The sequence below is a fragment of the Limisphaera sp. VF-2 genome (genome assembly GCF_049537125.1).
In the GTDB taxonomy this organism is placed as follows: Bacteria; Verrucomicrobiota; Verrucomicrobiia; order Limisphaerales; family Limisphaeraceae; genus Limisphaera.
Genome location: NZ_JBMVQY010000001.1, coordinates 1,902,748 through 2,018,090, shown reverse-complemented (window position 1 = coordinate 2,018,090; position 115,343 = coordinate 1,902,748). Strand labels below are relative to the sequence as shown.

82 protein-coding genes (2 of these 82 only partly in view) are annotated in these 115,343 nt (G+C 65.5%); 37 read left to right on the top strand and 45 right to left on the bottom strand.

Going from position 1 to position 115,343, the window contains the following annotated elements; all coding sequences use genetic code 11:
- The 8 genes from ACPDIT_RS07155 to ACPDIT_RS07120 all read right to left on the bottom strand — a co-directional run.
- A protein-coding gene (locus ACPDIT_RS07155) for a flagellar basal body P-ring protein FlgI (protein WP_423442577.1) crosses the window boundary here: on the bottom strand, positions 1–447 show its 5' end (the start). 618 nt of this gene lie to the left of the window's left edge; the window shows 447 of its 1,065 coding nt (coding positions 1–447); its start codon is at positions 445–447; its stop codon lies off the left edge, out of view.
- Between the two features lie 222 nt (positions 448–669).
- Positions 670–1,317, bottom strand: a complete 648-nt coding sequence (locus ACPDIT_RS07150; RefSeq protein WP_423442490.1) for a flagellar basal body L-ring protein FlgH — start codon at positions 1,315–1,317, stop codon at positions 670–672.
- 2 nt (positions 1,318–1,319) lie between these two features.
- The gene (gene flgA / locus ACPDIT_RS07145; RefSeq protein ID WP_423442489.1) at positions 1,320–2,036 is read right to left on the bottom strand and encodes a flagellar basal body P-ring formation chaperone FlgA; all 717 of its coding nucleotides are present in this window, start codon (positions 2,034–2,036) and stop codon (positions 1,320–1,322) included.
- Positions 2,037–2,230: 194 nt separating this feature from the next.
- Complete coding sequence (flgG, locus tag ACPDIT_RS07140; RefSeq protein WP_423442488.1) at positions 2,231–3,013, bottom strand: flagellar basal-body rod protein FlgG; 783 nt, start codon at positions 3,011–3,013, stop codon at positions 2,231–2,233.
- Between the two features lie 29 nt (positions 3,014–3,042).
- Positions 3,043–3,813 carry a flagellar hook-basal body protein gene (locus ACPDIT_RS07135; protein ID WP_423442487.1) on the bottom strand — a complete coding sequence of 257 codons (771 nt, stop codon included), beginning with the start codon at positions 3,811–3,813 and terminating at the stop codon, positions 3,043–3,045.
- A 135-nt stretch (positions 3,814–3,948) separates the two neighbouring features.
- Positions 3,949–4,566, bottom strand: coding sequence for a nucleotidyltransferase family protein (locus ACPDIT_RS07130; protein ID WP_423442486.1), 618 nt, complete (start codon positions 4,564–4,566; stop codon positions 3,949–3,951).
- A 16-nt stretch (positions 4,567–4,582) separates the two neighbouring features.
- Complete coding sequence (locus ACPDIT_RS07125) at positions 4,583–6,727, bottom strand: molybdopterin cofactor-binding domain-containing protein (protein WP_423442485.1); 2,145 nt, start codon at positions 6,725–6,727, stop codon at positions 4,583–4,585.
- The gene (locus ACPDIT_RS07120) at positions 6,724–7,200 is read right to left on the bottom strand and encodes a (2Fe-2S)-binding protein (protein ID WP_423442484.1); all 477 of its coding nucleotides are present in this window, start codon (positions 7,198–7,200) and stop codon (positions 6,724–6,726) included. The genes ACPDIT_RS07125 and ACPDIT_RS07120 overlap by 4 nt, the downstream gene beginning before the upstream one ends.
- 233 nt (positions 7,201–7,433) lie before the next feature.
- Between ACPDIT_RS07120 and ACPDIT_RS07115 the strand changes: the two genes are divergently transcribed.
- Complete coding sequence (locus ACPDIT_RS07115) at positions 7,434–8,351, top strand: complex I NDUFA9 subunit family protein (RefSeq protein WP_423442483.1); 918 nt, start codon at positions 7,434–7,436, stop codon at positions 8,349–8,351.
- Between the two features lie 91 nt (positions 8,352–8,442).
- On the opposite strand, the gene ACPDIT_RS07110 is transcribed toward ACPDIT_RS07115, so the two are convergent.
- Positions 8,443–8,868 (bottom strand): cupin domain-containing protein, encoded by a 426-nt coding sequence (locus ACPDIT_RS07110; protein ID WP_423442482.1) that lies wholly within the window; start codon positions 8,866–8,868, stop codon positions 8,443–8,445.
- Between the two features lie 136 nt (positions 8,869–9,004).
- On the opposite strand from ACPDIT_RS07110, the gene ACPDIT_RS07105 reads away from it, so the two are divergent.
- The 6 genes from ACPDIT_RS07105 to ACPDIT_RS07080 all read left to right on the top strand — a co-directional run bounded on the left by ACPDIT_RS07105 (position 9,005) and on the right by ACPDIT_RS07080 (position 15,746).
- Positions 9,005–9,277: a hypothetical protein gene (locus tag ACPDIT_RS07105; protein WP_423442481.1), complete on the top strand. Its 273-nt coding sequence runs from the start codon at positions 9,005–9,007 to the stop codon at positions 9,275–9,277.
- Between the two features lie 159 nt (positions 9,278–9,436).
- Positions 9,437–11,290, top strand: coding sequence for a DNA topoisomerase IV subunit B (locus ACPDIT_RS07100; protein ID WP_423442480.1), 1,854 nt, complete (start codon positions 9,437–9,439; stop codon positions 11,288–11,290).
- A 921-nt stretch (positions 11,291–12,211) separates the two neighbouring features.
- Complete coding sequence (locus ACPDIT_RS07095) at positions 12,212–12,373, top strand: hypothetical protein (RefSeq protein WP_423442479.1); 162 nt, start codon at positions 12,212–12,214, stop codon at positions 12,371–12,373.
- A gap of 2 nt (positions 12,374–12,375) precedes the next feature.
- A complete protein-coding gene (locus ACPDIT_RS07090; protein WP_423442478.1) occupies positions 12,376–13,842 on the top strand; it encodes a tetratricopeptide repeat protein in 1,467 nt (488 codons plus the stop codon).
- The gene (locus ACPDIT_RS07085; RefSeq protein WP_423442477.1) at positions 13,839–14,282 is read left to right on the top strand and encodes a hypothetical protein; all 444 of its coding nucleotides are present in this window, start codon (positions 13,839–13,841) and stop codon (positions 14,280–14,282) included. Before ACPDIT_RS07090 ends, ACPDIT_RS07085 begins: the two co-directional genes overlap by 4 nt.
- Before the next feature lie 3 nt (positions 14,283–14,285).
- Positions 14,286–15,746 (top strand): sigma-54-dependent transcriptional regulator, encoded by a 1,461-nt coding sequence (locus ACPDIT_RS07080; RefSeq protein WP_423442476.1) that lies wholly within the window; start codon positions 14,286–14,288, stop codon positions 15,744–15,746.
- Positions 15,747–15,770: 24 nt separating this feature from the next.
- On the opposite strand, the gene ACPDIT_RS07075 is transcribed toward ACPDIT_RS07080, so the two are convergent.
- From ACPDIT_RS07075 to ACPDIT_RS07065, 3 genes are all read right to left on the bottom strand, one after another.
- Positions 15,771–17,606, bottom strand: a complete 1,836-nt coding sequence (locus ACPDIT_RS07075) for a vWA domain-containing protein (RefSeq protein WP_423442475.1) — start codon at positions 17,604–17,606, stop codon at positions 15,771–15,773.
- Between the two features lie 64 nt (positions 17,607–17,670).
- Positions 17,671–18,663, bottom strand: a complete 993-nt coding sequence (locus tag ACPDIT_RS07070; RefSeq protein WP_423442474.1) for a DUF58 domain-containing protein — start codon at positions 18,661–18,663, stop codon at positions 17,671–17,673.
- A 58-nt stretch (positions 18,664–18,721) separates the two neighbouring features.
- The gene (locus ACPDIT_RS07065) at positions 18,722–19,600 is read right to left on the bottom strand and encodes a hypothetical protein (RefSeq protein ID WP_423442473.1); all 879 of its coding nucleotides are present in this window, start codon (positions 19,598–19,600) and stop codon (positions 18,722–18,724) included.
- A gap of 1,024 nt (positions 19,601–20,624) precedes the next feature.
- Here ACPDIT_RS07065 and mads3 point away from each other — a divergent pair.
- The 3 genes from mads3 (at position 20,625) to ACPDIT_RS07050 (ending at position 24,185) form a co-directional block, all read left to right on the top strand.
- Positions 20,625–21,932, top strand: a complete 1,308-nt coding sequence (mads3, locus tag ACPDIT_RS07060) for a methylation-associated defense system AAA family ATPase MAD3 (RefSeq protein ID WP_423442472.1) — start codon at positions 20,625–20,627, stop codon at positions 21,930–21,932.
- On the top strand, positions 21,929–22,534 hold the full coding sequence (gene mads4, locus ACPDIT_RS07055; protein ID WP_423442471.1) for a methylation-associated defense system protein MAD4: 606 nt from the start codon (positions 21,929–21,931) through the stop codon (positions 22,532–22,534). The genes mads3 and mads4 overlap by 4 nt, the downstream gene beginning before the upstream one ends.
- Positions 22,535–23,051: 517 nt before the next feature.
- Positions 23,052–24,185 carry an ATP-binding protein gene (locus ACPDIT_RS07050; protein ID WP_423442470.1) on the top strand — a complete coding sequence of 378 codons (1,134 nt, stop codon included), beginning with the start codon at positions 23,052–23,054 and terminating at the stop codon, positions 24,183–24,185.
- Between the two features lie 86 nt (positions 24,186–24,271).
- Here the strand turns inward: ACPDIT_RS07050 and ACPDIT_RS07045 are convergent, their stop codons facing one another.
- The 4 genes from ACPDIT_RS07045 to ACPDIT_RS07030 all read right to left on the bottom strand — a co-directional run bounded on the left by ACPDIT_RS07045 (position 24,272) and on the right by ACPDIT_RS07030 (position 29,125).
- Entirely contained in the window at positions 24,272–25,981 is a 1,710-nt protein-coding gene (locus ACPDIT_RS07045; protein WP_423442469.1) for an FAD-dependent oxidoreductase, read from the bottom strand.
- A complete protein-coding gene (locus ACPDIT_RS07040; protein WP_423442468.1) occupies positions 25,978–26,235 on the bottom strand; it encodes an anti-sigma factor family protein in 258 nt (85 codons plus the stop codon). Before ACPDIT_RS07040 ends, ACPDIT_RS07045 begins: the two co-directional genes overlap by 4 nt.
- 67 nt (positions 26,236–26,302) lie before the next feature.
- A complete protein-coding gene (locus ACPDIT_RS07035; protein WP_423442467.1) occupies positions 26,303–28,015 on the bottom strand; it encodes a hypothetical protein in 1,713 nt (570 codons plus the stop codon).
- A gap of 216 nt (positions 28,016–28,231) precedes the next feature.
- A complete protein-coding gene (locus ACPDIT_RS07030; protein ID WP_423442466.1) occupies positions 28,232–29,125 on the bottom strand; it encodes a sugar phosphate isomerase/epimerase family protein in 894 nt (297 codons plus the stop codon).
- 864 nt (positions 29,126–29,989) lie between these two features.
- On the opposite strand from ACPDIT_RS07030, the gene ACPDIT_RS07025 reads away from it, so the two are divergent.
- The gene (locus tag ACPDIT_RS07025) at positions 29,990–30,787 is read left to right on the top strand and encodes a polyprenol monophosphomannose synthase (RefSeq protein WP_423442465.1); all 798 of its coding nucleotides are present in this window, start codon (positions 29,990–29,992) and stop codon (positions 30,785–30,787) included.
- Between the two features lie 102 nt (positions 30,788–30,889).
- Here ACPDIT_RS07025 and ACPDIT_RS07020 read toward each other — a convergent pair whose 3' ends face one another.
- Positions 30,890–33,016, bottom strand: a complete 2,127-nt coding sequence (locus ACPDIT_RS07020; RefSeq protein WP_423442464.1) for a tetratricopeptide repeat protein — start codon at positions 33,014–33,016, stop codon at positions 30,890–30,892.
- Between the two features lie 300 nt (positions 33,017–33,316).
- Here ACPDIT_RS07020 and ACPDIT_RS07015 point away from each other — a divergent pair, with 300 nt between their 5' ends.
- The 3 genes from ACPDIT_RS07015 (at position 33,317) to clpX (ending at position 36,084) form a co-directional block, all read left to right on the top strand.
- Positions 33,317–33,994, top strand: coding sequence for an HAD family hydrolase (locus ACPDIT_RS07015; RefSeq protein WP_423442463.1), 678 nt, complete (start codon positions 33,317–33,319; stop codon positions 33,992–33,994).
- Positions 33,995–34,134: 140 nt separating this feature from the next.
- Complete coding sequence (clpP, locus tag ACPDIT_RS07010; protein WP_423442462.1) at positions 34,135–34,761, top strand: ATP-dependent Clp endopeptidase proteolytic subunit ClpP; 627 nt, start codon at positions 34,135–34,137, stop codon at positions 34,759–34,761.
- A gap of 48 nt (positions 34,762–34,809) precedes the next feature.
- Complete coding sequence (gene clpX, locus ACPDIT_RS07005; protein WP_423442461.1) at positions 34,810–36,084, top strand: ATP-dependent Clp protease ATP-binding subunit ClpX; 1,275 nt, start codon at positions 34,810–34,812, stop codon at positions 36,082–36,084.
- A gap of 91 nt (positions 36,085–36,175) precedes the next feature.
- Here the strand turns inward: clpX and era are convergent, their stop codons facing one another.
- The gene (gene era / locus ACPDIT_RS07000; protein ID WP_423442460.1) at positions 36,176–37,078 is read right to left on the bottom strand and encodes a GTPase Era; all 903 of its coding nucleotides are present in this window, start codon (positions 37,076–37,078) and stop codon (positions 36,176–36,178) included.
- Between the two features lie 990 nt (positions 37,079–38,068).
- Here era and ACPDIT_RS06995 point away from each other — a divergent pair.
- From ACPDIT_RS06995 to ACPDIT_RS06975, 5 genes are all read left to right on the top strand, one after another.
- Complete coding sequence (locus tag ACPDIT_RS06995) at positions 38,069–38,755, top strand: PEP-CTERM sorting domain-containing protein (protein ID WP_423442459.1); 687 nt, start codon at positions 38,069–38,071, stop codon at positions 38,753–38,755.
- Positions 38,756–38,785: 30 nt separating this feature from the next.
- On the top strand, positions 38,786–39,562 hold the full coding sequence (locus ACPDIT_RS06990; protein WP_423442458.1) for a type II secretion system protein: 777 nt from the start codon (positions 38,786–38,788) through the stop codon (positions 39,560–39,562).
- Between the two features lie 59 nt (positions 39,563–39,621).
- Positions 39,622–40,866 (top strand): carbohydrate-binding module family 20 domain-containing protein, encoded by a 1,245-nt coding sequence (locus ACPDIT_RS06985; protein ID WP_423442457.1) that lies wholly within the window; start codon positions 39,622–39,624, stop codon positions 40,864–40,866.
- 91 nt (positions 40,867–40,957) lie between these two features.
- Entirely contained in the window at positions 40,958–42,217 is a 1,260-nt protein-coding gene (locus ACPDIT_RS06980; protein WP_423442456.1) for a glycoside hydrolase family 53 protein, read from the top strand.
- A 114-nt stretch (positions 42,218–42,331) separates the two neighbouring features.
- Complete coding sequence (locus ACPDIT_RS06975; RefSeq protein ID WP_423442455.1) at positions 42,332–44,836, top strand: glycoside hydrolase family 2 TIM barrel-domain containing protein; 2,505 nt, start codon at positions 42,332–42,334, stop codon at positions 44,834–44,836.
- Here ACPDIT_RS06975 and ACPDIT_RS06970 read toward each other — a convergent pair.
- The 15 genes from ACPDIT_RS06970 to ACPDIT_RS06900 form a co-directional block, all read right to left on the bottom strand.
- Positions 44,817–47,216, bottom strand: a complete 2,400-nt coding sequence (locus ACPDIT_RS06970) for a c-type cytochrome domain-containing protein (protein ID WP_423442454.1) — start codon at positions 47,214–47,216, stop codon at positions 44,817–44,819. The genes ACPDIT_RS06975 and ACPDIT_RS06970 overlap by 20 nt on opposite strands.
- Before the next feature lie 88 nt (positions 47,217–47,304).
- On the bottom strand, positions 47,305–48,099 hold the full coding sequence (locus ACPDIT_RS06965; RefSeq protein ID WP_423442453.1) for a cytochrome c3 family protein: 795 nt from the start codon (positions 48,097–48,099) through the stop codon (positions 47,305–47,307).
- Positions 48,100–48,802: 703 nt separating this feature from the next.
- Positions 48,803–50,299, bottom strand: coding sequence for a DUF6298 domain-containing protein (locus ACPDIT_RS06960; protein WP_423442452.1), 1,497 nt, complete (start codon positions 50,297–50,299; stop codon positions 48,803–48,805).
- Positions 50,300–50,319: 20 nt separating this feature from the next.
- Entirely contained in the window at positions 50,320–51,456 is a 1,137-nt protein-coding gene (locus ACPDIT_RS06955; RefSeq protein WP_423442451.1) for a pectate lyase family protein, read from the bottom strand.
- 127 nt (positions 51,457–51,583) lie between these two features.
- Positions 51,584–54,676, bottom strand: coding sequence for a hypothetical protein (locus ACPDIT_RS06950; RefSeq protein WP_423442450.1), 3,093 nt, complete (start codon positions 54,674–54,676; stop codon positions 51,584–51,586).
- Between the two features lie 184 nt (positions 54,677–54,860).
- A complete protein-coding gene (locus tag ACPDIT_RS06945) occupies positions 54,861–55,937 on the bottom strand; it encodes a right-handed parallel beta-helix repeat-containing protein (RefSeq protein WP_423442449.1) in 1,077 nt (358 codons plus the stop codon).
- 622 nt (positions 55,938–56,559) lie between these two features.
- A complete protein-coding gene (locus ACPDIT_RS06940) occupies positions 56,560–57,543 on the bottom strand; it encodes an ABC transporter permease (protein WP_423442448.1) in 984 nt (327 codons plus the stop codon).
- Positions 57,544–57,924: 381 nt separating this feature from the next.
- A complete protein-coding gene (locus ACPDIT_RS06935; RefSeq protein WP_423442447.1) occupies positions 57,925–59,490 on the bottom strand; it encodes a sugar ABC transporter ATP-binding protein in 1,566 nt (521 codons plus the stop codon).
- On the bottom strand, positions 59,487–60,122 hold the full coding sequence (locus ACPDIT_RS06930; RefSeq protein WP_423442446.1) for a DUF2291 domain-containing protein: 636 nt from the start codon (positions 60,120–60,122) through the stop codon (positions 59,487–59,489). The genes ACPDIT_RS06935 and ACPDIT_RS06930 overlap by 4 nt, the downstream gene beginning before the upstream one ends.
- A 120-nt stretch (positions 60,123–60,242) precedes the next feature.
- Positions 60,243–61,166, bottom strand: a complete 924-nt coding sequence (locus ACPDIT_RS06925) for a D-ribose ABC transporter substrate-binding protein (protein WP_423442576.1) — start codon at positions 61,164–61,166, stop codon at positions 60,243–60,245.
- A 186-nt stretch (positions 61,167–61,352) separates the two neighbouring features.
- Positions 61,353–62,831, bottom strand: coding sequence for an FGGY family carbohydrate kinase (locus ACPDIT_RS06920; RefSeq protein WP_423442445.1), 1,479 nt, complete (start codon positions 62,829–62,831; stop codon positions 61,353–61,355).
- A gap of 24 nt (positions 62,832–62,855) precedes the next feature.
- Positions 62,856–63,866: a transketolase family protein gene (locus ACPDIT_RS06915; RefSeq protein WP_423442575.1), complete on the bottom strand. Its 1,011-nt coding sequence runs from the start codon at positions 63,864–63,866 to the stop codon at positions 62,856–62,858.
- Positions 63,867–63,883: 17 nt separating this feature from the next.
- The gene (locus ACPDIT_RS06910) at positions 63,884–64,768 is read right to left on the bottom strand and encodes a transketolase (protein WP_423442444.1); all 885 of its coding nucleotides are present in this window, start codon (positions 64,766–64,768) and stop codon (positions 63,884–63,886) included.
- Between the two features lie 181 nt (positions 64,769–64,949).
- Positions 64,950–66,371, bottom strand: coding sequence for an L-fucose/L-arabinose isomerase family protein (locus ACPDIT_RS06905; protein ID WP_423442443.1), 1,422 nt, complete (start codon positions 66,369–66,371; stop codon positions 64,950–64,952).
- A gap of 81 nt (positions 66,372–66,452) precedes the next feature.
- Positions 66,453–67,862 (bottom strand): nucleoside hydrolase-like domain-containing protein, encoded by a 1,410-nt coding sequence (locus ACPDIT_RS06900; protein ID WP_423442574.1) that lies wholly within the window; start codon positions 67,860–67,862, stop codon positions 66,453–66,455.
- Positions 67,863–68,149: 287 nt separating this feature from the next.
- Here ACPDIT_RS06900 and ACPDIT_RS06895 point away from each other — a divergent pair, with 287 nt between their 5' ends.
- On the top strand, positions 68,150–69,055 hold the full coding sequence (locus tag ACPDIT_RS06895) for a helix-turn-helix domain-containing protein (RefSeq protein ID WP_423442442.1): 906 nt from the start codon (positions 68,150–68,152) through the stop codon (positions 69,053–69,055).
- 69 nt (positions 69,056–69,124) lie between these two features.
- Here ACPDIT_RS06895 and ACPDIT_RS06890 read toward each other — a convergent pair whose 3' ends face one another.
- From ACPDIT_RS06890 to ACPDIT_RS06875, 4 genes are all read right to left on the bottom strand, one after another.
- Positions 69,125–70,360 carry a mannosyltransferase family protein gene (locus ACPDIT_RS06890; RefSeq protein WP_423442441.1) on the bottom strand — a complete coding sequence of 412 codons (1,236 nt, stop codon included), beginning with the start codon at positions 70,358–70,360 and terminating at the stop codon, positions 69,125–69,127.
- Positions 70,357–70,935, bottom strand: a complete 579-nt coding sequence (locus ACPDIT_RS06885; protein WP_423442440.1) for a GtrA family protein — start codon at positions 70,933–70,935, stop codon at positions 70,357–70,359. The genes ACPDIT_RS06890 and ACPDIT_RS06885 overlap by 4 nt, the downstream gene beginning before the upstream one ends.
- A gap of 256 nt (positions 70,936–71,191) precedes the next feature.
- A complete protein-coding gene (locus ACPDIT_RS06880) occupies positions 71,192–72,022 on the bottom strand; it encodes a type II secretion system protein (RefSeq protein WP_423442439.1) in 831 nt (276 codons plus the stop codon).
- A 292-nt stretch (positions 72,023–72,314) separates the two neighbouring features.
- Entirely contained in the window at positions 72,315–73,118 is an 804-nt protein-coding gene (locus ACPDIT_RS06875; RefSeq protein WP_423442438.1) for a glucosamine-6-phosphate deaminase, read from the bottom strand.
- Positions 73,119–75,233: 2,115 nt separating this feature from the next.
- Here ACPDIT_RS06875 and ACPDIT_RS06870 point away from each other — a divergent pair.
- From ACPDIT_RS06870 to ACPDIT_RS06855, 4 genes are all read left to right on the top strand, one after another.
- The gene (locus ACPDIT_RS06870; RefSeq protein ID WP_423442437.1) at positions 75,234–76,766 is read left to right on the top strand and encodes a hypothetical protein; all 1,533 of its coding nucleotides are present in this window, start codon (positions 75,234–75,236) and stop codon (positions 76,764–76,766) included.
- Between the two features lie 207 nt (positions 76,767–76,973).
- A complete protein-coding gene (locus tag ACPDIT_RS06865; RefSeq protein WP_423442436.1) occupies positions 76,974–79,904 on the top strand; it encodes a glycosyltransferase family 2 protein in 2,931 nt (976 codons plus the stop codon).
- Between the two features lie 572 nt (positions 79,905–80,476).
- A complete protein-coding gene (locus ACPDIT_RS06860; RefSeq protein ID WP_423442435.1) occupies positions 80,477–81,451 on the top strand; it encodes an AAA family ATPase in 975 nt (324 codons plus the stop codon).
- On the top strand, positions 81,451–81,912 hold the full coding sequence (locus ACPDIT_RS06855) for a hypothetical protein (protein WP_423442434.1): 462 nt from the start codon (positions 81,451–81,453) through the stop codon (positions 81,910–81,912). Before ACPDIT_RS06860 ends, ACPDIT_RS06855 begins: the two co-directional genes overlap by 1 nt.
- Positions 81,913–82,447: 535 nt before the next feature.
- On the opposite strand, the gene ACPDIT_RS06850 is transcribed toward ACPDIT_RS06855, so the two are convergent.
- Together ACPDIT_RS06850 and ACPDIT_RS06845 are read right to left on the bottom strand one after the other, a co-directional pair.
- A complete protein-coding gene (locus tag ACPDIT_RS06850) occupies positions 82,448–85,684 on the bottom strand; it encodes a LamG-like jellyroll fold domain-containing protein (protein ID WP_423442433.1) in 3,237 nt (1,078 codons plus the stop codon).
- Positions 85,685–86,552: 868 nt separating this feature from the next.
- Positions 86,553–90,185, bottom strand: a complete 3,633-nt coding sequence (locus tag ACPDIT_RS06845) for a glycoside hydrolase family 2 TIM barrel-domain containing protein (RefSeq protein ID WP_423442432.1) — start codon at positions 90,183–90,185, stop codon at positions 86,553–86,555.
- An 878-nt stretch (positions 90,186–91,063) separates the two neighbouring features.
- On the opposite strand from ACPDIT_RS06845, the gene ACPDIT_RS06840 reads away from it, so the two are divergent.
- The 4 genes from ACPDIT_RS06840 to ACPDIT_RS06825 all read left to right on the top strand — a co-directional run bounded on the left by ACPDIT_RS06840 (position 91,064) and on the right by ACPDIT_RS06825 (position 95,929).
- Entirely contained in the window at positions 91,064–92,737 is a 1,674-nt protein-coding gene (locus tag ACPDIT_RS06840; protein ID WP_423442431.1) for an immunoglobulin domain-containing protein, read from the top strand.
- Positions 92,738–92,753: 16 nt separating this feature from the next.
- The gene (locus ACPDIT_RS06835; protein WP_423442430.1) at positions 92,754–94,388 is read left to right on the top strand and encodes a family 16 glycosylhydrolase; all 1,635 of its coding nucleotides are present in this window, start codon (positions 92,754–92,756) and stop codon (positions 94,386–94,388) included.
- 138 nt (positions 94,389–94,526) lie between these two features.
- Positions 94,527–94,814: an HU family DNA-binding protein gene (locus ACPDIT_RS06830; RefSeq protein ID WP_423442429.1), complete on the top strand. Its 288-nt coding sequence runs from the start codon at positions 94,527–94,529 to the stop codon at positions 94,812–94,814.
- 122 nt (positions 94,815–94,936) lie between these two features.
- Positions 94,937–95,929 carry a 2-dehydropantoate 2-reductase gene (locus ACPDIT_RS06825; protein ID WP_423442428.1) on the top strand — a complete coding sequence of 331 codons (993 nt, stop codon included), beginning with the start codon at positions 94,937–94,939 and terminating at the stop codon, positions 95,927–95,929.
- 33 nt (positions 95,930–95,962) lie between these two features.
- On the opposite strand, the gene acpS is transcribed toward ACPDIT_RS06825, so the two are convergent.
- The 3 genes from acpS to ACPDIT_RS06810 are packed head-to-tail and all read right to left on the bottom strand — an operon-like array spanning position 95,963 to position 98,753.
- Entirely contained in the window at positions 95,963–96,370 is a 408-nt protein-coding gene (gene acpS / locus ACPDIT_RS06820) for a holo-ACP synthase (RefSeq protein ID WP_423442427.1), read from the bottom strand.
- Positions 96,371–96,424: 54 nt separating this feature from the next.
- Positions 96,425–97,165, bottom strand: coding sequence for a pyridoxine 5'-phosphate synthase (locus tag ACPDIT_RS06815; RefSeq protein WP_423442426.1), 741 nt, complete (start codon positions 97,163–97,165; stop codon positions 96,425–96,427).
- A 7-nt stretch (positions 97,166–97,172) separates the two neighbouring features.
- Positions 97,173–98,753, bottom strand: a complete 1,581-nt coding sequence (locus tag ACPDIT_RS06810; protein ID WP_423442425.1) for a hypothetical protein — start codon at positions 98,751–98,753, stop codon at positions 97,173–97,175.
- Between the two features lie 796 nt (positions 98,754–99,549).
- Here ACPDIT_RS06810 and hisD point away from each other — a divergent pair.
- The 3 genes from hisD to ACPDIT_RS06795 are packed head-to-tail and all read left to right on the top strand — an operon-like array spanning position 99,550 to position 103,931.
- Entirely contained in the window at positions 99,550–100,842 is a 1,293-nt protein-coding gene (gene hisD, locus ACPDIT_RS06805) for a histidinol dehydrogenase (protein WP_423442424.1), read from the top strand.
- Positions 100,839–102,803, top strand: a complete 1,965-nt coding sequence (locus ACPDIT_RS06800) for a hypothetical protein (RefSeq protein ID WP_423442423.1) — start codon at positions 100,839–100,841, stop codon at positions 102,801–102,803. Before hisD ends, ACPDIT_RS06800 begins: the two co-directional genes overlap by 4 nt.
- A gap of 42 nt (positions 102,804–102,845) precedes the next feature.
- Positions 102,846–103,931: an alpha/beta hydrolase fold domain-containing protein gene (locus ACPDIT_RS06795; protein ID WP_423442422.1), complete on the top strand. Its 1,086-nt coding sequence runs from the start codon at positions 102,846–102,848 to the stop codon at positions 103,929–103,931.
- Here the strand turns inward: ACPDIT_RS06795 and ACPDIT_RS06790 are convergent.
- A complete protein-coding gene (locus ACPDIT_RS06790; protein ID WP_423442421.1) occupies positions 103,867–104,409 on the bottom strand; it encodes an O-acetyl-ADP-ribose deacetylase in 543 nt (180 codons plus the stop codon). The genes ACPDIT_RS06795 and ACPDIT_RS06790 overlap by 65 nt on opposite strands.
- A 3,682-nt stretch (positions 104,410–108,091) precedes the next feature.
- Here ACPDIT_RS06790 and ACPDIT_RS06785 point away from each other — a divergent pair.
- Both ACPDIT_RS06785 and ACPDIT_RS06780 read left to right on the top strand, forming a co-directional pair.
- Positions 108,092–108,244, top strand: coding sequence for a hypothetical protein (locus tag ACPDIT_RS06785; protein WP_423442420.1), 153 nt, complete (start codon positions 108,092–108,094; stop codon positions 108,242–108,244).
- Between the two features lie 149 nt (positions 108,245–108,393).
- Positions 108,394–108,795 (top strand): hypothetical protein, encoded by a 402-nt coding sequence (locus ACPDIT_RS06780; protein ID WP_423442419.1) that lies wholly within the window; start codon positions 108,394–108,396, stop codon positions 108,793–108,795.
- Positions 108,796–109,304: 509 nt separating this feature from the next.
- Here the strand turns inward: ACPDIT_RS06780 and ACPDIT_RS06775 are convergent.
- Entirely contained in the window at positions 109,305–109,625 is a 321-nt protein-coding gene (locus ACPDIT_RS06775) for a hypothetical protein (RefSeq protein WP_423442418.1), read from the bottom strand.
- 815 nt (positions 109,626–110,440) lie between these two features.
- Here ACPDIT_RS06775 and ACPDIT_RS06770 point away from each other — a divergent pair.
- From ACPDIT_RS06770 to ACPDIT_RS06755, 4 genes are all read left to right on the top strand, one after another.
- Positions 110,441–110,833 carry an ArsR/SmtB family transcription factor gene (locus ACPDIT_RS06770; RefSeq protein WP_423442417.1) on the top strand — a complete coding sequence of 131 codons (393 nt, stop codon included), beginning with the start codon at positions 110,441–110,443 and terminating at the stop codon, positions 110,831–110,833.
- A 628-nt stretch (positions 110,834–111,461) separates the two neighbouring features.
- Positions 111,462–112,625: an ACR3 family arsenite efflux transporter gene (gene arsB, locus ACPDIT_RS06765; protein WP_423442416.1), complete on the top strand. Its 1,164-nt coding sequence runs from the start codon at positions 111,462–111,464 to the stop codon at positions 112,623–112,625.
- Positions 112,626–112,951: 326 nt separating this feature from the next.
- A complete protein-coding gene (locus ACPDIT_RS06760) occupies positions 112,952–113,419 on the top strand; it encodes a MerR family transcriptional regulator (RefSeq protein ID WP_423442415.1) in 468 nt (155 codons plus the stop codon).
- Between the two features lie 58 nt (positions 113,420–113,477).
- Positions 113,478–114,230 (top strand): mercuric transporter MerT family protein, encoded by a 753-nt coding sequence (locus tag ACPDIT_RS06755; protein WP_423442414.1) that lies wholly within the window; start codon positions 113,478–113,480, stop codon positions 114,228–114,230.
- A gap of 476 nt (positions 114,231–114,706) precedes the next feature.
- Here ACPDIT_RS06755 and ACPDIT_RS06750 read toward each other — a convergent pair whose 3' ends face one another.
- On the bottom strand, positions 114,707–115,343 hold the 3' portion of the coding sequence (locus tag ACPDIT_RS06750) for a tetratricopeptide repeat protein (protein ID WP_423442413.1). Its footprint extends 308 nt past the window's final position; only the last 637 of its 945 coding nucleotides appear in the window; the start codon falls outside the window, past its right edge; it ends in the stop codon at positions 114,707–114,709.

Here is a 115,343-nt window from a genome sequence, read left to right as displayed (position 1 = left end):
ATTCTTGGTCACGGTGGCGCCGCCGGCGCCGCCCTGGCCGCCGGTAAAGCCGCCCACCGCCAGCGGCCCCTGGGCCACGGCGTACACGCGGTTGTCCGCCCCCAACAGCGGCGTTTGCAAAAGGACGCCGCCCTGGAGCGACTTTGCGTCTCCCATGGAGGCCACCTGCACGTCCAGGCGGGTGCCGGGTTTGGCGAAGGCGGGAATGTCCGCCGTGACCATGACGACGGCGACGTTTTTGGCGGAGAGCGTGGTGGGCGGAACATTGATGCCGTAGCGCTGCAGCATGTTGGCGATGGTCTGCTTGGTGTACACCGGATCCTTGTCGCCATCGCCGGCCAGCCCCACGACCAGGCCGAACCCCACCAGTTGATTGTCGCGTGCCCCAGCAATCATGGCCAGGTCGCGGACCCGCACGCCGGCGCCCCAGGCGGGCCATGCAAGCATCAGGACCACCGCACCCAGGGCCACCGCCCGGGCCCGGGTTTGTTGCAACCATTCGTGCAGCCGCGGTTTTGCGGCGCCCCGTCGCGCGGCCGGGCCGCCCGCGAAGCAGCGCACCGGCGCGGGGGGAGTCGCGGCCCAGAGAACCGTCAGGCGGAAGGCCCTCCTCGCTGAGGGAGGGGCTGCGCTTTCACCCTGCGGTTGGGGCATGACAGTCCACATGACTCAAAACGGGGTGATTTTGTCCCAGAGCCGGCTGAACCAACCCTTGCGCTGGCTGTCGATCAAGGTGCCCTTGCCGATGATCTCGATTTTGGCATCGGCGATGTTGTAGCTGTACACGGTGTTGTTGGGCAGGACGTCCTCGGGCCGGACGATGCCGCGCAGGACCATCGTTTGGATTTCGTTGCCCACGACCGTTTCGCGCCGGCCCTCGATGATCAAATTGCGGTTGGGCAACACCTCGATCACCTGAACGGCGGCCCGGGCGGTGATGCGCTCGGAGTTGGCGACGGAACCGCCCCCGCTGAACTGGTTCTTGCTGTTCCATCGCAACGCCGGCAACTGCCCCCGCCGCGTCAGCAACGGACTGGCGGTGGGACTGTAGAAAAAGGCGCTCAGGCCTGCGTCCATGCCCGACTCTCGCGTGGTGGCCGTCTTGTTGTCTTTGGCGGTGACCGTGCTTTCCTGCACCAGCACCGTCAGAATGTCGCCCACTGCCAGGGCCCGCTTGTCCGCGTACATGGAGCGGGAAACCTCGTCCCGCCAAAGCGACTGGGCCTGCGCGGGCGGGTGCAGAATCGTGACCACAGCCCCGGCCAAGAGGACCGGAGCGAGGCAGCGAAAACCGGGTAAGGACGGGATACGTCGCATGGTTAGAGCGAGACCTGAACAGTCTGGGCATCGATCACGCGGCCATAGAGGTCGCGTCGGCTGACCGGGTTGCGGATGCGCACGATCTGGCCCGGCGCACCGTCCTCGAGGGCCTCGACCTTGAGACTGATGCGCAAGGCCCCGTCTTGCAGCACGGCGTCCGCCAGTTGCCCGCGGCGAATCACCGGCCGGGGTCGGACGGCCCGGGCCAGCACCGGAGCGCCGGCCGGGATTACATCGGCGGCCTCGAGTTCGACCGGACTCGGGCGGTCGAGGTCGGCCAGGGGTTCTCGCAGGGTCAGGACGTCGCGGGTTTCCCGGACCAATTCCGCCTCGCGCAAGGGCGTCCCGCGGCGGATCGTGGTGCGGGCGACCCAGACCTCCCGCCACAGCCGCGCCTGCACCGCGGTTTGCCAAACCCCCAGGGACCGGTCGCCGCTCTTGAGCTCGAAACGCAGAATGAACTGCGGGCTCAGCCCCGTGGCGGGCAGTTCTCGCACGACCAGCTCGAGTGGTCCCTCGGGGACCTTCACCGGCGTCCAAGGGCGCAGGAGCTGCAGTTCGAGCCGACCCTGTTCCGGGTCGAGCCGCTCCTGCAGAGCGCGGGTCAGGAGCAGGACCAGTTCGTTGCTGCTCAGGGTCAGGGGCACCGCGGGCGCGATGAGCCCGGCCGCAACCGAATCCGTGGCCTGCGAGCGCGCGGCGACTTCGGACGGCACGACATGGGCGCCGTGCCACGCGGATGGGTCGGATGACGCGGGCTCGCCGGCTCGAAGGGAGCCGGCGAACCCGCCGTCCAGGCAGGCACAGCAAATCAGCAAACCTGCGAGCACCGTCGAACCCGGCCGGCCGCCTGCCGGGGCGGGGAACCGACGTATTTGCGCGAAACCGGTCATGGCCAGAAGGACGGACATCACCGCCGCAGGTTGTTGGACTGTTGCATCATCTCATCGGCCGCTTGAATCGCGCGCGCGTTCACCTCGTAGGCGCGCTGGGCCAGAATGAGGTTCACCATTTCCTCCACAACTTTGACGTTGGAAAGCTCCAGATATCCCTGTTCCAACTCGCCGAAGCCGTTTTCGCCGGGATTGCCCAGCTCCGGCGGGCCGGAGGCGAGGGTTTCGCGGAACAGGTTCCGTCCGATGCTCTCGAGTCCGGCCGGGTTGTTGAAGCGGACCAGTTGCACGCGGAAGGTGGTGTTGCCGTTGGGGCCACTGTAGGTCACCTCGCCGTTGGGCGAGATGGTGATGTTGGTGGTGCCGGGGGGCACGGCCTGGAACCCGCCCAGCAGGGTGAAGCCTTCGCTGGTGACGATGCGGCCGTCGGACGCGGTTTTGAACGCGCCGGCGCGGGTGTAGGCGCGCGACCCATCCGGCAGTTGCACCTCGAAAAATCCGTCGCCCTGAATGGCCACGTCGAGCCGCTCGCCCGTCTGGGTCAACTCGCCGGTGGTGAAGATGCGCGCCGTGGCCACGGGTCGGGACCCCTGCCCCACTTGCAGGCCCGTGGGCAACAGGTTGCCCTGGCCGCTTTCCGAGCCGGGCGCACGGAGCGTCTGGTACAGCAGTTCCTGAAACTCGACCTTGCTTTTCTTGAACCCGGTCGTGTTGACGTTGGCCAGGTTGTTGGCGATGACGTCCAGGTTCAGTTGCTGCGATTCCATGCCCGCAGCGGCAGAGTAAAGAGCGCGCAACATGGCAATCTCCGAGAGCGGACAGATTCAGATCAACCCGGATTTCCCAATTCCGCAATCACGCGGCCCATGCGTTCGTCCTGCGCCTGCAGGACGCGTTGATTGGCTTCGAACAGGCGCAGCGTGGTGATCAGGCTGGCCATTTCGTTGAGCGGCGAAATGTTCGAGGACTCCCGGGCTCCCTGGATCACCCGGGACTGTCGCGCCGGCTGCGCCACCAGCGCGGGATCGTCGGCCAGGAACAACCCGGCGGGCAGCGGACGCAACCGATGCGGATCGTCGAACTCCACCAGGCGCAGTTGACCCCGCGCCTCCTGTCCCTGAAACACCTGCCCCTCCGGCGTAATCGACAGGGTCTCCCGGTTGGCCGGATCCAGTTGAATGGGGCCGTTCAAGCCCATGACCCGGTACCCGTGCTGGGTGACCAGGTAACCCTGGGCGTCCACATGGAACTGGCCCCGCCGCGTGTAGGCCAAGGTGCCGTCCGGCAGTTGCACCTCGAAAAAGGCCGGGCCGTCGATCGCCAGGTCCGTGGGGGACTCCGAGGCGGTGATCTCCCCGGGTGAAAAATTCGTGCCCACGGACACGCGTGGGATGTGGAAGCGATTGCCGGGGGCCTGCGGCGCGCCGGAAGCGAACCCGGCGGCGACCGTGGAGAAGGAGGTCTCCAGGCGCCGCGCGCCCGGCACGGCGCTCATGGCCAGGTTCTGCGTAATCAGCTCCTGGACCCGCGCATGAGCGTTCATCGCGGCTGCGGCCTGGTAGAGGCTCACATTCATGCACCCGGCTGCAGAGCAGTGCATGTGCCAGCCACCGTTCCCGCCGCAGAAGCCCACGGAACGCACTGCCGGCTGGCAAAAGCTGCCACCTCCGACTGCAGCTTTTGCCGGGCTGCGGATCGCCCGGAGGCGACCGGCCGGGCCCGCACACACCCGCCCTCAACGAGGGTCACCTCCGGCTCGTGCCGTTTTCCACCGCGCCAGCCCCCGGGCATAGTCCTCCGGCGTGTCGAAGTCGAGCAGCGGCGACGCATCCGGCGCAGGCCATTCGCGCACTTCGGCTGCATGCGCTTCCAGCAGCCCCCGCAAGCCCACCCCGTCGAACCGACTCAGCACCTCGGCCCGCAGTTCCGCCGCGAAGATCAGCGGATGCCCGCGCCGCCCCTGCCACACCGGGACCGTGATCTTCCCGCCCAAACGCTCATGGCCGGTGAGCAGTCCGCGGATCAACTCCGCCGTCAATCCCGGCAGGTCGGCCGGGCTGACGGCGAATGCGTCCGCGTCTTTCGGCGCTGCGGACAACCCGCAGCGCACCGAGCGCAGCATCTCGCCTTCGGGGTCCGGGTTCTCCACAAGCCGCACGGGTCGCCCGGTCAGGGCCGCTCGCAGCGCCTCGCTCCCCGGTCCCACAACCACCAGCACCGGATCCAGCCCCGCACCCAAAAACGCGTCCGCCACCGTGGCCAACACCGTGGAATGCCCCCATGGCAACAGCAACTTGGGCTGGCCCATGCGCCGGGCGCGACCCGCTGCCAGAAGAATGCCACAGGTTCGCACGACTCGAGTCCAGGGGTCAGGAGGCTGCGTCCAGCCGAATGGGCATCTGCCGGATCCTCCGTCCCGTGGCCTGCGCCACGGCGTTGGCGATGGCGGGGGCCACCGCCACGATGGGAGTTTCACCACCGCCCGCACTCTCCAGATCCGGCCGGTCCAGCAGATGGACCTCCAACTCGGGCACATCGGTAAATCGCGGCACGCGATACCGACTCAGAGCCGCGTTGGCCACCCGGCCGTTGGCAAATCGCATCTCCTCCCACAGAGCCGGGCCCAGTCCCATCAGGATGCAGCCTTCCACCTGGGCCCTCAGGTTCTCCGGGTGAAGGATCGCTCCACATTCGAAGACCTGACAAACTTTGCGCACTTCGATGCGACCCTGGGGTTCGTCCACGGCCACTTCCACACAGGCCGCCACGTAGGAGCCTTTCTCGGTCCCGCAGGCCAGCCCGTAGCCCACGCCGGGCGGACGGGACTTCGTTTTTTCGGTCCAGCCAAAGCGACGAGCAGCCTCCTCCAACACCGTCCGAAGTCGTCCGGCCGGCAGGTGCGCTCGTCGGAACTCCAACGGATCCTGCCCCGCCATCGCAGCCAGTTCGTCCATGGCCGATTCGCGGGCGAAATGATTGGCGGTCGCCGCCAGGACGCGATACGAGCCCTGGCGCATGGGCGAGCGCGCCGCCACGAATTGGCAATGCGACCGACCCACGTTGTACGGCGTGTCCAGGGCTGCGCGCCCGGAGTTGATGTTGATGAAGTGCCACGATGTCAGCCGGCCGTCGGGACCGAGGGTTGCCTCCACGTCGATGACCGCCGCCGGTCGGAAATACGCCCAGGTAAACTCCTCAGTTCGCGTCCAGTGCACCAGCACGGGGCGCCGGGCCGCACGCGCCAATCGAGCGGCCTCGATGCCCGCTTCCGCCGTGTGTTTGCCGCCAAACCCGCCCCCGAAATCGGGCACGACAACCCGCACCTTCTCCAGCGGCATCCCCAGGGCACGTGCCAGCTCGTTCCGACATCCAAACGGATTCTGCGTGCCCATCCACACGGTCAGGTGGTCTCCCTCCCACTCGGCCAGGGCCGCGCGCGTCTCCATGGGAACATGCTGCACATACGCCACATGATACGTGGCCCGCAACCGCCGGCTCGCCGCGGCCCACTCTTCGGCAAACGGATTGGCGGGGACGCCACCCTCCACGTTGCGCCGCAAATATTCATACACGGCGCGGCTGGATGGATGCGGCGATTCCGACCATTCGGCCGTGGCGGCCAACGCCTTCAGGGCCCGTTGCGCCGCCGCACTCGTCGGCGCCGCCACGCCCACGAAATCCCCCTCGCGCACCGCCAACGACCCGGGCACGGCCTTCTCGGCGGCCGAAAGGTTCACCGAAACCAGGCGCGCTCCGTAGGCCGGAGGACGCAAGACGCGGCCGTACCACATCCCCGGTCGGCGCAAGTCCGAAGGATAACGATGGGTTCCGGTGACCAGGTCGCGCGCGTTCGGACGAGTGGCGGAACGGCCCAGAACCTGCCATTGCGACGCCGGCGTCAGCTCCACCCGGGCGGGCACCGGTTGTTGCCATGCAGGATCGTCCGCGGCCAGTCGCGCCGCGTCCGCATAGCCGAGGGAGCGTCCCGACTCCGGATGTCGGACCTTCCCCTCCTCCACCTTCAGCCCTGCGACATCCACCTGCCATTGACGCGCCGCCACTTGGCGCAACCACTCCCGCGCTGCCGCGGCCGCACGACGGACGGCAGGGACCGTCGCCGGGGTTGTGCGGCTGCCGGCGGTGATCCCGTCATCCGGTACTTCTGCCGTGTCGGCGAGCACCACCCGGATCTGCTCGGGGCGCACGCGGAGCTCCTCCGCAGCCGCCAGGGTCAGCTCCGTGCGCGCCCCCTGGCCGCACTCCACCTTGCCGCAAAACAGGGTGATCGTGCCGTCCTCGCCCAGGTGAAGACGCGCGCCCAACGGCAGACCGTCGGCCCGGGCACCTGACCCCGTTCGACGCGCCTGGGCCCAGACCCCCGTCTCCGTGACCACCCAAATGACCCCTGCCCCCAGCCATTGCAGGAACTCCCGCCGGTCCAGGGTCATTCCGAAACCGGACTCCGAAGTGTCCGGGCGCCGGCCCGCGCCCGAGCTCAAAACCTCGGCACTCATGGTTCCCTCCGCCACAGCTCAGCCGCCCGCCGCACCGCCCGCAGGATTCGCGGGTAACCGCAGCACCGACACAGGTTGCCATTCATCCACTCGAGGATTTCCTTCTCCGTGGGATGTGGCCGCTGCTGCAACAACGCCACCGCGGACAGGATCATCCCGGGGGTGCAATACCCGCACTGAAAGGCCTGCTCCTGCAGAAAGGCCTCCTGCACGGGATGCAACCGATCCTGGATGGCCAGGCCCTCGATGGTGGTGACGGTTTTGCCCGCAACCTCTTCGATGGTCACCGTGCAGGCGTGAGCGCGTTGGCCGTTGACCAGAACGGTGCAGGCGCCGCACTGACCTTCGCCGCAACCGTATTTGGTGCCGGTCAAACCCAGGTCCTCTCGCAAGACCTCCAACAACGAACGCCCCGGCTCGCTTGCCACCGTGCGCCGTTCGCCGTTCACCACCAGGCTGTAACTCGTTTCCATAACCGGCTCCTGCCCCGCCGCGCGCGCCCGGGCGTGTGGACGGCCCGGATCGTGCCGCTCCGACAGCTGCCTGACAGACCGCTCTTACGCTAGCCCCGGGCCCGGCACCGGTGCAATGCCTTTTCCGGACGCGGCCTGGGGCAAAAGCGGACTTTCGTGCCCCCGGGACGAACACCGTTGGCAAAAACGCGGGCAGGGCTCATGCTGGAGCGGGTGCAGCGTGGGGTCCGTCTATGGAAGTCCTGATCACAGGAGCCACGGGATTCGTCGGCCGGGCCGTGGCGCGCCGGCTGGGACGAGCGGGCCATGTCCTGCGCGCCCTGGTGCGGAATCCGGCCTCGGCTCCTGCGCAAGAGCTGGCGCAGAGCAGCGCGGTGCGATTGTTCGCCGGGGATGTCCTGGATCCCGACGCGGTGAACCGCGCCGCCGCGGGGACGCAGGCTGTCGTGCATCTGGTCGGGATCATCCGTGAATGCGGCCGGCAAACGTTCGAAAACCTGCACGTGCGGGCCACCGAGCACGTGCTGGCCGCGGCCCGGACCGGCGGAGCGCAGCGGTTCGTTCACATCAGTGCCCTCGGCACCCGACCGCAGGCGCGGTCGCGGTATCACCAAACCAAATGGGAGGCCGAAGAACGCGTCCGCCGCAGCGGGTTGACCTGGAGCATTCTCCGGCCGTCGCTGATCTACGGGCCGGGCGATCAGTTCATGAACCGGTTCGACCGGATGGCGCGTTTTTCCCCCGTGTTGCCCCTGATCGGCCGGCGCGACGCACGCTTTCAGCCGGTGGCCGTGGACATCGTGGCGCAATGCGTGGAGGCGGCCCTGACATCGCCCCAGGCCGAGGGCCGGACCCTGGACGTGTGCGGTCCCGAACGATTGACCCTGGCCGAGATGTTGGAAGTGCTGCTGGAAGTGACCGGCCGCCGCCGCTGGCTGTGCCCCGTGCCGGGGGGCGTGGCCCGGACGCTGGCCACAGTGCTCGAGCGGGTGTATCCGGCGCTTTTGCGCCGTCCCCCGCCCCTCAACCGCGACCAGCTCCTCATGCTGGAGGAGGACAACGTGGGCGATCCCGCGCCCATGACGCGGCTCATCGGCACTTCAGGCCCCACGTTGCGTGAAGGTCTGAAAACGTGGCTCGGCCGGAGGTGACACGGCAGGGTCCCTGCCGCCTTTCCCAGCACGTCTCGTAGCGAGTGCCCGGACCCCGGCCAAGCGTCCCGCCCTCACCGCTAATTCGGCGTCAGCAATGTCCCTGGCCGGGTGCACTCTGACCCGACCCGGTCTCCTGCGCCGATCGCAACGGCTGCAAGATTTCCCTGGTAGAGCTGGTGGGGGGAAAGAGGAGCAGAAGCATGGAAAACGCTTCCGTGGCCCGCACCGCGTGCGGGAGCCCGGGCGGCATGTACACCAGATGCCCCGCCTGCAACGCGTGCGTTTTCCCGGCCAGCACAAACTCGCAGCGGCCGCTCAAAATCAGAATCAGCGCGTGCTGGGTGCTGGTGTGTTCGGTCAACTCCTGGCCGGCTGCGAATCCGAACAACACTCCGCGTGCCTGGGGCAGGCGGAGCAGGGTCCGGCTTACAATGCCGTTCGGGGCAAAGCGCGTCTCCTCCTCGAGGGCCAGCACCACCGCCTGGTCCGGCTGAATGATCGGTTGTTCCTGCATGCCGGCACTCTGCCACAGAACGCCTTCCGGGGCCTTGACTTCTGTCAAGCAGGGTTGCGCCACCGATGGACGTGTTTATGCTGGGAGGGCCGTTGGACAACCCCCTCGGTTCCGGGGGCCAAACGAATTGAACGTTATGCGAACGAGCAAGTGGTTGCTGTGGGTCGCCCTCGCCTTTCTCGGCGTGGGGCTGCTGTTTGTGGCCGGTTGGGTGCCCGTGGGCCGCCCCGTCGGCGCGTACGTGACGCTGCCCGTCGGCACCGTGTTGCTGGGGATGGCCCTGATCTGGCGACTGCTGGAGGGTCAGGAGGAAGGTGCCGCCCCCGCAGAAGCCGGTCCAACCGGGAATCCGGGCGAGGCCGCGCCGCCCAAGAAACACGGCGGCTGCGGCTGTGGCTGTGGCCATTGAGCGTGCCGGCGATCGACATCCCCGGTCGGCAACGCGGGCGCAGCCGCTGCCGCCGCCCTGATTTCGCTCGGGGCATTCGTGGAGGAGGTGCGGGCCCTCACCCCGCTCCGTTGGCAAGCGGCCCCCGGCCCTTCTCTCATGCTGTTGAAGGCTCGAACCATGGCTGAACAACCCCGGTCCCCTCACCAGTACGACGAGAGCAAGGTCAAAACCCTCTCTTCGCTCGAGCACATCCGGCTGCGCACCGGCATGTACATCGGCCGGATCGGCAACGGCACCCACTACGATGACGGCTGCTACATCCTGCTCAAGGAGGTCATCGACAATGCCGTGGACGAGTTCATCATGGGCCATGGCCGGCAGATCGACATCCACATCGAAGGCACGCGGGTCCGGGTGCGGGACTACGGCCGCGGCATTCCGCTGGGCAAGGTGATCGACTGCGTCTCCACCATCAACACGGGGGCCAAATACAACGACGACGTCTTCCAGTTCAGCGTGGGCCTCAACGGCGTCGGCGCCAAGGCCGTCAACGCCCTATCCCGCACCTTCACCGTGCGCAGCCACCGCAACGGAGAGTTCGTCGAGGCGGTCTTCCGCCAGGGCAAACTGACACGCGAACGGAAAGGTCGCGATCCCCGGGCCCCGGACGGCACGTTCATCGAGTTCGACCCCGACCCGGAGATCTTCAAGGACACCGCGTTCCGCTTGGAACATGTGGAACGTCGTCTCCGCCACTACAGTTACCTCAATACCGGTCTGAAACTGGTTCTGCACTGGAATGGCGAGCCGCCCCGCATCTACCAGTCCCGGCACGGTCTGATGGACCTGGTGATGGAAGAGCTGGCCAGCGACGGCAGCGAACCGATCTACCCGCCGTTGCACTACAGCTCCCGCACGCTCGAATTCTGCTTCACCCACACCAACAGCCGCTACGGCGAGACGGTGTATTCCTTTGTCAACGGCCAGTACACCAGCGACGGCGGCACCCACCTGAGCGCCTTCCGCGAGGGACTGCTCAAAGCCGTCAACGAGTTTGCCAACAGCCGGTTCGAGGGCGACGATGTGCGTGAATCGCTGGTGGGCGCGGTGGCCGTGCGCCTCAAGGACCCCGTGTTCGAGTCCCAAACGAAAAACAAACTCGGCAACACCGAAATTCGGACCGAACTCGTCAACAAGGTCCGTGAAGAACTGCTCCACTTCTTCCAGCGCAATCGGCCCATTGCCGAGGCCATCCTGGCCAAGGTCCGCGACACCCAGCAGCTCCGCAAAGAGCTCCAGACGGTCAAAAAACTGGCCCGCGAACGCGCCAAAGCCATCAGCCTCCGCATCCCCCAGCTCAAAGACTGCCGGCTCCACTACGACAAGCGCACCGGCAAGGGCCAGGGAACCATGATCTTCATCTGCGAGGGCCAGTCGGCCGCCGGTTCCATCACCAGCTGCCGCGACGTCGAAACCCAGGCCGTGTTTGTGCTGAAGGGCAAGCCGCTCAACGTCTGGGAACTCAAACGCGACGTCATGTACAAGAACGACGAGCTCTACAACCTCATGCAGGCGCTCAACATCGAGGATTCCGTGGACGGCCTGCGCTACGAGAAAGTCATCCTCGCCACCGACGCCGACGTGGACGGATTGCACATCCGCAACCTCATGATCGCGTACTTTTTCCGGTTCTTCGACGCCCTGGTCCACGACGGCCATCTGTACGTCCTGGAAACCCCGCTGTTCCGTGTGCGGAACAAGGAGCAAACCCTTTATTGCTACACGGAGGCTGAACGCGACGAGGCCATCCGCAAACTCGGCGGCAAACCGGAAATCACCCGTTTCAAGGGCCTCGGCGAAATCAGCCCCCGCGAGTTCGCCCGCTTCATCGGTCCCGAGATGCGCCTGAGCCGTGTGGAATACGCACCCCGACCGGACGCCGGCGCCATCCTCGACTTTTACCTCGGCCGCAACACCCCGGAGCGCCGCGACTACATCATGGAACGCCTGGTGGTGCCGGTCACGGACTGACCAAACCCGGCCCAACGACCGGCGCAGAACCGTCCCCCGGCCGAAGACGAAGACACTCTGAATCCCGGCCGCTCCCCCGTTCCACCTTCGGTGTCTTGCCAAGGGCCGGCGCGATTCTCACTGAAACCAAGCTCCCGTGACCCGCGACTGGGAACCGGCCCCAGTGCAAAGCTTGTCCCGAGTCTCGAGACCTTGCCCCAACCGATTCTGCCAAACCGACATCGCCCCGCCATCGTCGGGGCCGGGCAAGCTTTGCCTGCATTTTGTTCCTCAAGTCCCGGCAGGTTTTGCCGATAGGGCTCTTGCCGGGAAAGCGCGCGCGAAGGCAGAGCAGGGCTCGAGTGAGCGCGCCGGAGGCCAAAAGGCCATGGCCGTGGGGCAAGGGCTGAAGGTGGAAACTCGGGATCGAAACCGCATTGCCGGGCGGCAGGAGACAGCATGCAAATCAGGGACAAATGTCGGCAGGGGCGTTGGGCCCGCTGGTCAGCGGGCCTGGCTGCTTGGCTTTTGTTGGAGGCTTCGACGGTTTGGGCTCACAGGGACGGTTATTTGCGATGGGCGGGACCGCCTCCGCTGAGATTTTTATCGTCATCGAAGCAGGATGTAAGTGGAGTTTGGCCCAACGATAACGACATTACTCCGCCGAACGAGCAAACCCAAACCAATCCGCCCGCCGTTTCAAGCCCCTTGGCCGCCAACGCCGATCCGGTCCTTGCATCTGTTCCCCAAGCTGCCCCAGGGCCGACGAATACACCGGCGCCGATCCAGAGTCCCGTAGAACCATCCCCGCCCGCCACTGCCGCGCCAACCCCCACCAACCCGGCCCCCGCCTACGAATTCGTCCTGCCCGACCCGCTGCCCGGGTCCTCTTCATTAAGCTCGACCCCGGCCGTCACCAACACCATCGGCCCGGCAAGCGAAATGCTGTTCGTCACCCCGCAGATGCTGGTGGACTTTTTCAAACCCATACCGGGCGTCACCAACACCGCCCCGGTGCGCGTCCTCGTACCGGTGGACATCGGCTTTCAGCCGCCCCTGGTGCAACCGGCCCCACCCAGCCGCGCCATTTACCGGTCGCCGTGAAAATGAACAACGCTGCTCGGACGACGTCCCTGCGACGGCACGCGGTCCGCCTCACCGGCCGGGTCGTGAGTGCAGTCGCCTCCGTGCTGGCCGGCTCGTTCGCCGCGACGCTGTCCGGCCAGCCCACGGTGCCGGCCGCACCCCTCCCCGGACCGGACCCCACCAATGCCGCCATTGCCGTCGCAACCAACGCGCCAGGCACGAATGCGCCCGGGGCAGCAACCCAGGCGTTGACGGGCACCCTGCTATCCACGACACGGCCGCAAGGACCTCTCAGCCTCGATTTGACGAATGCCCCGGCCACGCCCCTGGTCTGGCCACCCCGACCCGCGGAAACCGCGACCCTGGAGGACCCGCAACGGCTCCAGAAGTTGCAGGGGCAACTGGAACTGGCGCGACACCTGCGGTTGACGCGTCAAACGGCCCAGGCCGGTCCGCTGCTGGTCGAACTGCTGGCGGAGGACGTCCCCGAAGTCGTGCAACGATCCGCGCTGCTGGAACTGGCCATGGTCGCCCAGGACGAAAACGATCTGCCCCGGGCCCAGCAGATCTATTCCCAGTTCGTCCAAAAATGGCCGGCCGATCCGCGCGTGCCCGAGGTGTTGTTGCGGCAGGGCCTGCTGTTCCGTCAGATGGGACTCAACCAGTTGGCGCTGGCCAAGTTCTACAGCGTCATGACCGCGGCCCTGGTCCTGAAGACCGATCATTTCGAGTACTACCAGCGCCTCGTACTGCAGGCGCAGATCGAAATTGCCGAAACCCACTACCTCAGCGGCAAGTTCGCCGATGCCGCCGAGTTCTACACCCGGCTGCTGCGCCAGAACAGCCCCTTCCTCAATCGGGCGCTGGCCCAATACCGGTTGATTCGGTCGCTGGCCGCCGTGGGCCGACACGACGAAGCCGCCAGCCATGCCTACGACTTCCTGGAGCGGTTCCCCGACGCACCCGAACAACCCGAGGTCCGGTTCCTGCTGGCCAGCTCCCTGAAGAAACTCGGCCGCAACAGCGAGGCGCTCCAACAGGTGCTCAGGCTCCTGACCGAACAAAAGGCCAGGAGCAGCGAACGCCCGGACCTCTGGGCCTACTGGCAGCGCCGCACCGGCAACGAAATCGCCAACCAACTTTACCAGGAGGGCGACTATACGAAGGCGCTGGACATCTACCTAACCCTCGCCCAACTGGACCCTTCGCCGGCCTGGCAATTCCCGGTCCTCTACCAGATCGGGATGACCTACGAACGACTTCTCCAGCCCGAACTGGCGGCCCAGACCTACCAGCGGATTCTCGACCGATCCGGCGAGCTGGGCACCAACGCCTCGCCGGGGCTTCAAGCCGTCGTCAACATGGCCAAATGGCGCTTGGATTTCGTGCAATGGCAGGCCCGATCCGAACTTGCCTTGCGCAAGTTGCTGCCCCCCGTCCAGGCCCGTCTCACCCCGTTGGAAAGCGCCCTTCCCGCCCTCCCATGAAAACCGCCCGCCTGCCCGTCGAGCCGGACCAGACGCCCCTCCTGCCAGTTCTCCAGCAGTACCGGGCCCTCTGCGAAGAGACCCTGGACCTTTACCTGCGGGAGCATCAGGCCCTGCATCAGGGCGGGGAGTACCAGCCGTTCCAGTTTTACCGCCACAGAAAGGACTTGCTTCCGCGCTTGGAAGCGGCGTTGACTGAACTGCGACGGTGGCGTGGGCTTCATCGCAGCGGCGCGACCCGGCCCCGGGTCCCGTCCACCGAGTTGCGGCGCATCACCGATCAAGTGCAGACCATGCTCATGCGGATCCTTCAGCTGGACCGCGAGAATCAGCAGGCCCTCCTGCGCCGGGGCCTGTTGCCGGCCCGGCACCTGCCGCCGGCCGCCGCCCAGCAACCGCATTTCGTCGCCGATCTCTATCGTCGTCACAGCCCGGCCTGACGCATGCCGATCGAAAAAATCATAGTCCTGGAAGACGATGCCATCCTGCGCAACAATCTGGCGCAGACCCTGCGCCGACGCCGGTACGACGTCGCCGCCGTCGCCACCCTTGCCGAGGCCCAGGAATACCTCGCCGCGGACAACTGGGATCTCATCATCCTGGACGTGCGGCTGCCGGACGGCGACGGCACCGACCTGCTGAAGGCCCTGCAACAACGCCCGCAACGGCCGTTGGTGGTCATCACCACCGGCTTCGGCAGCGTCGAATCCGCCGTCGAATGCATGAAGAACGGCGCATTCGACTACCTGATCAAGCCCTTCTCCACCGAGCAGATCGAGGTCGTTCTGCGCAAGGCCGAGGAGTTCACCCAGTTGCTCAAGGTCAACCGGTTCCTCTCCCAGGAGACCGACGAGGCCGAGCAGGAGCTGCTGGGGAACAGCCCGGCCATGCAGGAGCTGCGCCAGCTCATTCGCAAAGTGGCCCGCACCCAGGCCACCGTGCTCATCCAGGGAGAGAGCGGCACCGGCAAGGAACTGGTCGCCCGCGCCATCTACCGCGAAAGCCCCCGCGCCCACGGCCCCTTCATCAAGGTCAACTGCGCCGCCATTCCCGAGAACCTCATCGAAAGCGAGTTCTTCGGCCACGAAAAGGGCGCCTTCACCGGGGCCATCAACAAGCGCGAGGGCCGGTTCGAGCTGGCCCACGGCGGCACCATCCTGCTGGATGAGATCAGCGAGATCTCCCCCAGCGTGCAGGCCAAGCTGCTGCGCGTGCTCCAGGAACGCGAATTCGAACGCGTGGGCGGCACCCGCACCATCAAGGTGGACGTCCGCGTCATCGCCACCACCAATCGCAACCTCGAACAAAGCGTCGAACGCAAAGAGTTCCGCCAGGACCTCTTCTTCCGCCTGAACGTCGTGCCCATCCACCTGCCGCCGCTGCGGGAACGCCGCAGCGACATCATCCCGCTGGCCGAGGAATTCATGCGACGGTTCAGCCGCAAACACGGCGTGCACGTCAAGGGCTTTTCGGACGCCGCCCTCGCCGCCCTCCAGGCCCATTCCTGGCCCGGCAACGTGCGTGAACTCCAAAACGTGGTCGAACGGGCCGTGATTCTTTGCGGCGACGATGGCCTGCTGGAGCCCGCTCACCTGGGCCTCAGCACCCCCGTGCTCCTGAGCTCCGAGGCCGCCGGCCCCGCGGCCCAGCCTCCCCCGGGCGCCCCGGCCCGACCCGGCCCGGCCGCCGATGGCCATTTCCCGACCCTGGCCGAACTGGAACGTCAGCACATCCTGGCCGCGCTCGAGCGTTGCAAGGGCAACCGCACCCACGCCGCACGCATCCTCGGCATCAGCATCCGAACCCTCCGCAACAAACTCCACGAAATCCACGGCACGCGACCCCAGTCCGAGGGGACAACGGAACCCGAGTCGGAAGTTTCGGCCGCGGACGCCTCCGGGTAAGCCGCCCCCGCGGTGCCTCCGGCTTCACACCGATCGGCGGTGGTACCACCACCATTCCGTCAGGGACAGGAGCAGGAACGCGGTCGCCAACACGGCCCAGTACTCGCGCCGCACATGCACGGCCGTTCCCCCGGCCGACCGGGCCTCTGCCAGAGCTCCCAGCGCCGGACGCCGCGCCCGCAGGTTGCTCTCCTCCTCATTCAGCAGATTCACGCACGCCTCCCACGTTTCCCCCCCGGCCTCGAACCGATACACCCCGCAGCGTTCCGTGCCCTCGAACACGGCACGATCCCCGGCCGCCTCCACACGCCATGACCAGCTCCGCTGGTCCGGCCCGGTCACCCGCACGACCGATCCGGGCCGGGTCCACCGCAGGACCACCGGTTCCCCGGCCCGCACCGTGGCCTTCGTCGCCGAAGCTGCGGCCAGCCACTCCACCGCGTTCGCCACGAAGATCGGAAAGCTCACCCGCAACGGCCAGTCGCTGTCCAGAGGACTGAACCCCGCCCACACGAACCGTTGCCCGCCCCGTTCCCCCGCCAGCAGCATCGGTCCCTCCCCACACTCCGCCAACACCTCGGCCCCGGGCGGCGGCGAGCGAACCTCCACCCGGGCCGCATGCACGTCGTCCAGCCGCACGTGGCGCAGTACCGGGTGTGCAGGGTCCCAATCGAGCACCGGCGTGGCGGAGTCCACCCACTTCGTCCGGTCCGTGGGTTCCCAGGGCCAACTGGCCCATGCCAGCACCGGCACGGGCAAGGGCCCGGCCACGGTCACCCGATCCAACACCAGCACGTCCACTTCCCCGAGATCCGCAGGGATCCCCGCGGCCACTCGACACTGCGCCCGCGGCAGCGACCGCAACGCCCGTTCCAGGAACACGTTCCCGGGGCTGACCAACAACACCCGGACCGGACGCGGCGGACTCACCGCCAGCCAGACCCGGTTGTCCGCCTCCAAATCGTCCCGCGTCTCCACGACCAATTCCCAAAGCCCGGGTCGCGCCTCCGGCACGAAGAACGAAACAGAAACCGACTCGCCCGCCTGCAAGACCACGGGTCGCCGCTCCACCACTTCGGGCCCCGCTCGCAGTTCCACCACCCCGGAGAGCGCACGATCCGAAAAAGCGCTCAACCGGGCCACCACGCGCACCGGATGGGGCGGCTCGGGGTCCACCCGCGCCTCGCACGCGACCACCCCGAGATTGTGCCCGGCTGTACCCACCCGGTGCTCCGTCAACGGCAGGGCCCGTGCATACCCTTCCTCCCAGTCCCCGGCGGTCCCGTCCGTGAACAACTCGAGGCGTGCTTCCGGCTGGTGTCGCACCAGCGCCTCCGCCAACCGCAGCGCCGGTAGCAACCTTCCCGGCTCATCGGACGCCTCCAGCGTTTCCAACACCCTTCGCACACCGGCGTGATCGCGCGTGGGCGTCTGCACCAGCTCCGGCCGCGCGCCCGCCCGAATCACCGCCAGCTCCTCCTCCGGTGCCGCCTCCGCCACCAGCCGCAACGCCCGCGCCCGCGCCTGCTCGAACCGCGACGGCGCCACGTCCGAGGCCCGCATCGACGCCGAGGCATCCAGGATCAGGACCCGCAGCGGCGCAGGCGGACTCACGCTCGTACGCGCCGGACGGGCCAGTCCCATCACCAGCACCGTCAAGGCCAGCAATTGCAACACCAACAACCACGAATGCCGCAGCCGCTGAAACGGATGACTCGCCCGTGTGTCCTGCAGGAACCGCTCCCACAACACCAAACTCGACACCGGCACCCGACGCCGGCGCCGCTTGAGCAAATGCAGCAGCACCACCAGCGCCAGGCTGACGGCCAACGCCCATGCCATCGGCTCCAGAAACGTCATCCGCCAGCCCTCCACCTTCTGCGCCGCTCCCCCGGCCCGACTCCGTGCTGCATCCCCCTCCGACTCATGACCACAGCCCCAAAGAACGCAGCTCCCGCCCCAGCAACGCCGACAGGTCCGCGTCCGAGCGCACGCTGACAAATCCCACCCCGTGTCCCCGGCAGAAGGCCCGAAGCTGTTCGATGTACCGCTCTACGGTGCGCCGGTAGGCTTTCCACCGATATCGGCCGAAGGTCACCTCCCGCCACGCACCGGTCTCGGCATCCAGCAGACGCAGCTCCCCGAACGTCTCCGGGGCCCATTCCTGGGGAGCCAGCACCTGAACCGCATGCACCTCGAGGCCACGCGCCACCAGGGCCGCCAGGCCCGCCGTGGGAGCCTGCGCATCCAAAAAGTCGCTGATCACCACCGCCACACCCGGGGCACGTACCTGCGCGGCCCGCATCCGAAACCACGCCGCCAGGTCCACCCGGCCGCCCGGCCGCAGCCCCTCCAAACCCTCCCACAAACGCACGGCCACGCCCCGCCCGCGCAACCGACGCAACCCCAGCTCGCAAGCCCATTGGCGGGCCGCCTCGGCCTCGGACACTTTCCCGCCCGGTCGGGCCGGCTCCGACTCGCTCTCAGCCGGCGGGGCGCTTTCCGGCCCGCCGTCATGCACTCGTTCCCACGCTGCGGGAAACACGTGCACTGTCAGGCAGGCGCCGCTTCCCAGGGCCACGTACCCCACCGCCCCCGCCAGCTGACACGCCACACGAAACTTTTGCGGCTCGCCAAACCGCATGCTGGCGCTGGCGTCCAGCCACACATGCACCGGCAACTCGCGTTCCTCCTCGAACAGCCGCAAAAACAACCGGTCCAACCGCGCGTACAAGTTCCAGTCGATGTGCCGAAAATCGTCGCCCGGCACATAAGCGCGATAATCCGCAAATTCGACCGAAGTACCCCGGGCGCGACTGCGTTGCTCGCCGTGCGCGGCGCTGCGCGCCCATTGCCGGCTGCTCCACCGCAGCCGGTCCAGCATCCGTTGCAGCTCCGGACTCAACAACGCACTCATGCCCACGGGAGGGTTTGGGTCTCCTTGTCGTCGGTCGTTCCGGACGCCTTGTCCGGCCTCAGCCCCTCGGGCCGGGCCCGGGATCCTCCGCCGCCCCGAAGCGCCGCCGCAAACGTTCCATGTGCGCTTCGATCCGCATCACGTAGGGATTCGGCCCGTCGGGATACGGGTCGTTGAGGAACCGGTACAGCCCCAGGAACTCGTCTTCCAACCGTGGCTTCACGTAGGCCTCCCAAAATGCCGGCGTGCGGGCCAACAGCTCCTCCGCACTGCGAAAAGAGGCCACGAAACTGTGCGGATCCCGCGTGTGCTGCGCCGCCTCGGCAAACTCCCCGTACAACGCCGGCAACTTCTCCAGATAATCCTCCGCGGCCATCTGGCCCAGCAGATCCGCCGTGCCCAGCGCGCAGCCCACCAACCGTTCCAATTCATCCTGAAACGACAACACCGAGGGCCGGGCGTCCACCCCGGTACAACGGATCATGTTTTGCACCGCACGGATCTCCCGCTCTGCAAACCCCCGGGCCCGCAAAAAGGTTGCCGCAAAGTCCGCGCTCCGGTGCACGTGCACCAGCGTGTACTTGGCCCCGGTCCCCTCGCGATCCTCCCGGCGCTTCAAATACCCGGTGTCGTGGAACAGGATCGCCAGCAACCCCAGTTCGAACCACCGCTGCGGCACCGCCGGTTGCGCGCCCACGCGATGCCGATTCCCCAGAAGGCGCGCGAAACAGAGCGTCCCCTGCAACGTATGCTCCAGATCGTGATACCGCGTATCGACCGCCTGATACTCCGGCAGTTCGCCGCGAAACGCCTGGATCACCCAGCTGAACGCGCGGGAGACGAACAAGGGGTCCCCCTCGGGAAACATCTCTGCGTACGTGGCCTGCACCACCGCCGCCACGGCATTCGGATCCCGGGTGCTGACCCATTCCGGCATGACGCCCCCAACCTAGGCCAGCCGGTCCCTCCACGCACGATTTTTTCGCAGGCTCCGGAACCCCCGTCCCCGGGCACGGGAAGGCCAATGGAGACAGAGGCTCACAGCTTGTGCTCGCTGCTTGCCGCCGGGCCCCACCACCTTGGGCCATTCCGGCCGGCTTCTGGTTGACCCTGCCCTGGTGGATCGAGGAGACACCTCGCAACACCGCTCCGTCAATCGGCGGTCTTAATACTGAGAGCTTGGACATGGCTGGACACGTCGAGCCTCTTGTCAGAACAACCCGGGCAAGGGGCTCCTCGACCTAAGGAGCCTTATGTGATCTCCTGTTGTCGACACAGCCAACCCGGATCTCGTCCCTACATCCAATCAGCCTCCGGTTTTTGAACTCGATCGTCTGCGCGCAAATGGCAACGGAGCACAGCGATCGCTCGATGCCCTGGCATGCAGAGAGCATCTCCGAAGCGGGATCCCTTCGGCGCGCAAAAGACGCTGGAGCTCTTGCAGGATCTGACCGGCCGGAGCGCTGAATGGTCTCGCAGCACCCCGGAGCGGAGTTGTTGCCCCAAAGGCCGCGGTAGCACGAACGCCGGTGCCCGGGGGCCAAATGCGGAGGCTCTCGAGTTCCGCGCTCCGCTGGCATTTCGATCCAGAATCTCCATTCACGGAGCGCGGATTCATACGGGCTCACGAAGCCTCGAAGGGCCTCAGAGGGCTCCAAGCGTCGCATGCCCATTCCCGGACCGCCCACGGAAGCCGCCCTTCGGGAGGAAGGGCTTGCCGGTGGGCGAATGGCCCTTCAGCATGGTCCAGGCCTGCGTGCGACCATGCGGAATCGACGGACACAGCACTGCGCGCCGGCGCGAACACGGCAGGGGCCCCGAGCAGGGTCAAAGGGGTGGGCGCGCTCGACGTGCACAAACGGAGAGGGTTTCCCCGGGCGGGAGGTTGGCCCGGACTGCTCCGCCGAGAAACGGGGTCAAGCAGCCCGACCCACAGCGTGAAGCCAAAAGAAACAGAGTCCGTGAGCGACGGCCGCATCGAATCCGCCGCCGGATCGATTGCGCGGATCGAGGCGCTGGGCTACCGCTGCCTGCGCTACGTTTCATGTGCTCTGCGACGCTTTCAAGTCCTCGTCGGCCCCAACGCCAGCGGGAAGTCCACGTTCCTGGATGTTCCTGCCTTTCTTCGGGATTTTGTGCGCGCCGGCTTGATCGCCGCGGTCGAGGGAGACGCCAGGCTTGCCATCCCTCACCGGGCCTCCGATCCCAGGCAGCTCACGTGGATGAACCAGGGCCGTGGCTTCGAACTTGCCATCGAAGCCGTCATCCCCACCGACTTGCGCAGTCGGGTGAAAAACGGGAAAGCGCACCTCTGTCGCTATGAACTGGGCGTGAGCCTGGAGGGACCCGTGCGTGTGGTGACAGAGAACCTCTGGCTGCGACCCGAGGAACCGGCGGCCGTTCCGGCCCAAAAGACTCTGTTTCCCGAACCGCCCGCGCCCCCAACCGGCATCGCACACGCTCCTCGGAAACGCAGCCCGGCGGGGTGGAAAAAGATCGTCGGGCGGGGCGAAGAACCGGAGCGGGTGATCTTTTGCGCGGAAACCTCGGGCTGGAACAATCCATTCCGAGTACCGGCCGACAAGGCGGCACTGGCGAGTTTGCCCGAGGACGAAGAGCGCTTTCCCGTGGCCACGTGGTTTCGCAGGCTTCTCTCGGAGGGCATCCAGCGCCTTGCCCTTTCCAGCGAGGCCATGCGCCTGCCGAGCCCGCCAAGTCGCGCCAAGGGGTACCTTCCCGACGGCTCGAACCTGCCCTGGATCGTTCACACCCTGGAAGCATCCCACCCGGACCGTTTGCGGGACTGGGTGGCACACGTGCAGGAGGCGTTGCCGGACGTGGAACGAATCGAAACCCGCGAACGAGAGGAGGATCGCCACCGCTACCTCGTCCTCGTTTACAAGAACGGATTGACGATCCCGTCCTGGCTGGTTTCGGATGGCACGCTGCGTCTGCTGGCCCTCACCCTGCTGGCCTACATCCCGAATCTTTCCGGCCTCTACCTGGTCGAGGAACCCGAGAACGGCATTCACCCCCGCGCGGTGGAAACCATTTACCAGTCTCTCTCGTCCGTCTACGGAGCCCACGTGTTGCTTGCCACCCACTCGCCGGTCATCCTGGGGATGGCCCATCCCTCCGAACTTCTCTGTTTCGCACGAAACAAAGAAGGAGCCACGGATATCGTTTCCGGCGATGAGCATCCGAGCCTCAAACAATGGCGCGGAACGCTCGACCTCGGGACCCTCTTTGCCAGTGGACTATTGGGATGAGTGACCTCGTGTGTCTGGTGGCGGATAAGGACATGGAAGCGGCGCTCGCGGCTCTCCTCCAGCGCCCAGAAGCCTTCAAGATCCGGCGGATTTCTTTCGAAATCATTGTCCATCCCAAAAGAGACCCGGGAGTCTTTCGGGAAGGCGTGGATTTTTTGCGCGGGTTCCAAAAAAGGTTCCACCACGGGCTTCTGCTTCTCGACGCCAGGTGGGACGGGGCTCCAACGGATCCTCAGCAACAGCTGGATCGCGCGCTAGAAGCTGCCTCGCTCGAATCGTGGGCGCGAGCCGTTGTCCTCGCCCCCGAGCTGGAGGTCTGGGTATGGAGCGATTCGCCGCACGTGGCGGAGGTACTGGGATGGTCCGGCCGTACTCCCGACCTGCGGAGCTGGCTGGCGCAAAACGGGCTTTGGGTGGCCGGCACACCAAAGCCGCAAGATCCCAAGCGGGCAATGGAGCGCGCGCTCTGGGAGGTGCGCAAACCCCGTTCCTCCGCCCTCTACCGCGCACTGGCCGGGATCGTCAGTGTGAAACGGTGCCGCGACCCCGCCTTTTTGCGCCTTCGGGATGCCCTCCAGACCTGGTTCGGAGAACGAACGTAACTGGGGCGTCGCAGGGAGCCGAAGGATCTCGACACCAACGATGTGAGGAATCCCCTCCCGCAAGGCGCGCCACGCCGGGTCGCGCTCCGACGGATGGGCATGCACCCAAGCCCAGCAACTCCATCGGATTTGCCGGCGCCTGCCCCGCTTGACGGCACGTCGTTGTCGGAGTGGATCCAATGACCTCGAAGGATCGTGGGACGGTGTGCCGGTTCCGCCGCGCGCCACGGCACCATCCGACCCGGTTGGAGGGTGCAGGGAAGGATCGTGGAATTGCGCACACGCCGACGACGTAGCGCTGCAAACGCGGAGAATGGCCGAATCGGTGCCAGGGAGACGCGGGACCCGGCGCACGGCGGCGGTCAGGAACGCATCAGGCGGCTCGAACGTTCGCGTGACCCGATGGGTCCGCTGGCAGTCGGGGTCCTCTTTCCAACAGAGCTGCTCGAAACGGCAAACCGCGCGGCCGCGATTCGGCGCGCTTTACCACCCGGGCGGGGGGATTACACTCGAGCCCATGACAAGCTTCGCCGAACACCCGCTGCTGGCGGGACTTGAACCCGCGGCGGTCCAGCAACTCCTGGCCGCGGGCCGGGAACGGCGTTTGCCGGCGGGCACCACGCTGCTGCGAGAAGGCGATCCCGGCGACGGGCTCTACATCCTCCAGGAGGGCACCGTGGAGATCAGCCTGCCGGGAGCCAGCCCCGGGGCCCGCATGCTGGCCAAGCTGGGGCCCGGCGCCGTCTTCGGCGAGATGGCCATCCTCGAGGAAAAACCGCGCTCGGCTGCGGCCGTGGCCCGAACCGAAGTGAGGGTCTGGTTCGTGCCCCGCGAAGCCGTGCTCGGCGCGATCCGACAGAGTCCCGAACTGGGCCTGCGGTTGTTGCGGGAATTGAGCCGGCGGCTGCGCGAGTTCAACCGCGTGTATGTGGAGCAGACATTGCAAATGGAGCGACTGGCGTTGCTGGGGCGGTTCGCCCGCGGCATCATTCACGACCTGAAAAGTCCGCTGAACGTGATCCAACTGGCGGCCGAAATGGGCCTGCACCCCTCGGCTTCGGAAGAGCGACGGACCCAGGCACGCGAACGGATCCGGCGTCAGGTGGAACGCATCACGGATTCGATCAACGAGATTCTGCTGTTCACCGAGGGCGGGTCCGGTGCCGAGACGTTCGCCCCCACGCCCTACGGGCCGTTTTTGGAGTCGGTCCTGGAGGAGCTGGCGACGGAAACGACCCTGCGCGGCGTGTCCCTGGCGTACGCGGCCCGGACCTTTCCCCAGACGCCGGTGCGGCTGCAACCGCGGCGGTTGCGGCGGGTGCTGCAGAACCTGGTGCACAATGCGTGCGACGTGTTGGCGGCGGGTGGCCGGATCGAGGTGCGTGCCGCCCGCAGGGACGACCAGGTGGTCACCGAGGTGCGGGACAACGGACCGGGCATCGCCCCGGAGATTCGGGATCGTCTGTTCGAGCCCTTCGCCACGCATGGAAAGGCGCAGGGCACGGGTCTGGGATTGTCCATCTGCCGACGGATCGTGGAGGATCACGGGGGCGTCATCGAGGCCGAAAACGCGCCGGAGGGGGGCGCCGTGTTCCGGTTTTGGCTGCCGGTGTGGAAGGTGGGAGACAGCGCCGAGAAATCGGGGAGCTGAGACACACCGACTGAGAACGGCATCGATCGGCCCCTCGAACCAGATTCTCCCCTTCCCGATGGGGAAGCCCCCGGCAAGGGAGCGTTTCACCCGTTGCCGCTGGAGGACGGGGGCGGGGCGGCTGCAGGCGATTCCTGCGCGGCCGACCAGGTGCGATAGGAACCGGTCAGGTTGCGCACGCGGAAGCCGTGCTGGCTGAGCAAACGGGCGGCGAAGTACGAGCGCTGCCCGCTCTGGCAGGCGACGATGATTTCCCGGTCGCGCGGCAGTTCGTGGAGACGCTGGCGCAGTTGATGAAGCGGAATGTGCACCGAGCCGGGGAGGGCGCCCTGCTGTCGTTCGGCCTCGGTGCGGACGTCGAGGAGGAAGGTTCGGGCGGGATCGAGCCGGGGAATCTCGTGCCACTGGGCGTGCTGGACGAGTCCCTGGCGCACGTTTTGGGCGATCATGCCCGCGAGGTTGACCGGGTCCTTGGCGGAACCGAACGGAGGTGCGTAGGCCAGCTCCAGGTCGGCCAATTGATCCACCGTAAGACCCGCCTGCATGGCGGTGGCGAGCACGTCGATGCGTTTGTCCACGCCCTCGGGACCGACGGCCTGCGCGCCCAGGAGCCGTCCGGTGTGGGGATCGAAGAGGATCTTCATGGCGATGGGCTGGGCGCCGGGGTAGTAACCGGCGTGGGAGCCCGGATGCAAATGGATGGCCTCGCAGGGAAGACCGAGTCGGCGCAGCGTTTTTTCGTTGGCCCCGGTACAGGCCGCGGTGAGGCGGAACAGTCGCAGAATGGCGGTGCCCCAGGAGCCTTCGTAACGGGTCGGGCGACCGCAGATGTTGTCGGCGGCGATGCGCCCCTGTCGATTGGCGGGTCCGGCCAGTGGCAACAGGGTCCATTGGCCGGTCACACGGTCGCGCACTTCGATGGCATCGCCCACCGCCCAGATATGCGGATCGCTGGTCTGGAGATGTTCGTTGACGCGAATGCCCCCCAAGGTGCCCAACTCCAAACCGGCCTGGCGGGCCAGGGTGACTTCCGGGCGCACGCCCAAAGCCAAGATGACGAGGTCCGCCGGCAGTCGCGTGCCGCTGCGCAGACAGACCACGGACGCCTGAGCGGTGGCGGGGTCCGGGGGCTCTTCGAAGGCCGTGACCGGATCGTTGAGGTGAAGCGCCACGTCGTGCGCGCGCAGTTCCCGGTGCAGCCAGCCGGCCATTTCCGGGTCGAGCGGCGCCATGACCTGGGGCAGGGCCTCCACGACCGCCACAGCGAGCCCGCAGCGATGAAGTTGTTCGGCCATTTCGAGGCCGATGTAGCCGCCGCCGACCACCACGGCGCGTTGGCAGGACCGGGTGGTGATCCAGTGCCGGATTTGCTCGACGTCGGGCACGTTGCGCACGAAGAAGTGGCCGGGCCGGTCGAGCCCCGGCAGGGGCGGTCGGAGGGGCACCGAGCCCGGAGCCAGGATCAGAGCGTCATACGGTTCGACGCTCTGACGACCGGTGGTCAAATCCCGGGCAGTGACGGTGCGGGCCTGCCGATCGATGGCGACGACCTCGGTCTTGACGCGCACCTCGAGGCGAAACCGCTGCCACAGGCTGTCCGGAGTATGCAGGAGGAGGTCATCGCGTCGCGGGATTTCGCCCCCGACGAAGTAGGGCAGGCCGCAGTTGGCGAAGGAGACGTGGGGACCGCGTTCGAAAACGACGATTTGGGCGGACTCGTCGAGTCGGCGCAGACGGGCGGCCGCGCTGGCCCCGCCGGCCACGCCACCGACGATGAGGATGCGGCGCGCGCTCATGCCCGGGGACCCGACTCGGGGTGGATCTGTTTCCAGCGCTCGCGCAGGGCGGCGTGGAGGCGCTGACGGAACTCGACCGGCAGCTCGAACGGCTCGCCGTTCTTGTACAACGTGATGGTCTTGCGAATGTTGTCCACCACCACCTGGCACGGATTGCAGCCCGCCAGATGCTGCTCGAACTCCTTGCAGAGCCCGGGGTCCACCGTGCCGTCCACGTACTCGTTCAGGATTTGCAGCAGTTCTTCACATTTCATGACGCGTCCCCCGCCTTTGAGCCGGCGAACGGGCGAAAGTTACAAGCCCGCGACGGGCGCGCACAAGTCACGGAGCCACCCGGGCCCCGGGGCGATGCTCTGAGGCCGCCGCGGGCGCGGGCCGGGCAAACCCGAGCAACTGCGCAAAGTCCGGCAGCAATCGGTACTTTCGTGTCCACGGCGTGTACATAAAACCGCGCACGCCCGGAACCGGGCGGGCCGCGTCGAGCCAACCCTGCACGTCGCGCAGGTCGTCGGCGTCGTAATAACAGGCCACCAGTGTGGCGAAGCCCTCGCGGGCGAAAAACCGGAGACTTTCCGGGCGCGGTTCGCCACCCCAGACGGCCACGATCACGTCCCGGGGCAGATGCTTCCAGGAACCGGTAAAATCGCCCTGGACCAGGTAATAACCGGGTCGGGCGTTGTGGTGGGGGTCGAACATGTCGGACCAGAGATACACCTGCAGGTCGGGACGGTACCGGCGCAGGGCTGCGATGTGACGCCGGACGCAGTTCCCCAGCAGTCGGGCCATGTCGCTGCCCGCACAGGCGGCGCAGGTGCCGCCCATGCGGACTTCGTCCATGTTCAGGAACACGCGGCGCGGCTGGAGCCGTTCCACCAGGAGGCGCGCTTCGTGGTCGAGGATTTCATCCAACATGGGTTCCGCCATGCACACGGTGACCTGTGAGTCGTGGATGAGCAGGGAGTGATACCAGCTCACGCGCAAGCGGTCGCCATCGCGGATCCGGGTCTGGGACAGGAGCCGCAAGCCGGCAGGACTGGAATCGCCCCGCCACGGGTTGAAGTCGGGACAAACGAACGAGGCGTAGTCCCGGCCTTCTTCGTACAGGGTCTGTCCGTCCTCGCTTTGGACCACCACCGGTGTGCCGGGGCGGCGCAGGACATTGACGGGGCCGGCGTCTTCGATGGTCCAGTCGTCCAACCAGACGCGTCCTGATCGGCCGCCCCAGAGCCCGGCGTACAGCCGCACCCGGGTGTGCTGGAGGCTGTTGAACAGGAAGGTGATCTGGCGCCAGTCGGTCGTGGCCGGCAGCCCAAAAGTCCGTGGCGCCAGTTCCCGATCGCCCGCCAGCGCCAGGCAACGGAAAGCCGAAGCGGGCTCGAGATCCTGCGTCCTGACCCACAGGCGCACCCGGTAGCAGCGATACGGCTGCACGGTCACTTCCTGCATGACCCGACCGTGGCCGTGCGGGTTGGAACGAAAGTTCTCGAGTCGCAGGGAGGCGCGGCCGCTGTGAAAGACGTTGGTATCCGCGAAGCTGACCTCGCCCGGTTGATCATGAAAACCAAAGTGGGCGAAGCGATGGCCGTCGAAAATCTCGAACCCGCCGTTCCGCAGTTGCGGGGTGAAGTCGGGCACATACCGGGCTTCGGAACCGCGAACCTCGAACACGGCGTTGCTGACGGGCAGACCTTCCGCCAGATGCGGATTGTGCGCCAGGAATCCGCCACCGTAGCCGATCGAGAAGACGGCCGGAATCAGTTCGAGCCCGTTGGTTTTGCAGACCTGTTGAACCGCGGCCAGACGCTCGAAAAACGCGGGCGACCTGCGGCACAACGTGTCGAGACCAAAGGAGACGACCGCACCGTTGAAGCCGTGGCGTCCCGCGGTTTGCAGGACGGCTGCGACCTCTGCCACATCCGCGTCGCGTTCCAGATTCCACCCGAACACCCAGACAAACCGGTCCTCCCAAGGGGCCGCGCAGAGAACCAGGGGCAGAAGGGCGACAAATGGAGCCAGCAACCGACGGGTCTTCATGCAGGTACTTTGAGGGCCGGAAACGGGCCGGGCAAGTCCCGCACCTGTGTTTGATCCGACACGGGCCGGCGTCGCTGGATTCTGCCGCGGGGAGCGGGATCGAAACCGGGCGGTGGTGCGGATCGGGCAACAAGGTGGCCAGCAGCCTTTCAACGCATTTCGACGGTGGCCGGGGCGGCCAGGGGTCGGTCGCCGCACCCGTTGTCAGCCCTGATTTCATCCGGCCCGCGCGGCCGGAGCACTGCTGGTCCCGATTCCGGGGCCTTCGGGTTCCGGCGGGTCCCAGAGCAGTCCCAACTGCCGGCCGAGGCTCCGCAAATGTCGTGCGGCAGCTTCGTATTCCTCCGCCGTGGCCAGGTGCTCGAGCATGAGCGGAGGTCGATGGGGCAGTTGCGCCAACCGGCGCAGATACGTCGCGTAGTCCAACGCGCCCAGACCCGGCCGGACCTCTCGGAAGTGGAGGCTCATTTCGACCTCCCACGCAAGGTCCTTGGCGTGGCAACTCACAATCCAGGGTCCGAGCTTGTCGAAGCACTCCTGTAAGAGGTCGGTGTTGCGGTAAAACTTTTCCGGAGAGTTGACGAGGTTGCAGGGGTCCAGATGGATGGCAAAGGCGGGTCGGTCCACGGCACGGAGCAGTTGCAGGGCCGCGTCCGGCGTGTGCGGCCAGGCCCAGGCCATCATTTCATAGCAGAACCTGGCCCGGCGCGGTTTGACGGCATCGATAATCTTGCGCGCATTCTCCACGGCGGCCTCGAAGAAACGCTGCGAAAGGTTTTCCGGGTGGGGTCCGAACCAATGCGTGGCGCTGAACGAGCCGGCAATGTCCACACAGCACAGGGCACCGACCTCGTCGGCCAGCGCCAGGCCCTCGGTCACATACTGCAGGTTGCGCCTGCGTTCCTCGGGATCGGCGGCCAACAGGTTCACCCAACGGCCCACCTCGGCAATGACCACCCGGTGACGCGCGAATGCCCCGGCCACCGCACGGATCCGATCCGTGTCCGTGAGGCGAACCTCCGGACAATACGCCGCGCCGTAACCCAGTTGGCGGTGACGCTGTGCCAGCGCCTCGGGATCCTCGGGTCCCTGGAAGACAGGTCCGCCCATGCGCAAGGGATGAAAAACGGCCGGAGTCGAGCGGCGGGACCCCGAACGAATGCTGGTACAGCCGGCCAGGCAGGCCCCGGCAAGCCCGAGGACCGCCCCCCGCAGAAAGGCGCGACGCGGCATTTTCACGGGCCTCAGGGGATGGCCGCAGGGCCTTCGATGCAAGCTTGAAAGGTAATTCGCTCCCTCCATGAAAAAACGATGGCGGGACCCTGGCGCCCCGATCCGCCAGCCCGGGGCAACACCTGGGAAATCCGTTCCCCAAACCCGCCGCGCCCCGAAGGGGGGCCAACCCGATGCCCCCTCGCCAGGGCGGGCCGTGCCCAACAGATTCCACCCCTTCAGGGCGCGGTGCGTTTTGCGGCCCGCCCCAGGGGCGCTGCCCGGGGCTGACGAACGGTTGCGCCTTCGGCGCGTTACGTGTCCGCCCCAACGGGGCGGCGATTCGCCAGTCCAGGGCAACGCCCTGGGCAGGCACCCGAAACGGATTCATCCCGCCCTGAAGGGGCGGAACTCGGGGTGGAAATGCCCGCGCACTGGGCGCATGGAGTTGCGCCCTTTGAGGACCCGACGAGGTTTGGCTGCCGAGATTCCTTGCCGTTGCCTCGGGCTACTGAGTTCGTCTTCGAGGCAAGGATGAGGCCCCGGGATCTGTGGAAAGCGGAGGGCGCAAATTGCTCATGCACCCCGAACTCAAAGGTCCCCACGGAATGCCATGGTCCCTCGGCTTTCCCGCGCCCCCAACGCCCCAGACGCCCCCGCTCTCGCGACGTCCAACGGCTGAAATGCGCCGTTCTGGGCGGCGAGGTCAATTCCTTCCTTGTCAGTGTGCCGGCCCGGGTCTATGCACTTGATGGGACGGGAATGAGCGAAACCCTGGTCATAGTGCCCACGTACAACGAGCGGGAGAATCTCCCCCGCATCGCCCAGCGCCTTTTGGACCTGCCTGTCAAGGTGGAGCTCTTGGTGGTGGACGACAATTCTCCCGACGGCACCGGCCAGGTGGCCGACGAACTGGCGGCCCGGCATCCGGAGATTCACGTGCTGCACCGGCAGGAGAAGTCGGGTCTGGGGCGGGCCTATATTGCCGGCTTCAAATGGGCCCTGGCACGGTCGTACGAGTTCATCTTCGAGATGGACGGCGATTTCTCGCACAATCCCGATGACATCCCGCGCTTTCTGGCAGCGGCCGCGGATGCGGATTTGGTCCTCGGGTCCCGGTACCTGGGCGGGATTCGCGTGATCAACTGGCCGCTGAGCCGGCTGATGCTCAGCAAGGCGGCCGCAAAGTATGTGCAAATCATCACTGGCATGCCGTTCACGGATCCCACCGGTGGGTACAAGTGCTTTCGAAGACACGCGTTGGAAGCGCTGGACCTGGATGCTGTCAAATCCAACGGATACAGCTTTCAGATCGAGCTGACGCACAAACTGTGGCGGCAGGGGATGCGCATCGTGGAGATTCCCATCATCTTTACCGAACGCTTGCAGGGGCATTCGAAGATGACCGGCCACATCATCCGCGAGGCGTTCTTCATGGTGTGGCGGCTCTGGTTGCAGAACGGGATGCGTCGGCGCCCGCGGGTTCCCACAAGAACGGCCCCCCTGCCGGCTCGGCCGGCCCCCGTGCCGCATCCGCCCCCGGCCCCGCCACCGGTGTGAGTGCGCGTGCCGGGCTCCCGGGCCAGGGTCCGGCCCCTCCCTCCGAAAGCGCTTCCGGCACAATCGGGCGGACGGCGAGACACTGACGGAGGCGCAATTCCCCTACCGCACTGGCGTTGGGTTGGTGGGAGCCGACTCGCCCGAAGCCTCGGGCAATCGCTCCAACTGCGCGCGCGCCTCCGGATAGTCCGGTCGCAGGCGCAGCGCTTCCATAAGATGTTGTCGAGCCAGGGCCACCCGGCCGCGACGCAGATGCAGTTGGGCCAGGTTGAAATGGGTCTCGGGGTTGCGCGGCTGCAGCGCCAGGGCCCGCCCGTAGGCCTGTTCGGCCTCCTCCCAACGGCCGGTCTCCAACAGCACGTTGCCGAGGTTGTTGCATGCCTGCGGATCGTGCGGATCCAGCGCCAGGGCCTGGCGGAAGGCCTGTTCCGCCTCGGCCCATCGACCCATGGCCGCCAGCGCATTGCCCAGGTTGTTGTAGGACGGTCCGTGGCGCGGGCGCAGCCGGATCGCCTCCTGCAGGTACGGCAGGGCTTCTTCCAACCGACCCTGCATCCCGAGGGCCACGCCCAGATTGTTGTGCGTGTCTGCATAACGCGGGTCCACTGCCAGCGCCCGCCGATAGACCGCCATCGCTTCCTGCCATCGCCCCACCGCCGCCAGTGCGTTGCCGTAATTGTTGAGCGCCCCCACGTGTGTGGGCCGCAGCCGCAGCGCCGCTTCCAACCACGGGATCGCCTCCGCCGGCCGACCCGACTCCGCCAGCGCATGGCCCAGGTTGTTCAACGCGTCAAAATAGTCGCGTCGAATCGCCAGCGCGGCCCGATACTGCTCCATCGCCTCGTCCCATCGCCCCTGCCTGACCAGATAAAATCCGAGGTTGTTGTGGGCCAGATAGTTGTCCCGGGTCACCGCAAGCGTGCGGCGGAACAACGTCTCGCTCGTGCGCCAGAAACCGATCTGTCGCCACGTCAATCCCGCCCAGATCGCCAGAATCAATCCCACTGCCGCCCGGATCCACAAACCCCGCCGCTCCGACCGCTGGAACCATCGCGCCCAGGCCCCGGCCAGCGCGAGGCCAAGCCCCACCGACGGGAAGTAGGTGTAACGATCGGCCATGGACTGAATGCCCACTTGCACCAGCCCGATCACCGGCACCAGGGTGCCGAAAAACCAGCATCCTCCCACCCATAGATACGGCGCTTCCCTTCGGCGGAGCCACGTCCACACCACCAGCCCGGCGATGAACACCGTACAGGCAAGCACGGTCGCCACCGACCAATACCCCGGATGCGGATAAAGCACCGCCAAATCCAAGGGCCACAGCGTCTTGAGGAGGTACCGCGCATACGAGACCGGCACATTCGCCCACCGCGCGTCCCACGGCAACGCGTCCACCGGAGCGACCGCGCCTCCGGCCTGTTGCACGCGATACGTCACGACGCAGGAAATCGCGGCCAGCAGAAAGAACGGCAGCTTCTCGAGGACCAGCCGCGCCCACACCCGCCAGGGCACAAGGCCCGTCCCGGAACCGAGCGCGCCCGAAACGGAAGATTGCGGGTTTGCCGCTCCTGCCATGCCGGCCGTGCGCCGCAAGGGCCAGGCATCCAGCAGCAACATGACAAACGGCAGGCTGACGAGCATCGGCTTGCTCATCAACCCCGCCGCATAACTCAGCCAGGCCGCCCCGTATGCGGTCCAGCGACGATACGGATCGTTCGCCCGGACAAAGCTCGTGTACGCCCACAACGTCAGAAGCCCAAAGAACAGGCTCAACACATCCTTCCGCTCGGAAACCCACGCCACGGATTCCACCCGCAGGGGGTGCCACGCAAAAGCCAGGGCGCCCACAAAAGCCGCCCCGGGATGACCAATCCACCGAAGCAACAACGCGAACACCAACCCGGCATTCACCGCGTGCAGGATCATGCTGGTGGCGTGATGACCGGCCGGGCGCAGCCCATACAGCTGCACATCGGTCATGTGCGACAACCACGTCAGCGGATGCCAGTTGCTGGCATGGCCCGTGGTGAAGGCCCACCGAACAGCCGGCCAGTCGAGTCCCTTCTGCACCTGCTCGTTGGCCGTGACATAGTCCCCGTCATCGTAATCCACGAAATCGCAGGTCAGGACCCGACTGAACAACGCCGCGGTCAAAGCCGCCACGACCCACGCCCGTGCATACCCCGGACGCGGGTGGACCCCGGATGGATTGGGTTTTCCGGGCATGCCCACGCGAAACGGACCTCGGTTCTGCCTTGGGATGACGACGCTCAGACGTAACTGAACAGGCCCGCCCGGCAAAGCGGAAAACTTTCCCGGGGCCCCGTCGTGTCCGACCGGGTTCGGAGCCGCAAAGACAGCCCCCGGCCGCACTCCGGCCGGCCCGCGGGAGTTGCAGGCCCGGGACCGGGCCATCCATCGGCTGTCGAGGCGATTTGCGCCCCTTTGCCCGCCCCCGCCCGCCTCCAGGATTCGCCCCGCCGGAGGCTGGTCAGGCACCCGGGCAAGATGCTAGGCTGGGCGTCCATGGTTCGATTGGTCTTGTTCGACATCGACGGCACCTTGATCCACACCGGGGGTGCGGGCGTGGCGGCTTTTGTGCAGGCGTTTGCCGACGAGTTCGGCATCCGCGACGGCGTGGAGCGATTACAGTTTGCGGGGCGGACCGACACCAGCCTGGTGCGCGAGGTGTTTCAAGCTCATGGTGTAAGGCCCACCCCGGAGCTGTTTCAGCGCTTCTTCGATCGTTACGTGTTCCTGCTGGAAGATCGCTTGCACCGCGGCTCCGGCGGAGTGATCCCCGGCGTGTGGGACTTTCTGGACGGGCTGGCGCGGCTGCCCCAACCGCCGTTGCTGGGGCTGTTGACCGGCAACATCCGGCTGGGTGCCGAAATCAAGCTGCGCCATTACGGGTTGTGGGACCGTTTTGTGGTGGGGGGCTTTGCCGACGACTCGGAGGATCGGGCGGCGATTGCGGCCATTGCACGAGACCGGGGATCGCGCGCCCTGGGACGGGACCTCGAACCCGATGAAGTGTTGGTCGTCGGCGACACGCCGCACGACATCCATTGTGGGCGGGCCATCGGAGCCCGGGTACTGGCGGTGGCCACCGGGGGCTGCTCGCGAGCGGAGCTGCGCGCGCATCAGCCATGCTGGCTGACCGACAGTCTGGCCGAGGTCAACCCGGCCCGGGTGTGCGCGTAGGCGCGGGAGCACACGCCCTCGAAGCCGCCCTTTCGCAGTCCGGTGCTTTTCCGAGCGGCCCCGGGACCGGTGCCCCGGTGGTTCGCTTGACGACCCGCCGTGGGTCCCGTAGGTTCGCCCGGAACGTGCAAATTGTGCCTATGAATCTGAACAATTTCCTGGTGCCCATGGTGGTCGAACAGACCGGCCGGGGCGAACGGGGCTATGACATTTATTCGCGGTTGCTGGTCGACCGCATCGTGTTTTTGGGGACGCCGGTGGACGACATGGTGGCCAACCTGGTGATCGCCCAACTGTTGTTCTTGCAAATGAGCGACCCGAAAAAGGACGTGCATTTGTACATCAACTCGCCCGGTGGCAGCGTCACCGCGGGCCTGGCCATCTACGACACGCTGCAGTACCTGACCTGCGACGTGAACACCTATTGCATCGGTCAGGCCGCCAGCATGGGCGCGGTCCTGCTGGCCGCGGGGACCAAGGGCAAGCGATTCGCCCTGCCCAACGCGCGCATCATGATCCACCAACCGTGGGGCGGCGTCCAGGGCGCGGCCACCGATATCAGCATTCAGGCCAAGGAGATCCTCCGGTTGAAGGACCGGCTGAACGAAATCCTGGCCTTCCACTGCGGGAAGACCGTGGAGGAAGTGGCGCGCGACACGGACCGGGACTTCTTCATGTCGGCCGAGGAGGCCAAGGCCTACGGGTTGGTGGACGCGGTGGTGCAATCGCGCAAGGAGGTCCCGGGGGCCACGGAACGCAGTTCCTGAGGCCGATCCCGCTCGAGCGATTCCCCAGGCACCCACCCGGGAGGCACTTTGGCCCGACCCTCCACAACCCCCTCGTGCAGTTTTTGCGGCAAGCCCGCCCGCGACGTTCGCAAACTCATCGCCGGCGCCGGCGCGTACATTTGCGACAACTGCGTGTTGCTCTGCAAAAACGTGCTGGATGCCGAGCAGGCCGTCCAGGCCCGCGCCGAACGCACCCTCACCGTCCCCAAGCCGCACGACATCAAGCAGGAACTGGACCGATATTGCGTCGGCCAGGAGCAGGCCAAGAAAACTCTGGCCGTCGCCGTGCACAATCACTACAAGCGCATCCTGAGCCGACGCGCGCCGGCCGGAGCCAAACCCGCCGAGGACGACCCCCACGCCGAAGTTGAGCTGGAAAAAAGCAACATCCTGCTCATCGGGCCCACCGGCTCCGGCAAAACGCTGCTGGCCCGCACTTTGGCCCGCATCCTGGATGTCCCCTTTGCCATCGCCGACGCCACCACGGTGACGGAAGCCGGCTACGTGGGCGAGGACGTCGAAAACATCGTGTTGCGCCTGCTGCAGAATGCGGACTTCGACGTGGCCCGGGCCCAGCGCGGCATCATCTACATCGACGAAATCGACAAAATCGCCCGCAAAACCGAGAACGTCTCCATCACCCGCGACGTCTCCGGTGAAGGAGTCCAACAGGCCCTGCTCAAGATCCTGGAAGGCACCATTTGCAACGTGCCGCCCCAGGGCGGCCGCAAGCATCCGCAACAGGAGTACATCCGCGTCGATACCACCGACATCCTTTTCATTTGCGGCGGCGCTTTCGTCGGCTTGGAGCAGATGATCCGACGGCGCCTCGGTCACCAGGTCATGGGCTTTCATGCTGCCGTCCGTGCCGGGACCGAGACCCCCGGCAGCCTGTTGCCCTACGTGGAGCCGGAGGATCTCCTGCGCTTCGGATTCATCCCCGAGTTCATTGGCCGGCTGCCGGTCATCGCCACCTTGAGCGAACTGACCGAGGCACAACTGATCGAGGTGCTCACCTCCACCCGCAACGCCCTGACACGTCAGTACGCCAAGCTCCTGGCCCTGGAGGGGGTCGACCTGGAGTTCACCCCGGATGCCCTTCAGGAGCTGGCCGCCCAGGCCATCAAAAAAGGAACCGGCGCCCGCGCCCTGCGCAGCCTGCTGGAGAAGTTGATGCTCGAGGTAATGTACGACGTGCCCCGACACCGGGATGTCACCCACGTCAAAATCACCCGGGCGGTGGTCCGGGGCGAATGCCCACCCCTGATCCGCCGCAAGGCCGATCAACAGGAAGCCGCTTGACTCCGAAGGCGGCCGCGAGCCACCGCCAAACCACGCTCCCGCGCCCCGGCTGAAATACGAGACGAACCGCCACAGCCGGCCCGGGCCCGCCCTACTTCTCCAGGCTGCGGTCCACCACCACGTCCATGTCCAGGAAGACCTTCCGACCCAACTGCGCTTCCAGGTCCATCCGGGCGGCCTGCCCGATCTCGCGGATGCGCCGCCCGCCCGCGCCGATGAGCATGCGTTGATATCGCGGGTTGGCCGCCAGGATCGACGCCTTGATGTGCCACATCGGCCGGCCGGCCTTGTCCTGCGTCTCTTCCACCGCATGCACCTCCACGGCCGTCCGATAGGGCACCTCGTCATCCATCATCAGATACACCTTCTCCCGAATCAGCTCGCTGATCAAAAACCGCTGGTTGGCGTTGGTCACCTGATCTTCGGGGTACAACAGCGGTCCCTCCGGCAGGTGCGCCAGAATGCCCTCGACCAACGCCTCCAGGCCCTGCCCCGTGTACGCGGACACTTCGTAATACCCGGCATACTCGTGTTGCCGCGCCTTCCAGAGCTCCTGGTAGGGCCGCTCCGGCACGTCGCACTTGTTGACGCACAAGAGCCGGGGTTGCGAGACCCCCTGCAACGCCTCCAGTACCATCTCGTCCTCCGGCCCCACCGGCCGGGTCGGATCCACCACGTGAACCACCACGTCGATGCCCTGCAACGCCCGCCGGGCTCGTTCGTGGAGGCGATCCACCAGCCGACTGGCGTGCGTCTTGAAAAAACCGGGCGTGTCCACGAACACAATCTGCCCTTGCGGCCGGTTGACCACGCCCTGGATCGGGTCGCGGGTGGTCTGGGGCTTGGGCGTCACGATCGAGACCTTGCGGCCCACCAATGCGTTGAGCAGCGTGGACTTGCCCACGTTGGTGCGCCCCACCAACACAGCCAGGCCACAGCGCCGGGGTGGCGTGCCCGTCGTCGAATTCCCCGAGCCGATCTCTCGTTCGCTCATACCGCCCAAAGTACGCCGGGCCGGAGCAGCGGCCAAGCGAACCCATCGCCCCCACGCCCCTCAAGCTCGGCCAAAGTTTTCGGGCCGCGGTTCCCGCGATGCGCCCCGGCCAACAATCGGCCCCGGGCACACAGCCCAAGCCCGTCCGTGGCAAGAGCCTGAGTAGTGCGGGGCCGGCCCTTGCGCGACCTGCCAGGAACAAGTGCAAGACCCGGATGCGGGGGTACAGCATGCCCCGGGTACGCTCAACATGGCATGGCATCCGCAGCAGCCGGTCGTTGTTCGGGGCGCCGGCGCTCGCACCGCAGGGTCGCGACCAGCAATGTTGGTCGATCAGCACTCCAGAAACTGCCACCGCGGTCGGACAACGCCCGGACGGCTCCCAACCGTTGCGGCCGGAAAGCGGCCCGGATTCGGACACGAGGCTCGGGGTTCCGGGCCCTGGGAACGGGACCAGCGGCCGCCACCGCCGCCTGCTCGATGGTCTCGGCGCGCAAGGGCGAACCCGCAGGGCTTGCGGCGCTCCGGCGTCTGTACGTGGATCCCGTACCTTTCGTCGTGCCTCCTTGCAGATCGGATGCAGCGTTGCAACGGGGCGAGGCCGCATGATGAATCCGATGGATCCTGCACAGCGCCTGCAGCGGCAGGGACCCCTGTCCGTCGTCAGGGCTTCTGGCCGTGGCGGCCCGCGGATCGGCAGCACCGCCGGGCCCGGCCAAAGGAAGGGCGTTCCGTCTTTCCGGCGCTGCCGGAAACCCGCGGCCGTTTCGAGGAGAAGTTCCTGTGCGGCTCATTCGACTGCGCGAGTGCTTTCGGAAGATTCGAGGTGCTGTCCGCGATGGTGCAGTCGGGCCCTCGAGCCGTCCTCCCGTGGCCCCCGGCCGCCAGGAAGGTCAAAAACCATACATTTGTGAGGGTGGCGTCCGGGCGGACGACGGGGTAAGCTTTGGCCAACGACGTTCGCAAAACCCGGTAATCAGGAAAAGCGCCATGAAAAAGACGCTGCTTGTATCCGTCTGCGCCACGGCCCTGCTGGTGTCTGAAGCCCCTGCAGCGGTCAACTTCCCGGACGCCACCGGTGACTTCACGCCCTCCGGCTTCGGCTACCTCGACATCACGTCCGTGGTCGTGGACAATGACGCCACCACTCTGAGTTTCCAGATCCATCTTGCCGGCAACCCGCTGGCTGTCGATTGGGCCAAGTATCTCATTGGCCTGGACACCGCCCCGGGAGGCAATACCACCGGGCCGGACGGCTGGGGCAAACCCATTTCGATGAGCGTCGGCGGCATGGACTATTTCATCGGCAGTTGGATGAACTTCGGCACCGGCGCAGAATTGCGTCATTGGGATGGCTCGGCGTGGCCCATCGTTTCAGGCTCCGGGATCACTGTGGCCACCGGCCCCTCCTCGGTCACCCTCTCCCTGCCCCTGGCCAGCCTGGGGGTGAACATCGGAGACACCCTCCGGTTCGACGTGTACACCACTTCGGACGGGAATTCCGTGCTGGACGCCGCCGGCAGCACTGCCGCGCGTTCATGGAACAACGATCCCTACGACTCCGGCAACAACGTGCTGTCCTACACGCTGGTACCCGAGCCGACCCTGCCGGCGCTGCTCGGGCTCGGGGCCGTTCTGTGGCTCGGTCAGCGCAGGCGAGCGGGCAGGGGGGCCTGAGCCGCCGCGTCCGGGCCTCTTGAACGAACCATGGGAACGCCCGCGCTGCGCATGTCCCGATCCTCCGCAGGCGCCTTCACGCTGATCGAGCTGCTGGTGGTCATCGCCATCATCGCCCTGTTGGCCGGCATGCTCCTGCCCGCCCTGGGCAACGCCAAGTTCCGCGCCAAGGTGGTGCATTGCACCTCCAACTACCGGCAGTGGGGCCTAGTCCATGCGATGTACAGCGGGGACGATGCCCGGGGACGCCTGCCCTCGTTTCCCGTGGGCGGTGTTTCGGGTCAGAACGCGTGGGACGTCTCCCTCCAGATGATCCCGGGACTGGCTCCCTACGGGTTGACGGTCCCGTTGTGGTTCTGTCCCGTCCGGCCCCAGGAATGGCAGGAGGCCCAGGATTGGTTCCAGCAACGGTACCGCCGTCCCATCACTTCCCCGGAGGATCTCAATCTCTACGCCAGCATGCTGTACAACGGCACCTTCGCCGTGCTGCGACATGCCTGGTGGGTGCCGAGACCCCTGGCCAACGCCCCGTCCTCGGTGTTCCCCAGTCCGCAGGGCGGCCGCAGCCGCGAAACCCTCGGCTGGCCCACCCGACCCGACGATCCGGTGGCGCGCCTCCAGCCGGTGATCAGCGACTACTGCTTCACTCCCGGGAACCTGCGCGACGTTCAACGCGCCGGCGCCGGGCATTCGGCCAACGGCCGCCTTCGCTCCGTCAACCTCGGTTTTGCGGACGGGCACGTGGAAACCCGGCCGCGCTCCCAAATTCAATGGCAGTACACAGGCGTGGATACGGCGTTCTATTGACCGTGCCCCAAATCCCGGCCGGGCCGCGTGGCCCGATGCGAAAGGAGTGTGAAAGTCTCATGAAAACGATCCTCAAATCCAGTTGCATGCTGCTGGCCCTGCTGGGCATGGCCTCCCCATCCGCGGCCGTGCAGGTCACTTTCCGCGTGGACATGAGCGTCCAGATCGCGATGGGCCGGTTCAACCCGGACACCGACCTGGTCTATCTGGCGGGTACCTTTAACAACTGGAGCACCACGGCCAATCTGCTCACCCGCAGCGAAACCGAGCCCAACCTATGGGAAGGCACCGTGGACCTTCAGGCAGGAACCTGGCCGAATTACAAGTTCGTCATGCTCCGCGCCGGGACCGGCTACGTGTGGGAAACGCGCCAAAACCGGTGGTTCCAGGTCCCCTCGGAAACGTATGTGCTCCCCGTGGTCTATTTCGATGACATCAGCGAGGTCGTCACGAATCGTCAGCCGGTCACGTTTCAGGTGGACATGAGCGTCCAGATCGCCAACGGCGCGTTCGATCCCTCCTGGGGACGCGTCGTGGTCTCCGGCGATGCGATTGACGACTGGGCCAACCAGGGCACGCACGTCCTGGCGCCCACCCCCACCAACCAGGCCCTCTGGGTCGGCACCTTTGAAATCACAGCCCCGGTCGGAGCCACGGTGAACTACAAATTCATCATGGACGGCAATTGGGAAAGCCGGCCCAACCGCACCTTCGTCATGACCAACCAGCCCCTGGTTCTCCCCGTGGTCTTCTTCAATGACGTCACCAACCCCGCGGTGCCCATCCCGGTCACCTTCTCGGTCAACATGGGCGTGGCCATCGCCCGCGGACTGTTCAATCCGGACGTGGACTTCGTCGAGGCCCGGGGCTCGTTCCTCACCACGGCCGGCGGGGCATGGATCGGCGGTTTCCAGCTCACCAACAGTCCCGCCAATCCCATCATTTACTCCGGGACCTTCCTGACGACCAATCAGGCCCCCGGCAGCGTCATGCTCTACCAGTTCGTGATCAACGGCGCGACCTGGGAAACCACCGGCGACCGAACCTGGCAGTTTGCCGATACCAACGCCGTGGTCCTGCCGACGGCTTTCCTCAACAACGTCACCTCCCTGGGGCCGCTCACCAACCGCTGGACCGCTCCGTCCCAGCTGGAGATCAGTTGGGAAGCCGGTCCCCGCGTGCGCCTGCAGAGTGCCCCTTCTGTGACCGGTCCGTGGCAGGACGTGCCCAACACCGAGAACACAGGGAACGTCACCGTGCCCGTGGAGGCCGGGCAACGATACTTCCGCTTGATCGGTCCCTGATGCCATGGTCGGGCGCCGGTTGTTGTCCCGGTCCGCAGGAACGAGCCGGAGGCCGTGGCGCCGGGCCTGGCAAACCGCTGCAGCGGCGGCCATGGTTTGGTCATCCGGCGCCACGCTCGCCCGGGAGCCCGTCTTCCTGGCGGGGGCAGACATGTCCCATGTGCAGTTCTTCGAAGACCGCGGTGCGGTGTACCGGGAAAACGGGCAGCCCGCCAACGCGTTCGAGATCCTGCGGCGCCAGGGGCTCAACTGCGTCCGGCTGCGGCTCTTTACCAGTAGCGCCGCCCAGGCCGCCGCGGATCCCTACAACGCCATCAACAACCTTGATTACACGCTCCCGCTGGCCCGCCGCGCCCGGGCCGCGGGCCACCAACTCCTGCTCAACTTTCATTACTCGGACAGTTGGGCCGACCCCGGCAAACAACGACTGCCGGCGGCCTGGACCAACCTGAGCTTTTCCGAGTTGCTCGGCGAACTGCGAGCCTACAACAGCAACGTGCTGGCGAGCTTCGCCGCCGCGGGCATCGTTCCGGAATACGTGCAAGTAGGCAACGAAATCACCCAGGGCATGCTCTGGCCCCATGGGCACGTCGGCGGCACCAACGACACCCCCCTCCAATGGGCCAAACTGGGCCAGTTACTCCGCGCCGCCATCCAGGGAATCCGCGACGCCGTCCCCACGGGGGGACCGCAGATCATGATTCACATCGACCGCGGCGGCGACTGGGCGGGGACCCGCTGGTTTTTTGACCGCTTGCAGGCCCAGAACGTGCCCTTCGACCTCATCGGCCTGAGTTACTACCCCTTCTGGCACGGTTCGCTCACGGACCTTCGCAACACCCTCACCAACGCGGCCCTGAGATACCGAAAACCGATCGTGGTGGTGGAGACGGCGTTCCCGTTCTCCGGCTCGACGAATGTCTGGGGCATTCCCGCCACCACGAACGGTCAAGTCGAGTATGTCATCGCCCTCGCCGAAGTCGTCAACTCCGTGCCCCTGCGGTTGGGCCGCGGCATCTTCTGGTGGGGCGCCGAATACCAGAGCCTGCCGGGATATCGCCTGGCGGGGTTTGATCTTCGTTCGCTGTTCGGCCCCGGCGGCAACGTGTTGCCCGCGGCCGCCGCTCTCGGCCGCCTGACCACCCCCCTCCGCCTGGAAGCCCGGCTTGCGGAACCCGAACTGCTCTTGAGCTGGCCCCTCAGCGGGGCCGGATTCTCCCTGGTGAGCGCCACCAGTCTCGCGCCGCATTCCTTGTGGCACCCTGTCACCGCTCCGGTGCTCGCGGAGGAACTCCAATACCACACCCGCGTCCCCCTGGAAGACGGTCCCCGGTTTTTCCGACTACAGTAACCCGGTTACCGATCGCGCTCTCCGTCCATGGTTGCCATTGCCCGCACAAACCCGAAGGTGCTTTTCGCCTCGTGTTTCCTGGTCCTTGGCCTTGCATCTCCTCTCACGGCAGCGGTGCCAGCGGAGCCGTTCCATGAACACTGGCGATTTCTGCGAGACGATCCCCCGGGCGCAGAACGTCCCGACTTCGACGATCGTACCTGGGAGTCCGTAACCCTGCCGCACACGCCGAGGATCGAAGCCCTGGTCTGCGGCCGGTTGGATCCCCAGTGGCAGGGCCTCTGTTGGTATCGGAAATCGTTCTTTGTCCCGGCCCCGGCTTCCAACCGCATCGCCATTCTGCGCTTCGAAGGGGCCATGAACGTTGCCGAGATCTGGATCAACGGCCGGTTCGCGGGACGTTTTCTCGGTGGTTATCTGCCGTATGTTCTCGATGCCACCCCTTATCTGCGCCCGGGGGCCACGAACCTCGTCGCCGTGCGTCTGGACAACCGCGACAACCCCCTGACCGGCCCCAAGCCATTGCGCGACCTCGATTTCAACCTCTATGGCGGCCTCTACCGCACCGCCTCGCTCACGTACAAAGACCGGCTCCATATCACGGATCCGTTGCTCGTGGACCATCCAGCAGGGGGCGGTGTCTTTGTCACCTTCCCCCTGGTTACTCGCACGGCGGCAGTGGTGCGGGTCCAAACCCACGTCCAAAACAAGGGCCCACAAACCCGCACCTTTACCCTCCGGACAACCCTGCGGAACCCGGCCGGCCAACGGGTGGCCCGGAGCGAGACCCCGCTGTCGCTGGCCCCCGGTGCCGACTGCACCGAGGTCCACGAACTTCACGTGCCCAACCCGGCCCTCTGGTCGCCCGGCTCGCCCCACCTGTATCGTGTCGATTCTGAAATCCGCGAAGGAGACGGCCTGGTGGACGCCCTCACCACCCGCATCGGGATCCGGCACCTTCGCATCACACCCGAGGGCTTTTGGCTGAATGGCGAGAAGCTTTTCCTCCGCGGCGTCAACCGCCATCAGGAATACCCCTGGATCGGCTACGCACTCTCCGATGCCGCCCAGTCCCGCGACGCGCGGAAAATCAAGGAGGCCGGCTTTGACTACGTGCGCCTCTCACACTACCCCCAGGCTCCGGCCTTTCTCGACGCCTGTGACGAGCTCGGCCTGCTGGTCATGAACTGCCTCATGGGCTGGCAGTACTTCAATCCCGATCCGGCTTTCGCCGAGCTCAAACTCCGCGAAATCCGCCAGCTCATTCGTCGCGATCGCAATCATCCCTCGGTCTTCCTCTGGGAGGTGTCGCTCAACGAGAGCGATCAGCCGGAATCGTTCATCCGGCGCGCCCACGCCATCGCCCACGAGGAATATCCGGGAGATCAAATGTACACCGCCGGCTGGCAGCCGGGTTACGACGTCTTCCTCCAGGCACGCCAACACGGGGGATGCCGAGGGATTACCAACCAGCCCTGCGTCATCAGCGAGTACGGCGACTGGGAGTATTACGCCCAAAACGCCGGCTTCCAGCAACACCTCTGGAAGGATCTCCAACCGGCCGAGCGAAACAGCCGACAGCGACGCGGCGATGGCGAAACCCGTCTCCTGCAACAAGCCCTGAATTTCCAGGAGGCCCACAACGACAACCGGCAAACCACGGCCTTTGCCGACGGACTCTGGGTCATGTTCGATTACAACCGCGGCTATGCACCTGATCTCGAGGCCTCGGGCTGCATGGACATCTTTCGTCTGCCCAAGCTCGGCACGTGGTTCTATCGCAGCCAACGGCACCCCGACGAACTCGTCCGGGGACGCCCCGTCGGCCCGGTCCTGTTCATCGCCACTTATTACCAGCCCGACTCACCCCGCTCGGTCCGCGTGTTCAGTAACTGTGAGGAGGTGGAGCTTTTTCAAAACGGCGTGTCCCTGGGACGCCGGCGCCCTGAGCGCGATCGGGTCGGTTCTCATCTCCCTCATCCACCGTTTCTCTTCGAGTTACCACGCTTCGTCCCCGGAACCCTCCGGGCGGTGGGTTACCGGAACGGTCGCCCGGTTGCCACTCACGAAGTCCGGACGCCGGAAGCCCCGGACCGGTTGACGCTCACGTTTGATCTGGTGGGTGTGCCCTTCGCCCGGGAGGGCAGGGACATGGTCTTCGTTCACGCCGAACTCCGCGACGCCCACGGGACCCTGGTCCCGACCAATGGCCATCCGGTGGCCTTCGGTGCTCTCGGTCCGGTGACCCTGTTGGGGGAGGGGAATTTGCCGACTGAAGCCGGCATCGCCTCACGCCTGCTGACCACCGACCGGCCCCGGCCGCCCGCGGTGGTCCTGGCCCTGACCGTCGTGAAGGAGGGCGATTCCCTCAAGGTGCTTACCGCCGCGGGATCGCCCAACGGCACGCCCCTGCCGCGTTCCGTCGTGCGTTACACCCTCGACGGTTCCACCCCCGGCCACGATTCACCCCGCTATCGGGGTCCTCTCCGCGTCGCCCACCCCGACCGGCTGCGTCTGTCGCTTTTCGTGGGCGGGCACCGCGTCGTGGACTTTCCCCCTTCCCCTGCGCGCGCAACGTCGGGAGTCGAGTCCGGATCCCTCAGGGCCACCGCCAGGTGAGACTCAGCCAGCCCAGGTGCGCCAGCACATCCCTGGTCCCCCGGGCCGTCGGCTCGTCATAACTCCAAAGCCCGTAACGCACGCGAATCCACAAGTCTTCACGCACCCGCCGGCGCAGCCCCACCCCGAACCATTGCTCCCGCCACAACACACCGGTCGGCAGCACCGTCGGAGCCGTATCGCGGTGGAAATCGCTCAACGCCCAACGGTATTGTCCCTCCACCTCGGTCTGCTCGTTCCAGTGCCACAAAACGGCCCCCTCGATCTGATACGTGTTCCCCGCCCATGCCGGCAGGGTTTGCACATCATCCACCGCACTGCGCGTTTGCAGGTCGTGGAACGAACCCGCCAGGCGCATCGACCACCGCGCCGCCGGCCGATAACTACCTTGCACATGAACCGTGTGCAGATCCGTGTCCGCGCCGAGAGCCCGCGTTCCCGGGGTGAAAAACCCCGGCACCGGATCGAACGTGATCGGATCGAATCCGTCCACAGGATCGGTCGCCGTGCGGGAGGTGGCATGCGTATAGCGATAAGACGCCGACAGACGCAGCCGCGTCGTGGCCTGCCACGCCGTCCGAACCTCCACCTGATCGGTTCGCGATTCGCGGTCCCGTATGAACGCAGAGTAACTCGTGCCCGGGAACAGGCCAAAGTCGGTCGGGATCACATCCACGCGGTGATCGAACTCCGTATGACGCCGCCGGTGGCGATAACCAATGCCCATCGACACTCTCGGCCACGGAGTCGTGTCCAGGCCCATGCGCCCTTCCCAGGCGCGGCCCGTCGCCAAAGTGTCTCGGCGCAGTGGGGTGTCGCCCCCGAGTTGCTCTTCGAAATGTTCGAGGGTGTCCTGATCCGCCCGCCCTTCAGCATACAGAACCGTCTGCGGAAGCGGGGTCCACCGAATCTGCAGGATCTCCGTCAACCCCCAGCGATCCCGTGCGCTTTCCTGGCTGGCCGACTGCAGGAACCAGTCCCCCGGGACAAACTCGTAGTCGAACGACGCCTGACCCAGCGCGTGAGCCCGATTCCAGTCCGTCTGCAGTCCCGCCAGGAGGAGCCATTGCCGGGCCGGCTCCGCCACGAGATTCAGGTTCCCGGCATGCGCCCGCTGTTCCAGCACCACGGCAGGGCTGCGCCAGCGGCGCAGAAAGCCGGGCGACCCTGCCAGGGGCACCTCGTCCAGGCGCAGCGAGCCGTCTGCATCATATTGACTGTAGAGATAGCCGCCCGTGGCGCGAAGCCAGGGTAGAACGGTGCGCTCGAACCGAAATGCGTTCGCCACCTGAACACTATCGTGCCGGTGCGTCACCTCCGTCAGAAGGCGCGCGTCCCCTTCGGGGGGATTGTACAAGGCATTCGTACGGCGCGTCCGCGACTCGGTCCATTGCACCCGCAACTCGTCGTCGAGGCGCCAGCCACCCACCTCGTGTCGGATCTGAAACCGCAAGACATGAACCTCTTCCTCGAGATGAAACAACGAGGGCCACAACAACCGACGGTCCGCGGGGTCGGGTCCGGCCGACCAGACCGTGCTGCCCCGGGTGCCTTCGCGATAAAGGTGTTCGTAGCCCAGCCGGAGCTGGGGCCATTCGGGCCGATCCAGTCCCAGCTCCAGCCAGGACCCTCCCACGTCCAGAGTCGGTACCCGATCCAGCGTGCCCACCCCGGGGCCCGTCCCCCAGGGCCAGTCGCCCAGGTGCGTGTCATACCGCCGGTACTGACTTACACCGGCCCGAAGCCAGCCCCAGGGCACCAGCCGGCCCTCGAATTGCAGCCATGCGTCATCCCGGAGCGCCCGTGCCCGCAGTGTGAAACGAGGTCCCTCCAGGGGCTCGTAACTCCAAAACAAATCCTCCAACCCCCCATTCCAGCCGTCCGGTTGCTGCCACCGACTCCGAAGGATACCGGCGGGGCCCGATCCACCGAGCCATCCAAGCCCCACCGTAAGCTCGATGCGATTCGTCACGGGTGTGGCAGAGGCATCCCAGGGCAACCCCTGATCGATCCAGGCACGCAGCAGTCCCACCTCCTCGGCACTCAGCGGCGGCGTTTTCCCCTCGGGCGGCATCCACAACTCTTCCGGCACCCCCGGCAAGCGTGCCACGGCGTGAACCAGCCGGCTGGCGGCGCTGTTGCTGATGACCACCACCGGCCCACCGTCTCCGCCGCGCAGAAGATGCTCACGCGTGTCCAGGCGCAATCCACTCCGGGGCCGCTCCGGCCCATGACAACGCAGGCACGACCGCTCCAGGATCGGCCGGATGTCCCGCACATAATCGACCGGGCCAGAAGCCGCCGGGGGTAACTTTTCCAGCTCGGGCATTGCCTCCGTTCCTCCGGCCATCCAGGCCCGGCCCAGCATCAGGGTCACCATCCAGCAAACGCCCTTCCGGGAGAGGGAGGAACAGGGCCGCGGCGGACCGCACCCTCCGTGTCTTCCGCGTGTCGCAGGCGGGCTCATGTCAGTAGAAAAGGCGGGGATGAACGTCTGACCCGTGCACGGCCGTGTGGCAACCGGCGCTCCAACACGTACCCATCCGCAACCGATCCGTGTGATCCACCTGGCCGATGAAAATCCGACCGGAGTCCACGCCCGGTCCCGGTGTTTGCACATGACATCGCAGGCAAAGATGACTGTCGCGCTCGGTCAGCAGGGCCCGATGTGCCGAACCGTGCGGTTGATGGCAAACCGTGCAACCTTCCCGCACCGCCTCGTGCTCGAAGACAAAGGGGCGCGTCTGCTGCGGATGACATCCCTGGCAGGTCTCGTTCACGCGCGCCCAGCCGAGGCCCCCGGCCGGCTTGGTGACGTCCATGCCATGAGGATCATGACAAGCGGCACAACTCATCCGCCCCTCCAGCACCGGATGCCGCGACGTCAGTTGGAACTCGGGTCGAACCTCGGCATGGCAGTCCAGACATATCCGCGGTTCCGCACTCGGGTTGAGAATGAACCGACCGCGACCGCCGCCCGCGGCCACGTGAAGACTCCCCGGACCGTGGCAGGCTTCGCAGGTGGCCGGCGTGGAGGTGCCCGGCACTGCCAGGGATAATCGCGCGTGCGGATTTGCGGGAAACGCGACAGCGTACACGCCGTGACAGTCCAGGCAAACCTGGTTCCCCACGTACGTGGCGCCTTCGATTGAAGGCGGACTCAAATCGGCCCGCGGACCGAGGCTGCTGCAGGAGATCCAGCCCATCGCCAGGGCCAGCACGACGCCACATGCGACGAGCGCTCGCAGGCATCCGGAGGCCATTCGCGTAGCCGTCCGAGCCCCGCGCCCGATCCCCCCGGCCCCCTCGGATCCCGACCGCGGCGCTTCATGCATGTGGGCAATCTGCTTTATCAGAAGACCTAAGGTCAACGGATAACGTGGACGTTGCCACGGAAGTTTCGGGCCCATGGCCGGCCTCGGGCGCGTGCGGTGGGAAACCGTTTCGGGGACGGCACCAAAACTGCCGGCGTGCAAGCTCCCTCTCTCGAACGGGTACGGTCCTGGCTTTGTTCACCGGAGGGGCTGGAGACGAGGGACCCGGATCGATGCAGCAGCGACGGAGCAGACCCCCAACGGCGGTCAGTACAGACCGGGCAGCCCTGTGTCCGCGCCGGAATTCGGTCCCCTCGGAAGCATCCATCCGTTGCCAGGGCCCGCACCGGCACTCGAATCAGGCGCAAGTCTCACCGAGCCAGCACTGCAAACGATGGCGACAGGCGGTTGTGCCGAAGCGCACATTCCTTCCAACGTGGCCGCGCGTACATCAGACCCAGCATGAGAATGGGTGCCGTTTCGAGCCCGTCCCGGGAGGCCCACCCGAAAGAAACGCCGGCGTCGCCGCGCGACCCTGCGCGTGCATTGGTACGCGGCGACGAATCCTCACCGTCCCTGTCTCTGCAAACCGAGCCAGCACGCAAAGAAATCTGTTGGCAGCCGCTGGAGCCGGGGGTCGGACCGGCTCCTTTCACGGAGACGAGCCGCCTTTCCATTTCAAGTGGAGCACCATGGTTCCCAAAATCGGAGCACGAAAAGCCCGTGGGACCCCGCCCTGCACGACGGGAGCCCTAGTTGTGGTCCCGTCCACCGGGTGGATCCACGCAACTTCCAGCGGACCCGCGGCGGCAGTTAGATCCACGGTCACTTCGCCTCCCTCGGGCAGATACACCACATATTCACGTCCCGGTGCGGCAAGGCAATACCCGGTCGACGCCAGCTCCGGACGAGGGCTCATGGTGGCCAGGGCGATTTCATCAGCCAGGCGCCGGGTCACACCCATGGCCCGGCGTACCGGCTCCCATCGTTTTATGCCGCCTCGCTCCAGAATCGTGTCCTGGTAAGGGTCCATAAAGAGCGGATTCAGCCCGCGGGTGAAGCTTTTCCACACCCAGGCCACATCCCCCCCGATGCCCCAGAGATGGTCGGTGTCGGCGAGGACCACCTTGCGTCCATCGGACGGCGGCGGGTTGTCCCGATAATCGAAGGCTCCGGCTTCCGGATTCGGTGAGATCCAGTCGGCGGGGCTCTGGACCAACGTGGCGTTGGAACCACGGTGCTGGGCATCGCCGGAGTACTGGAAGGTCATACCGACCGGGTGCTGACGCCGTTTGCGCTTTTCGTACGTCTGGATGAATCGAATGAAATGGTACTGCAATTCGGTCGAATAGGCACCGGCCTCGTTGGCAATCTCGTAGAGCACGTTCCCGAAATCGTTGAGGGTGTCGCACACCTTGCGCACGTAGGCCTCCTGGAGACGGGTTACCGGCGGTACATCCAGCGTGTGAACCTCCAGGCCGCGGCCCTCGGGGGCCAATAGCAGGCCGTTGATGTTGTTGGAGGGATGGAACGGATGGGCCTTCCAAGCCCCTGCCATATGTTGCAATCCCCATCCTTCAAACAGCATGACTGAGACATACAAACCGCGATCCGCTGCAGCCGCCACGCGGGCCCAAAGCCGCCGGAAGTAGCCATCGTCGAACTGTTCGAGATTGAATCGCGGCTTGCCATCGCACGCCGTACCCGGTCCGGTGCGCGCCCAGGGATGCGGCCCGGCCACCAGGCGGCGCGGTGCCTGTTCCCGGCTGGCGCGGGTATCCCACAGCAACAGCTCCCAGCGCCAGAGCCGGATAAAGTTGTGGCCGCGCTCCACCAGAAAGTCGAGGTATGCGTGGACATCGAAGGGCGCAGGCGGATCCGTCTCTCCCATGTCCTGGAAGTTGTTCCACGTGTGAGCCCCGGTCAGATACACTGCCCGCAAGGTGCCATCCGGAGCCCGGGTCCCATCAGTGAAATAACGCGGGTTGGCCGGATGCACCCGCAGAGGATTGCGGACTGAGTCGGCAGCCCATGCGACGGACGCCAAAAGCGCCAGTGCCACGAATCCCGGCAGGCACCGGGGCCGGGCCGAGCAGGATCGAATCCGCGCGTTCGAATCCGCTCGCAGAGACGAAAGCTCTGCCTTCATAACGCGATCGGCTGGCTGGATCAGCGTGATGCGCTCGCGGCCGGCCCTCGGAGAAACGAGCGGATCCGCGCGCGGACCTCCTCGATCACCCGCTGGTCGTCCGCATCGCGCACCCCGGGGCCCGCCCGGGACAAAACCAGTTCGCATGCCTCTCGAGCCGGGTGCTTCGTGACCGGCGCCACCGTAAATGGTTTGTCGGCACGAAAACAGTCGGGCGCGGGCCGATGCTCGATCCAACGATCTCCGAGCCGCTGGTACCATGTCACATTCCGCCATTGGTCCTCTGCCCCGGTGGGAGTCAGTGGAGTGAGATTCTCCTCCAGGTATAGGCGCGTCCCCTGCTCGGGGTCCTCGGGCAGAATGCACGCCTGGTCGGCTGTGGATTGCGGGCCCGGCAGGAACACGTTGCCGCGGAAGTTGACGCGGGCTCCCGCGCCGATCTTGGCGGCGTTATGATGGCTCCAGTTGTAAATCACGTTGTTCACCACATCGTACAAGCCGCCCGCGACCCTCGGATTCCGATCCGCGTTGTGGGCAAAGAGGCAGTGGTGAATCGTAATGCGGTCCGAGCCGCTGCCCGACAACCAACCCTTGCTGTGGGGTGGCCGCCCTTCGGCGATGATCGTCCACTGGAATGTCACGTCGCGGACGCGCCCCCAGGTGTTGACGTTTTCGTCGGTGGCGCCCATGAGCGAACAATGCTCCACCCGCACGCGCTCCACGGTGCCGCCGTCGGTTCCCCAGAACAGCAGGGCATCCCCCGAGCTGCCGCCCGTGGTCACCCGGATGCGCAGGTGACGGACGATGATGTCCTTGCAGTCCCCCCGGAAATGGAGGCCATGATTTCGGAGGGTGATCCCCTGGCCGGGAGCTGTCTCACCGTCGAGGGTCACCTGGCCCTCCGTGACCACCAACGGCGACTGTAACTCGATGGTCCCCGCCACGGCGAACCGGATAATGCGCGGGCCGCGTCTAGCCAGCGCTTCCCGCAGCGAACCGGGTCCGCTGTCGCGGAGGTTGGTGACCTCAATCACCGGCCCTCCCCCGCCGCCGCGGGCGATGGCCCCGAACCCCTCGGCCCTGGTGATCAGCTCGGTCTGCTGCGCCCCGCACGCCAACGGTCCCAGGAACAGGAGCAGCACACCGAGCCGATCCATTCTGCCTGAGCCTTTCCGCCTCCGCGGCTGCGAGGCAGTCTGCATCGGTTGCCCCGGGGCAGAAACCGCGAGGCCGTCCCCGCCGCGCTGGATGAAGCCCGGGCGTTCGGCTCCGCGCCAATCCGCTTTACGGGATCGGCACAGCATTGTTGCCTTCATAGATCTCCGGCACCCGGTCTTCGGGATCGGCCACAAGTTTCCAACCCCTGCCCGGAGGCCGCGGCAGCACAAGGTGAAACGACTGTCGCTTCGGCACAAGATCCACCGGCGCGGCCAACGGACCCAGCGTGAGACGGCTTACGATTCGTCCCTGCGCGTCCTGCACTGCAATCTCCACCTTCGGCACCGCCACCGTGCCGAGATTGTGGATCACGCCCGAAACGCCGCGACCGTCCCGAAGGACTTCCCGCGGGGAAAGCGCCAAATCGGGCCGCGGCCAAAGGGGTTCGAGTGTCTCCGTCTGCGTAACCTCGATGACCGTGACAGTGCGCGGAGCCAGGACCAGATCCAGGGGCTCCGCCCGAGCCAACGGTCGGGTCACAGTCCAATCCACCCGATCGGCCTGCTGGTCGTGGTCTGCATCCCGCCCCACGGTAACCCGGTATCGCCCGCGTGCCAGGGCCCAGAATCGCAACCGACCCCTCATCGGCTGCTTGGCAAAGCTGTACACCAGGGCCTTGAACCGGTCCGGTTGATTCACCAACACCAGGGCGGCGTAGTTGGTGCCAAAGCCCTCCCAACTTACGGCCTGCGTGGGGTTGAACTTGTTGCGACGGGTAAAACCACCCAGGTAGGCGATGGAAGCATGCTGTAACAGGCTCGGAAAGACGCGGTCGGTGAATTGATGTGTCACCGTGTACATGTCCGGCCAACGCCGGGCATCGTAAAGGCAGGCGATTTCCGCCCACCCCGGCTGTGGGTTACCCACCGCGGCGTCGATCAAAGGTTTGGGATCGCCGCGCAGATACAAGGGCAGGGCCGGATGGAACGTCGCCAGGCGCCCGAGGGCTCCGGCGTCAAAATCGCGCAATGCCCCCAGGTTGAAGAGGTCGTTGAGAAACGCGTCGGTCGGTGCCGGGGCGCGTCCCTGGCGCAGGTAATGGAGAAAGGGTTCGATATACCGGGCGTCCCCCGTGAGGGCATACAGCCAGGTGAACACGGTGGCCTGTGCGCGGTAGCCACCGCCCAGGGGTTGATCGGGGCTGGCGGCGAGGATCCGACCACTGGGCACCTCCACGGCGGTGGCCCATTGGCCGGGCTGCAGATATCGCAGCCACGTGTCTGCCCACTCCCGCACCACCCGCAGCGCCTCCGGCGCGCGGTTGTAATCCGCCCATTGCAAAGCGGCGTGCCACATGAGGGGGGCCGCATGACCGTCCACTTTGGGAGGCCGGGGTCGGTCCAAGTCTCGCGCGCCCATGCTGTCGGAATCGCGGAAGAATCGGCGGCCGTCTTCGGTGCGGATCGTCAGTTTCTCCAGATTGCGCGCGGAGTCCATGCAACGTTCCAGATACACCGGGTCGCCGTAAAACCAGCGCGCCATCAGGGCCAGGTGATTGATGCCCTCCTCGTAGGCGTGCAGCGCATCCGTGGATTCGCGATTGATGCCCTCGCGCAGGTTCTCACGATCGGCCAGCTCCGCCAGGCGTGCGGCCGCCTCGCGCAATTGAGCCGCCGTCCCTCCGTCCTCGAAAAACGGCAGGTCCACAAACTGCTGGAACCAATCGGTGTCATCGCCCACGCGCCCGCCCAGCTCTCCCGTGTCCACCAGCCGCTCGTCCAGCCACCACTGTGCAATGCGGCGGGCCTCCAGCCAGGCCAGCCGCGGGTACCAGGCCCAGGCCGGTACCCCTTCCGGGGGCGGTGGAGGCGGGGACACCGGCGACAGCGAGGGCAGATGGCGCAGGTAGACCCATTCACGGTACTGCCGGATCAACTCGTCCTGCGGGGCCAGTGCGTGGCACTGGTCGAGCGTCAGGAACAACTCCGGGCACTGCGCTGCATACGGGCTCGAAGCGTAGAATTCTTCGCGCGGTTGCCGCCCGTAACTCCCCCACGGCCGCGGCTCGGAAAGCACGCTGAACAGCGTTTTCAACAAGAACTTCCGCCATGCCAACGCTTCGGGCCGCGCCTGCTCGACCGGAACGAAGTGGACTCGAAATGCCGGCGCCCCGCCGGAAGGTCCGGTCAACGTCAGCTCCCGGGAGGCGCGCAACGTGATCCAGAGCCGGCTGCCCGGCAGCACCACCTGATCAGGGAGGTCCAACACAAGATCGAGCCGGCCCGGTTCCACCTCCCACTCCACCCAACTGATGTCCCGCCGCGGATTCAGGGGATCCTGGACGATCAATTGCACCCGGACGGGCTCGGAAACGTCCGCAACCGCCGCCGCCACGGAAATCGCAGCGAGCCCGGTTTCCTGCAAAAATGCGGGGGTCACCAGGTGGATCGCCCGGTGGGCGGGCAACCGCAGGGTCCCGCGGCTCGGATCCCCTGCCAACAACGCACGGACTTGCCGCTCCGGCTCCGCGTAGCGTTCCTGCAGGCCCAACAAGAGGTTCTCGGGTGCGTAGGCAGAAGAAGGCGGCGGCAGCGCGATTGCTTCCCCGGGATGGAATTCCCCGACGGGACCCGCCGGCGGCACACTGCGTGCAAGCCGGTAGAATCCCACCTCGGCCAGCGCGCCCCTGGTGGTGCCAAAGAAACTCACCTGCTGCGCCTGCACCCGCTGCGGGAAACGGGCGATCTGAACGGACTCGCCCCCGCGGAAAACGTGCAGGGGCGACCGGTTCGTGGGTTCCACCAACGTGGTCCTGCCCGCATACATCCGCGTACGCGCTCCGCCGCGGAGCACGACCCAGTCGAAGCCCCGTTCGTCCGCCAGCGTCAGGTGGACCCCGTCGTTCCCATTGAAGCTGTATTGGACTCCGTCGCTGGCTCGAGCGGGATACTCCGCGACGCGGCCGCTGTAGTCCCGGCTGTGCACCGATCCGTCCACCGGGGCTCCCACGAAACCGCGCACCACCCGACAATCCGCCACCGGCACTTTTTGGATCACCCAAACCCGATCCGCTTCCTGCCCGAGCCCATACGCCAACCAGAAGAAAACCACCCAGGCGCACAGGCCGGCGCGCGCCCGACAACCGGCACTAGCTAAGCCCGCAGCACAGCGCAAGCTCGGCAGTTGCACCTCGGCCCGGCTGCGATTCCAATTCTTCACCGAACCGAGACGCGCGGGCCGCGCCGGGCCGTTCTCCGCAATCAACGGGCCCGCACAGGCTGCCGCTCGGGCGATCGCGGTGCCCTCGGCTGGCGGAAGTCCCTTGCCCCTCCCCCTCGCCGTCTTGCAACGCCCCCGGATCGATGGACCCGCCGCACGGGCGAAGACCGCGACCACAAACCGCTCACAAACCCCGCTGGAATTCATGGGCCCCCAGATCCACCCCGCCTCCCTGCGGCCGGGTGCGTCCTTCGCGATCCTTCTTCGGCGCGCCCTCGGTCAGGCCCGCGTCAATCGCCGGCGAGCCGGCACGAAGTCGAAAATCTCCCCGGTCCGCATCCATAAACAGCGGGTCCTGCCCCTCGAGATTCTCTTCGATCCGGCATCCTTCGGGGGGTTGACTCCATGCGGTGCGCTCGGGACCGAAAAACAGATTGCGGCAAATCCGATGTCCTCCCCCGGCATTCACAAAATCCACTCCCTGACACGCACCCCGGCCGAGTGTTTGTGCGTTGCGGTAGAAAATGTTGTTTTGAATCGTACAGTCCGTGGTCTGCGGTTGCCAGAGCACCACCCCGGCGCGGTTTCGTTGTAGCGCAATCGTGTTGTGATGGATCCGCCAACGTCGGGCCCCGGCAAACTCCGGCCCCGCATGCGCCCCGGGGTTGTAGGGATAGCCGGCGACCTGGATGCCGTAAGCCCGATTGCCGTGGATGACATTGTTCACAATCTCGATTTCCGTCCCCGTCACATAAATGCCGTGTTCCAGGTTGCTGCGCTCGTTGTCCGGGCGAAGCCCGTTTCGCGCAATTACGTTGCCTTCGATTCGCACCCGGTATCCGTTGCCCAGAATTCCCTGATGCCAGTTGTCGTGGACGAAACAGTTCCGGATCGTCACATGATGCGCATTGTAGAACTTGATTCCGTCATGACCGTGCCGGATTTCCAAACCCTCGAGGGCGATCCATCCGATGGGGTGCTGGTAACCCGCGCGGGCCTGGAGGCGAATCCCCTGCCCCGGGGGTGCCTGACCGGGCTGGCCCGGCTGCAAGATGGGGCGTTCTCCGGGGTGGTTCTTGAGCACAATGGGCCGTCCCTCCTCTCCGGATTCGCGCAGCACCACGGCCTCCCGGTACACGCCGGCCCGGACCACGATCGTGTCCCCGGCGCGCGCCCGATCCACGGCGCGTTGCACGGTGCGCAAGGGTCGCTCGGGACTGCCCGGATGGGCATCGTCCCCGTCCGGCGCCACATGGTACACGGCAGCAAAAACGCCCTGCACCAGGCCCAGAAGCGGAAAGGCCCATGCACGCCCTGCCGCTGGTGCCGGGCGTCGCCGTCGTCTCTCGCCGCCCCTGCTGCAAAAATGACCCACGGATTTCGCGCACGTCATGGGATGGCCGTGGGATCCGAGCCCCGCTGGGTGCGCCGCAGGCCACGATCCGGCCACCAGCGCACCGAAAGCGTGGCCGGGATCCGTCCGACAGAATATCGGAGTTTTGGTGTGGGATGCACGGTTCAGAGGTTCGGACGACCGGGACGGTGGGCCTATTCGATCCGGTGTCGGCGAGGCAAGACGTCGGCGCCGACGCCCGAGCTGGCTGCTGGGAAAGCGGTGTCTGCCACCGGGTCCGGTTTCCGGGGCTGGTGTTATCCGAGTCAGCCTGAGCAAGCACCCCGCCTGCTCGGTCGCGCCCCTCTACCGCGGGATTTCGCCCCCCGGTCATGAAGCGGCCATTCAGGGGCCACCGCCCTGACACGGCCGATGGCCCGCGGTTGGACCTTCGGCCGACTCCCATCGAGGACTGCGACGACTGGGCTTGGCAGCCGGCGCCGTCAGGCGGCGAAGCCGGGGAGCCAGACCCAACAGAAATCCACTCCTGCTAGCGACCGGCCTCCGCATTGCGCGGGTTCAACCGGTCGAGCGCCACCGCTGCGAGAATCACCAGCCCCTTGATGACCTGTTGCCAGAAGGGCGACACGTTCAACAGAAACAGGCCGTTGTTCAGCACGCCAATGATCAGGCATCCCAGTACCGTGCCCATGACCGAGCCCCGTCCGCCGGAGAGGGAGGTCCCGCCAATGACCACCGCGGCGATGGAATCCAGCTCGTAACCCAACCCGGCATTGGGCTGCGCCGAATCCAAACGGGCTGTGACCATCAGGCCGGCCACTCCGGCCAACCCACCGCCCAACGTATAAACCCGACGCTTGATTCGATCGACCTCCAACCCCGTGAGCACCGCGGCGCGTTCATTGCCGCCCACGGCGTATAAATACCGCCCAAAAGCGGTGCGCCGGGTCACCACCGCAAACACCGCCACCAACACCGCACAGATCCACACCGGCATCGGGATGCCGAGCCACAGCCCCGTGCCCAGAAACCCGAAGGCCGGTCCCAACCCGGTGATCGGATAGCCGCCGGTCCACAACATCGTCAGCCCCCGGGCGATGCTGAGCGTGCCCAAGGTCGCTACAAAAGGCGGCAGCCGAAACCGCGTGATCACCAAACCATTGAACCATCCCAGCATCAGCCCGACTGTTAACCCCGCCAGAATGGCCCCCGAAACGGTGAACTGCAGGAGCACATCGAACATGGGCAGGGGAAGCCCCTCCTTGAGCAACCGCGCGGCCACCGCGCCCGCCAACGCCAGGACGGCCCCCACCGACAAATCGATGCCCCCGGAAAGAATGATCAGCGTCATGCCCAACGACAGACACAAGTTGACCGAGATCTGTCGCAAGATGTTGAGCCCGTTCTCCGCCGTCAGGAACCGGTCGGACAGCAGGCTCATCAGCACGACCATGAGAGTCAGGGCGACGAGCGACTGCACCCGCGCCAACCAGCTGCGATCAGCACGCATCATGGCAGGTCATTTCTTGTTGGGACCGGCGCTGCACTTCCCTGCGCGATCGGGCCGGGCAATGGGCTCCGACGCACGAAGACCGGGCAGGCGGGAGTATCGCCCGGCCGGCCCCAGGTCCGGCCGTTGGAGTTGTCGCAAGCTGCCGGCCCACGCACGGTTCTCTGCTCCTGTTCCCAACGTTTCCCCGCGCGCAAGCCCTGCGGTCGTGCTCCGGAATCGACCCCGCCGCAGCCATTCTGCGACCCTCCCATCCAGCCGCGACGGCTCCGGTCCTGCTCTTCTCTCGCCCCGGGCCCCGTTCTGTTGCCGCAAAAACAGAGCGGTCGGGCGGCCTCGCGGTGAGCGCAAGCGGGATGAACCGGGCGCAGGGCATCGCAGGCTTCAGCGCCACCGGCCCGTCGGCGTGGAAGCGCCCGGCAATCCCGAGTGAGACCTCGGCAGCGCGGCTTCCATCAACCGCTCTTCGGTGGCTTGCTCCCGGAGAAACTCCGCCGTTTTCCGCCCCTCGCACAACACGACGATTCGATCCGACACGGTCAGGATCTCCGGCATCTCGGAGGAAACGACGATCACCGCCAGGTCTTCGCGGGCCAGCTCGTCGATCCACTGATAAATCTCCCGCTTGGCCTGAACGTCAATGCCCCGGGTCGGTTCATCCAACAACAGCACCTTCGGCGACATGGCCAGCCAGCGGGCCAGGATGACTTTTTGTTGGTTGCCGCCGCTGAGATTGCGCACCCGTTGCCCAAGCGAGGGGGTTTTGACACGAAAGCGCGTGACCCACCGCTCCACCAGCTCCTGCTCCGCCGCGCGCCGCACAAAACCCCAACGTACCAGCCGGGGCAGGCTCGGCAGGCTGGTGTTCTCCAGGACGCTCATGTCCAGAACGAGGCCCTGCGCCTTGCGGTCCTCGGGAGCCAGGGCCAATCCGAGCGAAATTGCGTCCACCGGCGACCGGATTTCGACCCGCCGGTTTTCCAGATACACCGCCCCCGACGCCGTACGCGGATGCAACCCAAACAACGTCTCCAGCAGTTCGGTTCGACCCGCTCCCATCAGTCCGAAGATCCCCAGCACCTCCCCGCGGTGCACACGGAACGAGACCCGATCCAACAGAAGGTCCCGGGGCCGCTCCGGATGACGCAGCGAGAGGTCCTCCACGCGCAAAACTTCCGCGCCGCGTGGACGGCCGGGACCGGCCCGGGCCCTTGCCAGATCCCGCCCCACCATCATGCGGATCATGTCCTCCGGGCTGAGCGCCTGCAACGGAGCCACGCCAATCATCCGGCCGTCCCGCATGACCGCCACCTCGTCCGCAATGTGCGGCAACTCCTCGAGCTTGTGCGTGATGTAGGCGATCGCGACCCCCTGCCGTTTCAGATCGGCGATGATGCGATAGAGCACCTCCACCTCGTGCTGCGTGAGCGCGGAGGTCGGTTCGTCCATGATCAGAACGCGGGCCCGCGCCGAGAGGGCCCGGGCGATTTCGACAATCTGCTGCTGCCCCACCCGCAACTCGCCCACCCGCGCCGTGGGCGGTACGTCCAGATCCAACTGGCCCAGCAGCCGGGCAGCTTCCGCATTCATCCGCGCATGATCCACCAGCCCGAACCGGGTGCGGGGTTCCCGACCCAGAAACAGGTTCTCGGCCACCGTCAGCTGGGGAACGAGGTTGAGCTCTTGAAAGATCATGGCGATGCCGGCGGCGTGGGCCTCGCGGGGGCTGGCGAACCGCACCGGCCGCCCCTCCAACAGGATCGTGCCCTCGTCCGGCGGCAATACGCCCGCCAGAATGTTCATGAGCGTGGATTTCCCCGCGCCATTTTCGCCGAGCAGGGCCGTCAACCGTCCCCGGCGCAGGACCAAACTCACCCCGTCCAACGCCTTGACCCCCGGGAAGCTCTTGCTGATCCCCCGCGCCTCGACGACGACATCGCTCTCACTCATGGAAAACGAATCTGAAACGGCACCACGCGCAACGGGAACAGCTCCCGCCGCGGATCATGAATCTCCGCGCATCCGGCGAACGCCACGGTCCGGCCGGGCACCGCCCCCGCTTTCAACAGGGGCAACACACGCTCTTCCACCCGCCGGTTCAGCGCCGCTGAAATGGCGTTGAAATCCTGCGAATTGGGAAACTCGTTCACATCGAGCAGCCCGGAGCCGTCGCGCAGCGTGTTGCCGAACACCGGGCCCAGCCCGATCACCACGGCCACCGGCCCGCCCGGCTCCAACGCCAGCGACACCGCCGCTTCGTCCACCGTCACCACCGTCCCCTGTCCCGACACCAGAAAGCAAGTGCTCCGACTCAGCCCCAATCGACGGCCGTACCGTTCCAACGCCTCCTCGGGCCGGGTCTGCAAGAGGCCCAACAAAACCTCGGCCCTGATCGCTTGCGCCTCGGCGGGCAGCAATCGGCGCTCCCAGAACTCCTCCACAAACGCTTCTGCATCGAACCGGTCCCCGGCCCGCCGTTGGCGACCCGTCTCCAACGGAACCACGTGAACCGGCGGGCACACCCACCAGAACAATCCCACCGCGCCGATCCCCAACGCCCATTTCCACCAGCGTGGTCTCATCGCAACACGGGCTTCAGCACTCGCAGGTCCCGGCGGCCCCCGCGCCGATGATCCCGCAGCCCGGCGGCGTCCATCGCATGCCCCCGCGCCCCCGAACCGGGCCGTCCTGCGGCCCGCCCCCTATTCCTTGCGTCCGTACCCCTGATACTCATGCACGTTGTCCCGCGTCACCAGTTCCACCGCCACCGGGACCTTCTGCGGAAAATCCCGTTTCCCCTTCAGGTACGCATCGGCAAATTCCGCGGCCGTGCGCGCCATCACCTTGGGAAACTGCATCGCCGTGGCCGCGATCTTTCCCTCACCAATCAGCCGCACCACGTCCTCGGCCCCGTCGAACCCGAACACCTTGACCCGCTCGGCTTTTCCGGCCGCCACCAGGGCCTGATAGGCGCCCATGGCCATGGCGTCGTTCCCGCAGAACACTGCGTCAATGTCCGGGTTTGCCTGCAGAACGGCCTCCATCACCTCCAGCGCCCGGGCACGATCGAAATCCGCACTCTGCTGCGCCACCATCCGCAACCCGGGATACCGGTCCACCACACTGTGGAAGCCCTTGGACCGGTTCCACGTGTTGTTGTCTCCGACCAGGCCCAGTAACTCCACATACTTCCCGGTGGAACCCACCACCTGCACGAAGTACCGGCCCACCGCCACGGCACCGGAGTAGTTATCCGAGAGGATCTGGCAGACGGCCGCGTCCGTGGCGTTGATCTCGCGGTCCATGCAAAAGACGGGAATGCCGGCGGCTTTGGCGCGGCGCACGTTGGCAATCGAGCCGTCGGCGTCCGTCGGATTGAACAGCACCGCCACATACCGGGAGGCGATGATGTTGTCGAAGTGCGCCGCCTCTTTGGCCGGGTCGTTTTGCGAGTCGAACACCGTCGCCTCGTACCCGAGCGCGCGGAGGCGATCGCGGGCGGTCTCGGCCAGCACCACAAACCACGGGTTGTTGAGCGTGGAAATGACCACGGCCACCCGCCGGTTGTCGCCCGCCGCCGATTCGGTCGGGCCGCTCCCCGGTTTGCATCCCGTCCAGCCCAGCATCCCAACGCTGACGGCCAATCCCACCCAGCTCCAACGTATGGTCGGTTTCATGCTCGCAATCTCGCTTCAAAACCCGCGTCGGTCTCCCGACAATCGTCTCCCCATCCCGGGGTGCCCCGCTCTCTGCGGCCCCGGGGGCCCGGACGGCAGCCCGCGTCCCCGGCTCCACCGGGGTTCCGGGTCCGACTACAACACCTTTTGCACCGCCGCCCGCCAGCCGCTCAACAGCCGCTGCACGGTCCCCGGGTCCATCCCCGGTCGATACCGCTCCCCCGACCGCGGCAACGCGGCCAATGCCCCCAAATCCGGATGAATGCCCATGCCGAGCATGCCCGCAAGCGCCGCCCCCAGGGCGGACCCGTCCGGCACATCGAACACCTCCAGCTCGGTCTCCAGCACATCGGCTGTGAACTGCATGAGGAACCGGTCGCGCGTCGGGCCCCCATCGGCTCGCACACAGCGCAGGGGCATGCCGGCTTCCTCTCTCATCATCTCCAGCACATCGCGCAACTGATAGGCAATGGATTCCTCGGCCGCCCGAACCACGTGCGCCCGCGTGGCGTGAGCCGTCAAGCCCACGAGGGCCGCGCGCGCCTCCGGGCGCCAGTGGGGAGCACTCAATCCGGCAAACGCCGGAACCAAATACACCCCGCCGTTGTCCGGCACCGACGCGGCCAGGGTCTCGGCCTCGCGAGCGTCCCGAATCAAACCCAGTTGATCCCGCAGCCAGGCCACCGTGGCCGCAGAGAAGTTGATGATCCCTTCCAGGCAGTAAGTGGGCCGCCCGGACAAAACCCATGCCAGGGTCGTCACGGACCCACCCCGCGAGCGCCGCGGTTCCGGACCCAGCGTCCAGAGCACCGAGGAACCGGTCCCGAAGGTGATCTTGGCCATGCCGGGCTCGTAACACCGCTGCGCAAACAGGGAAGCCTGCGAATCCCCCATCACCCCGCAAATGGGAACCGGGCGCGGCAGAATGCCCTCGCAGGTGGTTTGGCCGAACTCCGCACTGCTGTCGCGCACCTCGGGCAGGGCCTGCCGGGGCACCTCGAAGCACCCGCACAACTCCTCGTCCCACCGAAGTCGGCCGATGTCGAACAACAGCGTCCGGGAGGCATTGGTCGGATCCGTGGCGAAGACCCGGCCTCCGGTGAGCCGATACAACAGGTACGCGTCCATCGTGCCGATCAGCGCCTCGCCCCGCTCCAACCGGGCGCGCACCGAGGGGTCTTCTCGCACGAGCCACCGCAACTTGGGCCCCGAAAAATACGTGTCGAGACGCAGTCCCGTGCGCTCGGCCACCCTCGGACCCCATCCGGCCGCCTCCAGTTCCTCGCAAATCCGGCTGCCCCGCCGGCACTGCCAGACGATGGCCCGGTGCAACGGCCGCCCCGTGCGGCGTTCCCACACGACGAACGTCTCGCGCTGGTTGGTCAGACTCAAACAGGCCAGCGCCCCGGCCTTGTCCGGGTGCCTCGCCACCAGCTCGTTCACCACTGCCAGAACGTTCTGCCAGATCTCCTCGGCATCGTGCTCGACCCATCCCGGACGCGGATAGTACTGACGATGCTCCCGCGCAGCCTTGTCCACGCAGTGTCCCTGCGTGTCGTACAACAGGGCCTTGGTCGCCGAGGTGCTCTGGTCGATGGCCAACACGCAGCTCATGAGGCCCTGCTTCCGTTTCGCCGCCTATCCTCCCACTGCGGCCCGAGTGGGGCGACCCGCCCCCAGCAGCTCCCGGGCCGTTCCCGCCAGTCCTTCCATGCTGATGCCGTAATGCCGGAAGATGTCCGCCTGGGCCCCGGTCACGGTTTCCTCGTCCGGAATCCCCACGATCCGAAAAGGCGTGCGGACCCCCGCCTGCATCAACACCGCGGCACACGCCTCTCCCAACCCTCCGTGCACCGAATGTTCCTCCACCGTCACCACCGCACGGCACTCGCGCCCGGCCTCGAGCACCATCTCCGTGTCCAGGGGCTTGATCGTGTGCATCGAGATCACGCGCGCGTCGATCCCCTCTTCCTCCAACAGAGCCGCGGCCAGCAACGCGTGCACCACCGTCTCCCCCGTGGCCACAAAGGCCACATCGCGCCCCTCCCGCAACCGCAAGGCCCGCCCCACCTCGAAACGCGTGCCGGGCGGGTGCAAATCGTACATCGGCGCCTTGCCAAAACGCACAAACACGGGATGTCTGGCCCGCGCCGCGGCCCGAATGGCCTGCCGGGTCTCGAAATTGTCGGCCGGCACCAGCAGCGTGAGATTCGGAATGGCCCGCAACGCTGCCAGATCGTGCAGCGAGTGATGAGTGGAGCCAAGGGCCCCATAGCTCACCCCCGCACTGATCCCCACCAGCACCACCGGCACATCCGAATAACACACGTCGTTCTTGATCTGTTCCAGTGCCCGGGCCGTCAAAAAACAACTCGGCGACACGGCGAACGGTTTCTTTCCGCACGCAGCCAGGCCCGCCGCAATCCCCACGAGATTCTGCTCCGCGATGCCGACCTCGAGCAGCTGGCCCGGCAGGGCCTGTCCAAAGGGCCCCAGCTTCCCCGACCCGCGCGAATCGCTGGTCAGCGCCACCAGGTTCGGGTCCGTGCGTGCCAGTTCCTCCAACGTCTCGGCGAACACGTCCAAATTGGGTCGGCCCGGCCGCAGACCCAACCGCCCGGCCCGGGCGCGGGCTGCCGCACTCAGCATGGGAGGGGCGGGCGCACTCATGCGGTCAACACTCCTCTCGCAAGCAGGGCCCGCTCCGCCCGCAGCCGTCGCTCGGCTTCGTCCAACTCCGCCCGTGCCCGCGCCAGTTCCTCGGCGTTCGGCACGCCGTGGTGCCAGCGCGCCACGCCTTCCATGAACGAGATGCCCTTGCCCTTGACGGTGTCCGCAATGACCACCGTGGGCCGGCCGTGCTCGGGCGGCTGCCGCAAAACCTCGGTCAATCGCACATAATCATGCCCGTTCACGCGCCGCACCGTCCAGCCGAACGCACGCCACTTGTCCTCCAGCGGTTCCGGACTCATCACCTGACGCGTCGGACCCGTGATCTGCAGTCCGTTGTGGTCCACGATTGCGATCAGATTGTCCAATTGGTAATGCGCCGCCGCCATGGCGGCCTCCCACACGGACCCCTCCGCCAGCTCCCCATCCCCCAACAGCGTGAACACGCGATACGTCGCCCGGTCCCGTTGCCCCGCCCAGGCCATTCCCACACAAATCGACAGGCCATGCCCGAGCGCGCCCGTGTTCATTTCAATCCCCCGCACATGCCGCGTGGGATGCCCCACATAGGGCGAGCGATAGCGACAGAGAGTTTCCAGATCCGACCACGGGAAGAACCCGCGATCCGCCAGCACGCAGTAGAGCGCCTCCACCGAATGTCCCTTGCTCTGCACATACCGGTCCCGGCCGGGATCCTCCACCGTCTCCGGCGAAACGTTCAGTATCCGGTGATACAGCACGATCAGGATGTCCAGGCATGACAATCCCCCTCCCGTGTGGCCGGCGCCCGCTTGATGAATCACCTCCAACAGGCGCCGCCGCAACTCGATCCCCTTGAGCTCCAGCTCCCAATCCCTCGTGTCCACACGTCCGGGACTCATTCCTCCGGCTCCTGGTCTGCGCGATCACGAACACCCGATCGCGACGAACAAGCGTCGTGGTCGCTTCCCGCTCCGCTCCGTTCCTTGCGGCCCGCCCCGCGGGCCACGGCATGGCCCCCGGCGCCGAGATACCCAGCCCTCCGCCCCCGGGGCGATGGCTCGTTCCCTCGCACGCGCCTCTTCATCCACGAAACACTTGTACGTCCCAACCCAGGTAGTGTCCCCACGCCTCCTCCAGAATCGAGGCCGTCCGGGAACAGGTCATGACCACATGATGCTCGAAGCCCTGCCGGCAGATGTACCGCAACACCTCCTGCAATCGGGGCACCCGCGCCACGGCCCGGTTGCCAAACGTGTGCAGGTCGTCGGCCGTCAGTTCTCCTTCCCCCACATAGGCCCGAATCCGACCCTCTGCATCGGCCGTGCTGATCCGGCCGTAGGTCAGGGGGCCGGCCGGGGTGCGGCCCTCCAGGGCCCCGTAGGTGTTTTCGACCCCCAGGATGCTGCCCAGGATCGGCGCATTGGCGATGCGGATGTCGGGCAGGAAACTCTTGGCCCAGTTGCCGCAATGGAACAGCACACATTTTTCCGGATCGTCGCCGTAATTGTTGTTCCAGTCCACCAACGCCGCCGGCGTGCCGCTCGCCAGCTGCATGGCGTACATCGTCAACGCACCCGTCACGTCCACCTCGCACGCACTGGGCAGGAACCGCTCGCTCATCATGCTCATGAGCGTGCAGACATTGCAGCCAAAATGCCGTTGCAACGAGGTCCAACACTGAATCGCCGTGGCATCCAACGCCTGGCTTTCCATCCATTCCCACAGCGCCACGCCCAGCCTCGCCATCTGCACGAGTTTCTCCTCCGGCACTCCCGGCGCCGGGGCGTAACTGCGCAGCTCCTCCAGTTTCGCCACCACCGCCGGGTGCCCCGCCTCCAGCCGCCCCGCCACGCCCAGGATCTCGGACAAGTCCACCGTGGTCACCGAAATCCCATATCGTTCCAGCAACTTTTCCGAGTAACGCACCGTGTTGAAAGCACCCGGCCGCGCCCCCACCGCCCCGATGCGCAGCCCCCGCAGGCCGTTGACCACGCGGCACACCCCCAGGAACCACTGGAGATCCCGCCGAAAACTCGCGGACAGCGGATGCGAGACATGCTCCGTCGTCAAACTGAACCTGATTCCCGCCTGCACCAGATTGTTGCAGACGGAGATCTTGCCACAGAAGGCATCCCGACGGCGCGCCGGCGACAATTGATCCATCCGATCCGGATACGCCTGGATCAGCACCGGCACCTCCAGGCCCGAAAGCCGCAGGGCGTCCAATACGCCTTTTTCATCCCCGAAATTGGGGAGGCACACCAGCACACCGTCGATTTCCTCGCGATGCCGTCGGAACAGCTCGGCGCATTTGCGCGCATCCGCATGCGTTTCCACGCCGCCCAGCTTGGTCTCGTGCTCGCCCAACTGCACCGCCCGAATCCCCAGTTCCTCGAACAGCCTGGCCAGGTCCGTCCGCGCCTCCGTCACCAGGGGATCCGGGAAAAAGTCCCGGTTCCCGTAAATCACCCCCAGGGTTGGGGTTTTGTGCGGTCGTTTCATAATCTCCTCACTCTTTCCCACGGGTGCCCCTTCCCCACCGCCGTCCCTCCCTGCGACCGGAGCTTCGGCTCGACGTTTCCGTCATGGCTCTCCTTCCGTCACGTCCACAATGACGCGCCGGTACCGCGTCAGACGCGGCACGCCGTGATCCGTCACGGCCAAAATGATGTGCAGGGTGCCCGTGCCGGGTGGCATCACCCGCTCGGTGGGCACCACGAACCAGGCCCGCGGCTGGTCGAAGTTTCGAATCTCCACCGGCTGACCGGTACGTGCGCTGGAGACCGTGAACGTGCCGGCTTCGCCGTAGTAAAACCACTCGTACGACACGGCGTCGCCATCCGGATCGGAGGTTCCCTCGGCACTCAGGTCCACCCGTTCCCCGCGACGCGCCCTCAACCGGTCGCGATGACCCAGGCGCGGCACGGGCGGATGATTCGCCTCCGCATACGGTTTGACGGTCCAATCCATCCGCGCCGCGAAATCGTTCTGATACGCCGCGCGCCATCGCCAGATCGTGGCCTGGTTGCTCGTGTGCCAGTTGCCGTCCACGCCGCGCACTTCGTCCATGGCGTCCGTCCAGATCGGCCGCGTCTCCGCCGCCAAATGCCACTTCTGTTTGCGCGGGGTGTAGAGTTCGTACCGACCGCCCCAGCCGCCCCAGTCGGGCCGATCCGGCTCGTTCAACCCATTGCGGATGAGAAACAAAAAGCTCGGAGTGTCCCCCTCCATGAGATACTCGGTCCGCGGATACTGCGCCCCCAGCGGGCCCTTGCCCCGGATGTTCCGGTCCAGCCACGGCTGGTCCACCAGCGAAAAATCCGCGCCCGCAAAGCGCCCGTGGAACTTGTCCCCGCTGATCCCGCTCCAGGTGGCATAATGGTAAGCGCCGCCCGGATGAAACCCCGGGCTCACGATGTAAAACAGCTCCGGGAACTCCCGCCGAATCCACGGGCCGGAATCGTCCTGATCCGAGATGGCGTACACGCGCAACTGCCGCACAAACCGTTGCTGTTCCTCGATGCTCCGCGTTGTCCGCACCTTCCGCAGCGCCTGGGCCAGGACGCTCGGGCCACCCCACACCAACACCCAGAGCGGACGCGGATCCTCCCGCAGACCGGCCGCCACCAGTAACTCCGATCCCGGCGAGTCGCACCCGGCGCCCACGCCTTTCATCCCGTACACTGGCAATCCCTCGCGAACCACGGCCAGGAGCTCCTCCGCGGTGGGCCAGCCCGGCTCATGGAGCCCCAGGTTGTCCCGTACCTGGCCATAGGCCCCGATGATTTGGCGAATGCGCCAGGCCGCTGTGCGATCCCGCTGGTGCACCGAGGTTGTCGCCACCAGTCCCTCGATGTCGAACTGGTTCGCGTAAACCAACAGCCGCACCATTGACTGCGCATCATCCGGCTCGTTCTCGATGTCCGTCAGCACAAACACGCGCCGTTTCTCGGGCACGCCCGGCTCCGAGGCCATCAGCAGCGGCGCCGCCATCGTCAGCGCCCACGCCGCTGCCAACAGCATCCAACATCGCTTACATCGATCCATCCCCATGGATCCGCTCCGCGTCCCGGATCCCGCTCCGCATCCCCTGCGCACGCAGCCCGCGCGCGGATTCCTGCTCCACCCGGGGCCCCGGGAACCCCGCCCGGGCCTCGCCCAAACGCGGGGGCCGACCCCGCCCCTGCAACCGGCCCCTCTCGATCCACCTACCACGCTACCACGTCGGGAAACGGGAATCTTCCTTGAACGCACGCAAAACTCACGGAATCCTAAGCTCCGTGAAGCAGTTCGACGTCAACCGGCCCGAGTTCCTGCCCTACGGTTTCACCTGCGAACTCTGGAGGCCGGCCCGAATGCCGCGCCCGGACAAACACAGCGAAGTGGAATTGAACTGGTTGAAAGCCGGCTCCCTGACCTATCTGCTCGGAGGACGCCGTATCACCGTCCCGGCCCGGCGCCTGGCCGTCTTCTGGGCCGCGATCCCCCACCAGATCGTCGCCTTCGAAGGTCACAGCCCCTACTACGTGGTCACCGTCCCCTTGGGCGAATTCCTTGGCATGGGCCTTCCCCCAAGCTTCACTCATCCATTGCTGGAGGGCTCGCTCCTCCTGGAACCCCGGCCCGATCCCGCCGATCGCTTCCGCTTCCCTCAATGGGAACAGGAACTCCGCCTCGGCGACCCGGCCCGGGAACGACCCGTGCGCCTGGAAATCCAGGCGCGCCTGCTCCGACTGGCCCTCGACGTCGCAAGAGCTCCCGCAGCACCCTGTCCCGAACCCGCACTCTCCAGAGCCGACCAACTGGCCTGTTACATCGCACGTCACTACCAACAGCCCCTGACCGCCTCCCGGATCGCCGCCGCCCACGGGCTCCACCCCAACTACGCCATGAACCTCTTTCGCCGCGCCTTCGGCACCACGCTCATCGCCTTCCTCACCCGCCACCGACTCTGTCACGCACAGCGCCTCTTGGTCACCACCGACGAGCCCATTCTCCAGATCGCCCTGGCTTCGGGCTTCCAAAGTCTGAGCCGGTTCAACGAAGTCTTTAAAAAAGTGTGCGGCTGCAGCCCGCGCGAATACCGCAAGGCCCATCGAACCCCCGCATCCAACCTCCGCCGCGCGCCCGCCGGGGTTCGCCGGCCCTCGACCCGGCCCGCCTCACCCCGACGTCGCTCCTCCTGACTCAGGCGGACCCCTCCGCCGGAACCTGCCCCCGGGCCTTCGCCATCTGCGCCATGCTCCGCTAAAGCCTCACCCGGCCCAACGATAATTGAGAAACCGCCACAGCAGGTGCAGATGCACACCCAGACTCAACGCGGCAAATGCCCAAAAGGGCCACTTCCTCCGCAACCAGCTGAAGAAACCGCCCAGCGCCACGAACAACGGAAACACGCACGCCTCGAATCGAATGTAGGAAACAAACGTCCCGCTCAACGCCGGGACGATGCCGAGCATGAGGGTCCACGGAATTAAATCGCGGCCCAGGCGCCATTGCACCGGCAGACTGTACATGAGCACCACGAATCCCAGGCGGTCGAGCAACGACCCCTGAAAGTCATGCCACACCCGAACATCGAAGAAGCCCTCCGCCAGCGTTCGGAAATCCCAAAGCTTCGATATGGCGTGAACCCCCCAGTATCGCTGCGCCTCGATCCCCGCCCAGGGATTCCCTCGCGACACCCACATCAACCCCAGATACGTCGCCCAACCCAGCACCGGCGCTGCCAGCAAGAGCCACGGTCCCCAACCGTCCCGCCTCCCGCCCGGCTCCTCCGATCCCCGGCCTGCCGCCGACCCGCCACGCCACCGGCGCAATCTCTCCCAGGGCAACGTTTTCAATGCGTGCCAGGCGATCGGGAGCACCGCAAACACGCCCACCCCCCGGGCCAGCGGAGCCAGATAGGCACCGATCCAAGCCGCGCCCCACCGACGCTGCTCCAATCCCCACCACAAGACCATCACCAGCAAAAAGAACAGTGCCTCGCTGTAAATGAACTGAAAAAACAACGCCCCCGGAAACAGAATTAGAAACAGCGTGGCCCGATCGGCCACCTCTTCGCCCCAGCGGCGTGCAGTCACACGGTGAAACAACCACCAGCCCAGCAGCGAGCACAGATTCGCAAGGATCAGTCCGACAACAACATGACTTAGACCGGTCAGCCGACCCACGGCATGGATGAGCCCCGGCCACAACGGGTAAAACGCAATCGACGGCGTCTCCACCGTGTATCCGCGTGCCGCCAGATACAGATAATGTTCCGCGTCCCAGGTCGCGAAATGTCGTTCCCAACGGCCTCGAGGCTCGGATAACCAGCCTTCCGGAAACCAATGCCGTCCGATCCAAATCGCTGTGCGCGTGTCATAGGCATCGCCCCACGCGAGGATTCCCGCCACCACGGCAGCATACAGGAGCTTCGCTGCCACCAACGCAGCCCAAACCCGTGCACTGCGGCCCGGGCGCGGCTCGCGGACCCCCGGTTCCATCATGGCTGTTCCGCCTCCGGTCTGTTCGGCGATCCGACAGCGTTGCTCGATTCAGCGCCCACGGCTGCGCCCGAACTCGACTTCGACGCCGCCGCGGCTCTCCAACCCCAGCCCCACTTCAAATTTAGTCCGAAATTCCAAAAACTCACCAACACGATGGCGATGAAGTTCGACAGATAGACGTTCCAACCCAGCCCGTGCACCTGCAGATACAAGAGCAACACGCTCCATCCGATGCCCGCCAGACACACCAGATTGAATTTGATCAGCCGCGCCAACCGGCGGCGCCATCGCCCCCTGTGTCCGGCTTCTTGTTCGTTGGCACCCCTGCCAGCCGGGGACGCCCCCAGACCACGGAACGTCCAAACCTCGTTCCAAACAAAGTTGTGCAACAGGGCCGCCTCCGCCGCCAACGCCTTGCTCAGCGCCAGATTCCAGCCCAGCCGGGACGGGGAGCTCAACAGGTAAAGACACACCATGTCCACCGCCATCCCACTGGCCCCGACCAGACAAAACTTCACATACCGCCGCGCCAGGTCCGGCCACACCAACTTGGACCATCCCAGCCGCCTCGACATCGCAAGCGGCAATATTTCTCGCGGTGTTGCCGCCTGACAACTCCAAACCCGGGCCGACTCGAGCGCTCGCACCTTGGCCGCCCCTGTCGAGGAAGCATCAAACGGTCTCGCGGGCCAGAGCACAAAACGGCTTCACCCAACCTGCAAGACCATGGGGAAGAGTGATCAGACGAGGCCTCGCGACCCCGTCACTTTGTTGCCGAAACCTGCTCCTGCTGAGGCCGCCCGCTTGCAGATTACCGCGGCCCGGGCCCTCTCACGGCTGGGAAGCACCCGTTTCCTGTCCGGGTCTCCATGTGGCCCGCTGTTGCATCCACAGAATGTCCGGATTCCCGGGCATCAACGCGTCGTCCCGCGGTGGATTCCGTGTCCGGGCATCCTGCCAGACCCGGCGCTCCACGTGCGTATCCAGAAACACCAGATTCGCCCCTTGCCGGTGGCGCACGCCGGGCTTGTCGCGCAACACCCAGGTATGCGGCTGAGCCGCGAGAAAGTCCCACTGCAGAGCGAAACTGCCGTCGTTGATGGTCTCCACCCGCTCGTCCACGAAGGTCAGAAACATCGACGGTGCAGGCCGAACCATTTCACTGAGCTTGCGATAGGTCGTGGCCGCCGGGCTCACCACGGGGCTGCCCACAAAACAGTTCAGGGACACCGTTCGTACCCGGGGCAGAGGGACAGGCCCCAGCGGAACCGGATCACGCGAGGCCGGACATTGCCAGATGCTTACTTCGCCCCCCAGATAGGGCGCCAACAAACTCCGGCGCAAATACAGCGTGTTGGTACAGTCCGGCCCGGGCAATCCCAACCAGCCCTCCACCCATTTCGGGCCCAGCGCGTCCCAGTCCCCATCTGCGTTGGGCGGCACACGATCGTTGTGATCCTGCGCGTACATCTGCAGGGCCAACCCGAACTGCCGCAGGTTCGACGCACACTGGATCGTGCGGGCCCGTGCTCGTGCCGCGGCCAGTGCCGGGAACAACAGCGCTGCGAGAATCCCGAGGATCGCGATAACCACAAGCAGCTCCATCAAAGTGAACGCGAAAGCGTCACGCAGACACCGTTCACCTTGGCCGCGGGCTTTCATCCACGCGATTTTTAGTCCCGCCCGCGTCCGCCGTCAACCCCTGCACCGCTTGCGCCCGCGTCAAATTCCCACCCCCCGGGAAAGACCCACGCGCTCAAGCCAACGGCGTTCCCGGGTTCCCAACCTCACAAGGCTGCCGTCTAGAGCCGCGGGACCGCCTCCCCGGGTGCCCTCGAAATCGGCGAGCCCGCCGTCCCTCGGACCCACTGCGACGGAACCGCGCCTGCAGGACAGGCCTTCGGACCATCGACAGGCGCGCTCGGGCTTTCCGAAACGTCGGGCACATCCGGAGTCAGGGCAACAACGAGGCGGATTCGAGATCCAAAAACAGCGTCGCACGCGGATGCCGCCGCAGAATCGAAGCCGGACATCGCTCACTCACCGGCCCGCATAGGGCGTCGCGAACCGCCTTCGCCTTCCGCTGTTCCGGCACCACCGCAATCATGCGGTCCGCCCGTATCAGTGCCGGAACCGTCAGGGTATACGCATACCGCGGCACTGCATCCAGATCCGGAAACCATCCCTCCCCCACCTGCTGACGCCGACAGGCCTCGTCCAACGCGACCAGCTTGATCCAGTGCGGATCCTGAAAATCCGCCACCGGCGGATCGTTGAACGCGATGTGTCCGTTTTCCCCAATGCCCAGACAGCACAGATCGATCGGTCCCTCCTGCAGCAGCGCAGCGTACCGGCCCACCTCCTTTAAAGGCTCCAGCGCATCGCCCTCGATCCAATGGACCGCCCGGGGCCGAACCCTGCTCGCCACCCGTTCCCGTAAAAACCGCCGAAAACTGGCCGGATGATCGGCCGGCAACCCGAGGTATTCGTCCATGTGAAACACCGTGACCCGACCCCACTCCAGGTCCGGCGCAGCAGTCAACGCTTCCAAAAACTGCATCTGGGACGCTGCCGAGGCCAGGATCACGCGCGCCTGCCCGCGCTGATGGATCGCCGTCCGCAGCCACTCGGCCGCTTCGGCAGCCGCTGCCGCCGCCAACTGTGCGCGCGCCGCATACACACGCACCTCCAACTCGTCCACTTGGAATCGCCGCACCGGCGGCACCGCCCGCATTTCATGTTCGTCAGAGTTGATCATGGTGCCCTCGATCGGGCCCAGGCCCTCGTGCAACCCTGGCAGGGCGCTGTAAACATCCCTTTGCCCACCGAAAACAAGCGAATCGACTCGAAAAACCGAAGGTCGTTTCCCCAGGACATCACTGTTTCAACACCCTGCTGGCTGTCGTCTCCGCGCTCCGTAATGCCGAGGTCCTGTGGCGAACCTCAAGTGCAAAAGCCATTTCGGTACGCCGCGCGCCGCATTTCAGGTTTCGAACGCCCCTCGAAAGCCCTGCGGAACTTCGTGCGCCTTCGGCGGCGGGAAAGGCGAGGAAGACCGCATGTCCTCGGGATTCATGCTTCGAAGGGTTGAACCTGAAGTGCCCCGGCGTTGCCCGCGGACTGCGCGGGCCAAACCACGCGTCGAAGGCGCATCGAGCCGTGCATTGGGCGTGCAACCTCGTTGCGCAAAGCGGGCATCAGGCTGGGGGATTTCTCACCCCGACGGAGGGACATATACCGCGCTAAAAGCGCGTTCCATTCGGCAGCCCGGGGCAACACCCCGGGAACTGCGTCCCCCAAACCCACCGCGCCCTGAAAGGGCACAACCCGAGGACGCCCATCGCACGGGCCGGGCGTGCCACAACACCAGCCCTGCCCTCCCGGGGTCAATCCCGCTTGGCTTCGTACCCAGGACGCACCCCTCGGGTGGTGCACCCAGCCTCGCACTGCCGCTCCGACAGACCTCGGTCGCCTTGTCTCTTGGGAAGCTTCGTCCCGCAAACGGTCCGGAGCAAAACCCACCGCACCCAGAAAGCACGCTGCTCCCCCGCACCTGCCGCCCCTGCGCAACAGCTCCGGCGGATGCGGAGCCCTTGGATCGTGGCGTCTCCTCGCGGCTCGGCCGTGTGCAGCCTCCGACGGCTCAGGAACACATGGCCGCGTCGCGCCACGGTTTTCACGCGAGCCGGCTCACCGTCCGGCTTCCCTTTGGCTCCACGCTCCTTCTCCGGTCATGGCAGGGCCTTGTTTCAAGCCTTTTTCAAGGCGCGCAAAAGTACTTGACAAGAGAGAGAGTCAAGCTACCCCCGACACGTAAACCCCAACAGGACTTGTTGCTACCATGAAAACGCTCATCGTACCCAACAATCGTACCCAACAATCGTACCCAACAATCGTACCCAACAATCGTACCCAACAATCGTACCCAACACTCGCACGGTCCTCCGTAGAATCGCCGCATTGACGTTCATCAGCTGCCTGCTGCCCGCTGTGGTATTGGCGGCTGTGCTTCAGGGTTGGAAATGCGAACCGCTCCCCACCGATACCCAAACCCAGGAGAACGCCCAAGGATTGCCCTGTGCCGAGGACTCCTATTGCGATGGACTGTGTGAACGATACCAGTACGACCAACGGCGCAGAGGCAACTGCGTCCAGACCGGCAACCCCGATCACCGCTGCAACCAGCAGCCGCCGGTCCGAGTCGAACAGAGAGTCTATTCTGGTGGGTCTTGTAAGTTCATGACCCAAACCATCAGCAGGAGTTGTATTTGCGAAATTCCCCCCGGCTCGAATCCAAGTCGAACCAACTATGTCACTTCCGATTGCTCCCTTTGATGGCAGATTCGAGCCGGGGGCGTGCCGCCGAAACCTTTTCGAACGTCTCCTCCGGCTGGTCTCTGCCTCGGACCAAGCGGAGGCTGCGCTCGGTTCGGTTGAAGCGGCTGGATAACGCTGAGAACCCCAAACCCACCCGTACCGATTCACAGCAGAGCCGGCCAACGCCCTCGAATGGACTTGTCTGCTCGAGTGCACGGCATACCATAGAGCCGGTGCGATACCCGGGCCCCAGCACGCGTTGCCGCACGGGTCGAGACCGTCGCCACCCGTGGCCATCCCCTAGCTGCTGCCGGATCCGAACCCTGCTCGCCCCAAGTCCCCGAGCCCGACCATGAACCTGCTCCCTGCCGATTCCCAAATGACAGCTACGACCTCTCTCGGCCCGCCCAGTGCGGAACAGGCGCCCCCGGACAGCCCCGGAACTGCGGCAAATCCCGGCGCATCAAGCAGTCTGCCGCGCTGGACCGTTTGGTTCTGCGGCCTCTCGGCCGCTTTGCTGGCACTCGGTGCGCTCGGTAAAGGGATCGCCCTGTGGATGACGCGCCTGCCGCCCCTGATTGACCCGCCCGACCCGGTGCTTCCCTTTCTGAGCTCGCGCACCCTCATCGGCCTGACGGCGCTGGCCGAGCTGCTCTTGGCCGGCTGGGTCTGGAAATGGCGCCGGCATGACGTGGGCTGTTGGGCCCTGGGCTGGTGGGTAGCTGCTCTTCTGCTCTATCGCCTGACCCGCTACGCCCTGGGCGTCCCGTGGGAGGGCGGCTGCTCCTGCCTGGGTGCCGTGCCCAAGTGGTTCGGTCTGGGCGAGCGGGCGGGCGCCAGTATGGCCCTTGGGATGCTGGTCTTTTGGTCCCTCGGATGGCTGTTCTGGTATTTCGGTGGTCGCGGCTCCGCCCCGATTCGACAAACCGCGTTACTCCTCAGTGTCGCCCTGGTCCCCCACGTCTCCGCAGTGGACCTGACCACCCATCACCTGGTCCTCCAGGGCCGCCAGGACTACGTGTTCTTCTACGAGAACGGTGCGGTTCAACAGGAGCTTTCCATGCGCTTCGTCGTTCGATTGGCGGCGGATACCTGGTTCCTCGAATCCGACGGCATGCAGGCCTTTGGCCTCAGCAACAATACTTTGCGCGCAACATTCACCAACCCATCGGCCCCTCCCGCCGGTGGAGCTAATGCCGGGTATTTCCCTCTATTCGCGTCAACGGGGATCACTTTTCCGTGGCTGGCCTATTGTTCCGGACTTTGGTTTCGTCACACGCCCGACTGGGGCAGCCTGCCCATGATCAACGCCTGCGCCCTGACGGACCCACGAGCCCACATGTGCGAGGCTCACGTCGCGCTCCTGGACGAAGAGCATTTCATCCCCGCCCACATCACCTGGATCACCACCGAGGAACGACTCAAGAACGCCAACAAAAGCCCCTACTTGCAAATCCTGGAGGGTGACAGCGAGGAGGAGTGGACGCGTCACCTCGATTACTCCCAGCTTTATCCCACCGGTTTGCTTTGCACCGAATACAAGGTCCTGGCCAGCACCAATGTCGGCGGTGTGACCCTGCCCTTGCAGGCTCAAATCACGGTCTTCCTTCAGAAGGGCCGCTGGCCCGCCCTCAGTGGAGAGCCCTACACCCCTCGCGGCCCCCGTCACATAACAGACGGCAGTTCGGTGCGCGAGACGTTTCTGCGCAGTCGCACCCTCCTGACCCTGACGAACGCATGGATTGCCGCAGGCCCCATTCCGTTGCGTGACCTGATCCCGGACAATTGCGGCATCACCGACCGGCGACTTCAATCCCGGCGCTGGGGAGTGGACTATGTCTATTACGAGGTCCATTCCCGGGACCAGTGGAAATTCGTCCCGGATGCCGAGCTGACCAATCTGTTCCGGATCAAGCTGCGGGAACACCAACGGGCCGCGGCCATCCGTTACGCCATTCAGGGCGTCGCCTACATGGGGTTCGCGTTGCTGGTCGTCGTCCCCACCTACCTAATCTGGCGCCGGTACGGCAGGCCTCCAGCGCGCGAACCCTCCAGTTCGGGCCCGGCTCAAGGACCCGCCGGGGTTTGATCGAGGCCGCTCGGCCAGGACCAAAGCCCCGACGCAGCCACTGGCCGGCGAGGTTTCCTTGAAATCGTCCTGGCCGTTCTGGGGGCTCTGTCCGGTTACCACACGCGGTTGCCGTCTTGCACGCCCGCGCATGATGAAGTAAAGGCTGTCCCGATGAGTCCCCCGCAGACGTGTCCGGAATCTCCTGGTCCTGTGGAAGGAGGGAGGATGCCTCCATGTCTGGCGGTCATTGTTCCTTGTTACAACGAGGCGGGCACCATCGAGGAGATTTTGCGACGCATCCTGGCACGATCCGAGGTGGCCGAGGTCGTCGTGGTGGACGACGGCTCCACCGACGATTCCTGGCAGCGCCTCCAGACCTGGTCCGGACGCGATCCCCGCCTGCGCCTGCTGCGGCACCCGCACAACCGCGGCAAGGGCGCCGCCATCCAAACCGCCCTGCCCCACCTCCGGGCCCCCTTCGTCCTCATCCAGGATGCCGACCTGGAGTACGACCCGGCCGACTACCCCCGGCTGTTGCAGCCCCTGCTGGAGGGCCGCGCCGAGGCCGTCTACGGCACCCGCTTCGGCCCCGGCGCCCGGGCCCGTACCCCGCTCTGGCATCGCGGGGGCAACTGGCTGCTGACGCGCATTGCCCGCGGGTTGACCGGCCTTCCTTTGACCGACGAAGCCACCGGTTACAAGGTGTTCCGACGCGAGCTGCTCCAGAGCCTGACTCTGCAGGAGCGCGGTTTCGGTTTCTGCCCCGAGGTGACGGCCAAGCTGGCCCGCCTGGGGGCCCGGGTGGTGGAGGTGCCCATCCACTACCAGGGCCGCAGCCGGGCGGAGGGCAAAAAGATCCGCTGGCGCGACGGGCTGGAGGCGGTGCGCTGTTTGTGGCGGTACAGTCGTCCGCCCCGGTTGCCAGGATCGTCGCAGACGCCACCATCGCTGCCGCATGCCCCGGCCGAGGAAACCGTCTCTGCGGCAGAACCGAGGCGGCTGCCCGGTTGGGTGTGGGTGTTGCCGGCCCTGGCATATGGGTGGGGATTGGTCTGGGCGACGGGGCTGGTGCCGGAGTGGGGCCGGTGGTATTCGGCGAGTCCTTACTATCGACAGCAGGTGGCGGCGATGTTGCGCGGGGACCTTGCGTTGAGTCGGGATCCGGCGGATCTGCGGGGGGATCTCTGCTGGTCAGAGGGCGGGGTGCATCAGGTTTGGGGCTTGGGAGTGCCGTTGTGGCGGTTGCCGTTCGAACTGCTGGCCCGGGCGTTGGGGTTTACGCCCTTCCCCGACATGCTGGCGCTGGCCGCAGCCTTTGTCGTGGCCGGTTGGCTGTTGCTCAGCGCGCTCGGCGAATTGCTGTTGCCATCAGGGCCGGGGAGCTCACAGAAACAAGCCGCCCGCGCCTCGTTGCGCTGGTGGGCGCTCGGCGGTCTGGGCGCATGCCTGCTGGCGTTTCCGCCCTTGCTCCGGCAGCTTCGGACGAACTTCGAGGTGTACGAGGAAGCCGTTGTCTATGAGTACCTGCTCGGGCTGTGCCTGATCGCCGCGCTGCTCCGACTGGCCTGCTGCCCCACCCCGGCGCGTTTCTGGGTCCTCTGCGGGCTGGCCGGCTATGGCATGTGGATTCGACCCACCCTGGTGTTTCATGGCGCAGCGGCCGTGCTGGCGGGGATGGTCGGCCTTTGGTGGGGAAATGCGGTTGCAGGGGGTGCCGCCGCTCCGATGGTCTCCGGGAATTGCCCGGGCCCGGCAGCTTCAGGGCGCCGGCGCTGGTGGGGCCCGGTGTTGATCGGCGCAACCCTGTACGGACTGGCGGGTGGAGGCCTTTACCTTGCCAACCTCCTCCGCTTCGGAGGCGGATTCGAATTCGGTCACAGGCTGAACATTCAACCGGGTATCTATGGCAACATGTACTCGACCCGGTTCGATTATCCTTTCCAGGACGAGCCCTTTTACCGGGCCGCCGCCGAACTGTTCGGCTTTCTGTTCCTTCCCAAAAAACCTACATACGCTTTTTGGTTGCATTCGGACGCGATCCCCACGCTCTCGCCCACCCCGCGATGGAGAGAAGTCAGCAATGAGACTTACGACTTTGGATATCTCGCCTGGGTCCTCGCCGGTTGGGGCGCAGCCGGTTTGTGCCTCTGGCGTCTGAGCCGGTCCCGATGGCGAGGTTGCCCTGCAGCAGCTGTCGCCCCGACCGCCGCGGAGCGAAGCGGCCAAACCCCGCTGGGGCCCCATGATTCGACCGCATCGCGGCCGCCGGGCATCCGAGCGGAGGCCAGCGCACCCGGGCCAGGGGTTCCTCATGTGGAGCTCGGGAATGCGGCCCCGAAATCCAATCTGCCATCGTCCCCGTCCGAGACCCATAATCGATCGGAAAAGCCGGCTACTTCTAGAGTCATTAGCCGCGCCATGGGAATGCTGGGGATCTTTTCTTTCCTGGCAACCGCCGCTCTGGCCGCCTTTTACCTCCGGGTTTGTGTCATCTCCACCCGATATATGATGGATTTCATGCCGGCGTTTGCCGGCGGGATGCTTGCCGCGGCCCTGGCCGGGATGCAGCAATTGGAGCGCACGCGGCGGCCCGGGTTATGGGCCGGCGTTTCCGTCGCCCTTTTGGCCGCGTGGTGGACCTGGGACACCACGCAAGGCATGAAAGCCGGGCAGAGACCGCGCATTCGGACGTGGGATCAGGTTCAGGCGGAGGCTGCCCGGGAACGCCGCCGACCGGTGCGGATCCCTCCGGAAGGGGCCTACCACAGCCCGGCGGAAGCGGCTGCTGCCGGGATGTTACAACACGGCTGCGGTTGGCATCCGGCAACGGGCGAACTCATGCCGTGTGTGTATATCTTCGTAAAGGATCCGGTATTTCTCGAGCTGGATCTGGAGCCCAATCCACAGAGCCCGATCCCTGCCGATCCGCACGGATTGCGGGCCAAGGTGGGGCTGGAGTTCCTGCGGCTGGAAAGCGTGGAACCTACTCCCGAAGGTTGGCGGGTGCGTTTCGCCGGACCGCGAAAGGCACGCTACCAACGCGGCATTCAACCGGTGTTTCTGGCCACCGTGCCTCGCGCGTTCGTCCACCAGTCCGCCAACCTGCCCTGGCGTCTGGTACGCGTGCGCTGGCGCGAACCGGCGCCTTCCCCGTAAGGCTGAGGATTCCATCCACGCGCTATGCGCGTTCTCCGAATTCCTCGAAAGCAAGGGTGGGTTCCGACGCCATGGGAATCGGTCGCGTGGTTTTCCGACCGCGCCCACACCCGCCAAGAGAACACAAACCCGGAGTCCCCAGGCAACGCGCATGCGTCTCCGCGTCCCCTTGCCCCATAAGCGGACCCCGTAAAACTCGAACCTGCCCGTTCGGGGACTGTGGCCGGGATGTCGACTCACCGACATGCAAACTGCCGGTCCCCGGGATCCCTGCCGCGGAGTCGGACCAACGTGATCGCGCGCAATCTCGTGGACGAAGCCGAAACAAGCGCCTTCAGCTTCGAGGCCGCGAAGAAGGGCACGCGCGACCGGCTGATCGCACACACCTTTCCGCTGGAAGCAGGGTCGCCACAGTGTCACAATGGGGTGCGAGAAAAGCGGGACTCGTTCGTGGCACGTTTGCATGGATCCATTCCGCCACCGTCGGGTCGCTCTTGCCGGGAAGAAGCGCCAACATCCCGGAACTGTTAGATGTTGCGAACACTGTGCGGGCCGTCGAAGGGGCCTGACCGATGGAAGAGACGATGATCGCCCGATTGAAAATCGAACGTTTCAAGTCGATCCGAACGCTGGACTTGGAATGCCGTCGCGTCAACCTGTTCATCGGCGAGCCGAACACGGGCAAATCCAACATCCTGGAGGCGCTGGGCCTGCTCTCCTGGTTGGCCTGGCCCCGCGTCGGCCTGAAGAGCTTCGTCCGCTTTTCACGCACGCAGAACCTCTTCTACGACAATCTCACCGACGAGCCCGTTCTCGTCGAGTGCAGCGGGGAGCCTCCGGGCCGCGCGGTCCTGAAGTACGAGTCAGATCGCTTTCAACTATGGCTCAATGACAAGCACATGACAGACCTTGATCACGAGGGCGCGAGCGGCCATTACCTGGCCTGGACAGATGGCCGGCCGATTCGCCTGTACCGCTATCGTCCCCTAGAACACTACCAATCCGTGGACCCGGGCACACTGATTCCGCCAGACGGTCCCAACCTTTTCTCCGTCATTTATGCTTCGAGGCAGCTGCGAGAGTGGTTGACGGCGCTATTTCGACCCTTCCGCCTCGACGTGCTTCTCGAGCCGATGGAACGGAGCATCAAACTGGTCAAGCAGCAAAGCGGTCTCTTTATCGCCCTACCTCTCCACATGAGCTCGGAGACGCTGCAGCGAATCCTGTTTTTCCATGTAGCCATCGCCTCCAGCACGAACTCTGTGCTGCTGTTCGAGGAGCCCGAAGCGCATGCCTTTCCGTACTACACCAGGCAGCTCGGCGAGCAAATCGCGGCGGATCCCTCCAACCAGTATTTCATCGCGACTCACAATCCCTACCTGCTGGAGGCGGTGTTGGAAACGGGCAACGCACAGCAGGTGGCCGTGTTCGTTACGCGATACGAGGACCACGAGACCAAGGTCGTCCAGCTAACGGACAAACAAATCAGCAGATTGCTTGAACAGGATCCATTCCTCGGATTGGAAACGGTGCTGGAGGCTGAGTAATGCTCTACGTGGAGTGTTACCCGGACGAGCTCCTGGCACGCCTGTTGGGCGTGCCGCGCAGGGAGATCAGGCACGCCCGAGGAAAAGGCAACATTCTGAACCGGCTTCGCAACCTGCAGGCCGGCCAGGGGATGATCGACGAAGATCCGTGGGCCCCCCAGCCAGAGGAGCTTGGCCAGTACATTGAGCAGGAGAGGAGCGGTGACCTCACGTTGAGGGTGCACAAGAAGAATCCCCGGAAGCGGCTCATTGTCGTATCGCCAAGGTTGGAGGAATGGTTGTACGTGCGGGCCGCGGTCTGCGGTGTCAGACCCGCGGATTACGGCCTTCCGGATACCGGCCCCGAACTCCGCAAGATTCCCCGCTTCGATAAAGACCAACGTTTCGAGCAGTTTGTAAAGAAGCTGGCCGCTGATTCTGCGATGCAGTGGTTAAGAAGGTGCCTTGTGGAGTTTCGGTGAGGCGGAGGATTGTGGCGCCGCAGGCCACAAAGCAAATCCACCGCGCCAGGTTCAACGCGCGGCACCGTACCGTCGGTGGGGCGGCGGGAAACAACGGGTGCCGAACTTGCTATCCGATCCAGCCTCCGGGGCACACACCAGCCTTTTCCCGGGACGCCGAGGTTCGAAAGCTCTCCCGTTCTCCACCCGGGACCTGTTCCCGTGCGATCTCACTCGCGGGACTGTCCCCGGGGACGTCTCCTCGGCCGCCAAACCGGGAACGCATGCCCACGTGGTCTTATGTCGTCGGTTTGTTCCAATCGTGCGCGGGAGCAATCGCCCCCGGGCTGATCACGCCTCCGGCCCAGGAGCCCTCGGCCCGCGACCAGTCCAGTGCCCGCTGGACAGGCGTAGCGTACTCCGGGGCCACACGCAGGATTGGCCTACGGCGTACACGTTGCCAGGTTTCGGGCTAGGACGGGCCTTTAAGTAGCCAAACAAACCGCCGTCGGGGTCCACCAGGCTGGTTCTTCCGGCAACCTTCTAACGGCAAGTCTCAAGGTTCCTGCCCCTCGCTCTCAATGGCTCCTGCATCGCGTCGTTTGCCCACGGGCTTGCGACCGCAAAAGTCCCTCAGAAAAGGTCCGTCGAACTGCCAGGCGTACAGTTCTTCGATCGACGTGTCGGCGTCCGCCAGCGTGCCCAGTGCAATGCGCAGAAAGTCGATGGTCCCATCGAAGAAACGTCCCTGCGGCGTCCCGCCCACGTACAGGTCCCCTTCGTTGGCCAGCGACTCGTCAGGCCCGGGTCCGGTGGCAGCAGCCACGGCCCGCCCGTCCACATAAAGCGTCAGGCGCGCTTTACTCCGGTCCGCCTCGGCGATGACGTGATGCCATCGACCGTCGTTCAATGGCGCAGGGGTCCGAACCGCTGCGGTCTGGCGGGGTCCCTGCACCCGGAACGCCACGTGTCCCTCCGCATCCAAAGTGAGGCCGTACCCGCTCCCGCGCAGTTTCTCGACCAACACGCCTCCGGTGTGTCCGGCCCGGGCCTGGAAATAGATTTCGATCAGAAAGTTCGATCGGTGGATCTGCGGGTTTTTCAAAGCCTCGCCCTCGACCGTGTGCGGCTCGGGCCGCGGGTTCTCGTGTCGGCTCCTTTTGAAGTCCACGAAGGTAAAGGGCTTCATCAACTGGGCATTGGACACCACGGCATACTGATGGCGGGTCGGATCGAATCGAAGAGCGCCGTGGATCCAATCCTCGAGCTCGCCCTGCACATAGTCGGCGGCCTCGACACCGACCGCATGCAGGGGATACGTGGGCCGCAGATGGTACATATCCCGCGATACATGATAGTCGGTCATGTACCAGTGTTCGTCCAGAATCAGAGTGGGATCATTCCCCGCGGGATAAAAGTGCCATTCGGCCACCACGCCCGAGAGGGCCCATGGGACGAACACCTTCGCGCCTCCATCGATCACCGGGGACCCCGGAACCGGGCGAAAGTCGCCCCGGGCCGGGTCCCGCAGCGGCGGCCGCGGGCTGATCACCCCGAGGTTGGTGGCCAGGCAGCGGTTGCTGTGAAGAGCGCCCTGGAAATCCTCGAAACGGGGGAGCCAGCGGCCCGACGGTTCCAGGACACCCATTTCCGCGCAGTCGAAGAAGACATTGTGACTGTACGCGTTCGATTCGAGGGCGTACCGGACCTTGGGCGGCCGTGCATGGGCCGCTTCCCCCTCGCTCCGGGATCGGGCCGGATCGGCATGGCGAAAGACATGTTTCCCAATACCGTACCAGACGTTGGCGAGATACTTGTTGCGGCCCGCCTGCGGTTCCTGTCGGCGCGAGCCGGTGTGGAAGTTGTAAATGGTATTGTGGAAAAAGGTGTTCTGGTAGCTGATGATCTCCTGAAAGGCCGCGCAGTTGACGACCGGGTCGGACGGATGCCGGCCCCGGCCCCAGGCGATGTTGTTGAAATGGTAATTCTTGAAGGCTCCGTCGAGATAGTAGGCGTGACCGAAGCCCGCGTCCGTGCCCGTGTACCGGTTCCAGTGGCGGTATCCCAGTGGATTGTAAGAAATGTTGTTGAAGACATAGGCTGGGCCCCCCTGCCAGGTTTCGATGCCGCCGAAGTCATTGCAGTTGAGCAGGGATTCCCACACCTTGTTGTGATGGATGAGGATGCGCGTGAACGGCACGTCGCCCCAGACGCCGTTGCGTTTGGCGCCGTGAACATCGATGCCCTGGGCGTACGTGCGTTCAATGATATTTCCGGCGATTTCGACCGTGCGGGCGCCGGCCACTTCGATGCCGATGCCGTTGCTGTAGCGGGAGGGGCGGCGGCCGGTCTCGTACGAACGGTTGCGGTAGATCCGCACGTCTCCGAGCCGACCCCGCAGGTCTGCGTAGCCCCAGGCACCCCCGTCGCAGACGGACAGAATCCCCTCGTCGGTGAATCGGATCTCGTTGTCCTCGATGCAAACGTCATCGACCCGCTGGCCGGGTGCCAGGGCGCGGATGCGGATCGGCATCACCACGTGTTCGAAGCGACAATGAGCGATGCGGATGTCGCGGCCCTCGCCCCAGACCCGGATACAGCCGGGATGTTGGTCGGGCCGCAGACTCCACGGCCGGGTGCGAAAGTCCCACGGCGGCGCGGTCAGTTCCCACGCCGGTGTGGTGAAGCGGAAGGTCAATCCGGTGATGTGGAGATGTTCGACCCGCGTACCTTCGACAAGGTTGCTCCAGCGGCCGGCTTCAATCTGTGCCTGATTCGGGTCGGCGTCGCCGGGCAGCCGCAGGTACAGCCGGCCTCCCTGACCGCGTTTCTCGAACCAGTACTCGCCCTGCGGATCGTCCAGGTAATGCGGCTTGTCCTCGAGGTAATACCGCATGCCGCGCATGATGACCCCGTTGGTGCCGCCGCCCGTCCAGCCTGCGAATCCGAGGCCATGGCGTTGGAGATCCACGACCTCCACTTCGGTCGGGTACGGCGCGCTCATGACCCAGCCGAACTCGGTCCAGACCAGGGCACCCTGAAAGTAGTCGGCCGGTTTGTCGCGGATATGCCGGGTGTCGATGCCGAAATGCAGAATCTGGCCGCGGGCGTTGGTGACGGTGTTGCCGAACGGCCGACCCGGATTGTCCCAGGTCCACCATTCGCTTTTGACATCGTCGGGATTGGACACCCTCCAGTTCGGCGTGCGGGCCAGAGGGATTCGGACGATTTCGCCCGCCGGCGTGACCAGCCACACGCTGCGGGGAGAAAAGTCGAGGTCGGCCCACCAGACCTTTTCCGGTTCCGGGATGTCCTTGTGGGTGGCGCCCCGGGTCCAGCGTGTGACGCGTTCGGCTCCACACAGCACGGCTTCGCCCGTGCCCCAGTTCGGATCGCTGGTCAACCGGATCGGTTCGTCCGGTCTTCCGGACTCGCGCACGAGCAATCGGCCCCGATACACCACGCCCCGTTTGAACACGTAGGTGTGCACCCCGGTGGCGACAGCGGCCCGGCCGGTGGCCTGCGGGTCCCAGGGGTGATGTTTCCAAGGACGGTCGGGTCGGTCGCCCGGCGCATGGTCGTCGCCCGCTTCGAAGTCGATGTAGCGGACGGAACGGCCCGTTGCAAAGACGAACGGCCGCGGTTTCCACCGAAGGTCCCCTTTGGGATCCACCTCCGCGTGGGGTTCTTCCCAGGACCAACGTGCAGCAGAAACGGTGGCGTTGGTCTCGGGATCCGCCAGGGTCAGCGCCGTGACCATGGCAGCTAGGGTGAGGCGAGGACGGAAGCTCACGTTCCGCATCGCACAAATCGTAAGCCGCCGGCATGGTGCTGGCAACAAACGAGACCGTGGATCGTTCATGACACCAATCGCCGCTGTGCTACTCTCCCGCGCGAGGGTTTCCACCTGGATCTGAGGCCCGCCGCCTTGGGGCGGCAGATTCCACTCCCTAAATCCGTAGCCGCCCATGGAAATCGGCTAAACTTTATGGAGCGGTCACTGACGGAGGTCGGCGGAAAGTCCACCTCCAGGCTGACCGCTGCGTTCCCGCGGCGGCAAGGAAGGACCTCCGAGGACCGACGCCGGTCACCGAAGACGCAAGACCCCTGCGGTGGCAGGCAAACATGCCATTGCAGCAGGCCGCCGATTGAGTTAACAGAGCGTTCGCACGCGCAGTTCCGGAAAAAAGACAGCAAAACCTCACCAGTCGCAAAAACGGCACTTTTTCATCATTCTTCAAAGCCAGACCAGACTCGCAGACCGACGAGCCGCCTTGGGAACCCCGAAGGGATGGGTGCGCTCCGCGAGAGGGGGCAGCAAAGCGAGTCTACTCCGCGGCGTGGTCCATGGGTTCGCCGGCTCGCCCACTTGCTTGCGAGGGCTGAAAGAAAAGGTGCGCACGCAATCGAGAAGCTCGGGCAACCGCTGCAGAGCCTCACGCGCTTCTTGTGGAGAATCGAGGCGCTTCGGCAAACAGGCACAAATGACCGGCTCCGAGTTGTCTTTGACCTCGAGGCACCGACGCCGTTTTGGAGAAGCCCTTTCGCGGCGGATCGGTTCTCCCCCAATGGCCGGGGAATCAAACGGGAGGAGCAATGCCATTGGATTCTTCATGGTTTCTCTTGGTAGGAGCCGGCCGGGTGCTATTGCCTTCCCGTTTTTACCATCGGAAAAACCGGTAGGGATCGTCCCATTCCTCCGGGGGGTCGAGGTAGTAACTCTGCAGCCAGCGGCCGGGCTGGCCCAGTTGGGGCGGGGTGGCCCAGTAGGACAGGAGCGCTGTGGAACACGGAACACCCAGCCCGGTCAGCAGTCGATTCAGCAAATAGGCCGTCCGTCGGAATGTTCTTTTGAGCCCGTAATTGGAAGTGTAGTCGAAGTGCCACGGGACCAATTGGCAGAACACCACCGGAGCGTCAGAGGCAATCGCAAGCACGCCGTTGCCCAAGGGGATGACTCCCCCGGCGGGCAGGGGCAAGACGCGCGGATCACGACAATGGACATCCGCCGGGCCGATCCCGGCGAAGGGGGAAGTCCGGGCCGGGGGTGGAAAGACCGTACTGATATGTTCGGCGTGGGTAAACGTGAGGCGGAAAGGCAGAAGAGGATCGGTGTCCGCAGCCGAGCAATGCAAAGCCAGCACGGCGCCCCCTTCGCGGAGCCATTGAGGCAGAGCCGTGCGGTGGGGCTGGAGAACTTCGGCGGCACCCGGGCTCAGGATCAGGAGATCCTGTGGCTGCAGGGGCCCCTCGCCCGCGGACGCCAGTTCGAAGCCGGCCTGCTGGAGATAGTGGCGACCCGCCGGATCGCGGGCGTACACGGCCCGACGACGCTGCCGGTCAGGCTTCCACGCGGCCACGTATTCCAAGAGCCGGGCGACCAGGGTCTCAGCGACGGGATCCCGCTCAGTACGGCCGGTGACATCCAACTGGCAGAAGACGATCAGACCGTCGCCCTCCCGGTATTCCATCAGGGGGCTGTATTGCAGACTGAAGCCACCGTCCACCAAGGGCAGGAAATCGCCGCGGGCGGGTTTCTCAATCAACACGGAGGCCACAGTCCCCTGGTTGCCACACCGCCAGGCGCGGGTGACGGGAATCCCGCACCAGTCCACGGTAGGTGCGCCATAGAACCGGGGGTCGGAGCGGTACTGCAACCGGGGAGGCAGCAGTGTCGTGGAACCCCGCCAGTCGCGAAGATGATCCGCAGTCAACCCCTGGAGCACCGGGTGATCCGGCAGGCGGGGAAAGACCTGGCGCAGCCCGTATTCAGTGACCCGGAATCCCAACCGACGCTCCAGCACCTCACGACTTTGTTCGAAGGCCAACACTTTTAGCCCCTGGCGAACACGGTCCAATCGGGGGGCCGGGCCGTTTTCCGTAAGTGCGCGCCGCCCGACCACCAGCATGTCGAAGTTTGTCAGATCGGCCCCCGGCTCGACCGGGACAAACGGGATGCCCCATCCTTCGAGCAGGGATCGGGTTTCCCCGCCGGGATCGAACAATGCCACAGGGCAGCGGACGCTGGGAGCAACGGGTGCGGAAACGACATGCAGCACCAACTCGTCCGTTTGCTCTTCGCCGGTGGAGAACGTCACCCGCGCCGACAAAAGATACGGACCGGGAGAGAGGTTTGGAGGAAGGGAAAATCGTACAGGAATTCGTGTCTGCTCACCGGTCGGAACGGACAGACGGGCCCGGCCGCGCAGCGATTCGACTCCCTGAAGAATCCATTCGGCCTCCGCCTCCACCGTAGTGCGAGAATTGTTGATCAGGATCAGTTGTTTCTCGACGGTTTCGCCGGCAACGAAGAGGTGGTCCTGGCTGGTAAAGCGTGCCGGTTTGCCTGCCAGATACGCAAGCAGGGGTCGGTTGTTGCGAAGAATGGCCCGGCCGGCTCCGGTGGGTTCCCAGTCTTGCCGGCCGTAGGCCAGATCGAACCGTTCGAATCGTTCCGCCAGAAAATCCGGGCTGTATCCGGGTCGCTGCAGTTGGGCCCAATCCGCGGGCAGATTCTCCCGGCGGTGACGCGGGACCTCCGGACGGAGGCGGAAAAGGATGTGATGTTCCCAGGGGGAGATGGCAGAGACCCCCCAGGTACGGAAGGCACGCCAATTCCGCGTAAGATACAAGGCGAACACCGGATCCCGTTCCACAAAGTCGGCAGAGCTGAGGGGATGCGGATAGTCCCAGCGGTGCCAGAGGCGGCCCTCGCGGAACTGGCGGGCTTCCCAACGGAGGTTGCGCTTCTCCATTTCAGACACAAGGAAGGCGGCGTCGCCGAGGAACTGGGCATTCCATTCGGCCAGGCAGAATTCCCACGGCACGACGGCACTTCCGAACTCGCGTCGGGCCCGGTACCAGCCGCGATACATGGCCCAGTCCCAGGTGAAAGGGGCGCCGTACTCGCAGAGGAACAGCGGCTTGATGCCGCGGGTGGCCCATGCTTCGAACCAGTCGGACAATTCCTGGACCGGGACAAAGTTGGGATAGAAGTTGCTCGTGTGCAGAGAGCCCAGGTTGCCCGAGGCATGGTGGTACACGAGCCGGTCGGGATCCAGGGCCCGCACGATGGCCTCGGCTCGCCGTGCACGTTCGACATTGCGCTCGGCCCAAGCATCCCGGAAAGCCGATCGACCGTCCATGAAATCAGGGTTCATGTCCTCGTTGTAACCAGCGGCGTTGTGGCTGGTGGCATAGGCCACCACGCTGGGATGGTTGCCGGCGACGCGGACATAGAACGCGGCATGGCGGGCGTAGCCGTTGGTGCGGTCGGCGTCGGCTCCGGCCCAATCGTAGTGGCTGAAGTGCGGTTGGGTCAGAGCCACCAACATCCCCGCGTCATCGGCCGCACGCAGGATGTCCGCCCAGCTCAGATGCGACCCGGGCAGGCAGTCATAGTGATGCGCATACACGAAGTTGATGCCCAGCCAGCGGAGGCGTTCCAGACTCTCCCGCGCGGCCTCGTAAGTGGCGGTGTAGGCGCTGACCTGAGCGTTGTCCAGGGGCACGACGGAAAGATACAGGCGGGTCCCGTTGAGGTAGAAATCCCGGCCGTCGATCCAGAACTCCCGAAATCCAAAGCGCTGCGGCGGCAGGATGTCCAGCGCCCGGCCCTCGGCATCGAGCAAACTGAGTTGGAGCTCGTACTGGTGCTGCGGCGTGTGCAAATCCCACAGCTTCTCCGGCCGCCAGGGTTCGCGGCACAGGTAACGGCCGTCGTGGACATCCGTGCCCTGAAACGGGGGGCTCCGGAATTCCCTGACCACGTGATCCTCCTCTGTGATGCGGACGGCCAACCGATACGTATGCCCCGGCTGGAGGTTCTCCAGGGCGGCGTCCACTGTAAGGTCCCAGCGTCGAACCGAAGGGACGATGCGCACCGCACCGAGGCGCGGGCCGGAAGGTGTGGCGGCCAGGAACACGTCGCCACAGAGGCCCCGTCGGGGTACGAAACCCGGGACATCTCGAGGGGCGGCGGTGTCCGTGTACGACTGCAGGAGGGCCTGGAGGGGCCATGCCTGCACCAACAGGGTGAGGCGGTGGGTTCGCCCAGGTTGACAGAAGGAGGTGACGTCCAGCTCGTCGGCCGGAAAGTGCATCGTGCCCACCGGCCGCCCGTCCCAAAAGGCGACGGCCCGCGAGTTCAAGTACTCTACCTGGAGCGTAATGCGGCGGCCTCTCCAGTGGGCGGGTATCGTGATCTCGCGCTCGTGCCAGGCGGCTCGCACGTCGCGCAAGCGAACGTGCTGCCAGGCGGGGTGGGCGTGGAGCGTTTGCGACTCTTTCTGCATGTAATCCGTAATCCCCGGCCAGGGACCGGGGACTTTAAAAAAGCCCCAGTGAGAAATCGGGGGCGTTTCGGATTCCCCGGAGCTCGGTTGCCAGCGCCAGAGGCCGTTGAGACAAATGCGCTCTCGAGTGGGCGTGGTCTCGGACCATGCACGGTCTGTTCGCCACTCGGTGTACACGCCCGGAGGCAGGGGGACCTCAAATTCCCCGACCCGGGTCGGGCCCGGTGGGGTCGGGTTCCCCATTGCCCCGACCAGGGTTGAACCGAGGACCATCATGGCAAGGGCTCCCCGGGCGCGTGGCATACACGGCAAGAAGGGGCACCGGCCGGCTGTCAGGCACTTGAAGCCGGAGCTCCTTGTACCAAGGCCCGCCGCTCCGGCTTCCGACCCGATCTCTGGTTCCGAAAGCCAGCCCGCGTCGGCGTCCATGCACTCGCGAGGCACAATGGCCACTTCCGAAGCAGCATCGAGTCGGAAGCCGTGAGAAAGCCGGGATGTGGACACGGAGCTGGCGGCGGCGGCCGCCCCGCACCGGGCGCTGCGGACGGCGTGGTTCAAACCCATCGCGATGAAGATCCGACGATGCATTCCCGTTTGGCAACGGCAAAGGAACATCTCGGCTTGCAGACCGCGGGAAGGCTTCGGACCTGACGGCTCCCTTGGCGCATGGTGGTCGGGCCCTCGGCACCGGCTGAAGGTCTCATCCACGGGCAGCAGGCGTTCATTTGACACACTGCCGGGCGCCGCGTACGCTGGCGGAGGTCAGTGCCCGGCAAAGCAAGGGGCTTGCGCACGGAGGCAACCGCACCCGATGCGGATTCCGCGGATCTCTCCGGGGCAAGCGGGACTGTCGGGCCCGGCCATCACGAGACATCGCCATGAAAACCACTCCTCGACTCCTCTCTCTGATGTTGGCGGGCGCCGCGGCGCTGGCGCCCGTGGGAAATGCCCTCGCACAGATCACCGTCAAGGTGGACTCCACCAAGACGTGGCTGGGTTGGATGAACGTGTTCAACATGGATAACTCATGGGCGTTCGGGCAGGCCTGGGGAATTGGTGATTTGCGAGCCACCTTCGAACCGAGCCGGACCAACGCCACGCGCGTCGTGTTGCGTGTCAACACGAACACGTTCAACACCAACGGGTTCTGGAATCTTCCGGATGGCACCCCCAACAAGCTGCTGGAGGCCAACCTGTATGTGGATGTGGGTACGCTGTACGCCGGCAACGATGTGACCTTCATCGGCCGCGTCGAGTCCAACAGCCTGCCCGCCGGCTGGACATGCGTGGCCGTGATCAAGGAATTCGCCCCCGGTTACGCCTATCTGGGCGACACGCGCGCGGAGTTGGTGACGGGCTCGGACTTCGCCGTGACGCGTTACATTCGGCCCGGCAACATTACGCAGTACGGTTTTCTGCTGTACGGTCCGAACGCAAGGCCGGACGCGCCGGAGGCGTTCGAGGGGGTCAGCATCCTGGTGGACAATGAAGATCCATCCATTACAGCGGAACCCCTGCCCCAGCGGGTCATGGTGGGCGGCACGGCCCGTTTCACGGTGGCAGCCACCAGTTCGGCCCCGTTGAGTTACCAGTGGAAGCGGGATGGCGTGCCGCTGACGGAGGGCGGGCGTTTCAGCGGGGTTCGGACCGCAACGTTGACAATCACCGGTGCGCAGTTGGAGGACGCCGGCTTGTACACGGTCACGGTGAGCTCCACCGCCGGAACGCGGGAGTCCCAGCCGGCGCGGCTCCGGGTGCTGACGCCGGCCGAGTACGCCAACTGGCTGGACAATCCGAGCTTCGAGACGGATGTGGAGCAGCCGTGGCTGGTGCCTCCGCCGTGGTTCAATTTCTCGGGCGCCGCCCTGGCCAGCACCAACGACTTTTACGGGAACCAAATCGACTACCCGGTGCAAGCGAAGGACGGGACAAATGTGGTGCGGATTTACAACGCCGGGGAGTGGAACGGGGTCTTCCAGGATCAGCCGGCGGCGCCGGGCGACATCTTCACCGCCGATGGCTGGTTCTGGCTCTCCAGCCAGGACGCCCTGGCGGGGAATACGAGTCTGCAAATCGAAGTGCAGTTCCGGGCCGGGCCGGTGCCGCTGGCCATGTGGGTCTCCGCCCCGGTCAACCAGGATTCGCCCAGGGATCAATGGTTGTATCTCGAGGTGACCAACGGTGTGCCCGCGGGCTGGACGCAGATCAGCACGGAAAACGCGCGGTACCTGGTGGCGCCGCCGGGCACCGAAACGGTGCGATTCCAACTGACGTTGCACAATCAGGGCGGCGGCACGGGCAACGTCTACGCGGACGCCCTGCGCCTGATGAAGAAGGAGCGGGTCCGGATCACCGCGCGCCGGGTGGGCAATGAAGTGGAGTTGTCGTGGCCCACGCAGGGAGCGACGCAATACCAGGTCATCGCCACGGAAGATCTCGCCCAGCCGGTGTGGGCGCCGGTCGGATCGCCGGTCGAGGGAGACGGTTCGGTGAAGGCCGTGCGGATTCCGTTGGGACCGCAATCGCGGTTCTTCCAGGTGTTGACATTGTGAGCGGGACGGTCCGGGGATGAACCGGCCCTGGGTCCTTCATGCGCCCACGCGGTGGGCTGCCTGGCTGAGCCGCGTGGGCGCGCTGTTGTTCTGGTTGGGGACTTGCGGGGCAGACGCGCAGGTGCGACCGGGTTGGACGCTGGTGTGGGCCGACGAGTTTGACGGTCCGAACGGGAGCCGTCCGAACCCGGAGTGGTGGGTGTACGATCGGGGCGGCGGCGGCTGGGGGAACAACGAGCTGCAGACGTACACCGACCGCACGAACAATTGCCGGATCGAGAACGGTTGCCTCGTGATCGAGGCGCATCGGGAGACGTTTACCGGGTCGGACGGCATCACCCGGGCCTACACCTCTGCGCGCATCAAGACGCAGGGCCGCCTGGAGTGGCTGTTTGGCCGGATCGAAGCCCGGATCCGCGTGCCCCGGGGTCAGGGGTTGTGGCCGGCCTTCTGGATGTTGGGCACGAATTTCCCCTCGGTCGGCTGGCCGAACTGCGGGGAGATCGACATCATGGAAAACATCGGTCGGGAGCCCTCGACCGTGCACGGCACGATTCACGGCCCGGGGTACTCCGGTGGGAACGCTGTGGGCGGGCGGTACACGTTGCCCGGCGGCGCGGCACTGGCGGACGATTTTCATGTGTTCGCGGTGGAATGGGAAACCAACCGGATCCGGTGGTTCATCGACGATACGGTGTACTTCACCGCCACGCCGGCCTCCCTGCCCACCGGCCGGCCCTGGGTGTTCCATCAATGGCCCTTTTTCCTGATTCTCAACGTGGCGGTGGGCGGCAACTGGCCGGGTGCCCCGGATGCCACCACCGAGTTCCCGCAGCGCATGTGGGTGGACTACGTGCGCGTATATCAACGCACACCGGCGCTCCCGGTCGGTTGCGGCGGGAATCTCCTGGCGAATCCGGGATTCGAAACGGGGGATTGGTCGGGATGGACACGGTTCGGAGGCAACACGTATTTGCACAGCCGCACGGAGCGGCCGGTGCACACGGGGATGTACGTGTTCAAGGTGTTCGGCCAGTTCACCGGGGCTTCCAACGATTCCGGCGTGTCTCAAGAGTTGCCGGTGTTGCCGGGGCAGCGGTTCCGCGCCGCCGGGTGGGTCATGAATCCCGCGGACGACCGTCTGGCGGGAGAGAACCACGCGTGGCTGGAAGTGTCGTTTCGGGATGCCGCGGGCAACGCGCTGGCGGTGTACCGGTCGGCCCCGGTGACGGCCGCTACGCCGGCCGGCACCTGGTGGCGGCTCGGGGTGACGAATCGAGTGGATCCCACGACAGGGGTTGTGTGGGAGCCGGGTCCGGAGTTGGTGGCCCCGTTCGGCAGTGTGCGGATGCGGTTTCAGGCCGTCTTTCGGCAGCCGGCCCTGGCGGCCGGCTCGGTGTTGTTCGACGATTTGGAGTGTGTCCTGCAGCCGGCGCCGCCAGTGGCCCTCGAGGTCCACCGCCAGGGCCAACAGCTCGTGCTGCGCTTCCCCACCTGTCCCGGGGCGCAGTACGCGCTGTTGGGGTCGGACCAGTTGCCGCCGGTGCAATGGCAGTTGGAGCGGCTGTGGACGGGCGACGGCGACCAAGCATCCGTTTCGGTGGCGTTGGATGCGGGTGCTGCGCGGTTCTTCACGGTTCAGCGCTGGTGAGGCGGTTCGAGCACGCGTTGCAATGCAGGAAAACCGCGGTTTTTCGGATATTTTCCGCTTGCAGGACGTGCCCGGCGCGTTTTAATAGCCCCGCAACGTCGGACAGTTTCAACGCAACGAACAACACGGAAAGGTCATATGGGCAAAGCACTCTCGAAATCGCAGATCGCGTCCACCCTGGCCGAGAAGGTTGGCATCACCAAGAAGCAGGCAACGCTGTTCCTGGATGAGCTGGCGCAACTGGCGTACAAGCAGGCCAAAAACACGTTCACGCTGCCCGGCTTGGGCAAGCTGGTGCTGGTGAACCGGAAGGCCCGCAAGGGTCGGAATCCGGCGACGGGCGAAGTGATTCAAATCCCGGCCAAGCGCGTGGTGAAGTTCCGCGTCTCCAAAGCGGCGAAGGAGGCGATCCTGGGCTCGAAGTGAATTGGCTCGGAAGACGTTCGAGGGCACCTTGAGTCGTTCAGGGTGCCCTTTTTCATTCCGGGCGGGCCGGGGGACGAATGGGTGTGAGGGCCACGGGCGGTGAGACTCGATCCCGGTTTCGGGTGGCAGTCGTCGGCTGCGGCGCCGTCGGCAGCTACTACGGTGCGCGGCTCTGGCAAACCGGCGCGGACGTGCATTTCCTCCTGCGATCGGACTACGAGGCGGTGTCCCACCACGGAGTGCGGATTCTCAGTCCCCTGGGCGATTTTGTGGCCCGACCCCGTTGTGCGCGGGAGCCGTCGCAGATCGGAGTTGTGGATCTGGTCGTGATCGGGTTGAAGACAACGGCCAACGACCAATTCGCGCACCTGCTGCCGCCATTGGTCGGTCCCCAGACGATGGTGCTGACCCTGCAGAACGGACTGGGCAACGAGGAAGCGTTGGCGCGGTTGTTCGCGCCGGAACAAATCCTGGGCGGACTGTGCTTTGTCTGTCTCAATCGAATCGCGCCGGGAGTCATCCGGCATCTGGATCACGGGCTGGTGGTCCTGGGCGAATTTGTCGGTCGACCCCGCTCCCGCACGCAGGCGCTGGCGCACCGGTTTCAACTGGCGGGCGTCCCCTGCCAGGTGAGTGAGGATCTTGCCCGCGCCCACTGGGAAAAACTGGTGTGGAACATCCCGTTCAACGGGTTGGGCGTGGCAGGCGTGGCAGGTCGGGAGCGTCTGAAGCACCCCGAGGATGGGCCCATCGAACCGTGTCGGTCGGAATGCCTCACGACGGCGGAGTTGCTGGCCGATCCGGAATGGACGCGTTGGGTGCGCGAGTTGATGGCAGAGGTGATCCGGGTTGCGCGCGCACTCGGGCATGAGGTGGCCCCGACCCTGGCCGACGAAATGATCGCGCGCACGCGAACCATGGGCGCCTACAAGGCCTCGACCCTGCTGGATTTCGAGCACGGACGCCCGCTGGAGCTGGAGAGCCTGTTTTTGGAACCCCGACGTCACGCGCGCAAGGCCGGGGTGGCCACGCCGCGGCTGGACGCGCTGTGCGAGGTGTTGAGAAGATTGGATGCCTGGCGAAAGGCCCGCTTTGGTAACGGACGGGCGGGCTGAGCAAGCGGCGACCGAACCGGCGCGCGGCACGGCTCATTCGCGCACCAGGAGCGCCACCGCCGTGGCGTGCTGCTGCGTGTGGCTGAGACTGAGCAACACCGTGGTGGCGCCGCGGCGGGCCAGAAGGTCCAGCGCCTTGCCGTGCAGGATCACAAACGGCTCGCCCGTCTCGCGGCGCCCCACCTCCATGTCCAACCAGCCGAGCTGCGAGCCAATGCCCGTGCCGAACGCTTTCGAGATGGCCTCCTTGGCGGCAAAGCGCGCCGCCAAAAAAGGGGCCGGATCGCGATGGGACTGGCAGTAGGCAACTTCCCGCTCGTGCAGGATGCGACGCAGGAAACGCTCCCCGAACCGGGCCTGGCTGGCCCGGATGCGTTCCACTTCGATCAAATCAATACCCACCCCGAGGATCATGCGGACACCGGAAACCGGGCGCCTCATTCGGGTCGGAGCGCCACCCTCTTGCAGCACAAAACCTGACCCGGATTGGTCATGTCAACCGGGATAGCCCGCCATGACGGCCAGCATGTCGCGCACCGCCTGCGCCAGGCCCGTGAAGACGGCCCGGCTGACGATGCTGTGGCCGATGTTGAGCTCCACCAAATGCGGCACGCGGTACAGCCACCGGACGTTCTCGTAGTTGAGCCCGTGCCCGGCATTGACGCGCAGGCCGAGTTGATGCGCCATTTCGGCGCCCGCAATCAGGCGCTGAAGCTCCTGTTCCCGCGCCTCCGGGTGGGCGAAGGACTCGGCAAACCGGCCGGTGTGCAGTTCGACGAATTGGGCGCCGACGCGGGCCGCGGCCTCGATCTGCGGTGGATCGGGTGCGATGAACAGGCTGACCTGAATGCCGGCGTCGTTCATGCGGCGCCGCGTCTCTGCCAGGGCTGCCTCCTGGGCCACCACGTCCAGGCCGCCCTCGGTGGTGACTTCCTCGCGTCGCTCGGGCACAAGGCAGACGATGTCCGGTTTGACCTGAAGCGCGATGCCCACGATCTCCGGCGTGTTGGCCATTTCGAGGTTGAGCCGGGTCCGCACGCTGCGGCGCAGGGCCCAGACGTCCCGGTCCACGATGTGGCGCCGGTCCTCGCGCAAGTGACACGTAATGCCATGGGCTCCGGCTTCTTCGCAAATGCGCGCTGCCTCCACCGGATCGGGTTCCCCGTGTTCACGGCCCCGGTAGCGCGCCTGCCGGAGCGTTGCCACGTGATCGATGTTCACACCGAGTTTCAGCATGGCGCAATCAGGAGCCCGATGAGCGGGCCGTACGGGGCCGGGCCCGGCGTTCCGGAGGCCAGTCGAAGCTCCACGGAAACCCGGGAGCCTCCAGCCAGTGCGCCAGGAGCACGCTTTCCCAACCGGTCAATCCGAGCGGCGCCGTCCGCGTAAAAACCATGCGGTCCGGTCCGGCAGCCACAATGGAGGTGCCCACGTTGCCCACGTTCGTGGTCAGGACCTCCAGCCAGCGGGCGCCCGGCGTGGTCTCGGCCAGTTGCTGGCGTTCGGCCAACAGCAGGGCCACTTGACTGATGATGCGCCAGCTCCGCACCCGTTCGCCGCCCAGCTCCCAATCATAATACACCAGATTGGTCCGACCGAGGATTTGCGCAAACAGGTCGGGTGGAGGCGACTGCAGGCGGGCACTGTTCGGAAACAATCCCGCGAACAAAAAGCCCTGACTGCTTTCCTCGTGTGCCGGCCGACAAAAGGCCCCGAAAAACGGCATCCCATCCCAAAGGATGGCGGGGCGGTTGGTGGGCACGATCCACCAGCCCAATGCGCGCCCCTGACTGTTGGTGTTGAACCACGGCGGCAGCACACGACAGAGCTCGCGCATCGCGTTGGTGGCGTCCGGCACCGGCACGGCCACAAAGACCTGGAAAGGGGCACTGCCCAACGACCAAGCGCAGAATTGGCCGGGCGTCGGAGAGAGATGCAGTCCGGCCCGATTCAGCCACGGTTCCACCCGGGATCGAATCCCGCGCGCGGCACAGAAGCCGACCAGGGGCTCGCGAATCAGGTTCGAGGGAAACAACCACGGTTCAGGGGTCCAACCGTGCGGGCGGGGAAACTTGAGCTCGGCACGAAGTTGCAATTGATCGCCCGAACCGGTCACCAGCAGATCGGTCATCGGCGGGTCCAGCTCTCGCAGCCAGGCGGGGAGTCGATCCTTCAACGCCGGCCAGTCCACGCGCAGCCGCGCCCAATAGCTGGTGGCCACCGGCACCGGCCGATGCCGGGCTTGAATGGCGCGAATCCATTCCCCCGAAAGAACCGGATCTCCCGCCCCGCCGCTGATGAGACACCAGTCTTGGACCTGGGCCAAAAGGATCACACCGCCGCCGGCTGACTTCGGCACGGCCCAGCGCAGCGAGCCGGTCGCAGGATCCACCGTGGCCGGCTGCCCCGTCCATCGCTGGAACAGGGCCTGAAGATTCGTCCGCCACAGGCCCTGCGCACGGCTGTCCAAGTGAACCGCCAGCACCCATTCCGAGGCCTGGCCCGCTCGCGGCTGCCACTGAAAGACATGCTCGGCTTGAATGAGCTGGGACAACAACGGTCGCAGATGGGCCGCCGCCAGTTCCGGGTCCATTCCCCAACGACGCGGCGCCCGGGCCAGTTTGTCCAGGGTCTGCTGCAGCAGGGCCTGGCTTTCGGGCATGGCCAGGAGGCGCTTGGTCTGCGCACCCTGCTCGGACGCCCGCACCGGTGCACTTCCGGCATAATGCCAGTGCACCCAGATCTGCGGCGCCGGCGAAGGACCTCCGCCGCCACAGCCTGCCAACAAGAGAACCACGGGCCCGAAGGCGAACCATCCACGCATAATCGCGCCTTGATGTGCCAGAGAACCATCCCCATGGCAAACTCGAAACCTGTGCGCGAAGCGCAGACGCCCCGCATGCCCAGGGCAGGGGCCCGGCCTTTCAGGCAAACAACAAGTGGCGAGTCGCTCCCTGGAGGACACAATCCGGGGCCACGGATCCCGCGCCCGTGTCCTCACGAAAAAGAAGACGGGAAACCAGAGGCGTTGCACCCGTGGTTTCCCGTCGTTGCGCGGGGATTGCAGCAGGCGTGTCAGCGCGCAAAGCGCAAGCAGCAACCATACGGAAGGAACCCTGCCGCTTCGTGGCACCGGGGCACCCCGCGCCCGGCCCCGTGGCTCCCCACCTGCAAACCCAGTTGTGCGGGGTTACGGGCCGGCGGGCTGCCTGAGGGTGCAATCCCTTCAAGCGGCCACCGCCGGCCCTGTGGCGGGCGATCGGTGGAAACCCGACACGAAACCACCGAACCCGCCTTCGCTCTGAACCCCCACCATCCTCCGTGGCAGCACTCAAAGAGCGAATGCTCAGTCAACCCTGGGTTCGCCTCCCGCGCCGGGCGATCGCCGGCGCTCCGACGAACCAAGCCAATAGAAAGCAAGCTTCGGGCCAACCTCGGTCCCGATCCGGAACCTGCGAATTTGCCCACAAAAACGGCCCGTCCTACGCTGACCCCACAGCACTTCGTCTTTTCGGTTCGGGCAAATTCACGCATGCGGCGTCAATTTCACGCGCCCGGAAAAATCTCCGCCACCGGAGCGGCTTTTGACTTCCCCGGGGGCATTGCCTAGCCTGCAGCCCATGCAAACTGTCCGGTATCGCGACAGCGACTTCGAAGCCCGCCTGGCAGAGGCCTGCGCCGCCTCCAGCCTCTGGGACCCCGAAGTGGAACAACGCACGCGGGCCATCGTGGACGCCGTGAGGGATCGGGGCGACGCGGCCATCATCGAGTTCACCGAGCGATTCGATGGAGCCCGACTGCGCCCCGACCAACTGGCGGTGACCCGCGCCGAGCGAATGACGGCCGCCCTCCAGGCAGACCCGGCCCTCCGAAACGCCGTGGCCGAGGTGCAGCGCAACGTCGCACGATTCGCCCGCCGTTCCCGCCGACGCAACTGGCAAATGCGCAATGCCCACGGGGCCATCGTCGGCGAGAAATTCGACCCTTTCCGTCGGGTGGGCATCTACATTCCCGGGGGCAAGGCCCCGCTGATTTCCACCGCCTTGATGACCATCCCCCTGGCCAAGGTGGCCGGATGCGAAGAAATCGTTGTCTGCACGCCCTGTGACCGGGAAGGCGCGGTGCACCCGGCCTTGTTGTACGCCGCCAGCGCCGCCGGAGCCACCGAGATCTACCGCATCGGCGGTGCCCAGGCCATCGCCGCCATGGCCTACGGCACCGCCACCATCCGTCCGGTGCAAAAGATCTTCGGGCCGGGCAACGCTTACGTGGTCATGGCCAAGCGCTTGGTGGTCGGCCAAGTGGCCATCGATTTGTTGCCGGGGCCGAGCGAAGTGTTGGTCGTGGCCGATGACACGGCCGATCCCCGGTTGGCCGCCGCCGACATGCTTGCGCAAGCCGAGCACGGTTCCGGTCAGGAACGGATCTGGTTGGTCACCACTTCGGCCCGGGTGTTGCGTGCCGTGGAGCGAGAGTTGCAACGACAGGTCAGGCAACTGGAGCGCCGGACGCTCATCGAAACCGTCCTCCAACGGAACACGTGGCTGATTTTGGTGCGCGACCTGACGCAGGCAATCGAAGTGGTCAATCGCCTGGCCCCGGAACACTGCGAGATTCTCACTCGCCAACCGGGCCGCGTCGCCGAGGGCATTCGCACCGCCGGCGCACTGTTCCTCGGCCCCTGGTCGCCCACGGTCGTCGGTGATTACGTGGCCGGACCCAGTCATACGCTGCCCACCGGTGGAGCCGGAGCTTCGTTCGCCGGCCTGACCGTGGACCAGTTTCAACGGCGCACCAGTGTGGTCGCCTACGACCGCGCCTCTCTCCGCCGGGCACTGCCCGTGATTCAGGAGATGGCCCGCCGCGAAGGTCTCACCGCACACGCGCGGAGTGCCGAGCTGCGGCTGAAATGAGGCAAAACCGCGCCACGGAGGGCACCTCGGAGCCAACCCCCGGCCGCACGGATGCCAGCGGCATTCGCTGGGGCTGGGTTGTGGCAGCCCTCCTGGTCTCGGCAGTCCTCGCGGTGGCGCTGTATCGTTGGTGGTTCCCCGAACCGCGCCGTCGCCTGGCTGGTGCCATGGTGCAATGGGTCGGCTTTCTCGAATCCGGCCGGGGCACGAATGGCCTGATGCTGTCCGGCCGACTGCGCGTCACCGACGCGGCCGGGCGCTGGCAGCCATGGCGCGGTGCCGTGCTTGCGTTTCACCTCCAGCCCCCCGACCACGCGCGCCTCGAGTGGCAACGGCCCGAGGGCACCTGCATCTGGATCCGACGCGGCCGGACCTTGGAAGTTCACGCCCCCCAAAAGAGATTCGGGCTGCGGGGCCGGCCCGACCTTTCCTTCGACTACGAAACCGATCCGGAGACGGAAATCCACGCGCTCCCCGAAATCCGATCCCCCGTTCCTCCCGGCAAGGTCTGGATGGCTGCCCTCACGCTTCAAGTGCGGCCCCTGCCCGACCCCATCCCGTCCGACCAAAGAATCTGGGCCGTGGCGGTGCGACCGCAGCCGCGCGTCGTGAGGGCCGGAACTCTGCCGGAGGGCGAAGTTCGTTTCTGGCTGCGGGAGGAGGATGGTCTGCCGGTCCGAGTGGAGTTCTGGAACCGTGCCGGTACTCGCGTGTTGGCGTTGGAATGCGATCAATGGCACCTGGACCGCGCCCCGACAGCCGAGCTCTGGCAACCCGAATGGTCCAAGGGACACCGCATCGAAGAAGTGCCCCTGGCCCTCCTGTCCCGCTACTGGACACGCTGGTGGCAACCCGCGCCCTCTACGCTCCAAACCTCCTCGGGTGCGGCGGCGCGACCGGGCGGGCCCGCGGCCATCGATGGCAGTCAATCGGGAGCGCCCCGGCTCGTGCCGGTGTTGCAGGTCTCCGGCACAGCCGCCGAACGAGCCCGACAACTGGCCCAGCAACAGGTCTGGGGGGTTCACGAGACGGTCTCGGCGCTTGCGTACGGCTGGGCCGTCGAAAAGTCGCTGGAGCAGGGACATTGGCTGGGCCCGAGGCCGCTTCCGGGCCGCAAAGGCTCCGCGACCGCACCCACTGCAGCGATGCACCAAATCGCCATCGCCATGGCCGAATCCAGCGGTTTGCAACCTGAAGAGGTGATCTGGACACATCAACTCGCCGCGCGCCTGAGCGGTTCGGTCTGGGCAGTGGAAGCGGCAGCACCCTCGAGCCACCAAACCATTCTGTTGGGCTACGCAGCTTGGGAAGAGGCACGGTTCGCTGAAGGCTCTCCGCCAATGCTGGTCGTGCACAAACCCGACCGCGGCTCCCCTTGGGCCGGAATCACCCGCGCCGGATTGTTTGGCTGCGTCGCCGGCCTGAATCGCCGCCAATTGGCCGTCGTCGCGCTCGACCAGCCCGAACCCGACGAAATCCCTGACCCGCCGGCGTTCGTACGAGCCGCAGAGGTCCTGGAAACCACGGATAGCCTGGAAACAGCCACGGACCTTCTCCGCCGGGTCGCTTGGACCCATCGAGCGACATGGCTGTTGGCCGAAGGGCTCACCGGCCGGGCGGTCCGCGTGCAGGTCGGACCGGGCGAGTTCGCCGTCGAACCTTTCGCATCCCCTGGCGCACAACACCAAACCTGGGCCTTCCTCGCGGGGCCACCACCGGTGGGAGCCAAACGCTGGAGCCCGAAGGCTGCGTCCCTTCCGAACTCCTCCTCATTCGCAGTGACGGCAATTGAAGAAATCCTTGCGGCCCTGCCGCGCCCCGCACGCGCATGGACCGTTTGTCTGGATCCATCCGAGGGAACTTGTTGGGTGCAACCGGCGGACCTCCTCCAAGAAAGACCCGGCTTCAGGCCGCCCTCATGGAACCTGCTTGCCTGGTTGGTCGAAAACGAGAGGCCCTGATTCCCGCCCGCAAGACCCGAATCGATGGCCCCTGGGACGCGCATGAAACTTGATCGTTGGTTCCGGATCGCGCTGCAGGTCCTTCTCTTTCTTCTGGCCTGCGCCGTCAGCCTCACCGGCTTGGTGGTCCTGTACTTCCACCCGCCCACGCGCTGCTTGCGCGGTTTGGTTTATGGAGAACGCCACGGCCGGCCGTTGACCATGGACGTCGCCTTCCCGGCCTCGCCGAACGGCCGGGGCGTGTTGCTCATGATGAGCGGCAGCTGGAAATCGCGCCCGGGCAGTTTCCGCCCTTGGCTGGTGGCTCCGCTGCTGCGACGCGGCTACACGGTGTTCGCCATCTATCACGTGTCCCAGCCCGAAGCCACCGTCATGGAAATCGTCGAGGACGTGTGCCGTGCGGCACGGCACGTCCACCAACATGCGTCCGAATACGGAGTGGATCCCCAGAGCCTGGGCGTCACTGGCGGCAGCTCCGGAGGGCATTTGGCCCTGATGCTCGCCACCGGCGCATGTCCGGGCGAAACTCAGGGAACCCCCGGAGGAGACGCGCCTGCCGGCTTGGTGCGGGCCGCAGCAGTATTCTTTCCCGTAACGGATCTCTTGAATCTGGGCGCCTCCACGGAGAACGCCGGCGATGGCGGGCCGCCCCGCAGTTTCGTCCGCGCCTTCGGACCTCAGGCCACCAACCTGGCTCAATGGCGGGCCATCGGTCGAAGCGTCTCGCCCATCTACCATGTGCATCCTCACCTGCCGCCCATCCTGATCCTCCACGGGGATGCCGACACTTTGGTCCCGCTGGAACAGTCGCTGCGGTTTCAGGAGGCCGCCCGCCGGCTCGGAGGCCACGTGGAAGTTCGCGTCAAACCCGGGGGACGTCACGGATGGTGGACCCTGCCGTGGGACATTCGCGCCTTCGCGGATTGGTTTGACCGCCACATGGGCCCTCCCGCGTTCGAGGCCCGACGAAGAAAGTCTTTGCCGCGTGCCGCGACGAGCGACGTCATCGACCACGCATCGCTCCGGACCACCCAGTGGCTCGGGCCGGCAACGGCCGTGAACTTCACGGCGCCGTTCTCACCAACTCTTTCAAAACCGCTTGATACGTCTGCAACGCCTCCGGACTGAACAACACCACGCGCACTTTTTCCAGCGACGGTTCGCGAAGTAGAAAGCCAAGAATCTCGGTCAGCGCAATCCGCGCGGCACGGTCCATGGGAAATCGGTACGCCCCCGTGCTGATGGCGGGAAACGCCACCGTCCGACAACCATGCTTCACCGCCAACTCCAGTGCATGCCGATAACAACTTGCCAGTAACTCGTCCTCCCCGTGTTGGCCGCCGCGCCACACCGGTCCGACCGCGTGAATCACATAACGGGCTGGCAACCGGTAGCCGCGCGTGATTTTGGCCTGTCCCGTGGGACAACCGCCCAACTTCCGACATTCCTCGAGCAACTCCGGACCTGCTGCCCGATGAATCGCCCCATCGACACCGCCGCCACCCAGCAGCGACTCGTTGGCCGCGTTGACGATGGCATCCACGGCCTGCTGTGTAATGTCCCCCACAACCAGTTCCAACCGTGGCAAAACCGCTTCGAACGTCATAAGCCTCCTCCCCAAGATGCCGCTCCTCTGCCTCCGCGCAAGGCGCTGATGAGTCCACCGAAAGGGGGCCGGCTTGTTTGGATTGTGAGTGGTGAGCGAAATGATCAAAGACCGACCCGGTTGCTCATGGAGGAACCTCTTTCACGGACACGTTCGTTCCTCTCCGTTTGTGCCTTGGGAACCGGCGCCTCCCCGGATCCTGTATGACCCGAAAGGGGCCATTGCCTGGACGACCCGGGCAGAGTGCAGTTTTCGAGCACCGGCCTCAAGCATCCCAAGGGAAATGCTGTTTCCCTCCGTTCTCCCCCCGCTGACACCCGAAACTCCAGAAAGCTTACCGCGGCTTTCAAACCCGAAACGCGTCACAGGGCGGATCCGCGGCGAGGAAGACCCTGACTGAGCCAGGGCCGCAAGCATCGATCCCTCCCATCCAGCCGCAGAATCATTTCCGTGCAACGCATCAAGGATCGGGAACGTCTCCCATCTTCGGCGCGCCGTGGACTTGCCCCAACGGGGGGCGCAGTCACCAGCCCGTGCCACTGCCCCGGACAAAACTGAATCGCCCAACATGGGATGATTGGTCGCGCCTTCCGTGCGTCGTGGGTCCGCCCCACCGGGGCGGAAATCCACCAGCGCAGCGCAACGCCTTGGGCAGGCAGCCAACCCGACATCGACCACACCCTTGGAGGGGCCGAATCCGGTGCGGGCACGCCCGGCCCGTCCGAAGGACGTTCTCGGGTTGTGCCCTCTCAGGGCGGGGCGGGTTTCAGGGGCCGAGTTGCCAGGGCGTTGCCCCGGGGCCGGTGGATGGAAGCGCCCTCGGCGCGCCCCGTTGCCGCTGGGTTGCCCCAGGTCTGATACGGTTCGCTGTACTCTTCGGCTGGTCGCGCTTCTCTGCAGTCCGGTTCGGGACTTGTCAACCGAGGGCCGGGCCGTGAGGAACCGGATTGCCCCGATACCGGATGAGCGGTTTGCGCCTTTGGCGCGTTGTGGGCTCCCCAGCGGGGCGAGAATTCAAAAGCCCGGAGCGACGCCTTGAGTGACCGGATCCAACCCCGCCCTGAAAGGGTGCAATTCGCCGTGACACGCCCGGTCCTGGCGACCGGGTGACCTCGCGCGACGCCTTTTCAGGGCGCGCTGAGTCTCGGGCGGATCCATTTCCTCGGGAGTTCTACCCGGGGCCGATGGATTGGATGGACCTTTTGCGCGCCATGTGTCCATCCCAACGGGGCGGCAATCCGCCAGCCCAGGGCAACGCCCTGGGTGACCGGACCCGTCCGGTCAACCCGCCCTGAAGGAGCGGAACTCGATACGGCACTCCGGCCTTGATGATGGCACGTCACCAGCTACCGCCCTTTCAGGCGCGGTCCATCTTGGGAAAACGAGTTCCCTGGGCGCCGCCAGGGACAACCGATGGGACACCCCACTAGCGTGTTGCCCCAGCGAACAACAGCCTGACGAATGACAGCGACGGGGGTCTCGAAAGGCTGCGGCAGAATTCTTTCGCTCATGGACCCTGGATGCTGAAGCGTTGGGCCATGGCCCGGACATCACGCGCCTTCAGCAACACCCACCTTGAGGCATTCCTTCAGCCAATGCGGCCGATGTAGGACACCGGAAGCCAGGTCGGCCTGCCAAGCCCTGCACATCTGCCCCCTGCGCCGGCTGCGGCCCAGCGAGTTTCAGGCCCTGTTTGGCTGCCGGTTTGTGCAGTCCCCAAAGCACTAACGCCGGAGGCCAAATCCCGGCCCGGCCGCGCACTGCCCCAAGTCGCCGAGCGCCGGTCATCAAGCCCGGCTCGAGGACTGTGCAAAAGAGCCTTGAGCTGGAAATCCACTGCCGCTGCCAAAGCCAAGGCCCGGATGGGCACCCGATGTGGGGTCCGACGGCTCCAGCCACTCAACCAACTGCTGATCCAATGTACGCGCTAACCAGATGGGTGGAATTCCATCCCCCATTAGATATCGAACTCCACCGACCTTGGCCCCGGCCCCAGTGGCAATTGACGAACACCGACGCGCCGAGGCGGCTGCGAAGCGTCCGGTTGACTTGCAGGACGATTCCCAGTGTTGGTTCACCAGCCTGATTGGCTGCCAGGCAGGGCTCCGGACCTCGCACGATCCCGCGAAAACTCCATGATGTCCACAGAGTCAGAACCACGCAGCCCGTTGATCAAGGGTCGGCCTGCCATATGGATGTCCTTTCTCACTGCGGCTCTGTCTGCCACTGCTCTGGCATCCGGTGGCTCGCGTTCGGGAGACTTGACCGGGTATATCACCTCGCAGGTTGCGAAGGATGAACAGCCCATGCCGACGAACGCCGTTTTTCCCGAGGCGCCGGCTCGTTGGGCTATCAAGCGCGACAGCAGTCGCGCTCACGCCCACATAACAGGTGCACCCTTCGAGCGCGTCGGCGCAGTCATGACGGGGGGCTTCGGTACACCGGGAATCGCCGATGCCAGCACCATGCAGGGCCTGCCACGGCGAGTCTGAGCAACCACCGACACGGGTGTGGCCGTCCAGCTCATGGGCCGACCAAACGGCGCGGACATGATCGGGATCCTGGGTATGCGGGACACGAGCGACATTCTCGCAGGCATGCAGGAGAAACGATGATGGCCCCTGGGAACCGCGCGTCGCAGCAGACCGCACGGAGGACAATGCGCCTGCAGACGTCCCCTCCCCTGCGCGGACCTGCCGGGCTCGGGACGCGATTGCTCCCAATCCGCGTCACGAGCAAAATTCCGTCATGTCTGGTCGCCTGCGCGATCTACGCCGCTCTGGGAGCGGTGGACACATCGCCAGTGGCGGCTCTCCTCCGGAGGCGCGTTCCCTGGCGCTCTTGGGACCTGTTCAACGTGGTCGTCCCATTCTGCGCTTGGACGGGGTTGATGTCCTCCGGTCTGTCCACGGGCTCGAAGAGGCTCTCGAATCTTTCGCTCGAGCCGGCCAATGCTCGCCACGGCTCCGACCCTCGGAGCATCAGCCCGAGTCGCCATGAGCACCAGCAACACGGCAAAGGCAGCATTCGCTCCGACATTGGTCGGCCCGTGCTTCGTTGCCGCCACCACTTTTTGGATTGTCGCGGCACTACCAGAATGAAAGCCTCAAGTAGACCAAACAGGACCGCGTACCGGCCTCGCGCCCCGCTTGCGAACCGGAGGTCCTTGTTGGGGCGCCGGGGAGCCGGATGACAAGGCCGCTTCGCACGCGTGGAAGCCATCGCACCTAGATCCGATTTGAAAGCGTTCGTTCGCCATGCCATCTGAGGCGCCGCGATTGCGGCGGAATTATTTGGCTTTTGGGGAACCGTTATCAGATCGAGCCAGTGGGTCCCCCAGCAGTTAGGGGGGCGGTGGGACAACTGGACCAGCCAATCATGGAAAGGGCAGTACGGGCGCGACGGAATACGCTGTTGGCAATCCGTTAAGGAGAGATGACGTCCATTGGGTCCATCATGCCGCCTAACGGAGGGGCGAGATCGAATTCGCCAGCAGCTTTGTGGTGATCCTGCAGGCGGCCCGCGCGCCGGGTGGTCGAGCGTGGATGATGGGTTGATGAACATCGCCGGGAAAATTGCTGAGGGAGTGCTTGTGGCCCTTCTGCTCTACATTGGCCTTGGCATTTGTGCCATGGGGTGGAGCGAGCGACGGCTACGGCCTGTTCGAGGGGGAATGTCCCAAATGGAAGTTCGCCGTTTGCTCGGAGAACCCGTTCGCGTAATCGAGCGGACGAACGGCACAAGGGTGTGGGACTATGGCAAGTGGCCGCCCCTGACCGAGGCCCGCGTTTACTTCGATACCAACGGGTTGGTTCTCGCGATCGAAACGGATTGAACCGTCGACGCCGGCCGATGCAACCGGTGCAAACAAGAGCGGCTCAGGCTTGTAGTGTCGCGACTTTGCGCATCTCCTGCATCGGATCACAGGTGGCTTCGCGTTCACGGCCCTGTGCCTGACCTCCCCGTCCGACTGGATCATACGCCGTGCGACGTTCCAGGCTCATCCTCGGTTGGTTGGTCATCGCAGCAGCAGCTGCATGGGCTCTGTATGACTGGGTTTTCATCTCGGAAGGCCCGGCTTACTTTTCCGCCGATTGGCGTCGGATCGCCGGGGTTGCCGTACTCAGTATCGTCAGCGGCCTGGTCGTCTTCGGTTTCATGCAGTGTCCAGAGCCCGTTCGTCGGAGGCTGGCCGCCATGATCTTTGGCTCCGGAGCCCTGCTGGCGATCGCTGGCTGCGGTTATAGTCTTTGGCAGTTGGTACGCCTGCGCGAGTTCCTGCCGGAGGTGCGCCTATTGTGGCTAGTGCTGGGAGGCCAGGCTGCCCTCTGCTTACTGTTCGGTGTGTTGTGCGTTCGGCTTTGGCTTCATTATCGTAAGAGATGAGGCGAACGATGGCTGGCCAGATCAGTGGAGCGAACCGCCGTCCCGCTTCTCCGCTCCAGATCGAGCGGCGGTTGGGCCGTGCCCGTGCAATGCATCGCCTCTGTCAGCAGCTGTGCCGGCTCGCGCAGTGAGGAGGCCGCCGGACCTTTTTCCAACAGTGTCCGCAAGCTGTTGCGCAGCCGCGCACCGGCGCCAGGCCGGACCGGCCCGGCACTGGTTTGTCGGGAACGTCGGCGCGCGTCGCGGCATGCACTTTCAGCTCGGACGGCGCCGGCGGCAGAGTGGGCACGCTCCCCTTCCGGACGGACTTGCGTGCGCGCGGCATTCCGTCCCTCGACGACTTGAGCGAACCCGAGGGCCGTTGTGGCCCGGTATGAAGGATTTTCCCCGGACCGGCATCCGCACAGAACTCCAAACGCCCCACACCACGACCCTGGGCCGACGATCTGCCACCCGATAGTCAGGGGTGGCAACCGCCACGCCCCGGCCGCGTTCGTGGCAGCGCATGCTCAGGCGCCGCGGTTTGCTTCGGCTGCTCGAATGGCTGCCTGGCGTCTGTTCCAATGGCGCACGGCTAGCAACAGGGCGACGACATAACCGCCGATCAGTGCAGACTTGTAGGGCATCGGCAAAAACCACATGCCGAGCGCAAAGAGACAGACGCCCATCCAACACACAATACTGGCGCGCACCACGAGAGCCCGTTCGCGCGGGCCCTGTGTTCTCTTGAGGGCATAATACGTGCCAATCACTCCACCCAGAATGCCGATGACCCCGCCAAGGATGCCCCCAACCCACCCGCCAACCTGTCCGAGAGTTTCCTGGTCCATAGGTTTCCTTTCGATTCCGGGGTATGCTGACGCCAAGCAGGCTGTGGAACAACCTGTTTGTTCGGAAAACGGCCGCGCCACAGCCACAACTTGCACCGGCGCTTATGGGGAAGGTTCTCCTCTTCAGGAATTCGGGGATTCGATTTCGGCGGCTCGCGGCCGGGCGGCAACCGGGTGCCCTGTTGACAGCAGAGCCGTGGCAAAAGCCGCGCTCCACCTTGGGCAATTCCCGTTGGGTCGTGAGGGCCGCAACCCGTGAAGGCCACGAACCGATCATACGGGTCTCCCAACGCCTTCAAAGGTAGGAGCGCAGTCTCAACAAGCTGGCCGCCAACGGGAACCGGCCGACCTCAACAAAGACTCTCCCTCGGGGGCCGGCGGATCGCCCCCAGGCTCAACGCCTCACCGCGGTGGTTACGATCCGCGGCCCTGGGTCCATGTTTGGTTCCCCGGCCCGCCGCCAAATGGTGGCGGCCCCCCTGAAAACCCGAACCACCGACGGAAGTCGGCGGGAAGTCTTCCACGGACGATCCGCCCCGTTCCCGCGGCGGCTGCTGAACAGGTGCCGGATCGTCCGCTGAGTGCAGCCGGCAACGTCGGTCATCTGCCTGAGGCTCAACAAGGTTGGGACCTCGCCCGCAGCCACCGCGGCTCATAACAAATGAGAGCTCGTGCACATGGAACGGATTGCCGGATCGACCTGCAATCGTCCTCGGTATCCGGACGGTCTGAGCGGCGCTTTCAAAGATTGCTCGGAACGGTCAAACGTTCTGTTGACGCCGAATCCTCATGGGCGTATATGCTTGCCTGGTTATATGCAACTGGCGCAGATCTATCGGTGCCTGTGCGATCCGACCCGGCTGCGGATCGTGCATTTGCTGACCCACGGGCCGCTCTGTGTCTCTCACATCCAGGACATCCTCGGCCTGCCCCAGGTCGTTGTCAGCAAACACCTGGCCTATCTGCGTCAGAAGGGCATGGTGGAAGCGCGGCGGCACCGCCAGTGGATGATTTATGCGTTGCCTTCGCATGCGCCGCCCGAGCTGGCCGCCCATCTGCGCTGCCTGGAGGAATGTGCCGAAACCCAACCGGTTTTGCGCAAGGATTTGCGCCGTCTGCAGGAGCGACACCGCTTCTGCAAGTGGATCGGGCAGGTGTTTGCCACTGCGGCACCCCGCCCGGCTTTCAAAACCACTCGGTCGGCCTGAACCTGTTTGAAGGGGAAAAGAGCGCATGCAAACGTACGAGTACCCGTGTCAGGCTTGCGGTCAACACTTCGAAGCGCAGGCTATGCGGACCGACCAGAACGAAGGTTTCAGACCTTGTGAGCCGCGTTCCGGGGCGCGGCGGACGATCCGCGCTTCCGCCTTCATGTGCTTGGTGGCGGGCCAGCGGGACACGAGCCCCAGCGGGCACCGCCGCCGGGCCGGATGAACCTGTTGAGGATCACGTTCCAGCCCTGTCCCCGGGATCTCCGGGCCGTGCACGTGCGATTTGGCTCAAAGAGCATCGCGCCGAGGTCGTTGAAATGCGATTTTTCAAATCCTCCGCACCACCCGCTGGTCTCCGGGTCATGGGGGTGAATCGCCCGCAGAACCGTGCATCGCCGCCGGCCCCGGTGCGTGGGCCTGCCGGGCAACGCGGCCGGCCAGACCTGGATGGCACCAAACTCCCGTGCCGTGAGGACTCCCTTGCGGCTGAATGCTCGCACCCGACGCAACGGATCGCCGGCCGCTCCGGAGCGACAGGGGCCGGACGTACCACTCTCCGGGGAAGACGAGCAGCAGACCCGCGAGCACTCGCCGTTCCGTCGAGGTCATCGCATCGCAACCGCTCATGAAAGACAACGCATCGCAAACCGCACCACGGCTTCAGAATCAGTCAACCACAACCCTGCATTCTCGACCCGGCGTTCCTGAAGAACCACGGGCCGCGCTGCCCGCGCGACTGAACTTTTTCGAGCGCTACCTTTCGCTCTGGGTGCTGCTTTGCATGGGAGTGGGCGTGGCGCTGGGCAAGTTTCTGCCCGACACCGTCGCCGCCCTGAGCCAACTCGAATTCGGTCAGGGTTCGCAGGTAAATATCCCCATCGCGATCCTCATCTGGCTGATGATCTACCCGATGATGCTGAAGGTTGACTTCCGCGCATTGGCCGGAGTGACCAAACGCCCCAAGGGCCTGCTGATCACCCTGTTCGTCAACTGGCTGGTCAAACCCTTCAGCATGGCCTTTTTCGCCTGGCTCTTCTTGCAGCATGTCTTTGCCCCGTGGATCGAGCCCGAGGTCGCCCGCGATTATACCGCCGGTCTGATCATCCTGGCCGCCGCGCCCTGCACCGCCATGGTCTTTGTGTGGAGCTACCTCACCGACGGCGACCCGGCCTACACGCTGGTGCAGGTGGCTCTCAACGACCTGATCATGCTGTTTGCCTTCGCGCCCATCGTCATGTTCCTCTGCGGCGTGGCCAACGTGATCGTACCCTCGAAGGTGCTGATCACGTCGGTCGTCGTGTTCATCGTCATCCCCCTGGTGGCCGGATATTTGACGCGCACCAGCCTGCTTCGAGCGCGCGGCCAGGAGTGGTTCGAGACCCGTTTCCTGCCCAGATTCCATCCGGTAACTGTGCTGGCCCTGCTGGCGACGCTGGTTCTGATTTTTGCCTTTCAGGCCGGGAACCTGACCACGAGATGGTTTGCCGTGCTGCTGCTGGCCGTGCCGATTCTGGTTCAGGTGTATTTCAACTCCGGTCTGGCGTACGGGCTGATGTGGCTGTTCCGCGTGCCGCACAATGTGGCCTCGCCGGGAGCGCTGATCGGGGCCAGCAACTTCTTCGAGCTGGCCGTCGCGGTGGCGATCACGCTCTTCGGCCCGGACTCGCCGGCGGCGCTGGCGTGCGTCGTGGGCGTACTGGTGGAAGTGCCGGTGATGCTCTCGGTTTGCCATCTCTGCAACCGCACCCGCGCCCTTTATGAGAGCCGTTTGACACCCGGGTCTGCTTGAGACGGTCCCGCCATTCTCGATCTCTCACAAACAGCGCTGACGTCGTCCCGGCCCCTGGATCGGTGACGCGCCGCTGGAGCAGTTCGGCATGATCAGCGGATCTGGTTGGCGAATGATCCGCAGTTTTCAACAGTTACCAAGGGCGGACCTGCATTGGTGCTACTTTTTCTCCGGGGCGCCCCGCGTCGCCACCAGTGGGACGCTACCCCGAGCCCACATCCTTCAACAAACGGCAGTCCCTGGACCTACCATCGGCGGCACCTCAGCGTGGGTGTATGATCGCACCGACTTTGCGATCCTTCGGGTCTGATTTGGGTTGGCGGCGGATGAGGCCCGAACGATACCTAAAGGTGAGCCAGCTCGCCGCGGAGGCCGGCGTCGGCGTGCGAACGCTGCATTCCTACGAACGGTTCGGTCTGCTGCCCAAGCCGGAACGGTCGGCTGCCAACTACCGGCTTTATCCGCCGGGGCTGCTCGATCAGGTGCGGTTCATCAAAAAGGCCCAAGCACTGGGGTTCGCCCTAGAGGACATTGAAGAAATTCTGACGTTGGGCCGACAAGGGCGTGCCCCGTGCAGGTCAGTAGTCGAGATCGCTAGGTGGCATTTGGCGGGGTTGGAAATGCAGCTTGCGGCCCTGGAGGAATTTCGGGGCGGGCTCCAAGCCTTTGTGTCCCAATGGGAAGAGGAGACCTCCCGTCCCCGGAAACGCGCCAGGGCCTTCTGTGATCTGATCGAGCGGCTGCCCCTGCCACCCCGGACGGGCAGGCCGAAACATTTTTCCAAAAGCCCTTGACCCTCCAGCCGACCAGAGGCCGTAGGCTCGGGCAAGACATCGAAGATGGAGAACGCATATGGACAAATGGAACGCTCTGCAAAAGGTCACTCTCGCCGGCAGCCTGCTGGCCGCCATTACCGCATCGCTTTGTTGCATCGGCCCGCTGGTGGCCGTGCTGCTGGGCGCGGGCGGCTTTGCCGCATCCGCGGCGTTCGAGAAATGGCGCCCGGTGTTTCTGGTCGTGGCGTTCGTCCTGCTGGCCGCGGCCTGGTATCTGACGTATCGCAAGCCGAAAGCCGCTTGCGAGGAAGGCTCCGCCTGCGCGGCCCGACCCGTCGCCAGATGGAACAGAACTCTTCTATGGTTGGCCACCGCGCTGGTGGTGGCCGCGGCGGCGTTTCCGGGTCTGTCGTCGGTGCTGTTGCGAGGCGAGCTGCCGGGTTCGGGCGCCTGTTGCGTGCCCGCCGTCTGGAACCCTTCGCCAAGGGTGGCCGCCACCACCGCCGTGGCCGTGCGGTCCACAATGCCCGAGTCCGGGCTGCCCAACTGCCGCGAGACCGCGGCCCTGCTCCGTCTGGCGCCTCGTCCGCGCCGGCGGGTCCAGCGGGGGGAGCCGGTAGAGGATCCGCGGCAACCAAGGCCCTCTCCGCCGGGCTCTCTACACGCCGGCCTGCGGGCAGCGCGGGTCAACGGTTCCCTGTGGCCCTTCTCTCAAGGCCTGCGCGCCGCGGTACCCCCAGCCAACGTGGCCCCAACAGCGGCCCTTCGACCACGCATCCTCCTCATGGACCACGGGGTCAACGGCCCCCCTCGTGCGGCGACGCAATAAATACCGATCCGCTTAACCCCAATCGCAACCGTGCTTGGGGCAGAGCTTGCCAGTGCCCTTGCAATTAGGACACGGTTTATCGGCATAGCCACTTAACACGGATCCCTGATACGTTGTCCCCTTGCCTTTGCACTTAGGGCACTCCGTGAGTCGTGATCTGCATTTTCTGCAATATTGATCTGCCATATCGCAGACACTTCTTGTATGCTTCAACTGCGTGACTACCCACCTGGCTTCGGCATGGGCCCGGTCTCCTACGCGGCCATCCCTGGCCCCTGTGAGGATCCCTACCCTTCCCATCGTTTCCACTCCGAATACGAGCCAACGTCGCCACTTACTTTTTCCGCAGCAGCCAACAGTCGGGCTCTTCTTTCCAGCGGTGTTCCGTTCCACACGACGCCGGCCATCTCCAGAATCCGATACGCATGCGCCACTTTGTAAGCCCATTGATCTTTCTGGTTAGCGATTATTGCTTTCTAAAAACATTCACCTGCGCCCTCGTGCCCCTTCATTACACGCAGTATTCCTAGTTGCAGGTAAAGGATGGACAGTGCTGCAGGATCCGCACTGCTCGCTGTCATGAGTTTTGCTAGACCCTCCTGGACCTGTGCTTCGGCATCCGCCAGCTCGCCTGCGAATATCAAGGCTTCCGAAAGCATTACATGCGCTTTCACATCAGAGGGGTCCTCCCTAAGGAGCTCGCGAGCAAGGGACGCCATGCGCTTGAACTCCTGCATCTCGTAGTAAATAGTTGCCAGGCATTCTTTGAAAGGTCTATAGGAGGGAGCGATCTCAAGTGCTTTCCGGCAAGCATGTTCGGCTTCCTTGAGTCTGCCAAGCGTCAACAAACACTTACTCTGGCCTCCCCACCCTCCTGCGTCATCGGGATCAATCTCTGCTATCCTTTTGAAGAATCGGAGGGCGTACTCCGGCAACGACTTGTCGTAAAGGGTGAATGCGATGGAGCGCAGCAATGTCTTGTTCGATCCTAGGACGGCAAGAGCCTGATCAAAGCATGCGGCAGCAAGCGCCGAGCGCTGCTTCTCGGCCAGAATTGTGCCGATTCGGACCCACTCTTCCACATCCCATAGCGCCTCCCCCTGAAGCGCGGCC

Coding starts and splice junctions, on each gene's coding strand:
- ACPDIT_RS07150 (WP_423442490.1), bottom strand. CDS start 1,317: ATGCGACGTATCCCGTCCTTACCCGGTTTTCGCTGCCTCGCTCCGGTC.
- flgG (WP_423442488.1), bottom strand. CDS start 3,013: ATGTTGCGCGCTCTTTACTCTGCCGCTGCGGGCATGGAATCGCAGCAA.
- ACPDIT_RS07135 (WP_423442487.1), bottom strand. CDS start 3,813: ATGCACTGCTCTGCAGCCGGGTGCATGAATGTGAGCCTCTACCAGGCC.
- ACPDIT_RS07125 (WP_423442485.1), bottom strand. CDS start 6,727: ATGAGTGCCGAGGTTTTGAGCTCGGGCGCGGGCCGGCGCCCGGACACT.
- ACPDIT_RS07120 (WP_423442484.1), bottom strand. CDS start 7,200: ATGGAAACGAGTTACAGCCTGGTGGTGAACGGCGAACGGCGCACGGTG.
- ACPDIT_RS07115 (WP_423442483.1), top strand. CDS start 7,434: ATGGAAGTCCTGATCACAGGAGCCACGGGATTCGTCGGCCGGGCCGTG.
- ACPDIT_RS07110 (WP_423442482.1), bottom strand. CDS start 8,868: ATGCAGGAACAACCGATCATTCAGCCGGACCAGGCGGTGGTGCTGGCC.
- ACPDIT_RS07105 (WP_423442481.1), top strand. CDS start 9,005: ATGCGAACGAGCAAGTGGTTGCTGTGGGTCGCCCTCGCCTTTCTCGGC.
- ACPDIT_RS07100 (WP_423442480.1), top strand. CDS start 9,437: ATGGCTGAACAACCCCGGTCCCCTCACCAGTACGACGAGAGCAAGGTC.
- ACPDIT_RS07095 (WP_423442479.1), top strand. CDS start 12,212: ATGCTGTTCGTCACCCCGCAGATGCTGGTGGACTTTTTCAAACCCATA.
- ACPDIT_RS07090 (WP_423442478.1), top strand. CDS start 12,376: ATGAACAACGCTGCTCGGACGACGTCCCTGCGACGGCACGCGGTCCGC.
- ACPDIT_RS07085 (WP_423442477.1), top strand. CDS start 13,839: ATGAAAACCGCCCGCCTGCCCGTCGAGCCGGACCAGACGCCCCTCCTG.
- ACPDIT_RS07080 (WP_423442476.1), top strand. CDS start 14,286: ATGCCGATCGAAAAAATCATAGTCCTGGAAGACGATGCCATCCTGCGC.
- ACPDIT_RS07075 (WP_423442475.1), bottom strand. CDS start 17,606: ATGACGTTTCTGGAGCCGATGGCATGGGCGTTGGCCGTCAGCCTGGCG.
- ACPDIT_RS07070 (WP_423442474.1), bottom strand. CDS start 18,663: ATGAGTGCGTTGTTGAGTCCGGAGCTGCAACGGATGCTGGACCGGCTG.
- ACPDIT_RS07065 (WP_423442473.1), bottom strand. CDS start 19,600: ATGCCGGAATGGGTCAGCACCCGGGATCCGAATGCCGTGGCGGCGGTG.
- mads4 (WP_423442471.1), top strand. CDS start 21,929: ATGAGTGACCTCGTGTGTCTGGTGGCGGATAAGGACATGGAAGCGGCG.
- ACPDIT_RS07050 (WP_423442470.1), top strand. CDS start 23,052: ATGACAAGCTTCGCCGAACACCCGCTGCTGGCGGGACTTGAACCCGCG.
- ACPDIT_RS07045 (WP_423442469.1), bottom strand. CDS start 25,981: ATGAGCGCGCGCCGCATCCTCATCGTCGGTGGCGTGGCCGGCGGGGCC.
- ACPDIT_RS07040 (WP_423442468.1), bottom strand. CDS start 26,235: ATGAAATGTGAAGAACTGCTGCAAATCCTGAACGAGTACGTGGACGGC.
- ACPDIT_RS07035 (WP_423442467.1), bottom strand. CDS start 28,015: ATGAAGACCCGTCGGTTGCTGGCTCCATTTGTCGCCCTTCTGCCCCTG.
- ACPDIT_RS07030 (WP_423442466.1), bottom strand. CDS start 29,125: ATGGGCGGACCTGTCTTCCAGGGACCCGAGGATCCCGAGGCGCTGGCA.
- ACPDIT_RS07025 (WP_423442465.1), top strand. CDS start 29,990: ATGAGCGAAACCCTGGTCATAGTGCCCACGTACAACGAGCGGGAGAAT.
- ACPDIT_RS07020 (WP_423442464.1), bottom strand. CDS start 33,016: ATGCCCGGAAAACCCAATCCATCCGGGGTCCACCCGCGTCCGGGGTAT.
- ACPDIT_RS07015 (WP_423442463.1), top strand. CDS start 33,317: ATGGTTCGATTGGTCTTGTTCGACATCGACGGCACCTTGATCCACACC.
- clpP (WP_423442462.1), top strand. CDS start 34,135: ATGAATCTGAACAATTTCCTGGTGCCCATGGTGGTCGAACAGACCGGC.
- era (WP_423442460.1), bottom strand. CDS start 37,078: ATGAGCGAACGAGAGATCGGCTCGGGGAATTCGACGACGGGCACGCCA.
- ACPDIT_RS06995 (WP_423442459.1), top strand. CDS start 38,069: ATGAAAAAGACGCTGCTTGTATCCGTCTGCGCCACGGCCCTGCTGGTG.
- ACPDIT_RS06990 (WP_423442458.1), top strand. CDS start 38,786: ATGGGAACGCCCGCGCTGCGCATGTCCCGATCCTCCGCAGGCGCCTTC.
- ACPDIT_RS06985 (WP_423442457.1), top strand. CDS start 39,622: ATGAAAACGATCCTCAAATCCAGTTGCATGCTGCTGGCCCTGCTGGGC.
- ACPDIT_RS06980 (WP_423442456.1), top strand. CDS start 40,958: ATGGTTTGGTCATCCGGCGCCACGCTCGCCCGGGAGCCCGTCTTCCTG.
- ACPDIT_RS06970 (WP_423442454.1), bottom strand. CDS start 47,216: ATGGTGACCCTGATGCTGGGCCGGGCCTGGATGGCCGGAGGAACGGAG.
- ACPDIT_RS06965 (WP_423442453.1), bottom strand. CDS start 48,099: ATGGCCTCCGGATGCCTGCGAGCGCTCGTCGCATGTGGCGTCGTGCTG.
- ACPDIT_RS06960 (WP_423442452.1), bottom strand. CDS start 50,299: ATGAAGGCAGAGCTTTCGTCTCTGCGAGCGGATTCGAACGCGCGGATT.
- ACPDIT_RS06955 (WP_423442451.1), bottom strand. CDS start 51,456: ATGGATCGGCTCGGTGTGCTGCTCCTGTTCCTGGGACCGTTGGCGTGC.
- ACPDIT_RS06940 (WP_423442448.1), bottom strand. CDS start 57,543: ATGATGCGTGCTGATCGCAGCTGGTTGGCGCGGGTGCAGTCGCTCGTC.
- ACPDIT_RS06935 (WP_423442447.1), bottom strand. CDS start 59,490: ATGAGTGAGAGCGATGTCGTCGTCGAGGCGCGGGGGATCAGCAAGAGC.
- ACPDIT_RS06930 (WP_423442446.1), bottom strand. CDS start 60,122: ATGAGACCACGCTGGTGGAAATGGGCGTTGGGGATCGGCGCGGTGGGA.
- ACPDIT_RS06925 (WP_423442576.1), bottom strand. CDS start 61,166: ATGCTGGGCTGGACGGGATGCAAACCGGGGAGCGGCCCGACCGAATCG.
- ACPDIT_RS06920 (WP_423442445.1), bottom strand. CDS start 62,831: ATGAGCTGCGTGTTGGCCATCGACCAGAGCACCTCGGCGACCAAGGCC.
- ACPDIT_RS06915 (WP_423442575.1), bottom strand. CDS start 63,866: ATGCTGAGTGCGGCAGCCCGCGCCCGGGCCGGGCGGTTGGGTCTGCGG.
- ACPDIT_RS06910 (WP_423442444.1), bottom strand. CDS start 64,768: ATGAGTCCCGGACGTGTGGACACGAGGGATTGGGAGCTGGAGCTCAAG.
- ACPDIT_RS06905 (WP_423442443.1), bottom strand. CDS start 66,371: ATGAAACGACCGCACAAAACCCCAACCCTGGGGGTGATTTACGGGAAC.
- ACPDIT_RS06900 (WP_423442574.1), bottom strand. CDS start 67,862: ATGGCGGCGCCGCTGCTGATGGCCTCGGAGCCGGGCGTGCCCGAGAAA.
- ACPDIT_RS06890 (WP_423442441.1), bottom strand. CDS start 70,360: ATGATGGAACCGGGGGTCCGCGAGCCGCGCCCGGGCCGCAGTGCACGG.
- ACPDIT_RS06885 (WP_423442440.1), bottom strand. CDS start 70,935: ATGTCGAGGCGGCTGGGATGGTCCAAGTTGGTGTGGCCGGACCTGGCG.
- ACPDIT_RS06880 (WP_423442439.1), bottom strand. CDS start 72,022: ATGAAAGCCCGCGGCCAAGGTGAACGGTGTCTGCGTGACGCTTTCGCG.
- ACPDIT_RS06875 (WP_423442438.1), bottom strand. CDS start 73,118: ATGATCAACTCTGACGAACATGAAATGCGGGCGGTGCCGCCGGTGCGG.
- ACPDIT_RS06870 (WP_423442437.1), top strand. CDS start 75,234: ATGACGCGCCTGCCGCCCCTGATTGACCCGCCCGACCCGGTGCTTCCC.
- ACPDIT_RS06865 (WP_423442436.1), top strand. CDS start 76,974: ATGCCTCCATGTCTGGCGGTCATTGTTCCTTGTTACAACGAGGCGGGC.
- ACPDIT_RS06860 (WP_423442435.1), top strand. CDS start 80,477: ATGGAAGAGACGATGATCGCCCGATTGAAAATCGAACGTTTCAAGTCG.
- ACPDIT_RS06855 (WP_423442434.1), top strand. CDS start 81,451: ATGCTCTACGTGGAGTGTTACCCGGACGAGCTCCTGGCACGCCTGTTG.
- ACPDIT_RS06845 (WP_423442432.1), bottom strand. CDS start 90,185: ATGCAGAAAGAGTCGCAAACGCTCCACGCCCACCCCGCCTGGCAGCAC.
- ACPDIT_RS06840 (WP_423442431.1), top strand. CDS start 91,064: ATGAAAACCACTCCTCGACTCCTCTCTCTGATGTTGGCGGGCGCCGCG.
- ACPDIT_RS06835 (WP_423442430.1), top strand. CDS start 92,754: ATGAACCGGCCCTGGGTCCTTCATGCGCCCACGCGGTGGGCTGCCTGG.
- ACPDIT_RS06830 (WP_423442429.1), top strand. CDS start 94,527: ATGGGCAAAGCACTCTCGAAATCGCAGATCGCGTCCACCCTGGCCGAG.
- acpS (WP_423442427.1), bottom strand. CDS start 96,370: ATGAGGCGCCCGGTTTCCGGTGTCCGCATGATCCTCGGGGTGGGTATT.
- ACPDIT_RS06815 (WP_423442426.1), bottom strand. CDS start 97,165: ATGCTGAAACTCGGTGTGAACATCGATCACGTGGCAACGCTCCGGCAG.
- ACPDIT_RS06810 (WP_423442425.1), bottom strand. CDS start 98,753: ATGCGTGGATGGTTCGCCTTCGGGCCCGTGGTTCTCTTGTTGGCAGGC.
- hisD (WP_423442424.1), top strand. CDS start 99,550: ATGCAAACTGTCCGGTATCGCGACAGCGACTTCGAAGCCCGCCTGGCA.
- ACPDIT_RS06800 (WP_423442423.1), top strand. CDS start 100,839: ATGAGGCAAAACCGCGCCACGGAGGGCACCTCGGAGCCAACCCCCGGC.
- ACPDIT_RS06795 (WP_423442422.1), top strand. CDS start 102,846: ATGAAACTTGATCGTTGGTTCCGGATCGCGCTGCAGGTCCTTCTCTTT.
- ACPDIT_RS06790 (WP_423442421.1), bottom strand. CDS start 104,409: ATGACGTTCGAAGCGGTTTTGCCACGGTTGGAACTGGTTGTGGGGGAC.
- ACPDIT_RS06785 (WP_423442420.1), top strand. CDS start 108,092: ATGGAAGTTCGCCGTTTGCTCGGAGAACCCGTTCGCGTAATCGAGCGG.
- ACPDIT_RS06775 (WP_423442418.1), bottom strand. CDS start 109,625: ATGGACCAGGAAACTCTCGGACAGGTTGGCGGGTGGGTTGGGGGCATC.
- ACPDIT_RS06770 (WP_423442417.1), top strand. CDS start 110,441: ATGCAACTGGCGCAGATCTATCGGTGCCTGTGCGATCCGACCCGGCTG.
- arsB (WP_423442416.1), top strand. CDS start 111,462: ATGAAAGACAACGCATCGCAAACCGCACCACGGCTTCAGAATCAGTCA.
- ACPDIT_RS06760 (WP_423442415.1), top strand. CDS start 112,952: ATGAGGCCCGAACGATACCTAAAGGTGAGCCAGCTCGCCGCGGAGGCC.
- ACPDIT_RS06755 (WP_423442414.1), top strand. CDS start 113,478: ATGGACAAATGGAACGCTCTGCAAAAGGTCACTCTCGCCGGCAGCCTG.